The 114,396-nt window shown below is 64.4% G+C and carries 104 protein-coding genes (2 of these 104 running past the window's edge); 50 read left to right on the plus strand and 54 right to left on the minus strand.

The genetic code is table 11. From position 1 onward, the window contains the following. On the minus strand, positions 1–622 hold the 5' portion of the coding sequence (locus B2W22_RS05075; protein WP_175121587.1) for an EAL domain-containing protein. Its footprint begins 290 nt before the window's first position; the window shows 622 of its 912 coding nt (coding positions 1–622); it begins with the start codon at positions 620–622; its stop codon lies beyond the left edge, outside the window. Between the two features lie 300 nt (positions 623–922). Here B2W22_RS05075 and B2W22_RS05080 point away from each other — a divergent pair, with 300 nt between their 5' ends. Both B2W22_RS05080 and B2W22_RS05085 read left to right on the plus strand, forming a co-directional pair. Continuing rightward, positions 923–3,046: an FUSC family protein gene (locus B2W22_RS05080; RefSeq protein WP_254594868.1), complete on the plus strand. Its 2,124-nt coding sequence runs from the start codon at positions 923–925 to the stop codon at positions 3,044–3,046. 154 nt (positions 3,047–3,200) lie between these two features. Beyond that, positions 3,201–4,037: a universal stress protein gene (locus B2W22_RS05085; protein ID WP_175121589.1), complete on the plus strand. Its 837-nt coding sequence runs from the start codon at positions 3,201–3,203 to the stop codon at positions 4,035–4,037. 114 nt (positions 4,038–4,151) lie between these two features. Here B2W22_RS05085 and B2W22_RS05090 read toward each other — a convergent pair whose 3' ends face one another. The 3 genes from B2W22_RS05090 to B2W22_RS05100 form a co-directional block, all read right to left on the minus strand. Further along, positions 4,152–5,108, minus strand: coding sequence for a 2-hydroxyacid dehydrogenase (locus B2W22_RS05090; RefSeq protein ID WP_286936474.1), 957 nt, complete (start codon positions 5,106–5,108; stop codon positions 4,152–4,154). A gap of 180 nt (positions 5,109–5,288) precedes the next feature. Further along, positions 5,289–5,441: a DUF3309 family protein gene (locus B2W22_RS05095; RefSeq protein WP_076520934.1), complete on the minus strand. Its 153-nt coding sequence runs from the start codon at positions 5,439–5,441 to the stop codon at positions 5,289–5,291. 46 nt (positions 5,442–5,487) lie between these two features. Further along, the gene (locus B2W22_RS05100) at positions 5,488–5,652 is read right to left on the minus strand and encodes a hypothetical protein (protein ID WP_167427925.1); all 165 of its coding nucleotides are present in this window, start codon (positions 5,650–5,652) and stop codon (positions 5,488–5,490) included. Between the two features lie 183 nt (positions 5,653–5,835). Here B2W22_RS05100 and B2W22_RS05105 point away from each other — a divergent pair, with 183 nt between their 5' ends. Then, positions 5,836–6,888, plus strand: a complete 1,053-nt coding sequence (locus tag B2W22_RS05105) for a DNA topoisomerase IB (protein ID WP_175121591.1) — start codon at positions 5,836–5,838, stop codon at positions 6,886–6,888. On the opposite strand, the gene B2W22_RS05110 is transcribed toward B2W22_RS05105, so the two are convergent. After that, positions 6,889–7,140: a hypothetical protein gene (locus B2W22_RS05110; RefSeq protein WP_056561187.1), complete on the minus strand. Its 252-nt coding sequence runs from the start codon at positions 7,138–7,140 to the stop codon at positions 6,889–6,891. Between the two features lie 147 nt (positions 7,141–7,287). On the opposite strand from B2W22_RS05110, the gene B2W22_RS05115 reads away from it, so the two are divergent. The 3 genes from B2W22_RS05115 to B2W22_RS05125 all read left to right on the plus strand — a co-directional run bounded on the left by B2W22_RS05115 (position 7,288) and on the right by B2W22_RS05125 (position 9,007). Then, on the plus strand, positions 7,288–7,617 hold the full coding sequence (locus tag B2W22_RS05115) for a four-helix bundle copper-binding protein (protein ID WP_175121592.1): 330 nt from the start codon (positions 7,288–7,290) through the stop codon (positions 7,615–7,617). Positions 7,618–7,713: 96 nt separating this feature from the next. Beyond that, complete coding sequence (locus B2W22_RS05120) at positions 7,714–8,034, plus strand: DUF883 family protein (protein ID WP_224776797.1); 321 nt, start codon at positions 7,714–7,716, stop codon at positions 8,032–8,034. 82 nt (positions 8,035–8,116) lie between these two features. Beyond that, on the plus strand, positions 8,117–9,007 hold the full coding sequence (locus B2W22_RS05125; RefSeq protein ID WP_175121593.1) for an SDR family oxidoreductase: 891 nt from the start codon (positions 8,117–8,119) through the stop codon (positions 9,005–9,007). A gap of 76 nt (positions 9,008–9,083) precedes the next feature. On the opposite strand, the gene B2W22_RS05130 is transcribed toward B2W22_RS05125, so the two are convergent. Both B2W22_RS05130 and B2W22_RS05135 read right to left on the minus strand, forming a co-directional pair. After that, the gene (locus tag B2W22_RS05130) at positions 9,084–9,635 is read right to left on the minus strand and encodes a DUF4142 domain-containing protein (RefSeq protein ID WP_254594869.1); all 552 of its coding nucleotides are present in this window, start codon (positions 9,633–9,635) and stop codon (positions 9,084–9,086) included. A 100-nt stretch (positions 9,636–9,735) separates the two neighbouring features. Further along, positions 9,736–10,326 carry a hypothetical protein gene (locus tag B2W22_RS05135; protein WP_175121594.1) on the minus strand — a complete coding sequence of 197 codons (591 nt, stop codon included), beginning with the start codon at positions 10,324–10,326 and terminating at the stop codon, positions 9,736–9,738. Between the two features lie 168 nt (positions 10,327–10,494). Between B2W22_RS05135 and B2W22_RS05140 the strand changes: the two genes are divergently transcribed. Beyond that, entirely contained in the window at positions 10,495–10,761 is a 267-nt protein-coding gene (locus tag B2W22_RS05140; RefSeq protein ID WP_175121595.1) for a hypothetical protein, read from the plus strand. A 51-nt stretch (positions 10,762–10,812) separates the two neighbouring features. On the opposite strand, the gene B2W22_RS05145 is transcribed toward B2W22_RS05140, so the two are convergent. Continuing rightward, positions 10,813–11,028: a hypothetical protein gene (locus B2W22_RS05145; RefSeq protein ID WP_175121596.1), complete on the minus strand. Its 216-nt coding sequence runs from the start codon at positions 11,026–11,028 to the stop codon at positions 10,813–10,815. Positions 11,029–11,179: 151 nt separating this feature from the next. On the opposite strand from B2W22_RS05145, the gene B2W22_RS05150 reads away from it, so the two are divergent. Continuing rightward, positions 11,180–11,554: a hypothetical protein gene (locus B2W22_RS05150; protein ID WP_175121994.1), complete on the plus strand. Its 375-nt coding sequence runs from the start codon at positions 11,180–11,182 to the stop codon at positions 11,552–11,554. A 6-nt stretch (positions 11,555–11,560) separates the two neighbouring features. Here the strand turns inward: B2W22_RS05150 and B2W22_RS05155 are convergent, their stop codons facing one another. Further along, positions 11,561–12,946 (minus strand): sigma-54-dependent transcriptional regulator, encoded by a 1,386-nt coding sequence (locus tag B2W22_RS05155; protein WP_175121597.1) that lies wholly within the window; start codon positions 12,944–12,946, stop codon positions 11,561–11,563. A gap of 176 nt (positions 12,947–13,122) precedes the next feature. Between B2W22_RS05155 and B2W22_RS05160 the strand changes: the two genes are divergently transcribed. Both B2W22_RS05160 and B2W22_RS05165 read left to right on the plus strand, forming a co-directional pair. Further along, positions 13,123–14,127: a sigma-54 interaction domain-containing protein gene (locus B2W22_RS05160; RefSeq protein WP_255595686.1), complete on the plus strand. Its 1,005-nt coding sequence runs from the start codon at positions 13,123–13,125 to the stop codon at positions 14,125–14,127. Positions 14,128–14,284: 157 nt separating this feature from the next. Beyond that, entirely contained in the window at positions 14,285–15,730 is a 1,446-nt protein-coding gene (locus B2W22_RS05165; RefSeq protein WP_175121598.1) for an RNA polymerase factor sigma-54, read from the plus strand. Between the two features lie 122 nt (positions 15,731–15,852). Here B2W22_RS05165 and B2W22_RS05170 read toward each other — a convergent pair whose 3' ends face one another. From B2W22_RS05170 to B2W22_RS05180, 3 genes are all read right to left on the minus strand, one after another. Continuing rightward, entirely contained in the window at positions 15,853–16,215 is a 363-nt protein-coding gene (locus B2W22_RS05170) for a hypothetical protein (protein ID WP_175121599.1), read from the minus strand. Between the two features lie 144 nt (positions 16,216–16,359). Continuing rightward, entirely contained in the window at positions 16,360–19,356 is a 2,997-nt protein-coding gene (locus B2W22_RS05175) for a GAF domain-containing protein (protein ID WP_286936481.1), read from the minus strand. 99 nt (positions 19,357–19,455) lie between these two features. Beyond that, a complete protein-coding gene (locus B2W22_RS05180) occupies positions 19,456–20,736 on the minus strand; it encodes an MFS transporter (protein ID WP_286936483.1) in 1,281 nt (426 codons plus the stop codon). 104 nt (positions 20,737–20,840) lie between these two features. Here B2W22_RS05180 and B2W22_RS05185 point away from each other — a divergent pair, with 104 nt between their 5' ends. Continuing rightward, on the plus strand, positions 20,841–21,740 hold the full coding sequence (locus B2W22_RS05185; RefSeq protein WP_175185318.1) for a LysR family transcriptional regulator: 900 nt from the start codon (positions 20,841–20,843) through the stop codon (positions 21,738–21,740). A gap of 172 nt (positions 21,741–21,912) precedes the next feature. Continuing rightward, the gene (locus tag B2W22_RS05190; protein ID WP_286936757.1) at positions 21,913–23,538 is read left to right on the plus strand and encodes a mucoidy inhibitor MuiA family protein; all 1,626 of its coding nucleotides are present in this window, start codon (positions 21,913–21,915) and stop codon (positions 23,536–23,538) included. Between the two features lie 17 nt (positions 23,539–23,555). On the opposite strand, the gene B2W22_RS05195 is transcribed toward B2W22_RS05190, so the two are convergent. Further along, entirely contained in the window at positions 23,556–24,782 is a 1,227-nt protein-coding gene (locus tag B2W22_RS05195; protein WP_286936485.1) for an EAL domain-containing response regulator, read from the minus strand. 316 nt (positions 24,783–25,098) lie between these two features. Here B2W22_RS05195 and B2W22_RS05200 point away from each other — a divergent pair, with 316 nt between their 5' ends. The 4 genes from B2W22_RS05200 (at position 25,099) to B2W22_RS05215 (ending at position 28,773) form a co-directional block, all read left to right on the plus strand. Continuing rightward, positions 25,099–26,232 (plus strand): 3-deoxy-7-phosphoheptulonate synthase, encoded by a 1,134-nt coding sequence (locus B2W22_RS05200; RefSeq protein ID WP_239213366.1) that lies wholly within the window; start codon positions 25,099–25,101, stop codon positions 26,230–26,232. A 124-nt stretch (positions 26,233–26,356) separates the two neighbouring features. Continuing rightward, positions 26,357–26,851 carry a hypothetical protein gene (locus B2W22_RS05205; RefSeq protein ID WP_175121604.1) on the plus strand — a complete coding sequence of 165 codons (495 nt, stop codon included), beginning with the start codon at positions 26,357–26,359 and terminating at the stop codon, positions 26,849–26,851. 319 nt (positions 26,852–27,170) lie between these two features. After that, positions 27,171–27,893: a response regulator transcription factor gene (locus B2W22_RS05210; protein ID WP_175121605.1), complete on the plus strand. Its 723-nt coding sequence runs from the start codon at positions 27,171–27,173 to the stop codon at positions 27,891–27,893. A gap of 10 nt (positions 27,894–27,903) precedes the next feature. Beyond that, the gene (locus B2W22_RS05215) at positions 27,904–28,773 is read left to right on the plus strand and encodes an HpcH/HpaI aldolase/citrate lyase family protein (RefSeq protein ID WP_175136558.1); all 870 of its coding nucleotides are present in this window, start codon (positions 27,904–27,906) and stop codon (positions 28,771–28,773) included. A gap of 134 nt (positions 28,774–28,907) precedes the next feature. Here B2W22_RS05215 and B2W22_RS05220 read toward each other — a convergent pair whose 3' ends face one another. Beyond that, entirely contained in the window at positions 28,908–29,036 is a 129-nt protein-coding gene (locus tag B2W22_RS05220) for a hypothetical protein (RefSeq protein ID WP_279974003.1), read from the minus strand. On the opposite strand from B2W22_RS05220, the gene B2W22_RS05225 reads away from it, so the two are divergent. From B2W22_RS05225 to B2W22_RS05240, 4 genes are all read left to right on the plus strand, one after another. Then, positions 29,035–30,666 carry an ATP-binding cassette domain-containing protein gene (locus B2W22_RS05225; protein ID WP_286936489.1) on the plus strand — a complete coding sequence of 544 codons (1,632 nt, stop codon included), beginning with the start codon at positions 29,035–29,037 and terminating at the stop codon, positions 30,664–30,666. The two genes, B2W22_RS05220 and B2W22_RS05225, sit on opposite strands and share 2 nt — an antisense overlap. A 137-nt stretch (positions 30,667–30,803) precedes the next feature. Then, on the plus strand, positions 30,804–31,673 hold the full coding sequence (asd, locus tag B2W22_RS05230; protein ID WP_175121608.1) for an archaetidylserine decarboxylase: 870 nt from the start codon (positions 30,804–30,806) through the stop codon (positions 31,671–31,673). Positions 31,674–31,774: 101 nt separating this feature from the next. Further along, positions 31,775–33,007, plus strand: coding sequence for an alpha-hydroxy acid oxidase (locus B2W22_RS05235; protein WP_286936490.1), 1,233 nt, complete (start codon positions 31,775–31,777; stop codon positions 33,005–33,007). 137 nt (positions 33,008–33,144) lie between these two features. Further along, positions 33,145–34,314, plus strand: coding sequence for a metallophosphoesterase (locus B2W22_RS05240; protein ID WP_286936492.1), 1,170 nt, complete (start codon positions 33,145–33,147; stop codon positions 34,312–34,314). 67 nt (positions 34,315–34,381) lie between these two features. Here B2W22_RS05240 and B2W22_RS05245 read toward each other — a convergent pair whose 3' ends face one another. After that, the gene (locus tag B2W22_RS05245) at positions 34,382–34,837 is read right to left on the minus strand and encodes an Lrp/AsnC family transcriptional regulator (RefSeq protein WP_056561122.1); all 456 of its coding nucleotides are present in this window, start codon (positions 34,835–34,837) and stop codon (positions 34,382–34,384) included. A 97-nt stretch (positions 34,838–34,934) separates the two neighbouring features. Next, positions 34,935–35,726, minus strand: coding sequence for a MetQ/NlpA family ABC transporter substrate-binding protein (locus B2W22_RS05250; protein WP_254594281.1), 792 nt, complete (start codon positions 35,724–35,726; stop codon positions 34,935–34,937). A gap of 192 nt (positions 35,727–35,918) precedes the next feature. On the opposite strand from B2W22_RS05250, the gene rocD reads away from it, so the two are divergent. Then, positions 35,919–37,154: an ornithine--oxo-acid transaminase gene (rocD, locus tag B2W22_RS05255; RefSeq protein WP_286936494.1), complete on the plus strand. Its 1,236-nt coding sequence runs from the start codon at positions 35,919–35,921 to the stop codon at positions 37,152–37,154. A gap of 56 nt (positions 37,155–37,210) precedes the next feature. Next, positions 37,211–38,149: an arginase gene (gene rocF / locus B2W22_RS05260; protein ID WP_286936496.1), complete on the plus strand. Its 939-nt coding sequence runs from the start codon at positions 37,211–37,213 to the stop codon at positions 38,147–38,149. A gap of 72 nt (positions 38,150–38,221) precedes the next feature. On the opposite strand, the gene B2W22_RS05265 is transcribed toward rocF, so the two are convergent. Next, positions 38,222–38,962 carry an IclR family transcriptional regulator gene (locus B2W22_RS05265; RefSeq protein ID WP_175185322.1) on the minus strand — a complete coding sequence of 247 codons (741 nt, stop codon included), beginning with the start codon at positions 38,960–38,962 and terminating at the stop codon, positions 38,222–38,224. A 225-nt stretch (positions 38,963–39,187) separates the two neighbouring features. On the opposite strand from B2W22_RS05265, the gene B2W22_RS05270 reads away from it, so the two are divergent. Both B2W22_RS05270 and B2W22_RS05275 read left to right on the plus strand, forming a co-directional pair. Beyond that, positions 39,188–40,396: an ABC transporter substrate-binding protein gene (locus B2W22_RS05270; protein WP_286936499.1), complete on the plus strand. Its 1,209-nt coding sequence runs from the start codon at positions 39,188–39,190 to the stop codon at positions 40,394–40,396. A 67-nt stretch (positions 40,397–40,463) separates the two neighbouring features. Beyond that, positions 40,464–41,525: an alcohol dehydrogenase gene (locus B2W22_RS05275; RefSeq protein WP_286936501.1), complete on the plus strand. Its 1,062-nt coding sequence runs from the start codon at positions 40,464–40,466 to the stop codon at positions 41,523–41,525. An 86-nt stretch (positions 41,526–41,611) separates the two neighbouring features. On the opposite strand, the gene B2W22_RS05280 is transcribed toward B2W22_RS05275, so the two are convergent. Together B2W22_RS05280 and parS are read right to left on the minus strand one after the other, a co-directional pair. After that, positions 41,612–42,124, minus strand: a complete 513-nt coding sequence (locus tag B2W22_RS05280) for an RES family NAD+ phosphorylase (RefSeq protein WP_175136566.1) — start codon at positions 42,122–42,124, stop codon at positions 41,612–41,614. After that, positions 42,121–42,591 (minus strand): type II toxin-antitoxin system Xre/ParS family antitoxin, encoded by a 471-nt coding sequence (gene parS, locus B2W22_RS05285; RefSeq protein WP_175185325.1) that lies wholly within the window; start codon positions 42,589–42,591, stop codon positions 42,121–42,123. Before parS ends, B2W22_RS05280 begins: the two co-directional genes overlap by 4 nt. 242 nt (positions 42,592–42,833) lie before the next feature. Here parS and B2W22_RS05290 point away from each other — a divergent pair, with 242 nt between their 5' ends. Both B2W22_RS05290 and B2W22_RS05295 read left to right on the plus strand, forming a co-directional pair. Beyond that, a complete protein-coding gene (locus tag B2W22_RS05290) occupies positions 42,834–43,211 on the plus strand; it encodes a DUF423 domain-containing protein (protein ID WP_175121616.1) in 378 nt (125 codons plus the stop codon). A gap of 73 nt (positions 43,212–43,284) precedes the next feature. Then, positions 43,285–44,193 carry a DMT family transporter gene (locus tag B2W22_RS05295; protein ID WP_286936505.1) on the plus strand — a complete coding sequence of 303 codons (909 nt, stop codon included), beginning with the start codon at positions 43,285–43,287 and terminating at the stop codon, positions 44,191–44,193. Positions 44,194–44,204: 11 nt separating this feature from the next. On the opposite strand, the gene B2W22_RS05300 is transcribed toward B2W22_RS05295, so the two are convergent. Both B2W22_RS05300 and B2W22_RS05305 read right to left on the minus strand, forming a co-directional pair. Next, positions 44,205–44,843: a glutathione S-transferase family protein gene (locus B2W22_RS05300; RefSeq protein WP_286936507.1), complete on the minus strand. Its 639-nt coding sequence runs from the start codon at positions 44,841–44,843 to the stop codon at positions 44,205–44,207. 5 nt (positions 44,844–44,848) lie between these two features. After that, positions 44,849–46,012 (minus strand): PQQ-dependent sugar dehydrogenase, encoded by a 1,164-nt coding sequence (locus tag B2W22_RS05305; protein WP_286936509.1) that lies wholly within the window; start codon positions 46,010–46,012, stop codon positions 44,849–44,851. Positions 46,013–46,162: 150 nt separating this feature from the next. On the opposite strand from B2W22_RS05305, the gene B2W22_RS05310 reads away from it, so the two are divergent. After that, entirely contained in the window at positions 46,163–46,774 is a 612-nt protein-coding gene (locus B2W22_RS05310; RefSeq protein WP_239213381.1) for a glutathione binding-like protein, read from the plus strand. A gap of 33 nt (positions 46,775–46,807) precedes the next feature. Here B2W22_RS05310 and B2W22_RS05315 read toward each other — a convergent pair whose 3' ends face one another. Beyond that, complete coding sequence (locus tag B2W22_RS05315) at positions 46,808–47,764, minus strand: LysR family transcriptional regulator (RefSeq protein ID WP_191578701.1); 957 nt, start codon at positions 47,762–47,764, stop codon at positions 46,808–46,810. A gap of 118 nt (positions 47,765–47,882) precedes the next feature. Between B2W22_RS05315 and B2W22_RS05320 the strand changes: the two genes are divergently transcribed. From B2W22_RS05320 to B2W22_RS05330, 3 genes are read left to right on the plus strand one after another with little or no spacing between them, the layout of a single operon-like run. Then, positions 47,883–48,860 carry a Bug family tripartite tricarboxylate transporter substrate binding protein gene (locus B2W22_RS05320; RefSeq protein ID WP_175121622.1) on the plus strand — a complete coding sequence of 326 codons (978 nt, stop codon included), beginning with the start codon at positions 47,883–47,885 and terminating at the stop codon, positions 48,858–48,860. A gap of 9 nt (positions 48,861–48,869) precedes the next feature. Then, positions 48,870–50,321 (plus strand): N-acyl-D-amino-acid deacylase family protein, encoded by a 1,452-nt coding sequence (locus B2W22_RS05325; protein WP_286936512.1) that lies wholly within the window; start codon positions 48,870–48,872, stop codon positions 50,319–50,321. A 16-nt stretch (positions 50,322–50,337) separates the two neighbouring features. Then, positions 50,338–51,081 carry an aspartate/glutamate racemase family protein gene (locus B2W22_RS05330; protein ID WP_175121624.1) on the plus strand — a complete coding sequence of 248 codons (744 nt, stop codon included), beginning with the start codon at positions 50,338–50,340 and terminating at the stop codon, positions 51,079–51,081. Positions 51,082–51,130: 49 nt separating this feature from the next. Here B2W22_RS05330 and B2W22_RS05335 read toward each other — a convergent pair whose 3' ends face one another. From B2W22_RS05335 to B2W22_RS05355, 5 genes are all read right to left on the minus strand, one after another. Beyond that, entirely contained in the window at positions 51,131–51,832 is a 702-nt protein-coding gene (locus B2W22_RS05335; protein ID WP_175122001.1) for an ABC transporter ATP-binding protein, read from the minus strand. Further along, the gene (gene livG / locus B2W22_RS05340; RefSeq protein WP_286936514.1) at positions 51,832–52,599 is read right to left on the minus strand and encodes a high-affinity branched-chain amino acid ABC transporter ATP-binding protein LivG; all 768 of its coding nucleotides are present in this window, start codon (positions 52,597–52,599) and stop codon (positions 51,832–51,834) included. Before livG ends, B2W22_RS05335 begins: the two co-directional genes overlap by 1 nt. Beyond that, a complete protein-coding gene (locus B2W22_RS05345) occupies positions 52,596–53,831 on the minus strand; it encodes a high-affinity branched-chain amino acid ABC transporter permease LivM (protein WP_175121626.1) in 1,236 nt (411 codons plus the stop codon). Before B2W22_RS05345 ends, livG begins: the two co-directional genes overlap by 4 nt. Then, positions 53,831–54,757 (minus strand): high-affinity branched-chain amino acid ABC transporter permease LivH, encoded by a 927-nt coding sequence (livH, locus tag B2W22_RS05350; protein WP_175121627.1) that lies wholly within the window; start codon positions 54,755–54,757, stop codon positions 53,831–53,833. Before livH ends, B2W22_RS05345 begins: the two co-directional genes overlap by 1 nt. A 191-nt stretch (positions 54,758–54,948) precedes the next feature. Beyond that, the gene (locus B2W22_RS05355) at positions 54,949–56,064 is read right to left on the minus strand and encodes a high-affinity branched-chain amino acid ABC transporter substrate-binding protein (protein ID WP_105238831.1); all 1,116 of its coding nucleotides are present in this window, start codon (positions 56,062–56,064) and stop codon (positions 54,949–54,951) included. Between the two features lie 209 nt (positions 56,065–56,273). On the opposite strand from B2W22_RS05355, the gene B2W22_RS05360 reads away from it, so the two are divergent. Beyond that, positions 56,274–56,537: a hypothetical protein gene (locus B2W22_RS05360; RefSeq protein ID WP_286936517.1), complete on the plus strand. Its 264-nt coding sequence runs from the start codon at positions 56,274–56,276 to the stop codon at positions 56,535–56,537. Here B2W22_RS05360 and B2W22_RS05365 read toward each other — a convergent pair. Then, positions 56,534–57,088, minus strand: a complete 555-nt coding sequence (locus tag B2W22_RS05365) for a queuosine precursor transporter (RefSeq protein WP_286936518.1) — start codon at positions 57,086–57,088, stop codon at positions 56,534–56,536. The genes B2W22_RS05360 and B2W22_RS05365 overlap by 4 nt on opposite strands. Then, positions 57,085–57,417 (minus strand): hypothetical protein, encoded by a 333-nt coding sequence (locus tag B2W22_RS05370; RefSeq protein WP_286936520.1) that lies wholly within the window; start codon positions 57,415–57,417, stop codon positions 57,085–57,087. Before B2W22_RS05370 ends, B2W22_RS05365 begins: the two co-directional genes overlap by 4 nt. A gap of 192 nt (positions 57,418–57,609) precedes the next feature. Here B2W22_RS05370 and ugpB point away from each other — a divergent pair, with 192 nt between their 5' ends. From ugpB to B2W22_RS05390, 4 genes are all read left to right on the plus strand, one after another. Next, positions 57,610–58,923, plus strand: a complete 1,314-nt coding sequence (gene ugpB, locus B2W22_RS05375) for a sn-glycerol-3-phosphate ABC transporter substrate-binding protein UgpB (protein ID WP_175121629.1) — start codon at positions 57,610–57,612, stop codon at positions 58,921–58,923. Between the two features lie 225 nt (positions 58,924–59,148). Further along, positions 59,149–60,030 (plus strand): sn-glycerol-3-phosphate ABC transporter permease UgpA, encoded by an 882-nt coding sequence (ugpA, locus tag B2W22_RS05380; RefSeq protein WP_175121630.1) that lies wholly within the window; start codon positions 59,149–59,151, stop codon positions 60,028–60,030. A gap of 21 nt (positions 60,031–60,051) precedes the next feature. Beyond that, on the plus strand, positions 60,052–60,903 hold the full coding sequence (gene ugpE, locus B2W22_RS05385) for a sn-glycerol-3-phosphate ABC transporter permease UgpE (RefSeq protein WP_175121631.1): 852 nt from the start codon (positions 60,052–60,054) through the stop codon (positions 60,901–60,903). Between the two features lie 49 nt (positions 60,904–60,952). Further along, positions 60,953–62,041, plus strand: a complete 1,089-nt coding sequence (locus B2W22_RS05390; RefSeq protein WP_175121632.1) for a sn-glycerol-3-phosphate import ATP-binding protein UgpC — start codon at positions 60,953–60,955, stop codon at positions 62,039–62,041. Between the two features lie 174 nt (positions 62,042–62,215). On the opposite strand, the gene B2W22_RS05395 is transcribed toward B2W22_RS05390, so the two are convergent. After that, the gene (locus B2W22_RS05395) at positions 62,216–63,343 is read right to left on the minus strand and encodes a branched-chain amino acid ABC transporter substrate-binding protein (RefSeq protein WP_175136576.1); all 1,128 of its coding nucleotides are present in this window, start codon (positions 63,341–63,343) and stop codon (positions 62,216–62,218) included. Positions 63,344–63,610: 267 nt separating this feature from the next. On the opposite strand from B2W22_RS05395, the gene B2W22_RS05400 reads away from it, so the two are divergent. After that, entirely contained in the window at positions 63,611–64,204 is a 594-nt protein-coding gene (locus B2W22_RS05400; RefSeq protein WP_175185334.1) for an RBBP9/YdeN family alpha/beta hydrolase, read from the plus strand. A gap of 740 nt (positions 64,205–64,944) precedes the next feature. Continuing rightward, positions 64,945–72,561, plus strand: coding sequence for a type I polyketide synthase (locus tag B2W22_RS05405; RefSeq protein ID WP_286936524.1), 7,617 nt, complete (start codon positions 64,945–64,947; stop codon positions 72,559–72,561). Here the strand turns inward: B2W22_RS05405 and B2W22_RS05410 are convergent. Continuing rightward, a complete protein-coding gene (locus B2W22_RS05410; RefSeq protein WP_286936526.1) occupies positions 72,524–72,820 on the minus strand; it encodes a hypothetical protein in 297 nt (98 codons plus the stop codon). The two genes, B2W22_RS05405 and B2W22_RS05410, sit on opposite strands and share 38 nt — an antisense overlap. Between B2W22_RS05410 and B2W22_RS05415 the strand changes: the two genes are divergently transcribed. The 4 genes from B2W22_RS05415 to B2W22_RS05430 all read left to right on the plus strand — a co-directional run bounded on the left by B2W22_RS05415 (position 72,794) and on the right by B2W22_RS05430 (position 78,658). Next, entirely contained in the window at positions 72,794–73,909 is a 1,116-nt protein-coding gene (locus B2W22_RS05415) for an aminotransferase class I/II-fold pyridoxal phosphate-dependent enzyme (RefSeq protein ID WP_286936528.1), read from the plus strand. The genes B2W22_RS05410 and B2W22_RS05415 overlap by 27 nt on opposite strands. A 47-nt stretch (positions 73,910–73,956) precedes the next feature. Beyond that, positions 73,957–76,023, plus strand: a complete 2,067-nt coding sequence (locus tag B2W22_RS05420) for a capsular polysaccharide biosynthesis protein (RefSeq protein WP_286936530.1) — start codon at positions 73,957–73,959, stop codon at positions 76,021–76,023. Next, entirely contained in the window at positions 76,020–77,228 is a 1,209-nt protein-coding gene (locus B2W22_RS05425) for a capsule biosynthesis protein (protein ID WP_286936533.1), read from the plus strand. The genes B2W22_RS05420 and B2W22_RS05425 overlap by 4 nt, the downstream gene beginning before the upstream one ends. Positions 77,229–77,413: 185 nt before the next feature. Next, complete coding sequence (locus B2W22_RS05430) at positions 77,414–78,658, plus strand: glycosyltransferase family 2 protein (protein ID WP_286936534.1); 1,245 nt, start codon at positions 77,414–77,416, stop codon at positions 78,656–78,658. Between the two features lie 97 nt (positions 78,659–78,755). Here the strand turns inward: B2W22_RS05430 and B2W22_RS05435 are convergent, their stop codons facing one another. The 12 genes from B2W22_RS05435 to B2W22_RS05490 all read right to left on the minus strand — a co-directional run bounded on the left by B2W22_RS05435 (position 78,756) and on the right by B2W22_RS05490 (position 94,171). Further along, on the minus strand, positions 78,756–82,364 hold the full coding sequence (locus B2W22_RS05435; RefSeq protein WP_286936536.1) for an FkbM family methyltransferase: 3,609 nt from the start codon (positions 82,362–82,364) through the stop codon (positions 78,756–78,758). A 41-nt stretch (positions 82,365–82,405) separates the two neighbouring features. Further along, entirely contained in the window at positions 82,406–83,065 is a 660-nt protein-coding gene (locus B2W22_RS05440; protein WP_286936538.1) for an ABC transporter ATP-binding protein, read from the minus strand. Continuing rightward, positions 83,062–83,886 carry an ABC transporter permease gene (locus B2W22_RS05445; RefSeq protein ID WP_286936539.1) on the minus strand — a complete coding sequence of 275 codons (825 nt, stop codon included), beginning with the start codon at positions 83,884–83,886 and terminating at the stop codon, positions 83,062–83,064. The genes B2W22_RS05440 and B2W22_RS05445 overlap by 4 nt, the downstream gene beginning before the upstream one ends. After that, positions 83,873–84,970 carry a polysaccharide biosynthesis/export family protein gene (locus B2W22_RS05450; protein WP_286936541.1) on the minus strand — a complete coding sequence of 366 codons (1,098 nt, stop codon included), beginning with the start codon at positions 84,968–84,970 and terminating at the stop codon, positions 83,873–83,875. Before B2W22_RS05450 ends, B2W22_RS05445 begins: the two co-directional genes overlap by 14 nt. A gap of 22 nt (positions 84,971–84,992) precedes the next feature. After that, entirely contained in the window at positions 84,993–86,099 is a 1,107-nt protein-coding gene (locus B2W22_RS05455) for an ABC transporter permease (protein WP_286936543.1), read from the minus strand. 43 nt (positions 86,100–86,142) lie between these two features. Then, positions 86,143–87,885 (minus strand): LTA synthase family protein, encoded by a 1,743-nt coding sequence (locus tag B2W22_RS05460; RefSeq protein ID WP_286936544.1) that lies wholly within the window; start codon positions 87,883–87,885, stop codon positions 86,143–86,145. After that, positions 87,878–88,672 (minus strand): SDR family NAD(P)-dependent oxidoreductase, encoded by a 795-nt coding sequence (locus B2W22_RS05465; protein ID WP_286936760.1) that lies wholly within the window; start codon positions 88,670–88,672, stop codon positions 87,878–87,880. The genes B2W22_RS05460 and B2W22_RS05465 overlap by 8 nt, the downstream gene beginning before the upstream one ends. 252 nt (positions 88,673–88,924) lie before the next feature. Further along, on the minus strand, positions 88,925–89,425 hold the full coding sequence (locus tag B2W22_RS05470; protein WP_175121647.1) for a Dps family protein: 501 nt from the start codon (positions 89,423–89,425) through the stop codon (positions 88,925–88,927). 177 nt (positions 89,426–89,602) lie between these two features. Further along, positions 89,603–90,553 carry a LysR substrate-binding domain-containing protein gene (locus tag B2W22_RS05475; RefSeq protein ID WP_175121648.1) on the minus strand — a complete coding sequence of 317 codons (951 nt, stop codon included), beginning with the start codon at positions 90,551–90,553 and terminating at the stop codon, positions 89,603–89,605. Positions 90,554–90,631: 78 nt separating this feature from the next. After that, complete coding sequence (recG, locus tag B2W22_RS05480) at positions 90,632–92,722, minus strand: ATP-dependent DNA helicase RecG (RefSeq protein ID WP_286936547.1); 2,091 nt, start codon at positions 92,720–92,722, stop codon at positions 90,632–90,634. Between the two features lie 39 nt (positions 92,723–92,761). After that, the gene (locus B2W22_RS05485) at positions 92,762–93,148 is read right to left on the minus strand and encodes a Rid family detoxifying hydrolase (RefSeq protein WP_056561027.1); all 387 of its coding nucleotides are present in this window, start codon (positions 93,146–93,148) and stop codon (positions 92,762–92,764) included. Between the two features lie 96 nt (positions 93,149–93,244). After that, positions 93,245–94,171, minus strand: a complete 927-nt coding sequence (locus B2W22_RS05490) for a LysR family transcriptional regulator (protein ID WP_286936549.1) — start codon at positions 94,169–94,171, stop codon at positions 93,245–93,247. 96 nt (positions 94,172–94,267) lie between these two features. Here B2W22_RS05490 and B2W22_RS05495 point away from each other — a divergent pair, with 96 nt between their 5' ends. From B2W22_RS05495 to B2W22_RS05505, 3 genes are read left to right on the plus strand one after another with little or no spacing between them, the layout of a single operon-like run. Continuing rightward, entirely contained in the window at positions 94,268–95,626 is a 1,359-nt protein-coding gene (locus B2W22_RS05495; protein ID WP_175121651.1) for an acyclic terpene utilization AtuA family protein, read from the plus strand. Continuing rightward, positions 95,623–96,006 (plus strand): AtuA-related protein, encoded by a 384-nt coding sequence (locus tag B2W22_RS05500; RefSeq protein ID WP_218343728.1) that lies wholly within the window; start codon positions 95,623–95,625, stop codon positions 96,004–96,006. Before B2W22_RS05495 ends, B2W22_RS05500 begins: the two co-directional genes overlap by 4 nt. A gap of 38 nt (positions 96,007–96,044) precedes the next feature. Beyond that, positions 96,045–97,007 (plus strand): Bug family tripartite tricarboxylate transporter substrate binding protein, encoded by a 963-nt coding sequence (locus B2W22_RS05505; RefSeq protein WP_286936552.1) that lies wholly within the window; start codon positions 96,045–96,047, stop codon positions 97,005–97,007. An 82-nt stretch (positions 97,008–97,089) separates the two neighbouring features. Here the strand turns inward: B2W22_RS05505 and B2W22_RS05510 are convergent, their stop codons facing one another. Next, a complete protein-coding gene (locus tag B2W22_RS05510; RefSeq protein ID WP_175121654.1) occupies positions 97,090–97,866 on the minus strand; it encodes a ferredoxin--NADP reductase in 777 nt (258 codons plus the stop codon). A gap of 348 nt (positions 97,867–98,214) precedes the next feature. Here B2W22_RS05510 and B2W22_RS05515 point away from each other — a divergent pair, with 348 nt between their 5' ends. The 3 genes from B2W22_RS05515 to B2W22_RS05525 all read left to right on the plus strand — a co-directional run bounded on the left by B2W22_RS05515 (position 98,215) and on the right by B2W22_RS05525 (position 101,857). Beyond that, positions 98,215–99,258, plus strand: a complete 1,044-nt coding sequence (locus B2W22_RS05515) for a Fe(3+) ABC transporter substrate-binding protein (RefSeq protein WP_105238804.1) — start codon at positions 98,215–98,217, stop codon at positions 99,256–99,258. A gap of 146 nt (positions 99,259–99,404) precedes the next feature. After that, positions 99,405–101,075: an ABC transporter permease gene (locus B2W22_RS05520; protein ID WP_175121655.1), complete on the plus strand. Its 1,671-nt coding sequence runs from the start codon at positions 99,405–99,407 to the stop codon at positions 101,073–101,075. 5 nt (positions 101,076–101,080) lie between these two features. After that, the gene (locus tag B2W22_RS05525) at positions 101,081–101,857 is read left to right on the plus strand and encodes an ABC transporter ATP-binding protein (protein ID WP_175136600.1); all 777 of its coding nucleotides are present in this window, start codon (positions 101,081–101,083) and stop codon (positions 101,855–101,857) included. A 64-nt stretch (positions 101,858–101,921) separates the two neighbouring features. Here the strand turns inward: B2W22_RS05525 and B2W22_RS05530 are convergent, their stop codons facing one another. After that, complete coding sequence (locus B2W22_RS05530; protein WP_175121657.1) at positions 101,922–102,899, minus strand: Bug family tripartite tricarboxylate transporter substrate binding protein; 978 nt, start codon at positions 102,897–102,899, stop codon at positions 101,922–101,924. 207 nt (positions 102,900–103,106) lie between these two features. Here B2W22_RS05530 and B2W22_RS05535 point away from each other — a divergent pair, with 207 nt between their 5' ends. Next, on the plus strand, positions 103,107–103,853 hold the full coding sequence (locus tag B2W22_RS05535) for an SDR family NAD(P)-dependent oxidoreductase (protein ID WP_286936556.1): 747 nt from the start codon (positions 103,107–103,109) through the stop codon (positions 103,851–103,853). A 54-nt stretch (positions 103,854–103,907) separates the two neighbouring features. Continuing rightward, positions 103,908–104,372, plus strand: coding sequence for a RidA family protein (locus B2W22_RS05540; RefSeq protein WP_286936558.1), 465 nt, complete (start codon positions 103,908–103,910; stop codon positions 104,370–104,372). Between the two features lie 6 nt (positions 104,373–104,378). On the opposite strand, the gene B2W22_RS05545 is transcribed toward B2W22_RS05540, so the two are convergent. The 5 genes from B2W22_RS05545 to B2W22_RS05565 form a co-directional block, all read right to left on the minus strand. Continuing rightward, on the minus strand, positions 104,379–105,284 hold the full coding sequence (locus B2W22_RS05545) for a LysR family transcriptional regulator (RefSeq protein WP_175121660.1): 906 nt from the start codon (positions 105,282–105,284) through the stop codon (positions 104,379–104,381). Positions 105,285–105,338: 54 nt separating this feature from the next. Beyond that, positions 105,339–106,211, minus strand: a complete 873-nt coding sequence (locus tag B2W22_RS05550; RefSeq protein WP_286936560.1) for an alpha/beta fold hydrolase — start codon at positions 106,209–106,211, stop codon at positions 105,339–105,341. Positions 106,212–106,442: 231 nt separating this feature from the next. Continuing rightward, a complete protein-coding gene (locus tag B2W22_RS05555; RefSeq protein ID WP_286936563.1) occupies positions 106,443–107,033 on the minus strand; it encodes a CGNR zinc finger domain-containing protein in 591 nt (196 codons plus the stop codon). A gap of 102 nt (positions 107,034–107,135) precedes the next feature. Further along, positions 107,136–108,041: a pirin family protein gene (locus B2W22_RS05560; RefSeq protein ID WP_175136602.1), complete on the minus strand. Its 906-nt coding sequence runs from the start codon at positions 108,039–108,041 to the stop codon at positions 107,136–107,138. Positions 108,042–108,144: 103 nt separating this feature from the next. Beyond that, entirely contained in the window at positions 108,145–108,843 is a 699-nt protein-coding gene (locus B2W22_RS05565) for a pirin family protein (protein ID WP_175121664.1), read from the minus strand. Between the two features lie 181 nt (positions 108,844–109,024). Between B2W22_RS05565 and B2W22_RS05570 the strand changes: the two genes are divergently transcribed. Beyond that, a complete protein-coding gene (locus B2W22_RS05570) occupies positions 109,025–109,936 on the plus strand; it encodes a LysR family transcriptional regulator (RefSeq protein WP_286936566.1) in 912 nt (303 codons plus the stop codon). Between the two features lie 72 nt (positions 109,937–110,008). Here the strand turns inward: B2W22_RS05570 and ntrC are convergent, their stop codons facing one another. The 4 genes from ntrC to hemW form a co-directional block, all read right to left on the minus strand. Continuing rightward, on the minus strand, positions 110,009–111,514 hold the full coding sequence (gene ntrC, locus B2W22_RS05575; RefSeq protein WP_175121666.1) for a nitrogen regulation protein NR(I): 1,506 nt from the start codon (positions 111,512–111,514) through the stop codon (positions 110,009–110,011). Further along, entirely contained in the window at positions 111,514–112,578 is a 1,065-nt protein-coding gene (gene glnL, locus B2W22_RS05580; protein ID WP_056560977.1) for a nitrogen regulation protein NR(II), read from the minus strand. Before glnL ends, ntrC begins: the two co-directional genes overlap by 1 nt. 187 nt (positions 112,579–112,765) lie before the next feature. Next, positions 112,766–114,178, minus strand: coding sequence for a type I glutamate--ammonia ligase (gene glnA / locus B2W22_RS05585; RefSeq protein WP_175136605.1), 1,413 nt, complete (start codon positions 114,176–114,178; stop codon positions 112,766–112,768). 183 nt (positions 114,179–114,361) lie between these two features. Beyond that, positions 114,362–114,396, minus strand: partial view of a radical SAM family heme chaperone HemW gene (hemW, locus tag B2W22_RS05590; protein WP_175136606.1) — the 3' portion only. Its footprint extends 1,186 nt past the window's final position; the window shows 35 of its 1,221 coding nt (coding positions 1,187–1,221); the start codon falls outside the window, past its right edge; the stop codon is at positions 114,362–114,364.

Raw genomic sequence — 114,396 nt, forward strand, 5'->3', positions numbered from 1 at the left:
TGCGCAGAACCTCGAAGGCAACGGCGCTGCGCCGCATGCGCGTGACGAAATACTGGTCGATCTTCACTTCGGACAGGGGAAGCGCGGACAGCAGCTTCAGGGACGCATGGCCGGTGCCGAAGTCGTCCAGACTGACCTCGCAGCCCGCCTCTTCCAGCCGCAGCAGCGACGCGCGCAGCACATCCAGGTCGTGGATGGGCTGGTCTTCGGTCAGTTCGACGCGCACCAGCGACGGGGGCAATTCCGCGGCGCGTACGCGGTCAAGCAGGAAATCCACGCAGCGCAGTTCGGACAGCGTCGTGGCGGGCGCATTGATCGCCAGCGGCACGGCCACGCCGACGCGGCGCAGCGTCTGCAGCGCGTCGATGACCCGCACGCACACGCGTTCAAACAACATGCCGTCCAGCCCCAGCCGGTTCACCGCAGGGATGAAGTCGGCAGGCATGACGATGCCCAGTTGCGGATGCTGCCAGCGCACCAGCGCTTCGGCAGAAACGATGCGACCTGTCAGCAGGTCGACCTGCGGCTGCAACAGCACGCGCAGCCCATCACGTCCGGTGACCATGGCGGTAATTTCCGCATCGCTGACCACGGGTTGTCGGCAAGACTCGGTATTGATCATCGGCTTGCTCCAGATGCGTCCCGACAGGTTGCCTGCGCTGTCCGGGCGCAGATTGGAACACGATATTGACGCATTCTGCGCTCTCCACGCCATAAAGTCACACACATGTAACCAACGGTGTTAAGGTGCGCAAATTCATGTTTGGCGCGGGTTTCCGGGCGGCTCGAGTGCCGCTTCGTCCGGCTTTTGTGCCGCGGGTTTCCGCCGCGGGGTGCAATCTCCCGCCCTTGTCTTGTCGACATGGTAGGGTTGCCATCTTTCCGGCCTGCCCAGCCAATTTTTCCGCTGCATTTCATCCGCGTGACTAGTCTGCTTACCCGTTGGCGCGCCTCCCTGCGCAATGTGCTGTGGCTCGATGCCCTGCAAGCCGCCGCCATCAGCGCGGCCCCCGTCATCCTTGCCGTGCTGGTGCACGAACCGCGCCTGGGCTGGACCGCCATCGCCGCGTTCTGGGCCTGCTTCGGCGACCCCGGCGGTCCGCTGCGCAAGCGCGCCGGGTCAATGCTGGCGCTGGGCCTGATCGGCGCCCTGTACTGCCTGCTGGCCAGCGCCAGCGCCTCACATGTCTGGTTGCTGTTGCCGCTGACCTTTGTGTGCTGCACCTTCGGCGGACTGCTGCGGGTGCTGGGCCCCGCCGCCGCCATCGTGGGCACGCTGCTGTCGGCCGGCTTCGTCGTGGCCGCCGAGCTGCCGGCCCCGACGCTTACCGAAAGCCTCTGGTACACGTTGTTCTTCCTGGCGGGCGCGGTGTGGGCAATTTTGATGACGGCGCTTGTCTGGCGCCGCCGGCCCTGGAAGGACGCCACCCATGCGGTCGCCCACTGCTACCGGGGTCTCGCGGACTTTTCCGATGCGCTGGCCCGCATGTATTCCGGCCTTGCGCCGGCCGCGGGGCCGCAGGCCTGGAGCGCCGTCGTCCGACCGCAGCGCAGCGCCCAACGCGCCGCGCTGGAAGCCGCCCGCGTCCGGATCCGCGAAGTGCTGGACGCCCGCCCGTCGCGCCGGGCCCGCGCGCATCAATTGCTTTACCTGCTGGACAGCGCCGAGGACAGCTTCATTGCGCTGGTCGCCGCCGCCGACCTGCTGGAGTCCAATGCGCCGCGCTGGCTGGGCCGCAGCGCCGGGGCGCACCTGTCGCACGCGCTGCATCGCTACGCCAGCGTCTGCAACGCGATCGCCAGCACGTCCGACGTCAGCGACGCCAAGCAGGCCGAGTGCCTGCGCGAGCGCCTGGCCCACTACAACGCCGGACTACGCGACCTGCGCGGCGGGGCCATGGCTTATGCGCCGGACCTGGCCTCCGTGGTGCCGGTGCTCGACCGCCTGCTGCACAACGCCCAGGCGGTCACGCAGTCGCTGTTCGATCTGGGCGCGACCCCCGCCGCGCCCGCGCACCGCGCCAGCGATGGCACCGGCGCCCGGCAGGCCTGGCGCACGCTGCGCCAGAACCTGCGGTTCGAATCCGATGCCTTCCGCCATGCGCTGCGGGTCGGCGTGGGCGCCACCATTGCCGTGGCCCTGTCCAAGACCTTTGCCGTCAATCACGGCTATTGGATGTCGCTGACGCTGATCTTCATCCTGCAGCCCTACTTTGCGACCACCTGGCAGCGCACCGTCGAGCGGGTGATAGGCAGCGTGGCCGGCGCCATCAGCGCCTCGTTGCTGGGCCTGTTGCTCACGACGCCGCTGTCCGTGGCGCTGGCGGTCCTGCCTATCGCGCTGGGCACGTTTGCCGCGCGCACCGTCCACTACGCGCTGTACACCTTCTTCCTGACGTCGCAGTTCGTGCTGGTCAGCCACATCCAGCAGCCCGAGATCTACGAACCGACGCTGGCCGCACTGCGCGCTTTCAATAGCGTGCTGGGCGGCATTCTGGCGCTCTTGGTCGGCTTTCTGGTCTGGCCCGAGAAAGAGCCGCGGCAGCTGGCCGGCGCCCTGGCGCGCGCGTTGCAGCGGCATGCCGATTACGCCCTGGCGCTGGCCCAGGAAAAAAGCGGCGACGCCGCTTCCCGCGACATCGTCGGCCTGCGTCGGCTCGCCTGCCTGTCGGCCGACAACGCCGAGGCGTCGCTCCAGCGGCTGCAGCAGAATCCGGTGCATCGCGACCGTAACGTGGACACCGCCGTGAACCTGCTCAACGCCATGCGCCGCATCACGGCGGCGGGCACCGTGCTGGAGATCCAGCCAGCGCTGCCGCCAGAATCCCCGGCGGCTTCCGCACTGCGGGATTACGGCGCGGTGCTGGCGCACGTGCTGCATCCGGAAGGCTCCGGCCCTGTCCCCGAGGCCCGCGGGATGGCGGTGCCCGCTGCCATTGCCGAAGCCGAACCGGCGCTGGCCGCGCCGCTCGACCGCATCGCACAGCAGGCGCGTCAGATCCGCCAACTACGCGACCGCGTGCAGCGTGATCCGGCGCCGCAATAGCCGCATGCAATAGCCGCTTGCAATGGCGGCTTGCAATGGCGGCTTGCATTGAGCCGGCGGGGCGAAACTCCAACCGGCTTGATGCGCATCAATGGAGCGCCCTGGTTAAACGGCAACCATACGGACATGGCTTGTTCAACCAAGGAGGCCCACCATGTACCGCCGCATTTCCGTCCACCTGGACCACGGGTTTGACTGCAAGCGCCGCACCGCGCTGGCGCTGGAACTGGCCAAGCGCCACAAGGCCGAACTGGTGGGGGTCTACGCCAGCTCCGCGCCGCCGCAGTACTACTACGGCGAATCCGTCATGATGTCGCGCACGCTCAACATCATGAAGAACCTGCAGGCCCAGAACCGCGGCGAGGTGCAGAACGCCTTTCTGGAATCCGCCGCCATCGCAGACGTACCGGCCGTCGTCCGCGCCGGTGAATCCTCGCCCAGCGCCACCGTCGCCCTGCACGGCCGCGCCAGCGACCTCATCATCGTCAGCCAGCAAAACCGCGACGATGTCGAGGCCGCCCACGAAAACGAATTCGTCGAACAAACCCTGCTGACCGCCGGGCGCCCCGTCCTGGTGGTGCCGTCCAGCGGCGAATTCCCGGTCGTTGGCGACCGCGTCCTGCTCTGCTGGGACGGCAGCCGCGAAGCCGCCCGCGCACTGGCCGATGCCACCCCGCTGCTGCAAAGCGCCTCGCATGTCGTCGTGCTGACCATGGACGAAGGCGCGGCCACCCGCAACGTCGAATCCATCCCCTTCGAAGATCTGGTCACCTACTTCGTGGCACACGGCATCTCCGCGCCGGACCACGTGCGCCGAGACATCAAGGGCGTTGGCGTCGGCAGCACCATCCTGAACGCCGCCGCCGATTACAGCGCCGACCTGATCGTCATGGGCGCGTACGGCCACAGCAAATTCCGGGAATGGGCGATGGGCGGCGCCACCGCCTCCATCCTGAAGAGCATGACGGTGCCGATCATGTTCTCGCACTGAAGGCTTAGCCCGCACAAACGCCGACGCCGCGTCCACAAAGGGCGCGGCGTCGGCGTATTCAATATCGGCGCATCCGCCGGCGCCATACTCGCGCCGGCAATCGGCCGCGCGGCATCACGCAGCCACGAGGTTCGCGTCTCGCACCGGCGTCAGCACCGGCTTGCCGGCAAAATGCGCCGTGGCGTTTTCCAGGAACAACGCCACGGTCGCCGCCACCGCTTCCGGCGAACGTCCTGCGCTGTGCGGCGTCAACACCACGTTGTCCAACTGCTTGAGCGCATCGGGAATGGTCGGCTCGCCGTCCACCACGTCCAGTCCGGCGCCGGCAATGCGCTTCTCGGCCAGCGCGGCAATCAACGCGTCCGTGTCGACCACGCTGCCGCGCGCGATGTTGATCAGATAACCGTCCCGACCCAACGCCTCCAGCACGCCGGCGTCCACCAGATGATGCGTGCCGGCGCCGCCGGGCGTGGCCACCACCAGAAAATCGGACTCGGCCGCCAACGCGCGCGGATTGTCGAAATATGTGTAGCCGGACTCAGGACGGGCGCGGCGGTTGTAATACCCCACGCTCATGCCAAAGCCATTCGCGCCGCGCCGGGCGATTCCCAGGCCAATCGTGCCAAGGCCCAGAATGCCCAGCCGCTTGCCGCTGACCTGCGGGCCCATGAACCCGCTCCAGTGCCCCTGCCGGACCCAGGCGTCAGCCTGCGGCAGCCGGCGCGCGGCGCCCAGCAGCAACGCCATCGCGTGGTCGGCAACGGACACGGCGTTGGCGCCGGGACCATTCGTGACCTCGATGCCACGTGCGTGCGCCGCAGCAAGGTCAATATTTTCATAGCCGACGCCCAGCGAGCACACGATGCTCAATTGGGGCAGCGCCGCCATTTCATCGGCGCGCAGGCCGGTGGCGCCGCGCGTCAGGACGGCACGAATCCCGGCGCCGTGGTCCTGGATGGCCTGGGCGCGGGTCTGGTCGGTGGTGGCGAGGATCGGGCGAAAGCCCTGGGATTCGATGAGGGGAAGATAGTCCTGAACGCTGTCGATCAGGATCAATAAGGGGATGCTCATGTCGGGCTGCGGGTCTATGAGGGTTGCTGCTGAAACCCGCAGATCTTACGCCCGACGCGGCGAGCGCGCCAGGACTGGCGCCGGGATGGCCCACCGATGCGGCGTGTGCCGCCGCAGTCCCTCCTGATGCGGCCCGCCAGACGCGCGCACGCGCCCGGCGGCCGTCAGCGCGTCAAGGCGCTATATGCGTCCCATCAGCAGCAACACAATGAGCACGATCACGACAATGCCAAGCAGGCCGCTGGGGTAATAGCCCCAGCTACGGCTATGGGGCCACGCAGGCACGGCGCCGATAAGCAGCAGGATCAGGATGATCAGCAGGATGGTCGACATAATGACTCCTTGGTCTTATTGGTTCGAGTTATGTAAGAGCGACGCCTCAGGCGTCTTTCGGCGGCACGATTTCCTTGACCGGCGGGGACAGCGGCGGCAGATCCACGTCCGGCTCATCGGTATCCGGGTCCACGGGCAGGTCGCCCGGCGGCGAGCCGGGGGGAATGGGGTCCGGCTTCGGCGGCACATGTAGTTGCAGGACGGTTTGCATTGCACTCTCCTCTGAAGATTCTCTCGCGGGCGGCGCTGCCGGTCCGGCGGGCGGTTCCGGTAGCACGATTGCCGACAACGCCTTCAGCAAGCGCCGTGCCCAAACCCGCGCGCCGCCCGGCGCGGGGCGTCCGGGAACGCGGCATGCTGGGTCGGGGCGCTACCGCGCGCACCCGGAGATTGAATGAGTACCCGCACGCAAAACGACCCGGATCCCCTGCCCGTCGAAGAGGCGGCGCTGACCTATGTGGACGACACGGAACCCGGCTACACCCGCGTGCGGGTCAATGGCCATACGTTCCACTACCTGGACGAGAAAGGCGCCCGTATCACCAACGAATCGGAGATCCAGCGCATCAACGCGCTGGCGATTCCGCCGGCCTACGAAAATGTGTGGATCTGTCCAATGAAGGATGGGCACCTGCAAGCCACGGCGCGCGACGCGCGTGGCCGCAAGCAGTACCGCTACCACCCGGATTGGACGGCGGTGCGCGATGCCACCAAGTACAAGAACCTCCTGTCCTTCGGCCATGCCCTGCCGCGCATCCGGCGCCAGGTCGAGCGCGACATGAAGATACCGGGCCTGACGCAGGACAAGGTGATTGCCGTACTGGTGCGCCTGCTGGAGATCACGCTGATCCGCATTGGCGGACGCGAATACGCGCGGGCAAACAAATCCTACGGCCTCACGACGCTGACGCGCCGCCACACCACCGTGGCCGGTAGCCGCTTCCGGTTCCGGTTCCAGGGCAAGAGCGGCGTGGCGCACGATGTCACGGTCACGGACCGGCGAGTCGCCCGCATCATCAAGCAATGCCTCGACATCCCCGGCCAGCAGCTATTTCAATATCTGGATGCGGACGGCGACAAACGTCCGGTGGATTCGGGCGCGGTCAACGCCTACCTGCGCCACGCGGGCGGCGGGGAATACACCGCGAAACACTATCGCACGTGGGCGGGGTCGGTCATGGCCTATGCCGCGCTGCAGGCGCGTCCATTCGAGGACGAGCGCCAAGCCAAACAGGAGGCCGTGGACGTCATCAAACAGGTGTCCAAGCGTCTAGCCAATACGCCGGCCGTCTGCCGCGCGTGTTATGTGCATCCGGCGATCATGGAAGCCTACCTGACCGGCACGCTGCCGGCCCGCAAGGCCGCGCCGGCGGGTCCTCGCGGGCTCAGCGCCGACGAGCGGCGCCTGCTCGCTTTCCTTCATGAACAGCAGGCGGCCGATGCGTAATCAGAAGATCGACGAGCGCGCGTTTTTGGCACGGGGCTGCGGCGCGGAACCGTCGGCCCAGTTCGACTCGGTCTTGTTGTCGACCACTTCGCGCTTGTCGCGGGCGGCCTCGTCGGGCGTATCGGCATCGGGTTTGTCCGGTAGATTCGGCACGTCGACGGGACCGCTCGGCGGCAGTATCTTAGCGTTGTCCTGCGCGGATTTGTCGGCGCGCGCCGACGGGGTGGATTTGGGTGCGGACGAAGGTTTCATGGTGGTCTCCAGCCAGTGCGAACCTTCATCCTACGGCCCCTCGCCCGCTGGACAAACTGTCAAGACCTTCAAATTGCAAGCGGATGTGCCGCCGGGCGCCCTGCCCTTGTGTGGCTGCGCGGCGTCGGCCGTTCACAAGGAGATGCAATGCGAGACCCAAACTTCGAGCAATGTGTGCAAGCCTGCTATGAATGCGCGGTGGCGTGCGACCAGTGCGCCGCCAGCTGCCTGCGGCAGAATCCGGCGCAGCTCAGGGCCTGCATCGCCTTGTGCGTCGACTGCGCGGCAGTCTGCCGGCTATGCGCGGCCATGCTGGCGCGCGGCGGCGAATTTGCGCAAGCGCTGTGCACGTTGTGCGCGCTGGTATGCGATGCCTGCGCGCGCGAGTGCTCCACGCACGAATCCGAAAAATGTCAGATCTGCGCGGGCGCCTGCATCGCCTGCACGCTGGCATGCCGAGACATGGTCGAGGCGTAAGCCTCGTCCCGCCCCGCGGCCGTCCGGGCCGGCCGCGACGGCGCATTTTTCCGCCCGACAGTCAAGGAGCTTTCGATGGCCACGACGAATACCCCTATGCCTTCCGACTTCCCCGAGAACGGCCCCGACAATCGTGGCGCCTACAGGCGCTCGCGGCATCCGGAAAGCTGGATCGACGAGTTGGAAGCCACGCTCAGCGACAGCTCGGCAACCGACCTGGAGGCCTTGAAGGCGCGCCTGGGCGACCAGCTTCAAGCCACGCGTCAAAGCCTGCGAGACGCGTCCGACAACGCGCATGACCTCATGCGCGAAACCCTGGATTGCACCGAAGAATACATCCACGCGCGCCCCTGGCAGGCAGTTGGGCTGGCGGCGGGTGCGGCGTTTCTGCTCGGCATCATCGTCGGCCGGCAGTAGCCGGTCGGCACGGTCGCCGGGAACGGCGTTTGCTCGACTCTCGGGCGCAAGGCGCATCCCGCGCCGCCCAATGGGAGAAAACATGAGCACACCCAAGAACGCCCAGACCGGCGACCGCCCGCATCCCGTGCCGCCCATGCCGGGCCAGCACCTGGACGAACAGCCAGGCGTTGAAGCCGACATGGTGCTCAAACCGCAGTACCAGGCGCCCGGCTACAAAGGCAGCGGCAAGCTGCAGGACAAGGTCGCCATCATCACCGGCGGCGACTCGGGCATCGGCCGCGCGGTGGCCGTGCTGTTTGCGCGCGAAGGCGCCGACGTCGCGGTGCTATATCTGGACGAACACGAAGACGCCAAGGAAACCAGCCGCGCGGTCGAGGCCGAGGGCCGTCAATGTCTGCTGATCCCCGGCGACGTGCAGGATTCGGCCTTCTGCAACGAAGCAGTGGCGCAGGTCGTCAAGCATTTCGGCAAGCTCGACATCCTGGTCAACAACGCGGCCTTCCAATTGCACACCGACACGCTGCCGGAAATCAGCGACGAGAAATGGGACAAGACGCTGCGCACCAACATCACCGGCTATTTCTACATGGCGCGCGCGGCGCTTGAACACCTGAAGACGGGCGACGCCATCATCAACACCGGCTCCGTCACGGGCCTGAACGGCAGCGGCAAGCTGCTGGACTACTCGTCGACCAAGGGCGCGATCCATGCGTTTACCCGATCACTCGCATCCAATCTGGCCGAGCAAGGCATCCGCGTGAATGCGGTGGCGCCGGGCCCCGTGTGGACGCCCTTGAACCCGGCCGACCGAAGCGCCGAAGAGATCAAGTCGTTTGGCGAAAAGACGGATTTGAAACGCCCCGCCCAGCCCGAGGAAATCTCGCCGGCCTACGTCTTTCTGGCATCGCCCGAATGCTCGAGCTACATCACGGGCATCGTGCTGCCCATCACCGGCAGCGCCGGCGACTGAGCGGCTGGACATGACCGAGGGGCCGTACCTTTTAACGGCCGATCCCCCAGACACCTGCCGCGCCGTGCGCCGGACTTCACTTTTCCGGCACAACAGAAGCCGGCGCGGCGCGGGACGCCGGAGACACGGGCGGCGCTTCCCCCTTCGGCGCGGGGTGGATCTTCTCACCATTGACCGCCGGCTCACGCTGCAGCGCGCGGCTCATCGCATAGTGATCTTTCAGCATCGGCAAGGTGCGGACCGCAAAGTCACGCACCTGCGCGTCTTCTGACGCTTTCGCAGCAGTCTCAAACAGGCGGTTGGCGGTTGCGTGCGCGTCCACAGCCGCCTTCTGGATGTAAAGCTGGTCGAACGACGCGCCGGTCATGCCGCCCAGCTCGTGGAGCGTCGCGCGTTCAGGCTCGGCCGGCTGATCCGGCAGCGCCACGTTTTTCGCTGCGGCCAGCGCCTTCAGTTCTTTGTTCACCGCGGCGTGCTGTTCCAGCATCTTCGCCGCGAAAGCGCGCACCTGCGCATCCTGCGCGCGCTTGCCGGCGAGCTCGGCGGCCTGTACTTCAAACATGCCCGAGCCCGACGCCGCCTGCAGAAAGCGGGCGTCGGACGCGTCCAGTTCGGCGGCGTGGCTCACATGGCCAACGCCCGCCAGAACAAGCGCAGCGGCCACAGCCGCCAGCGAGGGAATGGTAAATGGCTTCATTGTTCTGTCTCCGTGAGCGGCCACGCGGCCTTCAGTTCGCGGTGGTCGGCGCTTCGACGCGGCGCGGCGGGTCCAGCGGATCGAAATCCTGCCATTTGCCGTCCTGCCAGCGGCCGTTCGCGCGCTCGATGTCCGTGCCGCCTGCCGCGCGCAGAATCTGACGCGCCTGCTGTTCGCGCCCAATATCCACATGCAGCGCCAGCATCACGCCCGCCTGCCGCACCGGCGGATGGGACTTCTCCGGTTCGCCCGGCGCCGTGCGCACGCGCTTCTTGCGGCCGATCACCCACATGGCGCCCGCCAGCGCGCCGATATAAGCGCCCACGCCCGCTGCCGCGATGGTGATGAAGATGGACGCGGCCAATTGCGCGGCGATCACCCCCGCCACCAAGGCGAACACCAGGCCCAGCAGCGACGCGCCGGCCACGGCGCCGAAGTGCCCGCCTTTGGCGTCCGGATCGGCGACGCGGTCGCCGCCCAACGGAAAGCGCCCGTGCTCGCCCGCAATGCTGACGTAGAACGTGTGGATGTCGTCCTCGGTATAGCCCTCGGCAAACAGCTTCTGGGCGGCCAGCGTGGCTTCGTCGAAGGTCTGGAACCGTGCAGCGACAATCAAGGACATGACAATCTCCCGGTAGAAAATTCTCCCAGCAGGAGCAACTTCCATACCCGCGCGGCGCCGCTCGGTCCTTGACTGGCAATCGCGGCATGGCGCTTGCTGCAATTCGATGGCAAATGGCGACGTCCACGGATGTGTCCTGGACGCGCTTTTCCCAACTTGGAGATTCCCATGCCCCGTATCCCCGACACCGACCTGAACCTTGACGACAGCGGCCGGCCCGACCTGGGCCCTAGCGACTCTTCCGATTCGGCCAGCGACCTGCCGCTGGACCGCCGGCACACCGACAGCGACTCCCAGGCCACCGGCGAACGCGAGAGCGTGGAACCGGACCTCGTGGACGACGACGGTGCAGACGTCGCCACCGATCGCATCACGGACGCAGACGAAGCCGGCATCTCGCGCGATGCGCCCGACCCGGTTCGCAATGGCGGCTAAGCCCGGCGCCTGCTTCGCGCCGCGCCAGCCGCGCAGCGCGAAGCGCAATGGTCACTTCCCTTCGGGCCGCTTCCCCGGATACTGACCGCCCTCCTCGTACTCGGGCCCTCCGTGGTTAGGCTTCTTGTCCGATTCCCGCTTGTAGGGTTCTTCCTTGTCGATCGCCTTATCCGCGCCAAACTGGCCGCTCTGGTTCGACGCTTCCGTTTCGTCCTTCGGGGTGTTGGCCTTGGACTTTCCCGGCTGTTGTTCGTGTTGGGTCGTCATGAATGCTCTCCTTGAAACGCGCCCGTCCGAAGATGGCGGACAGGCAGCGGCTCAATGCGCAAGCGCCGTGCCTGAAAAACCCGGGCACGGCACTTGCTCTGTCCCTGGTCGGGTCCGCCAACTACCGGACCAATTTCCCAAGGAGTCAGTCATGAAGCTGTCCAAAACGATTTGCCCCGCTTTCGCCCTGTGCTTTTCGGTCCTCGCCTTCCAGGCCTCCGCGCAGACTGGCGCTGCCGCCGTTCGCACGAACGATCAGATCGACAACCAATACAAGATGGACAAAAAGCAATGCGACGGCATGAAGGGCAACCAGAAGGATGTCTGCCAGCAACAGGCCGAAGCCACGCGCGACAAGGCCAAGGCAGACGCCAAAGCCGCCAAGGAAAAGGCCGAAGCCTCGCATGACGCCGCGAAAACGCGCAACGATGCCGACTATAAAGTCGGCAAGGAAAAGTGCGACGCCATGTCCGGTAATGCCAAGGACGCCTGCATGGCAGACCTGAAGACCCGCTACAACAAATAAGCGGGACTAGGCGGATTCCCGGGGCGGTCCACCCGCCCGGGAATTCTCGCCAGGCAGCGGATAGCCCGCTGCCGCGTATTCCTCAAGACGGTTGTAGAGCGTCTTGGGACTGATGCCCAGCACGGCAGCGGCTTGCTTTTTCACGCCGTTGCAGCGTTCGAGCGTCGCCAGGATAAGACGCCGATCGGCCTCTGCCAGCGTCTCTCCGACAGGCACGCTGACCTGACCGCCAGACGACTCGCCAGCCGGCGAGACCTGCGGCACCAGCATTTCCAGATCCAGCACATCGCCGTCAGCCATGATGAACGCGCGGCGAACAAAATTCTTCAGTTCGCGCACGTTGCCCGGCCATTCGTACTGCTCCAGTGCCGCAGCCGCTTCGGGCGAAAATGCCTTGTTCTTCCCGGATTCTTCGTTGAGCGTCTGCAGGAAGCGCTGCGCCAGAAACTGGATGTCGCTGCCGCGGTCGCGCAGCGCCGGCAGTTCGATGGGAAACACACTCAATCGGTAGTACAAGTCTTCGCGCAGCTTGCCTTCCTGCACGGCCTGTTCCGGATTGCGGTTCGTGGCGGCCACCACGCGGATGTCGCAGGCGATTTCGCGATTGGTCCCCACGCGCATGAACTGCCCCGTCTCCAGCACGCGCAACAGCTTGACCTGCAGGTCAAGCGGCATTTCGGTGACTTCATCCAGGAACAGCGTGCCGCCGTCCGCGCGTTCGAAGTAGCCCTTGTGCTGGCGGTCGGCGCCGGTAAAGCTGCCGCGCTCGTGGCCGAACATTTCGCTTTCGATCAGGTTGGGCGAAATCGCGCCGCAGTTGACCGCGATGAACGGCCGCTGGCGGCGCGGGCTGAGTTCGTGGATGGCATGGGCAGCCAGTTCCTTGCCGGTGCCGCTTTCGCCGATCAGCAAGGTGGTGACGGTGGTGGGCGCCACGCGCCCGATCTGGCGGTACAGCGTCTGCATCCGTTCGGACTTGCCGTACAGCTTGCCGAAACGGCCCGGTTCCTCGAAAGGCGTGCCGGGCAGCTCGCCGCCCGAATTGACCATGATGCGCTTGAGGATTTCTTCCAGGCGCTCCATGCAGATCGGCTTGACCAGATAGTCGGTCGCACCCAGGCGCAAGGCCTGGACGGCGTTGTCGACAGTACCGTGACCGGTCATCACCACCACTTCCGCGCTACTCGCATTAACGTTCTTGAAAATGTCCATGCCGCTGCCGCCCGGCAACCGGACGTCAGTCAGCACCAGGTCGGGCGCTTGCCGTTCGAGCTGGATCAGGGCGTCCTTGACGCTGGCTGCCAGGGCCACCGAAAACCCGCTATCGCGGCCGATTTCGGCCAGTGTTTCTCGTATCGCATCGTCGTCATCGACGATTAGCAGGTGAGGCATGCTATCTCCGTATCCCTTCTATAACGCTCAGAATAGTCACTATGGGGGCGGTCAGCGCAAATATTTTTCGGATTCCACCAACGTTTTCCAATGCTTGCAACTCGTCGCAATCAGAGAGTAGGCTGCACTCTACGATGCACTTATTGCAGGCCCGCTTCCGGGACTGAGGATCAAGCATGGCTAGTCGAAATACCGCTACGCGCACCACCGCGCCTTCGCCCACTTCCGTGTTCGCCGACACCAGCGGCATGTCGCCGCAGATGCGAAAACTGGGAAACCAGATCGCCCTTGCGGCGGCCACCGATGCAAGCGTGTTCATTATCGGTGAAAGTGGCGCTGGAAAGGAAATCGTAGCGCGGGCCATCCACGATGCGAGCGATCGCCGCGACCAGCCGTTCGTGGCGGTCAACTGCGGCGCGATCAGCGGATCGTTGGCGCATGCCGAACTTTTTGGTCACGAAAAAGGCAGCTTCACCGGCGCCGTGTCCCAGAATGCCGGCTATTTCGAGTTTGCAAGCGGCGGCACATTGTTTCTGGACGAAGTCACCGAAATGCCGCCGGACATGCAGGTGCACTTCCTGCGCGTGCTCGAAGTCGGCACGTATCAACGCGTGGGCGGCACCGACGTGTTGCGCGCCAATGTGCGCGTCATCTGCGCCAGCAACCGCGACCCCGCCGCCTCCGTCGCGGACGGCCGGTTGCGTCAGGATTTCCTGCACCGTCTGCTCGTGATTCCGCTGCGCGTGCCGCCGCTGCGCGAGCGCGGCGACGACGCCCTGCTTCTTGCCAAGCAATTCCTGGACACGTTGAATGCGCAGCATGGCACGCAGAAGACGTTTTCGCCGCACATGCTGGAAGCGATCAAGGCGCACGACTGGCCGGGCAACGTGCGTGAACTGCGCAACGTGATCCAGCGCGCCTACATCATGGCCGACACGGAGCTGGACGCCGAGCTGCTCACGCGCAAGCGCGGCCCGAACCAGGCGCAGATGCGCGAAGGCTCGCTGAACTTTCCCGTAGGTATGCCGCTTGGCCGGGCCCAGCGCGAGTTCATTCTGGCCACGCTCGCGCATCATGCCGGCGACAAGCGCCTGGCCGCCGAGACGCTCGGCGTCAGTCTGAAGACGCTGTACAACCGTCTGGATGTCTATGAAAAGGACGAGCCCGAAGCGGCAGCCTGAGCAGTTATTACCATCCCCTTTGTAATACTGTCCCAGCATGCCGCGTTCCCGCCGCGGCTACCACCCTCAAATGCGGTTGGCACGTTTTTTGCGTCTATGAAAGGAACGAGCCGCCTTCCGGCGGCTGCCCCTTCAGGAGACTCGATTGGGCCACCCGATGCAAGAACTTCGCCTGCGCCAGCAAATGACGCTGGCGCCGCGTCTGCAACAATCCGTCAAGCTGCTTCAGATGTCGGCGTTGGAGTTCACCACGGCCGTGCAACACGCGCTTGCGACGAACCCTTTTCTCGAAGATCCGGACGAATCGGAGCCCGAGGCGGCCCCGGCTGCGCCCGGCGTCCGCGGTGAGATGACGGAGCAGGCCGACGGACAATCCGCGCCAGAACCCGTCGCGGCATCCGACAGCCCGGACATGGATGAACCCCCGCCCGACGCGCCGGCCTATTCCGGCGACTATCCCACGCACGCCCCGTCCGGCGGCGACAGCGATCTGGGCCAATGGGCCTGTGCCAACGTGTCGATGCGTGAGCGCCTGTCCTTCGAATTGGGCAACTACCACGTGCAGCCGCGCGACCGCCTGCTGGCCGAATTCATCATCGACGCGCTGGACGACGACGGCTACCTGCGCACGCCGCTGGAAAATCTTTGTACGGCCGCCGACGAAGACATCAATCCGATTCCCGACGAAAGCGAATGGATGGCGGCCCTGCGTCTGGTGCAGCAGCTGGATGCGCCCGGAATCGCTGCGCGCGATCTGCGCGAATGCCTGACGCTGCAACTGGCGGCGCTGCCCGACGAAGACGACGCCACGCGGGCGCTGGCCCAGCGCATTGTGCAGGATCATCTGGAACGTCTGGGCAAGAACGATTACGCCGGCCTGCGCCGCGCGTTGGCATGTTCGGACGATGCCCTGCGCGACGCCTGCGCGCTGATCCGGCGCCTGGATCCCAAGCCCGGCGGCCGCTACAGCGGCGACGCGCCGGTGTACGTCGTGCCCGATGTGTTTGTCGACAAATGGCAGGGACGCTGGCGCGTGCTGCCCAATCGCAGCGCCATGCCCCGCGCGCGTCTGCATAGCGCCTATGCGGACCTCTTCCGGCGCGCCCGGCTGGACGACCGCAGCCCAATGGCGCAAGAGCTGCAGGAGGCGCGCTGGCTGGTGCGCAATGTCGAGCAGCGCTACACCACCATCCAGCGCGTGGCCGAAGCGATCGTGAAGCGCCAGCAGATGTTCTTTGAGTACGGCGAAGTCGCCCTGCGTCCGCTGATGCTGCGCGAAGTCGCCGATGATCTGAACATGCACGAGTCCACGGTGTCGCGCGCCACGGTCAGCAAGTACATGACCACGCCGCGCGGCGTCTTTGAATTCCGCCACTTCTTCTCGCGCGAACTCGCAACGGAATCGGGCGGCTCGTGTTCAGCCGCAGCCGTCCGCGCGCTGATCAAGGAAATGGTGGACGCCGAAGATCCGTCCATGCCGCTTTCCGACGTGGCGTTGACGCAGCAACTGGCGTCCAACGGCATCCTTCTCGCCCGCCGCACCGTATCCAAATACCGCGGCCAGTTGCGCGTGCCGCCGGCAGAATTGCGCCGCCAGCATTGAATCGCGGCACCGGCATGAACCGGTGCCGCGATTGCTTGCGCGGGGACGGCCTTTGACCCCGACTTGATTTCCGCCGCACGAAAAAAAGGCTTCCTTCCGGAAGCCTTTTTGTGTGGGGCTGCTTACTTGCTGCCGCCCGTGTTCGGATATCCCGGAGGAGGCGCGGCGCCGCCGGCCGGGGTATTCGGCACATTGTCATTGGCTTCGCGCTTGCGATTGGGCATTTCCGACCCATGTTTGTCGGACTTCATGTGACCGCTCTTATCCAGGTTCGGCGGCGTGGTGCCGGTCTGGGGCGCCGCGTTCGGGGCGGGCGGAATCTGGCCCGGAGGCACCTGGGTGTTGGGCGGCACGGCAGCCCCGTCATTCGGCGTCGTGGACGGCGAGGTCGGGGGCGAGCTGCGGCCCGTGGATTGGGCATAGGCACCGCCAGCGGCAAGGCCGGCAATCATGGCAAACGCGCAAGTCATGGCACGGTATTTCATAGCGTAGCTCCTTCCTTGGTTGAAATGCTTCAACCTAGTCGCAAGCCCCGTGCCTGACCCCCGCTTTATCTACTCCCCCTGCGGTAGTCCGCCATGGGGGGCATTTTTTACCTGCCGTTGAAACACTGACCGCCTATTTGACCTCTACCCCGCCCGCTGCGGCCCCGCGCTCTCCTCCAGCATCCGCTGCACCCGTTCGCCCAGCGCATCCAGCGAGAACGGCTTGACAATGAGTTCCATGCCGTCCTCCAGGAAACCACCCGCGCTGGCCGCGCTTTCGGCGTAGCCCGTCATGAGCAGCACACGCAGGCCGGGGTGAGCGACGCGCGCGGCGTCCGCCAACTGCCGGCCGTTCAGGTTGGGCAGGCCAACGTCCGTCACCAGCAGGCTCAGGTTACGCGTGGACGTCACCAATTCCAGACCTGCCTCCCCGTCGCCGGCCGTCAGCACATGCAGGCCCATGTCCACCAGCGACTCGCGCACCATTTCGCGCACGTTCGTGTCGTCTTCCACGACGATGACGAAGGCCTGGCCGGCCGATGCGGCTTGGGCGCCAGTCGCCCGCGGCGCATCGGCGGCCATTTCCGGCACGCCCTGATGGCGCGGCAGGTACAGCCGCACCGACGTCCCGACGCCTTCGGCGCTTTCCAGCACGGCACTGCCGCCGGCCTGCTTGGCAAAGCCGTAAGTCATGGACAGCCCGAGCCCCGTGCCTTCGCCCAGCGGCTTGGTGGTGAAGAACGGGTCGAAGGCGTGGGCCAGCACATCGGGCGACATCCCGCAGCCCACGTCTGACACCGTGACCTCGACAAACGGGCCCGGCGTGACGCCGGGGCTCTGGCGCAGCGACGCTTCGTCCAGCTGCGTGTTTGCCGCCGCAATGGTCAACACGCCGCCATTGGGCATGGAATCGCAGGCGTTGATCACCAGGTTGAGCATCGCGTTCTCAAACTGGTTCTTGTCGCAGTTGATCGGCCACAGGTCCGGGTCCAGATCGAAGACCAGATTCACACGCTCGCCGGTATACCGATGGAACAGGTCCATCATGGAATGCAGCGTGCCCTCCACGCTGAACGGCTTGGGGTCGATCGGCTGGCGCCGCGAGAAGGTGAGCAGGCGCTGCGTCAGGTGTGCGGCACGGTTCGCCGAATCCATGGCCACCGTGATGAACCGCTGCGCCTGTTCGGGCACGCCGGCAGACAGCTTGCGCTGAATGAGATACAGCGCACCGGTGATGCCCTGGAGCATGTTGTTGAAATCGTGCGCGATGCCGCCGGTCAGGCGTCCCACCGCCTCCATCTTCTGGGCCTGGCGTAATGCGTTCTCGGTGTCGGCCAGCGCCTCGGCCTGCGCTTTCAGATCGGAATCATCACGTCCCGCGACGTACAGGCTGTCTTGCGACCACGACATGCTCCAGGTGATCCAGCTGTAGCCGCCCTCGCGGCGCAGGACCCGGTTTTCCAGGTGCCGGGCGGGTTGCGTGCCGTCCGCCTGCGCGTGCGGCGACCAGGCGGTGCGCGTCGCGTCCAGGTCGTCCGGGTGGATCAGCTCGGCCAGCCCCATCGACAGAAACTGGTCGGGACTCCAGCCCAGAATGGGTTGCACGGCCGGATTCACGCTGGCAAAACGGCCCCTGCTGTCGATGACGGCCAGCAGCTCGGGAGACATTCGCCAGATGCGATCCCGCTCGGCAATGGCGTGTTCCACCCGCTGCTCCAGCATGCGCGCGTATTGCGAACGCTCGACCGCGTCGCACATCCGTTCGGCGACTTCCTCGATGAACGCCAGATCCGCCGGCTTGAGCCGGCTGCTCGACAAGGGGCGGACCAGCAGCGCACCGCCTTGCCGCGCCCAGCGGCGCATCGGCACGACGATGGCCGACGGGCGGATGTCGCCGCCCTCTTGCGCCACCAGCGGCTGCAGATAGGTCGTGCGCCCCTTGCGGACGGCGTCGAAAAAATCTTCGCCCAGTTGTTCTGTCGCCAAAGCGTCGTGGCTCGCCACATCATGCTCGGAACGCCAGCAGGTCGACACCACCGGCGCCGCGCCGTCGCCGGCCCAGTCCAGAACCGCCACCAGGCCCAGCGACAGGTGCTGACCCAATCCCGCGCAAGCGGTTTCCTCGATGGCCGGCTGCAGATGGAGTTCTCGCATGCGGTCGCCCAGCGCCAGCAGGAAATTCTTGCGATGCTGGCCTTCCCACAGCTCGGTCTCGGCGGCCTTGCGCGCGGTGACGTCAAGAAACAACGCCATGATGCGATCGGGACCTTCCTTGCGCGCCCGCGCCTCGTACCACGCATCCTTGGGCGCGGGCACGGCAAATTCAAACTGGGCGGGCTCGCCCGACTCCACCACCTGCGCGAACGTATCCAGGATCTGGCTGGGAACGCCGGGAATCATCTCGCGCAGCGTGTGGCCCAGCGTGTCGCCCTCGCGCATGCCGCTCTGGCGTTCAAAGGCGGGGTTCACCTCCAGAAAGCGGAAGTCGGCGATGCGGCCGTCCTCGCTGCGCAGCGCTTCGGCAAGAAAAAACGCTTCCTGCATGCCGTCGAACATCGCCCGCCAGCGCTCTCCGCTGCGTCGCAAGGCCACGTCCAGCAGATGCCTTTCGATCGCCAGCGCCGCGCTGCGCGTGACCAGCGCGATCGCGTCGATATCCTGCGCGGTTGGCAGCCGGCTTTCTTCGTAGTAATTGGAGAAGACGCCCAACAGCCGTCCGTCTGGCGCCTTGATCGGCGTGGACCAACACGCGCGCAAGCCATTCTCCAAGGCAAGGTCGCGCCACGGCGCCCAACGCGGATCGTTGGCAATATCGTCGGTGTAGACCGGCTTGCCCGAATGCGCTGCCGCGCCCCACGAAGCGGTCATCGGCCCGATGGCTACCCGGTCCACGGCGGCATTGAACGCGTCCGCCAGGCTGGGTGCGGCGCAATGCCGCAATTCGGTCCCCGCGTCGTCCACCACAGCGATGGACGCGCGCAGCGTCACACTCGACTGCGCCTCGACGGCGTTCAGCACATGTTCCAGTACCTGCCGGATCGGTACGCCGGCAGCTATGCGCTCCAGCATGATGCGTTCGTCTTCCAGACGAGCTAGCGTGTCGGTCCATGGCAGGGACACGCGGTCTTGCTTGGTCAGCATGGTTCCCCCTATCGCAATACAGAATGTATCGCGATAGAAGCGCGCGTGGCGCAACCCTGCGTAACGCGACGCTACCCTTCTCTGAAAAAAAGGGTGCGGTCAGGCGGGGCCAGCGGCGCCAGCCGCGGGATGCCGCCGTCCGGTGCGCCAGGCGAGACCCGCGCTGATCACGAGCGCGGCGGCCAGCAAGCCGCCCGCCATGGCGGCCACGCCATGCCAGCCGCCGGCGGTCCAGAATTGGCCGCCAAGTGCCCCAAGCACGCTCGATCCCACGTAATAGACCAGCAGGTAGAACGAGGCGGCCAGCGCCTTGTAGCCACGCGCCATCTGCCCGACCCAGCCGCTCGCGACGGCGTGGGCTGCAAAAAAGCCGAAGGTGAAGACAACGATGCCTGCGATCAGCACGGGCAACGTATTGGAGAGGGTCAACAGCAGGCCCGCCAGGGCAAGGCCGGACGCTGCGGCCAGCATCGCGCTGCGCCCGTGCCGGTCAGCCAGGCGGCCGAACCAGGTCGAGGCGAAGATGCCCACCAGGTAGACGACAAAGATGAACCCGATGAAGGTCTGGCTGAGCGAGAACGGCGGCAGCAGCAGGCGAAAGCCGACATAGTTATAGACCGCGACGAACGCGCCCATCAGCAGCCCGCCCATGGCGAACAGCGCGCACAGCGGACCATTCTTCAGGTGCGCGCCGGCGCCTTCCCGCACATCCGCCCACACGCCCGCCCATCCCTGGCCCCGGCGTGGCGTGAACCGGCGCGAGGCCGGCAGCAGCCACACGAACAGCAGTGCCGCGATGAGGCCCAGCAATCCCAGCGTGCCCATCGCCGCGCGCCAGCCGAAATGGTCGGACACCAGGCCGGTGATGACCCGTCCGGACAGCCCGCCGAATGCGCTGCCGCTGATGTACAAGCCCATCGCGAAGCCCAGTGTGCCGGGCTCCACCTCTTCGGCCAGGTAGGCCATGGCTACGGCGGGCACCCCGCCCATCGCCACGCCTTGCAGCGCGCGCAGCGCCAGGAGACTCTGCCAGTCCGGCGCGACGGCCGCGACGGTTCCGAGCACGGCGGATGCAAACAGGGACCACGCCATAACCCGCTTGCGCGGCAAGGCGGCGGAAAACAGGCCCACAAAGAAGATCGCGATGGCCAGCAACCCCGTGCACAGCGACAACACCAGGCTGCTCTGCGCCGGCGATACGTTGAACGCATGGGTGAACAGCGGCATCAGCGGCTGGACGCAATACAGGAGGGAAAAGGTGGAAAAACCGGCGGCAAAGAGTGCCCACTGGGCACGGCGCAGTCCCGGCGTACCGCGCGCCAGATATTCGGGCGCCGTGGCGCCACGTTCGGTTGCGGGACTTGCAGAAGGGGTAGACATCAGGATTCTCGAAAAACACCGGGCTTGAGCCCATGCAGACAAAGTAGACTTTTCCCCTGCATATGTCCAATATATGAAACCTGACCCGTTCATATTTTAAAAAGATGGAATTGCGCCACCTGCGTTACTTCACCGCCGTTGCCGAGGAACTGCACTTCACGCGCGCGGCGGCCCGCCTGGGCATCGGCCAACCTCCGCTCAGCCAGCAGATCCAGCAACTGGAACGCGAGATCGGAACGCCGCTGTTCCTGCGCCTGCCCCGGGGCATCGCGCTGACCGAGGCCGGCGCCCAGTTCCTGGACGATGCGCGCGCCATCCTGGCCAGCGCCGACCGCGCCATCGACATGGCCAGACGGCTGGGCCGCGGCGAACGCGGGGCCATCACGGTGGGCTTTACCGCATCAGCCGTATTCCACCCCTACCTGCCCCGTGCCATCCGCGCCTACCGCGACCGCTATCCCGACGTGCGCATCACCCTGACCGAAAGCAATACCATCTCGCTGCTGCGCGGGCTGCGCGCCGGCGAGGTGGATGTCGCCTTTGTGCGCCCCCCTTACGTGCTGGACGCCGAATTCGAATCCGAGCGCGTGCTGGACGAGCCGATGCTGATCGCCCTGCCGCCCGGCCATCCGCTCAGCCGCAAACGTGCCGTTCCCATCGCCGAACTGGCTGACGAGGATTTTGTGCTGTATCCGCGGCCCATCGGCGCGGGCCTGTACGACGCTATCCAGTCCGCCTGCCAGCGCGTCGGCTTTGCGCCGCGCGTCATCCAGGAGGCCCCGCAGATGGCGTCGATCGTGAGTCTGGTGGCGGCGGGCGTCGGCATTTCGATCGTGCCCGCCGCCATGCGGCACATGGGCGCGCAAGGCATCGAGTACCGGCCCATCAAGGGCGATGCCCCGCACGCCCTGCTGGACATGGCGTACCGGCGGCACGACCGATCAGTGGCTGCGGAAAACGCGGTCGGCATGTTGCGGCGGCTGGCGCATCCGGAACGCGATTGAGTTTTCACGAACCAGCCGTTTCCCCCTGTCGCGTTTGTCATTTCCTGTAAACCGTCCGGGCGAAGCCGGCGATAGACTCACGCGCTTGCCGGCGATGCGTCCCCGTGGGAGACCCGCTGTCAGCCGCGTTCAACTTTATAAAGGTGCTCCCGTGAGACGTACCCTTCTGGCCCTGGCTTTTGCGTCGATCCCCGGACTGGCTGCCGCCGCCGCGCTGCCCTCCTCCATCGGCGCCGTCACTGTCTACCAGGATCGCGCCGTCGTCACCCGCGCCGCCAGCAGCGAGCTAGCCGCGGGCGAACACGAGCTGGTGCTGGAAAACCTGCCCGCGTCGCTCCAGGAAAACTCGCTGCAGGTGTCCGCCAAGAGCACCGGTCAGGCCACGCTGCTTGACGTCAAGGTCAGCGACGTCTATCAGGCCGCCACCGCCAACGAGCGCGTACGCCAGATCGAGGCGCAGATCGACAAGCTGGTCAGCCGCCAGGCCGCGCTGGACGACGAAGCCGCGGTGCTGGACAACCAGCGCGAACTCATCCTGATGATGCAGCGCGGCGCCACGGAACCGGCCAAGGACGGCGCGCGGCTCACGCTGGACGAACTGAAGGCGATCCAGACCCTCAGCGCCGAGTCGCTGGCCACGACGCTGGCGGGCCTGCGGCGCGTGGCAGAACAAAAGACCGAGCTGGAGCGCGAGATGACGGCGCTGCAAACCCAGCTTGGCCTGGTGCGCGGCGAATCGGGCCGTCGCACGAAGACCGTCACCTTGCGGGTCAACATGGCGCGCGCGGGCAAGCTGGATCTGGCGCTGTCGTATGCGGTGGCGGGCGCACGCTGGACGCCGGCCTACGACGCGCGCCTGCGCCCCGCCGACCGCAATGTGGATCTGGGCTACTTCGGCGTCATCCGCCAGAACACCGGCGAAGACTGGAAGAACGTGAAGCTGACGCTGTCCACCGCCCGGCCGTCCCTGGGCGGCGGCGCGCCGACGCTGCGTCCGTGGATCATCGACGTGGCCGCGCCGCCCCCGCCGCCCCGGCCCGTTGCCGCGCCCGCCCCCGCCGCCGTGCAGGCCGAGATGCACGCCAAACGCGCGCCGCGCGCCAGTGCGATGGAAGACAGCGCCGTGCTGCCCGAGCCCGAAGCCGAAGTCATCGATGTCTCGACGGCCCAGGTCCAGAACGCCGCGACCAGCGCGTCGTTCCAGATCAAGAATCCGGCCACGCTGCTGTCGGACAACACCACGCAACGCGTTGCCATCGCAACGACCCAGCTGCCTGCGACCTTGCAATACCAATCCACGCCGGGGCTGCGCGAGACCGTCTACCTGACTGCGCAGGCCAGCAACAACACCGACTTCCCCTTCCTGGCCGGTCCGCTCAATACCTTCCTGGATGACGCGTTCGTGGCCTCAGGCGCCATGAAGGCCGTGATGCCCGGCGAAAAACTGGAGCTGGCGCTCGGCGCCGACGATGGCATTTCCATCAAGCGCCAACTGGTGAACCGCTATACCGAAAGCACCGGTTTCTCGGGCAGCGGCAAGCGCGTCACCTACGAGTACAAGATCACCGTCAAGAACAACAAGGCCACCAAGGAACAGGTGTCCTTCGCGGACCGCCTGCCCATCTCGCGCAACGAGAAGATCGTGGTCAAGCTGCTGTCGCCGTCCGAGCGCGACATCAAGCGCGAGGAAGACGGCAAGCTGGTGTGGGACTGGGAACTTGAGCCGGGCAAGTCGCGCGAGACCGTGCTGAAATTTTCGGTCGACTATCCGGGTGACGTTGCCGTGTTCGGTCTGTGACGAGCAACCTGTGACCCTCAATGCGTGCGGCAGAACTCGATGAACGCATCGGGGTCCAGGGGCACGGAGATCCCGTAGCCCTGCGCCACATCGCAACCCAGTTCGCGCAGGAGCTGCACGTCGCGCTCCTGCTCGACGCCTTCAGCGACCACGCGCCGGCCCAGCACCCGCCCCATTTCGATCGCGGCCGCCACGACGGCGCGCGAGGCGGGCTCGCGGTGCATATGCACGATGAAGTCGCGGTCGATCTTCAATTCGTTGAACGGCATGGCGGAAAAGAGGCGCATGGATGCGATGCCCGCGCCGAAATCGTCCATCGCAAGCTCAAAGCCGCGCACACGTAGAAGGTTCAACGTCGACGACAGCGCCAGCCAGTCGTTGACCGGCTCATCCTCGGTAAGCTCCACCTTGATCAGCCGAGCAGGCAATCCCGCCTGCCCGACCTTCTGCTCCAACAGGCCGGGCAAGTCGCGCGAGCACAGCGTGGATGCCGAGGCGTTGATCGCAATCGGCACGGCAATGTCCTCGTCCTGCATCTGGCGCAACACGCTCAGCACGCGGTCGGTGACGCGGCTGAACAGCATGCGGTCCATGCCCAGCCGGTGCGCCGCCGGCACAAAGTCCGCAGCGGAAATGGCGCCCAGCTTCGGATCGATCCAGCGCGACAGCGCCTCGGCCGCGACCACGCGGCCCGTCGACAGGCTGATCTGGGGTTGCAGCACCACGCTCATGCCGGTGCCGGAAAGCAGCGCCTGGCTCAACGCGGCTTCCATGACTTCGCGACGCACCGACTTGGGTTTGTCCGGCGACGCTGATTCGTCGTCGATGCTGTGCAGCGCATTCTTGATGGCCTGTTGCATCGCCACGCGCGACACGGGCTTGGACAGCGCCTGCGCCGACGGGCAACCGGCTTGCAGGGCCAGGCGGACATGCGACTGCAGCAGTTCGTCGCTCAGGCTGCTGATCCAGATGATCGGCGGCATGCTTTTCAGGCGCCCCGCGTCCACCAGCCTGCGCAGGTCGTTGGGCAGCCGCGTGCCGTCGCCTTCGCCCATCACGATGTCGCTGATCAGCACGTCATGATATTGACGCGTGATCGCCCCGACCGCCTCGATGCTGCTTGCCAAGCCCGCCACGCGGCGATAGCCCAATGCCAGCAGCATGTTCTGCAGGTAGGCGCGTTCGACTGGGTGATCTTCCACGAGAAGAATCCGTCGGGACGCTCCGGCATCGGGTTTTGGCATTGCTGACCGTCCTGGACCTGTATACACGGTAAGAAGCCGCACGCGGCCCCCGCCTGCGCCTGCCGCAAGCCGGTTGCACCCGGCCAACTGAGAGCGTGAATCAATGCTAAGGCATCCACGCGAAACATGTCTTTATCGATAACGGGTTAATTCAGTTCGTCACCGATAGGCGTAGCCAGCGGCGCCTCCGCCGTCCGGCTCCGTTCATTGGGGCCTGTCCCCGCCGCACAGACTTGCCGCAGCCACCCATCCGCCTCCACCGTCCGCGGGTGCGATAATGGCGGACTTTCCCGCATCTACCGGCACGGAGCTTCTCTTGACCCGCATTGACGACCCCCTGCACGACCGCGAGGTCGGCGCCGCCGACGCCACCCAGGACAACACGCGCACCGACGACACCCGCATCAGCGCCGTGCGCCCGCTGATCTCCCCCGCGCTGCTGCAGGATGAACTGCCGGTGTCGGCCGACATCCAGACGCTCGTCGAGCAAAGCCGCGCGCAGATCGCCGACGTGCTGCACGGCCGCGACGACCGGCTGGTCCTGGTGGTAGGCCCCTGCTCCATCCACGACCACGCGCAAGCCATGGAATACGCGCGCAAGCTGCGCGCCGCCGCCGACGAGCACAAGAAAGACCTGCTGATCGTCATGCGCGTGTACTTCGAGAAGCCCCGCACCACCGTCGGCTGGAAGGGCTACATCAATGACCCGCGCCTGGACGGCAGCTTCCGCATCAACGAAGGCCTGCGCCGCGCCCGCGAACTGCTGCTGGACATCAGCGGCCTGGGTCTGCCCATCGCCACGGAATTCCTGGACCTGCTCAGCCCGCAGTACATCGCCGACCTGATCGCGTGGGGCGCCATCGGCGCACGCACCACGGAAAGCCCCAGCCACCGTCAGCTGAGCTCGGGCCTGAGCTGCCCGCTGGGCTTCAAGAACGGCACCGACGGCGGCGTGCAGATCGCGGCCGACGCGATGGTCGCCGCGAGCGCCAAGCACGCGTTCATGGGCATGACCAAGATGGGCATGGCCGCCATCTTCGAAACCCGCGGCAACCAGGACACCCACGTGATCCTGCGCGGCGGCAAGCAAGGCCCGAACTACGACGCCGCCAGCGTGCAGGCCTGTTGCGACGCCCTGCGCAAGGCCGGCCAGCGCGAACAGGTCATGATCGACTGCTCGCACGCCAACTCCAACAAGTCGCACGTGCGCCAGATCGACGTGGCCAACGACATTGCCGCCCAACTTGCCCAAGGCGACTCCCGCATCACTGGCGTCATGATCGAAAGCCATCTTGAAGAAGGCCGCCAGGACCTCAAGCCCGGTGAGCCGCTGCGTCATGGCGTCTCCATCACCGACGCTTGCCTGGGCTGGACGCAGACCGAGCCCGTGCTGGCCGCCCTGGCCCTGGCCGTGCGCCAGCGCCGCGAAAAGCTCGCCGCGCGCGGTTAATCGCTCGCGGGTGTCCGGCGCGGGGTAGCCCCCGCGCCAGCTGTTACAGCACGCACCTGAAACAATTGGTATCATGCGCGTCTTCGGGGGCCTTGCGCCCCCTCCCGCTTCTTTTCGTTCAGGTATGGATCGTTCTCGCCTTGTAGGGGCCGCACCGGCCCAGTCCGCCCCCATGCGGCACAGCATTTTCATTTACACCGAAGAACAACGCGGCAACCAGATGGTCGAGTCCCGCGTGATCGGCATGATGTCCGACGTGTCCGGGTCGGAAAAACTCATCGTCGTGGAAGACCCGTTTCACGGGCTCAAGTACGTCTACCGCATCGACCACGAGAGCAACAACCTGGACGCGGCCGCCATCACCGAGATCGACGAATCGCGGTTCAACGGCAAGTCCTCGATCGAGATCAATGCCATGTCGTACCGGCTGGGCACCGCGGACAATGCCGTCAAGCTCTTGCGCGGCAAGACGCGCTGGATCCAGGACAAGGGCTCGGTGCTGTCGGTGCTGCTGCAAAATGCTGCTGCGCGCAAAACGCGCTTTGCGCCGGCCCGGATTGAACGCGATCGGATGCGCAAAGTGCCCGAGGGTGTGCCGGTCGAATTACTCCCTTCGTAGACGGGACGGTATCCACCCCGGTTCTTCTTATCCACAGAATTTGTGGATAAGAAAAACCCAAACGCCCGGCTGATGGCCTTTCGGGCGATGCGCACCGGGCTGCGCAATTTTTGACCAACTGATTTTTCCCTGACGCCTGGATTGCATCCTTGATCCATGCCGCGCCGCCGCATCGGCGGGAATGATATTCTGCGCGCACGCAGGCCAAAGACGTATACCGTCGTCCCCTGATTTTTCCGCGCGATCGCGGCCATTCAAGAATTCACAGCATGACCAGAACACACCTGTTCGCCCCCGGAGCGCCCAAGCGCGCCACACCGTGACGATCATCGTCGTCGACGACCACGGGGATTGGCGCGATTCCATCGCCGAGTACATCCAGGACCTGGGCCTGGACAAGACCATCCTCACCGCAGGCTCGCTGGCCGAGCTTGACGAGCTGTTGCTCACCGTAACGCCCGCGATCCTCGTGCTGGACGCCATGCTGCCGGACGGCGATGGGCTGGCGCGCGTGTCGCATCTGCGCACCTCCTATCCGTCAATGGGCATCATCATGCTCACCGGACGGCTCCTGAGCGAAGACAAGGTATCGGGCCTGAGTCTGGGCGCCGACCACTACCTGACCAAGCCCGTCAACCTGGCCGAACTCGGCGCCACGCTGGTGTCGCTGTCGCGGCGCCTGCGCGTCGTGCCGGCCGCCGACACAGAGGATGCGCAATCGGACGCCTGGCGCTTCGACCCCGCGCGCCGCACGCTGACCTCGCCCAGCCAGATCAGCGTCGACATCACCGATACCGAAAGCCGCCTGATCGGCGCGCTGATCCAGGCGGCGCCACTGCCGCTGACGCGCGCCCGCCTCGTTGAAGCCCTGGGCGCAAGCGCCGAGGCCTACGACACGCATCGGCTGGACGCCCACATGCATCGGCTGCGGCGCAAGCTGCGCGAGCTGGCCGGTGGCGACCTGGGCATCCGCACCGTCTATGGCGTGGGCTACGTCTGCACCACGCCCGTCACCATCGTCGGCAGCCTGCCCAAACTCTGAGACCGCCCGCATGAACGCCCCTATCCGCCCCCGCCGCTCCGTTCTCTACATGCCCGGCGCCAACGCGCGCGCATTGGACAAGGCACGCACGCTCGATGCGGACGCGCTGATCCTCGACCTGGAAGACGCGGTGGCGCCCGACGCCAAGGCGCAGGCCCGTGCCCAGGTCGCCGCGGCGCTGCGCGAAGGCGGCTACGGACGGCGCGAGTGCATCGTGCGCGTCAACGCGCTGGATACGCCGTGGGGGATGGACGACGTGCGCGCCGTTGCGCAAGCCGGCGCCGATGCCGTGCTGCTGCCCAAGGTCGAATCCCCCGCCCAGCTGGCCGCGCTGGCGCAGGCCCTGGACGCGGCGGGCGCTCCCGAGGATCTGCCGTTGTGGGCCATGGCCGAAACACCGCTGGGCTTTCTGCGGCTCGATGCCATCGCCGGCGGCCATGCACGGCTGGCGGCCATCGTCGTCGGTACGTCTGATCTGGTGAAGGATCTGCATGCGCGCCACACGCCGTCGCGCGACGAGACGCTGCTGGCGCGCTCGTTTGCCGTGATGGCGGCACGGGCGCACGGCCTTGCGGTTCTGGATGGCGTCCATCTGGATCTGAACGACGATGCTGGCTTGCAGGACGCCTGCCGGCAAGGACGCGACCAGGGCTTCGATGGCAAGACGCTGATCCATCCGCGCCAGATCGCCGCTGCGAATGCTGCCTTTGCGCCGACGGCAGAAGAGCTCGATACGGCGCGCAAACGGCTGGACGCGTGGCGAGCCGCGCAGGCAGAAGGTAAAGGCGTGGCGGTGGTTGACGGGGCCTTGGTCGAGAACCTGCATGCCAGCGAGGCCGAGCGCGTGCTGGCGCTGGCGGCGGCGATTCAGACGCCGTAGGGGGATGCGGCCGGAACTGTCCGGCCGGATCGCGCCAACCGAGGCTGCCCGCCCAGACCTTCCCGGCCGGACCTTCCCGGCCGGAGCTTCCCGCCCAGGTACAATCCCCCCCTTCGTTCGGATTGAGTCCGCTTTCATCCGAACACGTTCGCGCCGGCGCGCATGATGCGCGTGCCATCCCGCCGCGGTTCCTGCTTTCCTGCATACAGCCCCCAGAGGGCGTCTTGCCGCGCGCGCATCGCGCCATCCAGTCCTACATTCATGATCCGCTTCCAACAAGTTTCACTCATGCGCGGCGTCAAGCCGTTGCTCGACAAGGTCGACCTGCTTCTGAACCCCGGCGACAAGATCGGCCTCATCGGCGCCAATGGCGCGGGCAAGTCGAGTCTGTTCGGCCTCTTGCGCGGCACGCTGCACGCCGATCAGGGAGACCTGGACTACCCGGCGTCCTGGCGCGTGGCCCACGTCGCGCAGGAAACCCCTGCGCTGGACCGCCCCGCCATCGAGTACGCGATCGACGGCGACACCACGCTGCGCAAGCTGGAAGCGGAACTGGCCGCGCTGGAAGCCGAGCCTGAAAGCGCCGAAAACGGCCTGCGCATGGGCGAGATCTACGCCGCGCTGGCCGACGCCGATGCCTACACCGTCCACTCGCGCGCCGAGCAGTTGCTGACCGGCCTGGGCTTCACGCAGGCGCAGATGCACCTGCCGCTCACCAGCTTCTCGGGCGGCTGGCGCATGCGACTGAACCTGGCGCAGGCGCTGATGTGCCCGTCCGACCTGCTGCTGCTGGACGAGCCCACCAACCACCTGGATCTGGACGCGATCATCTGGCTGGAAGACTGGCTCAAGCGCTATCCGGGCACGCTCATCGTCATCTCGCACGATCGGGACTTCCTGGACGGCGTGGTGAACGTGATCGTCCACATCGACGAACGCAAGCTCAAGCGCTACTCGGGCCACTATTCGTCGTTTGAACGCCAGCGCGCCGCGCAGCTTGAACTGGCGCAGGGCATGATGGAAAAGCAGATGCGCCAGCGCGCGCACCTGCAATCGTTCATTGACCGCTTCAAGGCGCAAGCCAGCAAGGCACGCCAGGCGCAGAGCCGCATCAAGGCCCTGGCCCGCATGGAAGAAGTGGCGCCCCTGCGCGCCGCAGCCGAGTTCTCGTTCGAATTCCGCGAGCCGCTGCGCGCGCCCAATCCGCTGCTGACGATGGACAAGGTCAGCGCGGGCTATCGCATCGAGGACGAGGCCACCGAAGCCGTGTCCGACAAGATCATCGTGTCGGGCATCAACTTCTCGCTGCAGGCGGGCCAGCGCATCGGCCTGTTGGGCATCAACGGCGCAGGCAAGTCGACCTTCATCAAGACCATCGCGGGCGAGATCGAATCGCTGGCCGGCGACACGCAGTTCAACAAGGGATTGTCCATCGGCTACTTCGCGCAGCATCAGGTCGAGATGCTGCGGCACGACGAATCTCCGTTGTGGCACATGACCAAGATTGCGCCGACCGTACGCGAACAGGAACTGCGCAACTTCCTGGGCAGCTTCAATTTCAATGGCGCGATGGCCACCAGCTCGATCGCGCCTTTCTCTGGCGGCGAAAAGGCACGGCTGGCGCTGGCGCTAATCGTGTGGCAACGCCCCAACCTGCTGCTGCTGGACGAACCCACCAACCACCTTGATCTGGAAACGCGCGAGGCGCTGACGGATGCGCTGGCGCAGTTCGAAGGCACGCTGATGCTGGTGTCGCACGATCGCCATCTGCTGCGCGCCACGACCGACCAGTTCATCATCGTTGCGGACGGCAAGGTCAACCCGTTCGATGGCGACCTGGACGACTACAAGGACTGGCTCTACAAGACCAAGCTGGCGGCCAAGGCGGCCTGAGCGCGTTTTTGCGCACCGTGCGCGCGCAACCGCGTTACAATCGCGCCGAATTGCCGGACTCCAGCGTCAACCTGGCTCGCACGGCAACCATCAACCACGTCCCGCTGTATGCGGGACGCGTTTTTTTAGCGCCATAGATGCCTATCAAAGACCAACTTTTTCTTGCCAGCCAGTATCTCGCGCCGCACCACCTGGTGTCGCGCTTCTTCGGATACGCATCGGACTGCCGCGAACCCGCGGTGAAGAACTGGATGATCTCGCGTTTCGTCCGCAAGTACGGCGTGAACATGAGCGAGGCGCTGCAAGAAGACCCGTTGGCCTACGACTGCTTCAATGACTTCTTCACGCGTGCGCTGAAAGACGGCGCGCGCCCGCTGGACGAAGAACCTGGCTCGGTGGTGTGTCCGGCCGACGGCGCCATCAGCCAGATGGGCGCGATCGAACAAGGCCGCATCTTTCAGGCCAAGGGCCACAGCTACGGACTCGCGGACCTCCTGGGTGGCGACACCGAGCGCGCCGCGCCGTTCCAGGGCGGCCAGTTCGCCACCATCTACCTGTCGCCCAAGGACTACCATCGCGTCCACATGCCCGTCGCCGGCACGCTGCGCGAAATGATCCACGTGCCGGGGCGCCTGTTCTCCGTCAACCCGCTGACCGCTCGCAACGTGCCGCGCCTGTTCGCGCGCAATGAGCGCGTCGTCTGCATCTTCGACACCGAGCACGGTCCCATGGCCGTGGTGCTGGTGGGCGCGATGATCGTGGCGTCCATCGAAACCGTGTGGGCAGGCCTGGTCACGCCGTTCAAGCGCCGGGTCAAGTCCGTGCGCTACGACGCGGCTGCCCGCGCGCCCATCTTTCTTGAAAAGGGCGCCGAGATGGGCCGCTTCAAGCTGGGTTCCACGGCCATCGTCCTGTTCGGCCCCGACAAGATCCGCTGGGCCGACACGCCCTCGGTGACGGGCCCGGTGCGCATGGGCGAGCTGCTGGCGCTGCCCACGCAGGCATAAAGCACAAAACCTGTTCGTCAGAAGCGAACAGGTAACTTCAGTTTTATTCGCTTTCTGCGTTCGACGGCCGTTGCTAGATTACGGGCTTTTACCGGCCCGCCATGACTACCACCGCCCTGCCCGCCGCGACCCCTGACGCCGCCTCTGGCGCCCTCGCCCGCAAGCTGCCCCGCGCGCTCGGGCGCATGCTATCCCTGGACGATTTCGAAGCCGCGGCTCGCCGCCGGCTGCCGCGCCCGATCTTCGGCTACATCGCCGGCGCAGCCGAAGACAACCAATCGCTCAAAGGCAACCGCGAAGCCTTCGCGCAGTACGCGTTCACGCCGCGCGTCCTGGTTGATGTCTCCCGCCGCACGCAACAGACCGATCTGTTTGGCCGCACCTACGCGTCGCCCTTCGGCATCGCGCCCATGGGCATCAGCGCGCTGTCGGCTTACCGGGGCGATATCGTGCTGGCGCGCGCGGCGCGCGAGCAGAACGTGCCCGCGATCCTGAGCGGCACCTCGCTGATTCCTCTTGAAGCCGTCATCGCCGAAGCGCCCGGCACCTGGTTCCAGGCCTACCTGCCCGGCGACCCCGCCAAGATCGACGCGCTGATCGAACGCGCGCGGCGCGCCGGCTTCGAAACTCTGGTGCTGACCGTGGACATTCCCGTGTCCGCCAACCGCGAGAACAACGTGCGCACGGGTTTCTCGACGCCGCTCAAGCCCAGCTTGCGCCTGGCCCTGGACGGGCTGGCGCGCCCGCGCTGGCTGGCCGGCACGTTTGTGCGCACGCTGCTGGCGCATGGCATGCCGCACTTCGAGAATTCCTTCGCCACGCGCGGCGCGCCCATCGTCTCCGCCTCGGTGCTGCGCGACTTCACGGCACGCGACCATCTCAGTTGGGAACACGTGGCGCGCATCCGCCGGCAATGGCCGGGCACACTCGTCATCAAGGGCATCCTGCACCCGCGCGACGCGGCGCTGGCAAGGCAGCATGGTGCCGACGGCATCATCGTGTCCAATCACGGCGCGCGCCAGCTTGATGGCGCCATTTCGCCGCTGCGCGCCTTGCCCGGCGTGGTCGCCCAGGCCGGCGCGATGACCGTGATGATGGACAGCGGCGTGCGGCGCGGCGGCGATGTGCTCAAGGCGCTGGCCCTGGGCGCGCGCTGCGTGTTCGTGGGCCGCCCCTTCAACTACGCCGCAGCCGTAGGTGGCCAGCAAGGCGTGGCGCATGCCATCGGACTGCTGCGCGCCGAGGTCGACCGCAACATGGCCATGCTGGGCATCAATCGCCTTGACGAAATGGACGCCAGCCTGATCTGCCGGGAAGGCGAGCAGTCTGCCTGAGGCCGCCGCGCCAGGCGCCCAGGTGCCGTGCGCGGCACACGCGCAACGCCACCTTTATCAATCGCGGCGCCGCCGGAGCATAGAATGGCGGTTCCCTGATTCCCTGCGCGTCCGTTGCGGCGCGCCCGCCCGCCGCCGTGTCCCTGCGCCAATCTTCCTTCTTCCTCCGCTTCCTGACTCTGGGCGCCCTTGCCCATGTGTACGTCGGCGCGCGTCTGATCCCCGACCTGCTGCTTGCTGGCGAAGGCACTGCCGCCGCCATCCTTTTCCTGATGCTTTCGTGCGTGCTGATCCCGATGGGCATGCTGGCGCGCTCTTCCGTCAATCCGCCTTGGGGCGACCGCATCGCCTGGGTCGGCCTGCTGGCCATGGGACTGTTCTCGTCACTCTTCGTGCTGACCGTGCTGCGCGACGCGCTGATGCTGCTTCTGTGGCTGGGCAATCTGGCGGCTGGCGCCGATCTGCCGTGGCTCGACCTGCGGCGCGCCACCGCGTGGACGGTCATCGGGCTATCGCTGGCCGGCACGCTGGCGGGCTTTTACAACGCCCGGCGCCGCGCCCGCGTGGTCGACGTGGACGTGCCGATCGCCGGCCTGCCGCAAGACCTGGACGGCTTCACCATCGTGCAGATCAGCGACATCCACGTCGGCCCGACCATCAAGCGCCGCTATGTGCAGGCCATTGTCGACGCGGTCAACGAACAGTTGCCCGACATGATCGCCATCACCGGCGACGTGGTGGACGGCAGCGTCGAGCAGCTTGCGGCGCAAGCCCGTCCGCTGGGCGATCTGCGCGCACCGTTCGGCGTGTATCTGGTCACCGGCAACCACGAATACTATTCGGGCGCGGGCCCCTGGATCGCTGAATTCCGCCGCCTGGGCCTGCGCGTCCTCTTGAACGAACATGCCGTGATCCATCCGTCGGGCCTGCCTGTGGTGGTGGCGGGCGTCACGGACTTCAGCGCCGGGGCCTTCGATCCGCAGCAGCGCAGCAATCCGCGTGCGGCGCTGGCCAACGCGCCGGCCGACGCCTTTCCGCGCATCCTGCTGGCCCACCAGCCGCGCAGCGCGGCCGCGGCGGAACCGGCGGGCTACACGCTGCAGCTCTCCGGCCATACGCATGGCGGGCAATTCTTTCCGTGGGGTTTCTTCGTGCGGTTCCAGCAACCGTTTACGGCGGGGCTGCACCGGTTGGGACAGATGTGGGTCTACACAAGCCGCGGCACCGGCTATTGGGGACCGCCCAAGCGGTTGTGGGCGCCGTCGGAGATCACTCGCCTGCGCCTGCGCGCCGCCCCCGCCCGCTGAAGGGCGGGATGCTCTCGAGACGGCCAGCAATCAGGCCGCCTGGGGATGTTGTTCAAGCGGCCAGCAATCATGCCGCCTCAGGCAGCGGCCCGCGCTCCAGATAACTGGTCAGGGCGATATCGCTGGTCGTGTTGGAGATGCCTTCAATCTGGTGGATACGCGCCAGCAGCAATTCCAGCGCCTGGGTATCGCGCACACGCACCTTCAGCAGCATCGCGCTCTTGCCGGTGATGGTGTGGATCTCCTCGACCTCATTCAGCTCGGCCAAGCCCAGCACCTGCTGCGTGATGGTCCAGTTGATCGTGTCGACATGCACGAAGGCCAGCAACGGCCGGCCCATCTTTGCGCCGTCGAGCTTGGCGGCGATGCCCTTGATCAGCCCGTCGCGCTTGAGCCGCTTGACCCGCTCGTGCACCGCGGGCGCCGACAGGTTGAGCTGTTTGCCCAGCTCCGCATAGCTGGGCGTGGCGTCGTCGGCCAACAGCGTCAAGAGTTTCCGGTCGCGGTCATCGAGGTCAGACATTGGAATCAGGTTCGGCGCGCAGCGCGGCCGGCCTTTGATGAAAAGGGTTTGTCGGGGCAAACCCTGATTTTATTCCGATTGCCGTCTTGACACCGCCTTACCAGGGGAACGAAATCAGGTCGCCGTACAGCCGCTTGAGCGTCGCCTTCACTTCGGGCGAGTTCTGATAAATGGCAATGAACTTCAACAGGCGCGGGTCCTGCGCCTTTTCCGGCCTGGCCACCCAGCGGATGGCGTAGCGCCGGATGCTGTCCGGATCGGTATTGTCGAACGCCAGCCCGTCCTTTTCGTTCAGGCCCGCCTGTTTTGCGAACGTCGTGTAGGTGACCGACGCCGTCACGTCGTCGAACGTGCGGGCCGACTGCGACCCTTCGATCTGGACGAACTTGAGCTTTTTGGGATTGGCCACCACGTCCTGCAGGCTGGCCTGGTGTGCGACGCCCGGCTTGAGTGCGATGAGTCCCATCGACTGCAGCAGCAGCAAGGCGCGGCCGGTATTGACCGGGTCGTTCGGCACCGCGATGGTCGCGCCCTCGGGCACCGGATCCCCCTTCTTCAGCTTTTTGGAAAACAGGCCGATGGTGGTCGAATAGCCGTATGCGATGGGCTGCAGGTTGGCGCCGCGGCGCTGGTTGAAGAGTTCAAGAAACGGCGCGTGCTGGAAGAAATTGGCGTCCACCGACCCGTCGGCTACCGCAATGTTGGGCAGCACCCAGTCATTGAATTCCACCAGCTTGACGTCCAACCCTTGCTGCTTGGCCTGCGCGATGGCCAGTTCGGTGGCCTCGTTGGCCACGCTGGCAATCACGCCGATCCGCAGGGGCTGTTCCTGCGCCGCCGCCGGGGCAATCACCGCCAATCCCAGCGCCGCCACCGCGGCGCCGCGCATCAGTCTCTCAAGCAATTGGTGCACAAGCATGTCAGCCATCCACAGAATCGGAACGCCGGACGACGGTCCGGCACAGGCGCTATTGTGCAGCACCCGGCGCGCCGGTCACGGAAAGGCCTTTGTCATGCAATGGCAATGCCAAGCTGCGCCCACGGCGCTAAGATGGCCGCAGTACGCCTTTGGGAGACGTTCATGAGTGCCGTGAGGACCCCCCAACCCAACCCGCAGTCCGCCGCCAGCCGCCGCGACCACATCGAAGACCAGTTGGGCGCGCACAACTACCACCCGCTGGACGTCGTGCTGGCGCGCGGCAGCGGCGTCTGGGTCTACGACGTGGACGGTCGCAAGTACCTGGACTGCCTGGCCGCCTATTCCGCGGTCAACCAGGGCCATTGCCACCCGCGCATCCTGGCGGCCATGACCGAGCAGGCGCAAAAGCTTACCCTGACCTCGCGTGCGTTTCGCCATGACCAGATGGCGGGCTTCTATGAAGACCTGGCGCGCCTGACGGGCGCTCACAAGATCCTGCCCATGAACAGCGGCGCCGAAGCCGTCGAAACCGCCATCAAGGCCGTGCGTAAGTGGGGCTACGAGGTGCGCGGCGTGCCCGAGGGCAAGGCCGAGATCATCGTCTGCGCCAACAATTTCCATGGCCGTACGCTGGGCATCGTGGGGTTTTCGACCGACCCCGACGCCTATGGCCATTACGGCCCGTTCGCACCCGGCTTCAAGGTCGTGCCTTTTGGCGACTTCGAGGCCTTCGACGCCGCCATCAGCGACCGCACGGTCGCGTTCCTGGTCGAACCGATCCAGGGCGAAGCCGGCGTGGTGATGCCGCCGCCCGGGTACTTCAGCCGCGTGCGCCAACGGTGCACGGAACGCGGCATCACGCTGATCCTGGACGAGATCCAGACCGGCCTGGGACGCACGGGCAAGCTGCTGGCCGAGGAGCACGAAGGCATCGAAGCCGACGTCACGCTTATCGGCAAGGCGCTGTCCGGCGGTTTCTATCCCGTGTCCGCCGTGCTGTCCAACGCCGACGTGCTGGGCGTGTTCCAGCCCGGTCAACACGGCAGCACCTTTGGCGGCAATCCGCTGGCGTGCGCCATCGCGCGCGCCGCGCTGAGGGTGTTGACCGAGGAAGGCATGATCGAAAATGCGGCCGCCGTGGGAGCGCATTTCCTGGAGCGCCTGCACGGCTTGCCCGGCCCGGTGCGCGAGGTCCGCGGGCGCGGCCTGATGCTGGCCGTGGAACTGGAACCGGACGCCGGCGGCGCCCGCCTCTGGTGCGAACGGCTCCAGGCGCGAGGCTTGCTGGTCAAGGACACCCACGGTCATACCCTGCGCCTGTCGCCTCCCCTGATCGTCACGCGGGACGAAGTGGATTGGGCGTGCGATCAACTGGCGGCGGTCTTGTCCGCCGCGTGACCCCACGCGCCGCAACGTGAACACTGCAATACGGAGCATGCGAATTGACGAACGCATTGACGAAAACCCCCACCCTGCCCACCCAAGTCACCCTAATCGGCGCACCGACCGACATCGGCGCCGGCGCGCGCGGCGCGTCAATGGGCCCTGAAGCGCTGCGCGTCGCGGACCTGGGGCCGGTCATCGAAGCGCAGGGCTTTCAGGTCCGCGACCGCGGCAACCTGTACGGCCCCGCCAATCCCTGGCTGCCGCCCGTGGACGGCTACCGCCACCTTGAGGAAGTGACCGCGTGGAATCAGGCGGTGCACGATGCCGTGTACGAAGAACTGGCCGAAGGCCGCCTGCCCGTCCTGCTGGGCGGCGACCACAGTCTGGGCATCGGCTCGGTCAGCGCCGTCGCACGCCACTGCCGCGCCACCGGCAAGAAACTGCGCGTGCTATGGCTGGACGCGCACGCCGACTTCAACACCCATCTGCTCACGCCCACGGGCAACCTGCACGGCATGCCGGTGGCCTGCCTGTGCGGCAATGGCCCCGCGCCGCTGACCGGCATGTCGGGCGAGTTTCCGGATATCGATCCGTCCTGCGTGCGCCAGATCGGCATCCGCAGCGTGGATCCTGGCGAAAAACGCCTGCTACACGACGCCGGCCTCGAGGTCTTCGACATGCGGTATCTGGATGAGATGGGCATGCGCGCCACGATGCAGGCCGCCTTGGCCGGGCTGGACGCCGACACGCATCTGCACGTGAGTTTCGACGTGGACTTTCTGGATCCCGAGATCGCGCCAGGCGTGGGCACCACGGTGATGGGCGGCCCAACCTATCGCGAGGCGCAGCTCTGCATGGAGATGATTGCCGACACCGGACTCATGCGCTCGCTGGATGTGGTGGAGCTGAATCCGGCGCTCGACGTGCGCAACCGCACGGCGGAGCTGGCGGTGGATTTGATCGAAAGCCTGTTCGGAAAGTCCACGCTGGTGCGGCGGGGGCCTTGACGTGGGCGGTCGATGACGCGCGGCGCATCGACCGCATCACTTCCGGCGGCGTAGACCGATGGAAATATCCCCTTATCCCTCGCGATCACGCCGGATCGCCTCAGCTGCGTCGCGCAAATGAATCAGGTTTTCCTCGCGCTGCGCCCACACGCGCGGCGTGGGACCGGCCACGCATAGCGCGTACCATTCGCCGCCCAGATCCAGTGCGACGGCCAGCCCCGTGAGGTCCGCGACGCTTTCCCCCACGTTCGAGGCCCAGCCCCGCTCGGCAACCTTGCCCACGTCGGCCAGCAGGGCTTCGCGGGTTGTCAGCGTGCTATCCGTGTAGCGCGTGTATTGCGCCGCCGCCAGGACCTGATCGCGGTCAGCGGCCGGCAGGCGCGCCAGGATGGCTTTGGCAACCGAACTCGTGTGCAGCGGACGTCGTTCGCCGGCGCGCGCCGCATAGTGGACGGGCTGGGTCGACTCGGCCACGTCCAGAAACACGACGGCGCCATCCTGGATCTTGCCCAGCATCACGGTCTCGTTGACGGCATCGCGTAGCGCCAATAACCGCGGCCGCACCAGATCCAGCCACGGGTCGCCCGCGAGAATCTGCGCCGCCAGCCCGTGCAGCTTGCCGGTGGGGTAATACCCGGCGCGGCGCCTGACCTCGTACAGATACCCCCGAGCCACCAAGGTGCGCACCAGTGCCAGACAGCTCGACATCGGCGCGCCCAGCCCCTGGGCCAGCTCGGTCAGCGGCATGGGCCGCTTCGTCTGCGCAAACAGCTCCAGCAACTCCAGCGTGCGAGCGACAAGCTTGACTTCCACGGCGTCAGCCCTCCTTCGTGGCAATGCGTATTTGGCACCCGGACTAGGGTGTTCCACCGTGTTGACTTTTCATGTGCAGGTACCTAAATTCTTGCACAGGAATTTGCATTCACCAATGTGAAATACATTTCAGCCGGCTGGAGCACCGGCGCCCGCCTACCCGAGTTGCCGCGTCATCCATAACGTTCAATAAAACGGTCCGCTTCAGGGCTGGGAGACAGAAAGATGCGTATCAAACCCGTGTTGGCGGCTCTGGCCGCCACCTTGGCCGCCTGCGCGGCCCAAGCCCAGTCCGACGTCGTGCGGCTGGGCGTGTCCAACGACCGTTCCGGCATTTACTCCGACCTTGGCGGCCTCGGGTCCGAGACCGCCGTGCGCATGGCCGTGGAGGATTTCGGCGGCAAGGTGGCCGGCAAGACCGTCGAAGTCGTCGGTGCGGACAACCAGAACAAGGCCGACGTGGCGTCCGCGCTGGTGCGCCGCTGGTTCGACACGCAGAATCTGGTCGCGGTGGTGGACGGCGGCGCCAGCTCGGCCGGCCTGGCCGCCCAGGGCGTGGCGCGCGAAAAAGGCGGCACCGCGCTGATCAGCGGCGGTTTTGCCGGGGACTTCAGCGGCAAGCAATGCAGCAACCTCAGCACGCAATGGGCGCCGGATACCTATGCGCTGGCCAACGCCGTGGTCAAGAGCGTCGTCGAGAGCGGCGGCAAGAGCTGGTACTTCATCACCACCGATTACGTCTTCGGCAAATCGCTGGAGAGCAACGCGTCACGCTTCGTCGAGGCCGCGGGCGGCAAGGTCGTGGGCAGCACGCGCCATCCGCTGGGCGCGATGGACTTTGCGTCGTTCCTCATCCAGGCGCAGTCATCCAAGTCCGACGTCGTGGGTCTGGCCAGCGCCGGCGGCGATCTGGTCAACCTCATCAAGCAGGCGCAGGAGTTCGGCCTTGCGGGCGGCAAGCAGCGGATGCTGACGTTCCTGACCTTCATCAACGACGTCCATGCAATGGGGCTGCCCGTTGCGCAGGGGCTGACCTTCCCCACCGGCTTCTATTGGGATGCCGACGAGGATACCCGCGCCTGGACCCAGCGCTGGCAAAAGAAGATGGGCGTCACGCGCGCCCCCTCCATCGTCCAGGCCCTGAGCTACGTGGCCACCACGCATTACCTGCAGGCCGCGCAGGCCGCCGGCACCTTCGACGCCGCGGTGGTCAACCAGAAGATGCGCGAATTGCCCATCACCACCAAACTGATCAAGAATGCCCGGGTGCGCCCCGAAGATGGCCGCGTCATCATGGACCTGTACCTGGTCGAGGTGAAAAAGCCCGCCGAGTCCAAGCATCCGAACGATTACTACCGCATCCTGTCCACGGTGCCCGGCGAAAAGGTCTTCGTGTCGCTCGCCGACAGCGAATGCCCCCTGGTCAAGAGATAGGTCACGCCGGACGCGCCGGATTCCGGTCCGGCCGCAGGGTGCAGGCAATTACATAAAGGAGACAACCATGAAGTGCTATTGCGTCGTCAATTTCCGCGAACCGCTGCAGGAAATGGACCAGCCCACCCCCACGCCGCAAGGGTCGCAGGTCCTGCTCAAGGTTCGCGCGGCCGGCGTGTGCCACAGCGATATTCACTTGTGGGAAGGCGGCTACGACCTGGGCCAGGGCCGGACCCTGTCGCTCAAGGACCGGGGCGTGTCGCTGCCGCTGACCATGGGCCATGAAACGGTGGGCGCCGTCGTGGCGGCCGGCCCCGAGGCGCAGGGCCTGGCCACCGACCGCAATTACCTCGTCTATCCGTGGATCGGCTGCGGCAAGTGCCCGTCGTGCATGGCCGGCATGGAAAACCACTGCACCGCGCCGGCCTGCCTGGGCGTCCACCGCGCCGGCGGCTACGCGGACCACATCGTCGTGCCGCATCCGCGCTACCTCATCGACATCGGCGACCTGGACCCCGCGCAGATCGCGCCTTACGCGTGCTCAGGGCTCACCACGTACTCCGCCTTGCAGAAGATCGGCGCAGACATCTACCGCGAGCATCCCGTCGTGATCTTCGGCGCGGGAGGCCTGGGCCTGATGAGTCTGACGCTGATCAAGGCGCTGGGTGGCGCGGGCGCCATCGTGGTCGACATCGACCCCGCCAAGCGCCAGGCGGCGCTGGATGCGGGCGCGCTGGCGGCCATCGACGGCGCCGCCCCCGACGCCGCGCAGCAGATCATGCAGGCGGCGGGGGGCAAGCCGGTGCGGGCCGCGATCGATCTCGTCGGCGCACCGGCCACCACCTCGCTGGCGTTCGACTTCCTGACCAAGGGCGGCAAGCTCATCATCGTTGGCCTGTTCGGCGGCGGCTCCACCTGGCCCATCGCCTTGATTCCGATGAAGGCGCTGTCCATCATCGGCAGCTACGTGGGCAACCTGGCCGAACTGAAGGAACTGATGGAACTGGTGCGGGCGGGCAAGGTGCCGCCGATGCCGGTCCACCGCCACGCATTGGCCGAGGCGGACAGCGTGCTGGCCTCGCTGCGCGAAGGCAAGGTCGTGGGCCGGGCGGTGTTGACGGTTGATTGAGGCTTTTGCGGCGATTGCGACTGAACGCGCCCGGCAATGGGCGCGTTCTTTTTGACGCCTGATTTTTCACGCCTGCCTTTGGACGCCTACGCCGGCCGCAACCGCGGATCGTAGATGAAGCGTTCGCGCCGCACCACCACGATATCCTCGGCGTCCGGATGCGCCGGATTGATCAGGAAATTGCAGTCCGGCACGCCGCGATATGGCACGATCGCGCTGGGCAGTTCCAGCAGCGCCGACACCCCCGACGCCACCCAGTTGTCGCCCACGGCCTGCGACGCTTCGGCAAAGGGCACCGCGTCCCAGAACGGATAATCGTCCTGCAGTTGCGCCAGCGACAGCGACTGGCGCGCTTCGAAGATGCTAGTGGGCACGGCCAGTTCAATCAGGTAGCGGTTGGCGTGCTCGGACGCGCGCGCGGCAAAATGCACCACCGTTTCCAGCACGGCCAGCGCCACACTGGCCGAGGCATACACCACCGGCGTGCCCGGGCTGTTGTAGCGTCCGCCCACCGCGGCCGCGCCGGCGCCGGAGAGGTCGTCCGCCCGGTACTTGCCCGCCGTGGTGCCAATGCGCCAGAGCGAAACGTAATCGGTCATGCGTAGACGCCCGCGGCGGCGCGGGCCAGCGTGTCTTCGACGATGCGGCTGCTGGCATCCGACGTCAGGAGCGACAGCGGCTTGACGTTGCCCAGCGCCGGCACGGGGGTGTTCAGCCACAGCACCGCCTCCGCGTCGCTGCCCAGCACCTGACGGGCGACGCGCACCACGCGGGCGACGCGGGCAAGCCGGTCGGATTCACCGAGCGGCAGCGCCTGCCCTTCGCGCGTCCACCGCGACAGCGACGCCGCCTTGACCTCCGTGATCGCCATGATTTCCGACTTGGGCACCTGCAGGTAATCGGCGGCATCGTCGACCATCTGCGCGGGCAGTCCGCGGTGCACATCCCGCGCAATATCGGTCAGCGGACTGTCGATCAGGCCGCGAAAAAGCTGCCTGGGGCGCGGCGGGCGCTTGGTGGAGGCGCCGCGCTTGGCGGGCGATTTGTCAGTCAGCGCGATGGTCATGATCTGCTCCGGGCGCCGCGTGGACGAAGCGAAAGCCGGAGAAACCGGCCAGACTTGCTCAGCGGCTGAATTACCAAATTGAATTTATAATATCCCATTTGGAAATCGACTTGCAAGACGACGGATGCCGAGCCGGCCGCGGGCCGCGTTTTGCCCTCGTCCGCGGCCCCGTCATGCACCATATTTGGGCCTATCATAGGCGGCGGCAAATTCGCCCCTCGAATTTCTCTCAAGGACACGCAATGACGGACCGGCAGCTCACCATACTCGCGGCGATCAACCTCATGGTGGCGGTGGGCGCCGGGGCATTCGGCGCGCATGGCCTCAAGCGCATCCTGACGCCAGAACTCCTGGCCGTCTGGCAGACCGGCGTCATGTACCACCTGGTCCACGCCCTGGGCATCTTCATCATCGCGCTCTTGGGCGCCCGCTTCGGGTCGCCGCTGCTGTCGGCCGCCGGCGTTGTCATGTTCGTCGGCATCGTGCTGTTTTCGGGCAGCCTGTACCTGCTGACGCTGACCGGCACCCGTTGGCTCGGCGCGGTGACGCCGTTTGGCGGAACGGCCTTCCTGGCCGCCTGGGCGATGGTCGCCATTGCCGCCTACCGCGCGCAGAGCTGAAAGCCCTTCCCGATCTTCACCTATCCGTTCTTCACCCTCCGGCGGCAGGAACCGCCGCCCTTGCAGGTTTCAGATGTCCCCAAGCACCGCATTACCCGCCGTCCGTGAACATTCCGCCGCCGCAGGCATCGCCTGCGTGGCGGGCGGCATCTTCTTTCTGACGCTCAGCGACGCCAATGCCAAATGGCTGGGCGCCAGCTACAACCCGCTGCAGATCCTCTTTCTGCGCGCGCTGATCGCGCTGCCCTTCGTGACCGCGCTGGCCCTGTGGCTGGGCGGACGCCGCGTGCTGCGTACGACGCATCCCGGCCTGCACCTGACGCGCGGCGCCATCAACGTGGTCTCGGCCTGTTGCTTCTATCTGGGATTGCAGGCGCTGCCGCTGGCCGAGGCCACCGCCATCGCGTTCGCTGCGCCGCTGTTCGTCACGGCGCTGTCGGTGCTGATCTTGAAGGAGCGCGTGGACGGCAAGCGCTGGCTGGCGGTGCTGGCGGGCTTTGCCGGCGTGCTGATCGTGGTTCGCCCTGGCACGCAGGCCTTCCAGGCCGCCACCCTGCTGCCGCTGACCACCGCCCTGCTCTACGCGGTCATGATGATCACCGCGCGCGGCATCAACCGCGCAGAAGGCATGCTGACCACCACTTTCTACATCGTGTTGGGACAACTGGTGTGCAGCGCGATCGGATTGCCGTGGGTGTGGCGCGCGCCGGCCATGGACGACCTGCCCTATTTTGGCGGCGTGGCGCTGTTCAGCACGTTGGGCCTGGCGCTCATCACGCAGGGATTCCGCATCGGGCCCGCGTCTGTCGTGGCGCCTTTCGACTACACGGGCCTGGTCTGGGCCACGATCCTGGGATGGATCTTCTGGCGCGAGGCGCCCGACGCGTATGCGTACCTGGGCGCCGTTTTCATTGCCGGCAGCGGCGTGTACATCGCCGTGCGCGAGGCGCGCGGCAAATCGCGCCGGCGTGCCGCCACCTGAAGCTGCCCGCGTTATTCGGTGGGCGGCGGAAAGTGCCGCCGCAACACCCGGGCCACGTTCGGTTCCAACGCTGCTTCGCGGGCGACAGCGGTCAATGCCGGACACATCGCGCTGAACCACGACGGGCCGGGACGCCAATGCGTCATGACCGTCACATACAGGTCCAGCGCTGAAAAACGCCGCCCCAGCATGTGCGGCGCGCCGGCCTGGCGTTCCAGCTCCTGCCACAGCTCGGCGCGGCGCGTGTGGACCCGTTCGCGCAGCAGGTCCACCGCATCGCCCGGCGTCGTCCACTGCGCGGGATCGTCGCCGTACGTGAACGTCGGGTAGACCGCCGCCACGACCCGCACCAGCAGGTTCAGAAAGCGCGCCCGTTCCGGCTTGTCCGGCGCGGGGGCAAGACCGGCCTGCGGCGCCAGGTCGTTCAGATGCAGGATCATCGCCGCGCTCTCGGTCATGACCTCGCCGTCGGGCAGGATCAGCGTGGGCACCTGCCCCAGCGGATTCAGATGCAGCAGCCGGTCCCGCTCGGGACCGGGCTTCCGGTACGGCACGTCCGTCAGGACGTGCGGCACATTGGCCAGCACCAGCGCCATCTCGACGATGGCGGAGCCGCACCCCGCGGACCCGATGAGCTCATAGGTCTTCATGACGGTCACCCTCCTGTTTCGGCCGGCGCCACCCGCAGCAGTTCGCCCGGGGAAGCGTCCGTCAGCACGTACACATAACCGTCCGGCCCCTGCCGCACGTCGCGGATCCGGCGCTTGCGGTCGACCAGCAGCCTTTCCTTCTCGACCACGTTTTTGCCGTCGACGGTCAGGCGGATCAGGTTCTGGTTGCCCAGCGCGCCGATGAAGAGCGAATTGCGCCAGGCCGGAAAGCGGTCGGCGTCATAGAACGCCATGCCGCTGATGGCGGGCGATTTCGGCCACCAGTAGACCGGCGGCTCCATGCCCGGCAGCGTCTCGCCCTTGGCTTCCGGAATCTTCAGGCCCGAATAGTTGATACCGTAGGTCGCCAGCGGCCAGCCATAGTTCTTGCCCGGCTGCACCACGTTGACCTCGTCGCCGCCGCGCGGCCCGTGTTCGTTTTCCCAGAGCTCGCCGGTCCAGGGATTGAGCGCCATGCCTTGCGGATTGCGATGGCCGTACGACCAGATCTCGGGCCGCGCGCCCTGCTTGCCCACGAAGGGGTTGTCGTCAGGCAGCGCGCCGTCGGCCTTGAGCCGCACGACCTTGCCCTGCAGCTTGTCCAGGTCCTGCGCCGTGGGCCGCTGGTTGTTCTCGCCCAGCGCAATGTAGAGGTAGCCCTTGCCGTCAAACACCAGGCGCGAGCCGAAATGCAGCCCGGACGACAGCTTGGGTTCCTGGCGGAAGATGACCTTGAAGTCTTCAAGTCCGCTGGCATCGTCGGCCAGCCGGCCGCGTCCGACGGCCGTGCCGCTCTTGTCGCCGTCCGACTCCGCATACGACAGATACACGTAGCGGTCGGTCGCAAAGTTTGGCGACAGCGCCACGTCGAGCAGACCGCCCTGGCCGCGCGCGGCCACCTTGGGCACGCCGGTCAGCGGCTTGGACAACCCGCCGGGCGTACGCAACAGCCGCAGATTCCCGGGACGCTCGGTGATCAGGATGCCGCCGTCGGGCAGGAACGCCATGGACCAGGGATGATCCAGGCCGCCGACAACCGGCATCACGCGCGCAGGCGCCGAGGGCGGTTCCTGCGAGGCTTGCGCGATGGCGGGCGCAGCGGCGCAGGCCAGGGTCAAGGACAAGAGAAAGGGGATCGCGCGCGTGCTCGCGGCGGTGCGTGACTGCATGGACATCTCCGGCGGCGACAGATTGAAAAGCGGGCGCGGAAGGCATGACAGAGAGACGCGGGACCACTCGCGAATGGCATACCCGGTTGGCGTACCATAGCGCCCACGGACGGGAGCTCTCCCGTTCTTCCTTCCAGGAGTCTCCGACAGATGAAACTGTACTACATGCCCGGCGCGTGCTCGCTCGCTTCCCACATCGTGCTCGAATGGATCGGCAAGCCGTATGAAACGCACAAGCTCAGCCGCGAGGCGCTCAAGGAGCCTGAGTTTCTGCGGATCAATCCGATGGGCGCCGTGCCGGCGCTGACCGATGGCGACTGGACCCTGACGCAGAACGTATCCATTCTGGAGTATCTGGCCGAACAGGCGCCCGAAAGCACGCTGCTGGGCGACGGCTCCGCACGTTCGCGCGCCGAAGTGCGCCGCTGGGTCGGCTTCATCAATTCCGACGTCCACAAGACGTTCTCGCTGCTGTTCGGCGCGCAGCGTTATTTGAAGGACGAAGGCGCGCAGAAGGAACTGGCCGCATCGGCCTCGGCGCTGCTGACCAAGCTGTTCGCGCAACTGGACACGCAACTGGCCGGCAAGCAGTACCTGGCGGGCGCCGCGCCTTCGGTTGCCGATGCCTACCTGTACGTCGTGCTGCGCTGGGCGCACGCCAAGGAAGTGGACCTGACCGGCCTTTCCAACCTGTCCGCGTTCTTCGAGCGCATGCAGGCCAACGCCGGCGTCAAGGCCGCGCTGCAGGCCGAAGGGCTGTAAGGGTCTGCGCTGCCCCGCTGACGCCCGGGCGTCCTATTCCGGCGTCACCCCGGGCAGCGCCTCGCTCTCAAGGATCTTCTTGACGGCGGCCAGAAAGCGCCGCGCCAGCAGGGGCGGCGCACTCAGGTTGGAATGCGTCGCCCAGATCTCAACGCTCGCCTCGGGCGTGATCGGGCGCAGCGCCATGTGCGCGGCCTGGTCCGGCGTGACGCACCAGGCATCCACCAGCGCCGGGCCCAAGCCCTGCTGCACGAAGGAACAGGCGGTCACGGGCGAATGCACCTCGATCGCCGCCGCGCAGTGCGGGCCTTCACCGAAGAACGGCTGCAGCGCGCGTCCCAGCGGCGTATCGCGCGGGTAGCCGATCCACGCTGCCGACGAAAAGTCCTCCGGCCGCACCGCGTCGTGGCTGGCAAGCGGATGCCCGGGCGGCAGCACGCACACCACCGGCACCCGCGCCAGCCGGACCGACGTCAGGTTCGGATGATCCGGCGGCTGCATGGAAATGCCGATGTCTGCCTGCCCCGACAGAAAATACGCCGCCAGTTCGTCGAACGTCACGCTGCGGTAATCGACGCGCGCGCCCGCATTGCGACCGCGAAACCGCTCCAGCGCCATGGGGATCAGGCGCTGCCCGAAACTGGCGCTTGCCACGATCTTCAGCATGCCCGCGCCGGACTGCCCCAGGCTGGCGGCCAGGTCGTTCACGCGCTGGATGCCGCCGTACACCTGCTCGACCTCGGCATACAGACGCCGCGCCTCCGCCGTGGGGGACAGCCGGCTCTTGACGCGCTCGAACAGCCGATAGCCCAGACGGCTTTCCGTGAGGGCAAGCACCCGGCTCACAGCCGGTTGCGACACGTGCAGCATGCGCCCCGCTCCGCTGATCGAGCCGGCCATCATGATGGCGCGGAACACCTCGATCTGGCGCAGGTTCAGCGGCCGCCCGGCGCTCGGCCCGGCCTCGTCGGCATACGCATCGGCTTCCATTTCTTCCCCTTTTCCAATAACGAGGGATTATAGGTTTGAGACATTTTTCGATGACGCAGTGCCGCATGGCCGGGTGTAATCTGCCCGCTCCACAAAACAAAACCAGGGGAAATCCACCATGCGCAGCACGCTCCTTCGCAGTCTTTCCATGGCGGCGCTCAGCGTCGTCTTCGCCGGCGCCGCCTCAGCCGCCAGCTATCCCGACAAGCCCATCACTTTCGTGGTCCCGTCTGCCGCCGGCGGCTCGCCTGACGTGCTGTCGCGCCTGATCACCACGCAGATTGCCCGCGACACCGGCGCCACGATGGTCATCGAGAACCGCCCGGGCGCCGCCGGCAACATCGGCATCGCGCTCATCAAGCGCGCAGCGCCGGATGGCTACACGGTCGGCTACGGCAACATCAACACGCTGGCGGTGAACCGCTCGCTGTTCAAGCGCCTGCCTTACGACGTGGACAAGGACCTGACGCCCGTCGCGCACATGTTCGACCTGTACAACGCCCTGATCGTCCCGGCCGACTCGCCCGTCACCAGCGTGCAGGACCTGATCGACCGAGCCCGCAAGGAGCCGGGCCGCTTGTCGTACGGCGCGTCGGGCGTCGGCACTACCGGCCACATGGGCGGCGAACTCTTCAAGAGCATGGCCAAGCTGGACGTGATGTTCATCCCCTACAACGGCGGCCCCGCCGCCATCCAGGATCTGCTGGGCGGCCGCCTGGACTACCTGTTCGTCAATACCTCCGAGGCCGCGCCGCTGGTCAAGAGCGGCAAGGTCCGCGCCATCGGCGTCAGCAGCCTGAAGCGCCTGGCGCTGATGCCCGACGTGCCCACGCTGGACGAGTCCGGCCTGAAGGGTTACGAGACAGTCGCCTGGGGCGGCGTGGTGGCGCCCAAGGGCACGCCCGACGACGTGGTGGCCACGCTGAACGCCGCCATCCAGAAGGCGCTGCAAGCGCCGGAAGTGCGCCAGGGCCTGGCAACGCTGGGCGCCGAGCCGGCGACCGGCTCCCCCGCCGACTTCAAGCAGTTGATCGATCGCGAGACCGCCAAGTGGCAGCAGATCATCGACAACGCCGGCATCGAAAAACTCGACTGAGCACGCTTCATGACGGCAGACACCTTGCAGGCTGACTTCATCGTCGCGGGCGCCTCGCTCATCGACGGCTCGGGCGGGCCCGCCACCCAGGGCGACCTGGCCGTGCGCGGCGGACGCATCGCGGCGGTGGGCAGCTTTGCCCATCCCGCCGGCGTGCCGGTCATCGACGGCCGGGGCCAGGTCCTGGCCCCCGGCTTCATCGACTCGCACACCCACGACGACGGCTACCTGCTGGCGCATCCCGACATGCTGCCCAAGGTGTCGCAAGGCATCACCACGGTCGTCACCGGCAACTGCGGGATCAGCCTGGCGCCCCTGGCGCGCACGCAGATCCCGCAGCCGCTCGACCTGCTGGGTCCGCCGGCGCTGTTCCGCTTTGGCACCTTCCGCGCCTGGATGGACGCTCTGCGCGACACGCCGGCCGCGGTCAACGTGATTCCGCTGGTGGGCCACACCACCTTGCGCGTCGCCGTCATGGACGACACCTCGCGCGCGGCCAACGACGCGGAACGGGCCGCCATGCGCGACCTGATGCAGGAAGCGCTGGATGCCGGCGCGTTCGGCGTGTCGACCGGCACCTTCTATCCGCCGGCCAGCGCCGCGCCCACGGACGAGATCATCGACGTGTGCCAGCCGCTGCGCGGCCGCGCCGGCATCTATGCCACGCACCTGCGCGACGAGGCCGACCACATCGTGCCCGCCATGGAAGAGGCCCTGCTCATCGGACGCGAAACCGATTCCCGCGTGGTGTTCTCCCATCACAAGCTGGCGGGCGAACGCAATCACGGCCGCACCCGCGAAACGCTGGACCTCATCAGCCGCGCCGCGGCGGCGCAGCCGGTCTGCCTGGACTGCCATCCCTATCCGGCCACCTCGACCATGCTGCGGCTGGACCGCGCGCGGCTGGCCAGCCGCACGACGATCACGTGGTCCACGGGCTACCCCGAGGCCACGGGCCGTGACTTCAGTGACGTCATGGCCGAACTGGGCCTGGACGACGAAGCCGCGGTCGCCCGGCTGGCTCCGGCCGGCGCCATCTATTTCCTGATGGACCCGGCGGACGTCAAACGCATCTTTGCCCATCCGCTGACCATGGTCGGCTCGGACGGCCTGCCCTTCGACCCGCATCCGCACCCCCGCCAATGGGGCACGTTCACCAACGTGTTGCGCACCATGGTGCGTGAACAGAACCTGCTGTCGCTCGAAGCCGCCATCCACAAGATGACCGGGTTGGCCGCCGCCCAGTACGGCGTCGCCCGGCGCGGCCTGCTCCGGGAGGGGTATCATGCTGACCTGGTGCTGTTCGATCCCGCCACCGTCACCGACGTGGCCACTTTTTCAGCGCCCATTCAGGCAAGCCGGGGCATCCACGCCGTGTGGGTCAACGGCAGGCAGGTCTGGGACGGGGAACGGACGGGCACCGAACGCCCGGGCCAGGTCCTGACGCCCGGTGATGCATGAGCACGGAGTACATAAAGTGAAGACGTTTTCCCAGGGCTGCTACCTGGGTGTATTGGGCGGAATGGGCCCCATGGCCGGCGCGGCCTTTGCCCTCCGCCTGGCGGCGCTGACGCCCGCCACGGTTGACCAGCAACACATCCCCACCCTGCTGCGCAACGATCCCCGTATTCCCGACCGCTCCAGCGCCTACATGGCCGGCGGCGAGAATCCCCTGCCCCACATGGTCGATGGCGTGCGCTTCCTGGAACAGGCCGGCGCCCAGCTCATCGCCATCCCGTGCAACACCGCCCACCTGTGGTTCGACGACATCGCCGCGTCCACGCGTCTGCCCGTGCTGCACATCATCGAAGCGGTCATCGAAGACCTGCGCCGCCTTGGCCTGCCCAGCGGCCGCATCGGCCTGATGGGCACCGCCGCCACGCTCAAGCTCGGCCTCTACCAGCGTCACCTCGAAGCCCAAGGCTACGAGTGCATCGTGCCTGACGACGACGAAGTCGAACGCTTCTGCATGGGCTCGATCCGCGCGGTCAAGGGCAACCAGCTCGAAGACGCCTTTGCGCCCGCCGCCGAATGCATCGCGCGCCTGAAGGCCCGCGGCGCCGACGCCGTCGTGCTCGGCTGCACGGAACTGCCCCTGGCCGTGCCGCACGCCCTGCGCCCCAGCCTCGGCGTGACCCTCACTGACTCCATCGACGCCCTCGCCCGCGCCGCCATCGCGCACTACCAGGCCGACCAGCCGGCCGAACGGATCGCCGCGTAAAAAAAAGGGCGCATCTTTCGATGCGCCCACTTCCTTCGCGGGGAAGAGGTCAACCGCCCAGGTACGCCTTGCGGACCTTGTCGTTGACCAGCAGGTTGGCGCCGGTGTCCTGCAGGACCACGCGGCCGTTTTCCAGCACGTAACCGCGGTCCGCCACGCCCAGCGCCTTGTTGGCATTCTGCTCGACCAGGAACACGGTCACGCCCTGCTCCCGGATCTCGCGGATGATGTCGAAGATCTGGGCGATCACCAGCGGGGCCAGGCCCAGCGTCGGTTCGTCCAGCAGCAAGAGGCGCGGCCGGGTCATCAGCGCGCGGCCGATGGCCAGCATCTGCTGTTCGCCGCCCGACATCAGGCCCGCACGCTGGCTGGCGCGTTCCTTCAGACGCGGGAACAGACCGTAGACGTGGTCAATCCCCGCCTCGATCTCGTCGCGCTTGGAAAAGAAGCCGCCCATCATCAGGTTCTCGGCGACCGTCAGGTCCTTGAACACGCGCCGCCCTTCAGGCGAAATGGCGATGCCACTGCGCATGATGTGGTGCGTGTCCTTGTTCGTGATGTCCTCGCCTTCGAACGTGATCTTGCCTTCGCGCGCCCGGGGATTGCCGCAAACGGTCATCAGCAGCGTCGTCTTGCCCGCGCCGTTGGCGCCGATCAGCGTGACGATCTCGCCCTGGTTGACGTCCACCGACACGCCGTTCAACGCCTGGATCGCGCCATAGTACGTGTGTATGTTTTCCAGCTTCAGCATCATTCCTCCCCCAGGTACGCCTTGATGACGCGCTCGTCGTTGCGCACCTGCTCGGGGGTGCCGGTCGTGATGGGCTTGCCGTGTTCCATGACCAGAATGCGGTCCGAAATGCCCATGATCAGGCTCATGTCGTGCTCGATCAGCAGCACGGCCACGCCGAATTCGCGGCGAAGCTGGTCGATGAGCGATTGCAGATCGCGCTTTTCCTGAGGATTCAGGCCGGCCGCGGGCTCGTCCAGCATCAGCAGACGCGGCTTGGTGATCATGCAGCGCGCGATCTCCAGGCGCCGCTGGTGGCCGTAAGCCAGATTGCCGGCTTCACGGTTGACGAACTCGCGCAGGCCCATGAAATCCAGCCACTGCGCCGCGCGCGACAGCGCCTCGGATTCAGATTGGCGGTAGCCGCGGGTCTTGAGCAGGCCGGGCAGCAGGCGCGATTCCACCTGCGTATGCTGCGCGACCAGCAGGTTTTCCAGCACCGTCAGCTGCTTGAACAGGCGCACGTTCTGGAACGTGCGCACCAGCCCGTGGCGCGCCACCTTGTGGCTGGCAAGACCCGTGATGGGCTTGCCGTCCATGATGATTTCACCGGCGGTCGGCGCGTAAAAGCCGCCCACGCAGTTGAACACGGTGGTCTTGCCCGCCCCGTTCGGGCCGATGATGGCAAAGACCTCGTCGGACATGACCTCGAAACCCACGCTGTCGACGGCCAGTAGGCCGCCGAACCGCATGGTCAGGCCGGAAACTTTCAGCAATGCCTCGCTCATTTAGCCAGCTCCACGTGGGGACGCTTCATGGGCAACAACCCCTGCGGACGCCACATCATCATCAATACCATCACCAGACCGAACATCAGCATCCGGTACTCGGCGAACTCGCGCGCCAGTTCGGGCAGCACGGTCAGCAGGATGGCAGCGAGGATCACACCGACTTGCGAACCCATGCCGCCCAGCACCACGATGGCCAGGATCAGCGCGGACTCGATAAACGTGAAGGACTCCGGATTCACCATGCCCTGGCGCGCCGCGAAGAACGCGCCGCCAAAGCCGGCGAACATGGCGCCGAGCGTGAACGCGGACAGCTTGATGCGGGTGGGATTCAGGCCCAGCGAACGGCAGGCGATCTCGTCTTCGCGCAGCGCCTCCCAGGCGCGGCCGACCGGCATGCGGATCAGGCGCGTGGACACGAACAGCGTCACCAGCGCAAGCAGCAGCGCCATCATGTACAGGTAGATCACCATGTCCTGGTTCTGGAACGTCAGCCCGAAGAACTCATGGAACGTGGTGCCGCCCTCGGTACTGGGACGGCGCGTCATTTCCAGGCCGAAGAACGTAGGCTTCGGAATTCCGGAAATGCCGTCCGGACCGCCGGTGACCTGGTTCAGGTTGATCAGCAGCAGGCGGATGATTTCACCGAAGCCCAGCGTCACGATGGCCAGGTAGTCGCCGCGCAGCCGCAGCACCGGAAAGCCCAGCACGAATCCGAACAGCGCCGACATCGCGCCGGCAAACGGCAGCGCTTCCCAGAAGCTCCAGCCGCCCCAGTGATAGAGCAACGCGTAGGTATAGGCGCCGACGGCGTAAAAGCCCACGAAGCCCAGATCCAGCAGCCCGGCAAAGCCCACCACGATGTTCAGGCCCAGGCCCAGCATCACGTAGATCAGCACCAGCGTGGCGATGTCCACCGAACTGCGGCCCGCGAAGAACGGCCAGATCACCGCAATGGCAAGCAGCAGCACCATCAGCGGCTTGTGGTTGCGGGCCGGCGCCGATGACAGCGTGGGCAGGCCGGTCTTGAGCTTCTTGAACGGAATGGCAAGCCACGGACGCAGCAGCTGGAACACGAACACCACCGCCGCGGCCAGCGCCACCAGCGACCAGTTCGACTCCATCGACGTGCGCGCACCCTGACGGATGAGCTGCAGACCGAAGACCGGGGTGACGATGACCGCCGTCAGCACGGCCGCCATCGTGGCGTTTTTGAGATTGTTGGTCGACATCAGACTTTTTCCACCTCAGGTTTGCCCAGCAGCCCGGTGGGACGGAACAGCAGAATCAGGACCAGCAGCGAGAACGCCACGATGTCCTTGTACTGCGACGATATGTAGGCCGCCGCAAAGGTTTCCGCCAGGCCCAGCAGCACGCCGCCCAGCATGGCGCCGGGGATGCTGCCGATGCCGCCGAGCACCGCCGCCGTGAAGGCCTTGATGCCGGCCAGGAAGCCGATGAAGGGATTGAGTTTGCCGATGGTGATGGCGATCAGCACACCGCCGACCGCCGCCAGGATCGCACCCATCACGAACGTGAACGAGATCACGCGGTTGGTGTCGATGCCCAGCAGGTTGGCCATGTGCATGTCCTGCGAGCAGGCGCGCGATGCGCGGCCCATGCGGGAATACTTGATGAACAGCGTCAGCGCGATCATCAGCACCACCGTCACCACGATGATCATCAGGCGCGAGTACGGCACCGTCACATCGAAGTCCGAGCCCATGTGGAACTGCATGGCGCCGGACACCAGCGAGGGCACGGCCATGTCGCGCGCGCCTTGGCCGAGGGCCACCCAGTTCTGCAGGAAGATCGACATACCGATGGCGGAGATCAGCGCCACCAGACGGGGGCTGCCGCGCACCGGCCGATACGCCACGCGTTCGACCGAGAAGCCGTAGATGCCGGTAACCGTGATGGCCACGAGCAGCATGGCCGCGATGATGAACGGGGTCGGCAATCCGCTGTTGGTGCCGATCGCCGTCAAGGTGACCAGGCCCACATAGGCGCCGATCATATAGATTTCGCCGTGGGCGAAATTGATCATCCCGATGATGCCGTAGACCATTGTGTAGCCGATGGCAATCAGCGCGTAGATCGCTCCCAGGGACAATCCGTTGAAGAATTGCTGGGTAAGTTGGGGTATGAGGTCGGACATGATTCCAATGCTCCAAATAGTTCCGGCTCCGGTAGTGAGACCCGGAGCCGGAAACCTGGGCGTATTTTATAAGGGCCTGCCGGCGCCGCCTTGCCGGCCGCACAGCGCTTTTGGCGCATCGCTACGCGGATTTCGGCAAGACGGAGACAGCAGGCCCTACACGCCGGCAACACGCCGGCGGGATCGCGAGTTTACAGCTGGGTCTTCTTTCCGTCCTTGTCCCACTTATAGACGGCGAACTCAAAGTCCTTCAGATCGCCCTTGGCATCGTATTCGACCTTGCCGATGCCCGTATTGAAAGTGGTCTTGTGCATGTAGTCGGCAACCTTGGCCGGATCTTCGCCGACAGCGTTGATGCTGTCCGCCAGGATCTGGACCGCGGCGTAGGCCGGCATCTGGAAGGCGCCGTCCGGATCGCGCTTGGCGTCCTTGAAGGCCTTGACGATGCTTTCGTTGCCCGGCAGCTTGGTGAAGTCGGCCGGCAGCGTGACCAGCAGGCCGTCGATGGCCGGACCGGCAATGGCCACCAGATCCTGGTTGGCCGTACCTTCCGGACCCATGAACTGGACCTTCAGGCCCTGTTCACGCGCCTGGCGCAGCAGCAGGCCCAGCTCGGGGTGGTAGCCGCCGAAGTAGACCAGGTCCACGCCCGAGGACTTCAGTTTGGTGATGATGGCCGAGTAGTCGCTGTCGCCGACGTTGATGCCTTCAAACAGCGCGACGTTGACCTTTTCCTTGGCCAGCGCGTCCTTGACCTGCGTGGCCACGCCCGAGCCGTAGGTCTGCTTGTCGTGCAGCACGGCAACCTTCTGCGGCTTCAAGGTCTTGGCGATGTAGCCGGCGGCGTACGGACCCTGCTGGTCGTCGCGGCCGATCGTGCGGAAGAAGAAGTGCGGCTTGATCGTGTCGGTGACCAGCGGCGACGTGGCGCCCGGGGTGATGCCGACGATGCCCTCTTCCTCGTAGACCTTCACAGCGGCGACCGTGACGCCCGAGCACGCATGGGCCACGGCGAACTTGGCGCCGGAGTTGACCACGCGGTTGGCGGCGGGCACGGCCTGCTTGGGTTCGCAGCCGTCGTCGATCAGGATCGGCTCGAGCTTTTTACCCTTGACGCCGCCCTTGGCGTTGATGGTCTCGATGGCGGTCAGCGCGCCGGCCTGGATCTGGTCGCCGTATTGGGTGTTGGGGCCGGTCATGGGCTGGGGAATGCCGATCTTGATCGTGTCGGCGGCGTGCGCGGCGCCAGCCAAGGCAAGTGCCCCAAGCGCCATGGCTACCGGGGTAAGGCGATTCAGAAACTTCATGCGGAGTTCTCCAGCGAGGTTTTGAGCGGCTCTGTCCAACACGGTTTATCGGGAGAGTACCCCTACGTCCGCATTGCCCGTCGCCGGCTTCTTGGGCAAAAACACGGTGTGGGCGGTATTCTGAAAGCAAGCCGTCATACTGTCACTGCGTGTAATCCCCAATATTTCACGCGGGGCTTTTATTCGTGACGGATAGGCCGCGTAGTGCCGTGAATTCGTTGGAGAAATCGCAATTCCGGCTGCGTTGTCTGCTGGCGCTTTTGCGGGATTTATGGTTGGCGATTAATACCGAGTGGATTAATACGGTGTTTAAACTCGCATTTAAATACAGTGCTTACGCGGGACTTACTACGTACCCCAGAAAGGCCTCAAAAATAATGTCCGGCGCATTAATGAAAAACGCGCGTCCTGCTGAGATCAGCATCGGACGCGCGCATTCATTACGCCGCGAAGGCGGGTTCAAGTTCGGCTAGGCGTTTGCAGGCTTTGCCAGATTCCACATCAGCGCACGGAACGGCGCCAGCATGCTGATATTGACGACCAGCTTGATCGCCAGGTCGCCCAGCATCCATGTGACCCACGGCGCCCCGGTGGCGGCGAATGCCACGCTGAAGAACACCGCCGTATCCAATATGGCGCCCAGCACGCCCGACGCCAGCGGCGCGCGCCACCAGCGCTGGTCGCGCAGGCGGTCGAACACCTGGATGTCGACGAGCTGCGCGCAGATATAAGCCAAACCCGAAGCCAGCGCGATCCGCGGCGACGCCACCCATACCGACACGGCCAAGGCGGCGGCAAAGCCAAACCACACCACACGCCGGGCGGCGGCCGGGCCGAAACGGCGGTTGAGCACGTCGGTGACCAGAAACGCCACCGGATAGGACAGCCCGCCCCATGTCAGCCAGTCATTGAGCGGCACCTGGACCAAGATGTTGGAGCCGACCACGACGGCCAGCATGCACAGCACCGATATGCCGAATTGCAGGCGGGTCATCGCAGGAAAGCGTGTGGCGGACGGCTTCATTTGACGCCCGCCCCGGCCCAACCGCGCGCCCAGGCATCGGACGCGCTGCGCGTCAACCGCGCGATGCCGCAGCGCCACTGACGTGTCCAAGCCACAACACCTTGCATGTTCCGTGTCTCGGCCGCGAACAGGCGGCCGACCAGCGTCCGGACCTCGCCCGAGTCCCCCTCGGCACCCGTCTCGCCGGCCCGCGCGGCGCGGGCATCTTCCTCGTTTATGTCAATGACATGAACGCCACTGACGGCGCATACTTTGGCACCCGCGCGCGAGGCGCGCGCAGCCATGGCGCGGGTACCGCCGATGAACGCAATCGAAAGTTCGTTTTCCATAGGCCGCGATTGTAATCGCTGCACTCCCTGCGCTAAACGGGGGACAAATGTTCGTTCGCGCCTGAAACGCGCAATTTGACAGGCGTTTGTAGTGATGTGAAAGTCACGGTTTTGTCACAAACAATTCATAAGGTGTCGTGTTTCATGCGGCCGGACAACCCGTTCGCAACACGCCCAACTGGAGAACCCTTTATGCGATCCCATCGTATTGCACTGACCTTTGCCGCCATCATGACGGCTTTCGCCGGCGCTTCCGCGCAAGCAGCCACCGAGATCCAGTTCTGGCATTCGATGGAAGGCGCCCTGGGCGACCGCGTCAACGGCCTGGTCGAGGAATTCAACAAGCAGAACCCCGACTACCAGGTCAAGGCCATCTACAAGGGCAACTACGGTGAATCCATGAACGCCGGCATCGCCGCGTTCCGCGCCGGCAACGCGCCGGACATCCTCCAGGTCTTCGAAGTCGGCACCGCGACCATGATGTACGCCAAGGGCGCCATCAAGCCGGTGCAACAGATGTCCGAAGAAGCCGGCAACCCGATCGATCCCAAGGAATTCATCGGCGCCGTGGCCGGCTACTACTCGTCGGCCGACGGCAAGCTGGTGTCGATGCCGTTCAACAGCTCGACCGTCGTCTTCTACTACAACAAGGACGCCTTCAAGAAGGCTGGCCTGGACGCCGACAATCCCCCCAAGACCTGGGAAGAACTGGCCGCCGCCGGCCAGAAGCTGAAGGCCGCTGGCCAGGAATGCGGCTACACCACGTCGTGGCCGTCGTGGACCCAGCTCGAGACCTTCTCGGCCTGGCACAACGTGCCGTACGCCACCAAGGACAACGGTTTCGGCGGCCTGGATGCGCGCATCGCCATCAACACCCCGCTGCACGTGCGTCACCTGGAAAACCTGGCCAAGCTCGGCAAGGAAGGCATCTTCATGTACGGCGGCCGCGGCGACGAGCCGAATTCGCTGTTCATCAGCGGCAAGTGCGCCATGATCACCGGTTCGTCCGGCCTGCGCGCCAACATCGCCAAGAACGCCAAGTTCGAATTCGGCACCTCGACCCTGCCCTACTACGCCGACGTGCAAGGCGCGCCGCAGAACACCATCATCGGCGGCGCTTCGCTGTGGGTCTTTGCCAACAAGAAGCCCGAAACCTACAAGGGCGTGACCGCGTTCTTCAAGTTCCTGGCCAGCCCCGAAATCGCCGCCCGCTGGCACCAGCAGACCGGCTACGTGCCCGTCACCAAGGCCGCCTACGAGCTGACCAAGAAGGAAGGCTTCTACGACAAGAACCCGGGCACCGAAGTCGGCGTCAAGCAATTGAACGTCGAAACCACCGCCCAATCGCGCGGCCTGCGTCTTGGCTTCCTGCCCCAGATCCGCGAAATCGAGGATGCTGAAATCGAACGCATCGTCTCGGGCAAGGTTGCTCCCAAGGACGGCGCCGAGAACATCGTCAAGCGCGGCAACGAGCTGCTGGAAAAGTTCGAGAAGAGTGTAAAGTAACGCCCTTTCGCGCGACTTGACCGCCGCCTTGTCAATCAGCATTTTCCATGTTGCGACAAGGACATACGAGGCTTAAAGCCCTGGTTTTTCAGGGGCTTTAAGCCTATCGTGCTTTTTATGAGTGCCGGTGCTTTCGGGCTCCGGGCGCCACGCGCGACATGCGCGCTGGCGGTTTCAGGCGGCGGTTATTTCAACCGCCGCTTTTCTGTACCTTGGGTTCCCCCTATGGAAAAACGCGTTGTATTCGGGCACAAGACCTTGCCCTATCTGCTGCTCCTGCCGCAGCTGATCATTACCGTGGTGTTCTTCTTCCTGCCCGCCGGACAAGCCATGTGGCAGTCCATGCGCCTTGAAGATCCCTTCGGTCTGTCCTCGCAGTTCGTCGGCCTGGACAACTTCATGGAACTGTTCTCGCAACAGAGCTACCTGGATTCCTTCCGCGTCACCGCCGTTTTCTCGGTGCTGGTGGCCGGCGTTGGCCTTGGCGTGTCGCTGGTGCTGGCCGTGATGGCCGACCGCGTGATCCGCGGCGCCGGGCTCTACAAGACCCTGCTCATCTGGCCGTATGCCGTGGCGCCCGCCGTCGTCGGCGTGCTGTGGCTGTTCCTGTTCTCGCCGTCGGTCGGCATCCTGGCCGTGGCCCTGCGCAAATCGGGCGTGGACTGGAATCCCCGCCTGGACGGCAACCAGGCGATGACCCTGGTGATCATCGCGGCCGTCTGGAAGCAGGTCTCGTACAACTTCCTGTTCTTCCTGGCCGGCCTGCAATCGATCCCGCGCTCGCTCATCGAAGCCGCCGCGATCGACGGCGCCAGCCCCGCGCGCCGCTTCTGGACCATCGTCTTCCCGCTGCTGTCGCCCACTACGTTCTTCCTGCTGGTGGTCAACATCATCTACGCGTTCTTCGACACCTTCGCCGTGATCGACACGACGACGCAAGGCGGTCCGGGCACGGCGACCTCGATCCTGGTCTACAAGGTGTACAGCGACGGCTTCCGCGGTCTGGACCTCGGTTCGTCCGCCGCCCAGTCCGTCGTCCTGATGTTCATTGTGGTTGCCTTGACGGTCGTACAGTTCCGGTACGTCGACCGCAAAGTGCAGTACTGATTTTGTCCGAGGCTGATAACAATGGTTGAACGCCGTCCCTGGCTGGATATTCTGGCCCACGTCATTCTGCTTTGCGGCGTGGCGATGGTGGCATTTCCGCTTTACGTCACTTTCGTCGCGTCCACCCAGACCGCGCAGGAAGTTGCTCAGGCGCCGATGTCCCTGATTCCCGGTCCGCATTTCGTGGACAACTACATGCAGGCGCTTTTTGGCGGTTCGTCAGGCGGCTCGTCGGGCGCGCCCGTCGGCCGCATGATGTACGTGAGCCTGATCATGGCGCTGGCGATTTCGATCGGCAAGATCGCGATCTCGCTGCTGTCGGCTTTTGCGGTCGTGTACTTCCGCTTTCCGGGCCGCATGTTCTTTTTCTGGATGATCTTCGTCACGCTCATGCTGCCGGTCGAAGTCCGCATCGCGCCCACCTACAAGGTCGTGGCCGATCTGGGCCTGCTCAACAGCTATGCGGGCCTGACCCTGCCGCTGATCGCGTCCGCCACGGCCACGTTCCTGTTCCGCCAGTTCTTCCTGACGGTGCCGGACGAGCTGATCGAGGCTGCGCGTATCGACGGCGCCGGTCCCGTGCGCTTCTTCTTTGACGTGCTGCTGCCCTTGTCCAAGACCAGCATCGCCGCGCTGTTCGTGATTCAGTTCATCTACGGCTGGAACCAATACCTGTGGCCCCTGCTGGTCACCACGCAGGAAGACATGTACCCCGTCGTCATCGGCATCAAGCGGATGATCAGCGGCGGCGACAGCGTGACCGAATGGAACATCACCATGGCCACCGCCATGCTCGCGATGATCCCGCCGGCGCTGGTCGTCATCCTGATGCAGAAATGGTTCGTCAAGGGTCTGGTCGACACTGAGAAGTGATCGCGCCCATCCCTCGCCTACCGAAAACGACTTCGAACACGAATATCTCATGGCTACTCTCAGCTTCCGCAACGTCAAGAAAACCTATGCCGGCAACGTGCCGGTCATCCATGGCATCGACATGGACGTCAAGGACGGTGAATTCATCGTCATCGTCGGCCCGTCAGGCTGCGGCAAATCCACGCTGATGCGCATGGTCGCCGGCCTGGAAACCGTGACCAGCGGCGACATCGTCATCGACGACAAGGTCGTCAACAACCTGGAACCCGCCGAGCGAGACATCGCCATGGTGTTCCAGAACTACGCGCTCTACCCGCATATGACCGTGTTCGAGAACATGGCCTATGGCTTGAAGATCCGCAAATTCTCCAAGGACGAGATCAAGAAGCGCGTCGACATCGCCGCGCAGATCCTGGAACTGGGTCACCTGCTGGACCGCCGTCCGCGCGCGCTTTCGGGCGGCCAGCGCCAGCGCGTCGCGATGGGCCGCGCCATCGTGCGTGAACCCAAGGTGTTCCTGTTCGACGAGCCGCTGTCCAACCTGGACGCCAAGCTGCGCGTGGCGATGCGTCTGGAAATCATGAAGCTGCATCGCCGCCTGGGCACGACCAGCCTGTACGTGACGCACGATCAGGTCGAGGCCATGACGCTGGCGCACCGCATGATCGTCATGTATCAGGGCGTTCCCGAGCAGATCGGCACCCCGATGGAAGTGTTTGAAAAGCCCGCCTCGACATTCGTCGCCGGCTTCATCGGCTCGCCCCCGATGAACCTGATGGAAGTCCAGGTCGCTGGCGACGGCACGGTGCAGACCGCCGACGGCAACCAGCTCGAGATCTCGCCGCTGCAGGTTCCCTCGCAGGTCCGCGGCCGCAAGATCATCATGGGCATGCGCCCCGAGCACATGCTGCTGAACACCCAGGGCATTCCCGCCGAAGTCGAAATGGTCGAGACGTTGGGTTCCGAGCAACTCGTGCACGCCCGCTGCGGCAAGAGCACGCTGGTCGTGCGCTGCACGACGCGCCAGCTTTCCGAGTCGTCCGCCAAGGTCGGCATGCAGGTCAACGTGGGCCCGGACGGCCGCCATCCCCTGCACTGGTTCGAGGCCGACACCGGCCGCCGCGTCCAGGGTCTGTAGACAGGCGGGGCATCAGCCCCCTGCTTTCCAAGGCGCCAAGACAAATCGGGCCGCAAGCTGATCGCTTGCGGCCCGATTCTTTTTTGCTGCGCCTGGTGCGTGTGGCCGGATGCGCTGCACCCGATCCGCGCCATTCGCGCGCGGCGAGCCTGGAGCGGCCCGCCGCACTGCGATCTACTTGTAGACGGTCTTGGAGCCGTCCTTGTGCCAGGTGAACACGTCGAACTGGAAGTTCGTCAGGTCACCCTGCTTGTTCCACGACACCTTGCCGATCGGCGTGTCGAAGGAATTGGCGTGCAGGTACTTGGCCACCTTGGTGGGATCGTCCGAGCCCGCGCCCTTGATGCCGTCCGCGATGACTTGCGTGGCCGCGTAGGCGGTCATCTGGAACGCGCCGCTGGGATTGCGCTTCTTGGCTTCGAATGCCTTGACGATGTCGGCGTTGGCGGCGTTCTGCGTGAAGTCGGCCGGCAGCGTCAGCAGCATGCCTTCGACGGCGTCGCCCGCGATGGCGTTGATGTCCGGGTTGCCCGTGCCTTCCGGACCCATCCACTTGGCCTTCACGCCCTGCTCGGCCGCCTGGCGCAGCAGCAGGCCCATCTCCGGGTGGTAGCCGCCGTAGTAGACGAAGTCCACGCCCTGGCTCTTGAGCTTGGTGATGACGGCCGAGTAGTCGCTGTCACCCGCGTTGATGCCTTCGAACACGGCAACGGCCACGCCGCCCTTTTCCAGGTCGTTCTTGACCGCGGTGGCGATGCCCTGGCCGTACGACTGCTTGTCGTGCAGCACGGCGACCTTCTTGGGCTTGATCTTGTCGAGGATGAACTTGGCGGCGGCGGGACCTTGCTGGTCATCACGGCCGATAGTGCGGAAGATGAACTCGTAGTTCTTGCCGTCGGTCAGTGCCGGCGACGTGGCCGACGGGGTCACCATGACCACGCCTTCGTTGTTGTAGATGTCGGCGGCGGCAATGGTGGCGCCCGAGCACACGTGGCCGACGACGAAACCGATCTTGCTGTTGACGACGCGGTTGGCGGCGTTGGGACCCTGCTTGGGTTCGCAGCCGTCGTCGATGACCACGGTTTCCAGCTTCTTGCCATTGATGCCACCGGCGGCGTTGATGCGCTCGACCGCGGTATCGACCCCTTCACGGACCATATCGCCATACTGCGTGACCGCGCCGGTGGTGGGGCCGACGACGCCGATCTTGATGGTCTGCGCGTGCGCGGCCGCGCCAAACGTCAAACCAGCGGCGACGCCCAGTGCTGCGATGACCGGGGTCAGACGGAAAACTGGCTTCATGAGTGGACTCCTCGAATGACTTTTAATCGTTGATCCATCAACGGGCTGACGGCCGGAAACGTAGATGTCATGCCCGTTGGCGGTGCATTTGCCCGGCAAGCATACACTGAAATTTCGCGGCTTTTGGGCCGGTTGGCGCAGGGTTTTCCGGGGTTTTTTTATTGCACCGCGGCATGATTCGCACCGCCGCCCTTATTCCGAACGCCGTATATGCAAAAGACCATTAATTCGTTTGAGTTACTAAACGGCGGCGGCATCATGTGCCGCATGAGACTCCAACCGATAATCGTCCCGGGCTGGAAAAACTCCGGCCCCGACCACTGGCAGTCCCGGTGGCAGGCCCTGTTGCCCAACGCCCGGCGCATCGAGCAGCACGACTGGGAAAATCCCCGCGCGGCCGATTGGATATCCCGTCTGACCGCCGAGGTCGACGAAGCCCGCAGCCCGGTCCTGCTCGTCGCGCACAGCCTCGGCTGCCTGATCAGCGCCGCCCTGCCCGTGCCCTTGCGCGCCAAGGTCGCCGGCGCACTGCTGGTCGCACCCGCCGACGTCGAACGCGCCGACATGCCCGATTGTCTGCGCGGCTTCGCGCCCATTTCGCGCCAGCCGCTGCCGTTCCAGAGCGTGGTGGTTGCCAGCGACAACGATCCCTATTGCACGCTGGAACGCGCGCGCGTCTTCGCGGCGGACTGGGGAAGCCGTGTCGTCGTCCTGCCCGGCGCCGGTCATATCAATGCGGAAAGCGGCCTGGATGACTGGCCGCAGGGGCTGAAACTGCTGGGCGCGCTGCGCCGCAGAGCGTCGTGGCGAATTCCGCCGCCGGCCAAACGCATTCCGCCGATTCCGGTGTATGACTTGTAGATTGATTGCGACGGACGGCGCGCCACCTTCGCGCGCCTCCTGGACGTTGCGGGACTGTGTTCGCCGGCCCCAATTTCGGCGCGCACAGCGCTCAGGTAATAGGTCGTCACATAATGCGACTTGGCGCTTCACACATTAACGAACCAATACGCGCCCGCACTGCTTGCTCAATCGCCGCTCCCGCCCCACTGTGAATCGTTTTGATCGATTTAGAGCAAATTTCGTTACAGCCCCATTGGTAAGCTGTCGCGCCTTGATAACTCGTACGCAAGAAGCGCCGTTTCGAGTTAATGCTGTGCAGGGTAATTCGCACGTACCGACACTGGTTCGGACAAATCCGACACATATAGTAAAATGGCCGCCTTATCTAAATGTTACGGCGGCTGCGACGCCCCCAACCCGCTTACATTTTGATTGAAGCGCGGAAGGCAGGGTCGCGATACCGGCAAGGCCGCCACAAAAAAACGAAAATGCAGAGCAATCTCATTACGCTTGGACGCCATCTGCGCCGAGCGCGCGCAAGCATCGTCACCCTGCCTCCCCACGCAGGCCGGAGTTGTCCGCTTATCCTGGGATCCACTGCCCGCGCCTGAACGCTGGCCCGGGCCATCCCATTCCCCCTGATCGTGTACGGCGGACACGCCGGTCATAAGTCTGATTCAGCGTGCTGAATCAGACTTCACACTCATCGCATTCAGCTCAACACCCGCCGCCTTCCGGTCGGCCCAGAAGGACTCCGCATGCGTAAGCGCGTTGCCATTATCGGACTGTCGTTCCGATTCCCCAGCACCACCAATGACAGTTATTGGCCTGCTCTGCTGGAAGGCCGCGACCTGGTTACCCGAGTCGACGAGGATCGTTGGTCTGCGGACGCCTACCTGCATCCCGCAAAGGATCATCCCGGCACCGCCTACACTTTCGCCGCCGGCTCCATCGGAGACGTCTCGGGATTCGATGCCGGATTCTTCGGCATTTCTCCGCGCGAGGCAGCGCTCATGGATCCGCAGCAGCGCCTGCTGCTGGAAATGAGCTGGGAAGCGGTGGAGCACGCCGGCGTTCCCGCATCGACACTGCGCGGTTCCGACTGTGGCGTCTACATCGGGATTGCCAGCTCGGATTACGCCTATCGCATTGCCGAAGATCTGGGCGCCGTCGACGCGTCGATGGCCACCGGCAACACCGCCAGCATCGCCGCCAATCGCCTGTCGTACTTCCTGGACTTGCGAGGCCCCAGCATTGCGATGGACACCGCATGTTCGTCGTCGCTGGTCGCCTTTCATCAGGCGTGCCGTGCCATTCAATCGGGCGAATGCAGCCAGGCGCTGGCCGGTGGCGTCAGCCTGCACCTGCATCCCTACGGATTCATTACGTTCTCCAAGGCGTCCATGCTGTCCCCGCGCGGCCGCTGCAACGTCTTCGACGCCTCGGGCGACGGCTACGTCCGTTCGGAAGGCGGCGGCATGTTTCTGCTCAAGGACTACGACCAGGCCATCGCCGACGGCGACAACATTCTGGCGGTAGTCGCGGGAACGGCCGTCAATACCGATGGCCGCAAATCTGGCCTGACCGTTCCCAGCGCCGACGCGCAAGCGGCCCTGATGCGCCAGGCCTATGAGCAGGCTGGCATCTCGCCCGCCGAAATCGACTACCTGGAAGCGCACGGCACCGGCACGGCAGTCGGTGACCCGATCGAAACCCGCGCCATCGGGTTGGCCCTGGCCCAGCAACGGAGCAAGGACGCACCGCTGCCGATCGGCTCCGTGAAAAGCAATCTCGGCCACCTGGAGGCCGCCTCCGGCGTCGCCGGGCTGGTCAAGGCGCTGTACGTGCTGCGCCACCGCGAGGTGCCCGCCACCATCGGTATCAAGACGCTCAATCCCAGGATCGAGTTCCAGGATTGGAATTTGGACGTCGTCACCCAGAACCGCAAGCTGCGGCCTGCCGGCAAACTGATCGTCGGCGTGAACTCGTTCGGCTTCGGCGGCGCCAATGCCCACGTGATCCTGGAAAGCGCCCCGCCGCGCGGCGCGGCCACCGAAGGGAAGATGGCCAAGACGGCCCCGATCCCGGTCGTGGTGTCGGGCAAATCCGTCCCCGCGTTGCGCGCCGCGGCCGCCGACATGGCAGAGGCCCTGCGCGGCCAGCCAGCCAAGTTCCTCTACAACGCGGCTTACCACGCCGCTATGCGCCGCGATTGGCACAACGAGCGCGCCGTGGTGTTCGGCACGCAGTGCAACGCCGTGGCTGACGTGCTCCAGCAGTTCGCAGAAAGCGGAGAGGCCAACGCCCACGTCGTTGCTGGCAGCGTTGTACCGGAGGCCAGCGGCCCGGTGCTGGTGTATTCGGGCAACGGTTCGCAATGGACCAACATGGGGCGTCGGCTGCTGGCCGATCCCGTATTCGCCACCGCCGTCGATGAAGTGGACGCGCTCTTCTCCGCATACGCCGATTTCTCGCTGCGCAAGGAACTGGCCGGCGAGAACGGATCCAACCGCTACGAACGCACCGAAGTCGCCCAACCCGCCTTGTTCGCGCTTCAGGTGGGCATCACCCGCATGCTGGCGCAGCGCGGCGTCGTGCCGTGCGCCGTCATCGGCCATAGCGTCGGCGAAGTCGCTGCCGCGTGGGCGTGTGGCGCGCTGATCCTGGCCGACGCCGTCCACGTCATCTTCCAGCGCAGCCGCCTGCAAGGTCAGACCCGGGGACTCGGCCGCATGACGGCTGTGGGCATCAGCGGCGAGGAAGCCCTGGCGCTGATCGCCCAGCACAACCTGGGCGCAAGCGTCTGCGTCGCCGGCTTCAACAGCAGCCGTGGCGCCACCTTGGCCGGTTCGCCGGATGCGCTTGGCGTACTGGAAGCCGCGCTGGCCGCGCAATCCCTGTTCCATCGTCGCCTGGATCTGGACTACGCCTTTCACAGCCCGGCCATGGACAGCATCGAAGCCGGCATCCGCGAATCGCTGGCAGACATTCAACCGCGCGCGGGCGAAGTGCCCTTCTATTCCACCGTTACCGGCACGCTGCTGGACGGCGCGGAACTCAACGCTGGCTACTGGTGGCGCAACGTGCGCGAGGCCGTGCGCTTCGAACAAGCCGCGAATGTCCTGGCCGCCGAAGGCCGCAACGTCTACGTCGAAGTCGGCCCGCACCCGGTCCTGCGGTCCTACTTGAACGACACGCTCAAGACTGCCGACATGCAGGGCCGTGTCCTCAGCACCGCCACGCGCGGCGGCGACGATCCGGAAAAGATCTGGAACGCTGCCGGCCAAGTCATTGTCAGCGGCGGCCAACTGGACCTGCAGTCGCTCTTTCCGTGGGTTGGCCCGTTCGTCGACCTGCCGACCTATCACTGGCAACGCGAGCGCCATTGGCACCCGGTCACCTCGGAATCCCTGGGCCAGCTCGCGCGACGCCTGGCGCACCCGCTGCTGGGTTACGCCATGCCGCAGCATGAGCACAGCTGGGAAAACCAGCTCGACACGCAATCTCATCCCGCGCTGGCTGACCACGTCGTCGGCGACGCGGTCGTTTTCCCTGGCACCGGTTTTGCGGAGATCGCCCTTGCCGCCGCGCTGCGGTGGCAAGCCGGCAGCGCAGACTGCGCCGAACTCGAAGATCTGGAAATCCACGCCCCGCTGCTGCTCAACGCCGCGCCCAGCAAATTGCTGCGGCTGCATCTCGACGACAGCGACGGCCGTTTCCGCATCAACGCGAAGGACACCGGCAGCACGGAACCGTGGGTCAGGCACGCCAGTGGCCGCCTGCTGCGCGAACCGCGCCTGACGCGCCTGACGCAGGCTGAACTGACGCTACCCGATCGCGCGCCCGACTTTACGGGCGACAGCCATACTGCGCTGACTTGCGCCGTGGGGCTGGATTACGGCCCGGCTTTCCGCGCCGTCAGCCACGGCTGGATCGAATCCGGGACCAGTGCGCTCGCCGTGCTTGAACCCGACGCCTCCCTCGCCGCGGAACTGGACACCACGCACCTGCACCCGGCGCTGCTCGACTGCACCTTCCAGCTCATCATCCAGCTGCTGCGGAACGACCCCGCGATGGGCCTGGGCATCGCCTACGTGCCGTCCAAGATCGGCCGTCTGAGCCTGCGCGCCAACGCCGGCCAGCCCGCCGCTGCACGCGTGCGGCTGGAACGCCGCGCCCCGCATTCGCTCACCGCGAGTTTCGAGATCTACAACGCGGAAGGCGTGCAGATCGCCGCCGTCGAACAGGCGCGCTTTCGCAGCATCCGCCTGCGCAAGGCGGCAGCCGACCACCTCAGCTTCCTTGACACGGTCGCCATCCCGCGCCCACACGCGCCGTTCGGCGCCAATCCGGTCAGCCACGAAGGCCTTCGCGCCGCGCTCGCAGGCGCCGTTGCCGAATGCAAGGCTGGCGGGGCGCATGCGCGCTACGCGGACGAAGTCGACCCGCTGCTGGAAAGCCTGTGCGACAGCTTCGCGGTGGACGCGCTGCGCGTCATCGCTCCCGATGGCAAGCATGTGCCGCAGGCGCTGATCACCGAACTAGGCCGTCACGCGCCGGAATCCGCGCCGCTGCTGCAGAACGTCATCGGCCGGCTGACGTCGGCTGGTCACATCGACGTGCGGGCCTCGGGCATCGACCTGCCTGCCGATGACGGCGAAGGCGCCGCTTCAGACATCTGGAACACGCTGCTGCGCGAATATCCTGACTACGCGCAAATCGTCCACGCGGTCGGACGCGTCGGCTTGCACCTGCCTGCCCTGCTGCGTGGCGAAGCGGCCGTCGATCAGATCTGCCCGCGCGCCACCACCCCTGCCACCATCCTGCGCAGCCTCCTGGGAGCCGCCAGCGGTCAACGCCTGGGACTCGCGCTGCGCGCCGTGCTCGAACAGGCGCTGGCGGCACGCCTGCCTGGCCAGCGCCTTGCCGTCATGGAGGTCGGCCAGTCCGCGCCGCTGTTCAACTTCAGTTGCTGCGACGCGCTCGACTTCAATGTGGCCGATTACTGCTTTGCTTCGACCGATGCCGACATGCTGGACCACGTCGGCCACCAGCAATCCGAGCGCTATCCCAACGCCCGCATCGAGCGCATCGCCAAGGATGGCGATGCCGCCGTTGCGCGTTGCGACCTGGTTATCTTCCACTGCGACTTCGACACGCTTGACGCCGCCCGCGCTGCACTCAAGCACGCCCGCGCCAGCCTGCGGGCGGGCGGTGAGCTGGTGTTCTGCGGCGCCCATCCTGCCACGTGGGCGGACTTCGTTTTCGGCGGCCACCCCCAGTGGTGGCAGGCCAGCGAACAAGGCGAACAGCTTTCCACGCAGCAACCCGCCCGCTTCTGGCAAGAAGAGCTGCTGGCGCTCGGCCTGCAATGCGATGCGCCGCTGGGGTTCACGGATTCGCTCGCGACCGGCGCCTACCTGCTGACCGCCCGCCTCGACGCCGCCCTGGCCGCCGCCCCGCCGCAACCTTCGGCCACCACGCCTGCGCGCTGGCTGATTCTGGCCGACCGGAACCCCGAGCATGGCGCTTTCCTGGCGCAGTCCCTGGAAGCCAGCCTCAGAGCAGCCGGCCATCAGGTCCGCCTTGTGACCGACGCTGCGCCTGATGCCCTCGACGCCCTGCTTCCCGGCGACGCGTCCGTGCCGGTGGCACACATCGTGCACCTGGCCGGCCTCGCCTGGGCGGACGCGCACGAAACGCCCGACGAACTGCTTGCCAAGCAGACGCGCCGCTGCGCGATGGCGGCCGCCACCATCCAGGCGTGCGAGCGCACGCAGGTGCCTGCCACCGTCTGGCTCATCACGGCGGATGCCGCGCAGTACCTGCGCCAGGCGCCGCAAGCCGCTGGCATGCACGCGCTGAACGACGCCTCGCTGTGGGGCTACGGTCGCACGCTGGCCAATGAGGCGTCGAACTACCGCATCCGCATGGTCGACGTGCCGCTGGCCCAGGCCGGCCAGATGGCCGACGCCCTGGCGCGGGAATTGACGTCCGTGGATGATGAGGACGAAATCCTCCTCGCGCCGGATGGCGAACGCTACGTGCCGCGCCTGCGACTCGCCGCGCGTCCGGCTCCGCAAACGGCACAAGACGCCGACGCGCAAGCCGTGCGCCTGGGTTTCGAATTTCCGGGTCAGCTGCGCAACCTGCGCTGGGAATCGTGCCCCGCGCCGGCCCCGACCGGCGACGAGCTCGAAGTACGCATCGAAGCCACCGGCCTGAACTTCCGCGACGTCATGTACGCGCTGGGTCTGCTGTCCGACGAAGCGATCGAGAACGGCTTTGCCGGCCCTACCCTGGGCCTCGAATTCTCCGGTACGGTCACCCGCGTCGGACCCGATGCCTCGGGCTACAGCGTCGGCGACGCTGTGGTGGGCTTCGGACCCGCCAGCTTTGGCGACCGCGTGCTGACCCGTCCCAGCGCCATCTCGCACATTCCCGACGGCTTCTCGTTCGAGGCCGCCGCCACCATTCCCAGCACCTTCTTCACGGTTTACTACGCGCTGCAGCACCTGGCGCGCCTCGAAGAAGGCGAGAAGATCCTGATTCACGGCGCCGCGGGCGGGGTCGGCATCGCGGCCATCCAGTTCGCCCAATGCCTGGGCGCCGAGATCTACGCCACCGCCGGCTCCGACGAGAAACGCGACCTCCTGCGCCTGCTGGGCGTGCGTCACATCTACGACTCGCGCTCCCTGTCCTACGCCGACGAGATCCTGGCCGACACCGGCGGACGCGGCGTGGATGTCGTTTTGAACTCCCTGGCCGGCGAAGCCATCAACCGCAACCTGCGCGTGCTCAAGCCGTTTGGCCGCTTCCTTGAACTGGGCAAACGCGATTTCTACGAGAACACGCGCATCGGGCTGCGTCCGTTCCGCAACAACATCAGCTACTTCGGCATCGACGCCGACCAACTGATGAACGAGCGGCCCGACCTCACGCAGCGGCTGTTCGGCGAGATGATGGCTCTGTTCCGCCAGGGCGCACTGCACCCGCTGCCCTACACCGTCTTCGACGCCAACGACATCGTCGACGCGTTCCGCTACATGCAGCAGGCGCGACAGATCGGCAAGATCGTCGTCACCTACCGCAACGGCATCAGCGGGGTGCATCATCCTGTTGCGCCGCCCACCGACGGCTTGGCACTGCCGGCCGACGCCACGTATCTCGTCACGGGCGGACTGGGCGGATTCGGCTTGCGAACCGCGCAGTGGCTGGCCGAGCGCGGCGCACGCAACCTCGTCCTGATCAGCCGCAGCGGCCCCGCCAGCGAAACCGCCCAGGCGGGCATCGCGGCATTCGAAGCCCAGGGCGTACGCGTCCACGCCGCCGCCTGCGACGTCACCGACCGGGCCGCGCTGGCCAGCCTGCTGCAGGAAACCGCAGCCACGCTTCCGCCGCTCAAGGGCGTGGTCCACGCCGCAGTGGTTATCGACGATGGCCTCGCCCGCAGCGCCACGCCCGAACAGATCCAACGCACCCTAGCCGCCAAAGTGCTGGGCGCCCAGCACCTGCACGACCTCACGCGTGCTCTGCCCCTGGACCTGTTCATCTTCTACTCGTCGGCCACCACCCTGTTCGGCAACCCGGGGCAGAGCAACTACGTTGCCGCCAACGCCTGGCTCGAACGCCTGGCCGCGCAGCGCCGCGCCGAAGGCCTGCCCGCCACCTGCGTGCGCTGGGGCGCCATCGACGATGTCGGCTTCCTGGCCCGCAACGAGAAAATCAAGGACGCCCTCCAGAGCCGGATGGGCGGCGGCGCCCTCGCGTCCCACGTCGCGCTGGACGCGCTGGAGGCCATGCTGGTGTCCGACGCATCCGGACTGGGCGTGCTGGAACTGGACTGGCGCGCATTGAGCCGCTTCCTTCCTTCGGCCGGACTGCCCAAGTTCTCGGACATCGCCCGCCGCAGCGCCGATGCGGGCGAGGACGACGGCAGCGCGGACGACATCGCGCAATTGCTTGCGACGCTCGACGACGAGGCCCTGCACGAACGCTTCACCGAGATGCTCAAGGCAGAGATCGGGGAAATCCTGCGCGTCGCGCCCGACAAGATCGAAGCCACCCGGTCGGTCTATGACCTGGGCCTCGATTCGCTGATGGGCGTGGAACTGGTGGTCGCGCTGGAGAACCGCTTCGGCATCCGCCTGCCGGTCATGGCGCTGAGCGAAAGCCCCACCCCGGCCAAACTCGCCGAGAAGCTCGTGCTCCTCTTGCGCGACGAACACGACGCCGACGCTGCAGACGCCGTCACCGTCAGCGTGCAACAGGTGGTCGCGAGCCACGCCGCGGAGGTTACTTCCAGCTCGGTCACGGAGTTCGTCGATGAGATCAAACTCAGCGGAAGCCTTTCCAAGCAACGCATGATCCAGTAGGACTGAAGTGAGCACCGTAAAGAAGCTGCCCGGCCTTGCCGCCGGCATCAAGGACAGACTCATCCAGCAGGCGCTGGAGCGCAAGCTTCGCCAGGCGGCCGAGCCCGGCGCGCACGCGCTTGCGCGTCCCGCCGAAAAGAAAGCCGAGATCCCTGAGGAACACTATCGGTTCCACCTGCATCCCGGCTATCAGCAACTGCGCATCATCAACGATGGCGCCAGTCGCCTGGGCGTGAAGAACCCCTTCTTCAAACTGCACGAAGGCACCGCCGGCGCGCGCACGCAGATCGATGGCAACGGCTACATCAACTATGCCAGCTACAACTACCTGAACATGTCCGGCGACCCGGCCGTGATCGCCGCAGCCAAGGCCGCCCTCGATCGCTACGGCACGTCGGTATCCGCCAGCCGCCTGGTCTCGGGCGAACGCCCCGTGCACCGCGAACTGGAAGCCGAGCTGGCGGCGCTTTACGGCGTGGACGACGCGATCACCTTCGTCAGCGGCCACGCCACCAACGTTTCCACGATCGGCTACCTCTTCGGCCCGCGTGACCTAGTCCTGCATGACGAACTGATCCACAACAGCGTCCTGCAAGGCATCCAGCTGTCAGGCGCCCGCCGCCTGCCCTTCCGCCACAACGACTGGGAAGCGCTCGACGCCATCCTGCGCGATCAACGGCACCAGTTCGAACGCGTGCTGATCGTGCTGGAAGGCATCTACAGCATGGACGGGGATTACCCCGACCTGCCTCGTTTCGTTGAAGTCAAACAACGCCATCGCGCCTTCCTGATGGTGGACGAAGCGCATTCGCTCGGCGTAATGGGCGCGCGTGGCTACGGCATCCGTGAGCATTTCGGAATGGACGGCAAGGACGTCGACATCTGGATGGGGACGCTGAGCAAGACGCTGGCTGGCTGCGGCGGGTATATCGCCGGTGAAACGGCGCTGGTTGAGCATTTGAAGTTCTTGGCGCCGGGGTTTTTGTATAGCGTGGGGATGCCGCCGACGGTGGCTGCGGCGTCACTGGCGGCGTTGCGGCGGATGAAGGAACTGCCGGATCGCGTTGCAACGCTGCAGGCGCGGGGGAAGTTTTTTCTGGAGCAGGCGAAGGCGGCGGGGATTGATACCGGAACGAGTACCGGGTTGGCGGTGGTGCCGGCGATTACGGGGAGTTCGTTGAAGGCGACGCGAGTGTCGGCTGCGTTGTTCAAGCTGGGAATTAACGTCCAGCCGATCCTATATCCCGCCGTACCTGAGAAGGCGGCGAGGTTGAGGTTCTTTATCTCCTGCACCCATTCTGAATCCGAAATTCAAAGAACAGTGCAAGCGCTCGCGCAATCGCATTGATCCCCGACTCGTCATCTCACTCAACTGCGTTTTCTGCCAATAAGCTCGTGACCATCGGAACCTATTCGCGCCGCTTGTCCCAACTCCCGGGCATTGAAGCCCTCCTTGGGCAACCGCTCGTTCATTTACGACCGGGTCAACTTCCGGCCTCCAGGAACATCAGCGCATTGGCAGGGTGGGGATTCCGCCCGTCCACGACACGGCCGCGAGCGCTCGCGGCCAAACACGGATTGCCTTTTATCGGATTGGAGGATGGATTCCTCCGTTCTTATGGCACTGGACAGCAGTACCCGACGCTCTCGCTCGTGGTGGATGATTGTGGCATCTATTATGCGGCCGACCGCGAATCACAACTCGAGGGCCTGCTTGCCTCCAACGGCGATGTTCTAAGCGGTGCAGGCGCCGCATACTCCGACGCGCGAGACCAGATCATCGCCAGAGGCCTGAGCAAATACAACCTCGCGCCCGATAGTCACACCCTGCCCGGCCCAGCCCACGGTCCCAAAATCCTTGTCGTCGACCAGACAGTCGGCGATACGAGCATTGGTTTCGGGCTGGCACGTACCGAAACCTTCGCTGAGATGCTTCAGTGCGCGCGTGATGAGAATCCGGGCGCAACGATCTATGTGAAGACGCATCCCGAGGTCAGCCACGGATCAAAAAAGGGTTACCTATCGGAAACCGCCGAAGACAACAAGACGATCTTGCTGCGCGATCCCATCGCGCCTGGCAGTCTTCTTCGCCAAGTCGACCGAGTCTATGTCGTAACCTCACAACTGGGATTCGAAGCGCTGCTGCATGGGCTTCCGGTGAGCTGCTTCGGCATGCCCTGGTATGCCGGATGGGGTGCAACGACGGATCGACTGAAATGCGAGCGGCGCCATCGACGCCGCAATACAGACGAACTGTTTGCGGCAGCCTATCTGCATTACACACGCTATCTCGACCCCGAGACGCTTCAGCCGGGGTCCATTTTTGGAGTCATTGAATGGCTCGATCTGCAGCGGCGCATGCAGCGTGCAATGACCGGCAGAAGTATCGCGGTTGGTTATCGCCGCTGGAAGGCCACAAACGTTCGTCCGTTTCTGGGCCCTGATCCTGAGCAGATCCACTTTGTACCGCACGCAAAGGCGGCCAGTGAATTGGTCCCCAACTCAGATGACCGGTTGATTGTATGGGGGGCCTCGCCCTCGCCCGCGACCGTCGATCTGGCGCAGCGTACGGGTGCCACATTGCTGCGAATGGAAGACGGATTCATTCGCTCCGTGGGACTGGGATCCGACTTCGTGCCGCCGCATGCGCTCGTGCTTGATGCAGCGGGTCTCTATTTCGACGCGCGCCAGTCCCATGACCTCGAAACGTTGCTCAATACCCGCACGTTTACCGCGCAGGACACGGAACGCGCCAGCAGCGTGCGCCGGCTGATCGTCGACAACGATCTCACCAAGTACAACATCGAGCCCGCCCAGCTTCCTGCATGGCGCACGCACGACCGCCATGTGGTGCTCGTACCTGGACAGGTCGAGGACGACGCCTCCATCCGGTACGGATGCGGTCTCGTGCATGACAATCTGTCGCTGCTCAAATCTGCCAGACAAGCGCGTCCTGACTCCTACATTGTGTACAAGCCCCACCCCGACGTGGCCGTGCAGAATCGGAAGGGTAAGGTGCATGCTTCAGACGCACTGCGCTATGCCGATCACATTGAAACCAAGGTATCGATAACCAGTTGCCTGGACGTGTGCCATGAAGTGCATACGATGACTTCGCTAAGCGGGTTCGATGCGCTGCTGCGCGGAAAATCGGTCGTCGTATATGGGATGCCTTTCTATTCCGGCTGGGGGCTAACCGAAGACCGGATGAGCGTTCCTCGACGCAGCCGAACCCTCACGCTTAATGAGCTGATAGCTGGTGTGATGCTTCACTATCCAATCTATTGGGATTGGACGCTGAACGGATATACCACCTGCGAAGCGTCATTACGACGCATCATCGCTCAGCGCACCCACATCCTTGCGACAGGCGGAATCCAGTCCGTGCGCAAGAACTATTTCCAACGCCAGTTGCATAAAGTTCGCCTCTGGGCAAAAGCCGGATTTGTACTGAAGCGATGAACGCCAAACAAAGGTTTCTATTTCTGCAAGGTGTTTGCTCGCCGTTCTTTCCGGCCCTCGCCAAAGCGTTGCGCCAGCAAGGCATGCGAGTTCGCAAGGTCAATTTTTCCGTTGGCGACCGGATCTATTGGCGACAAGGCGACGCCACCTCTTACCGCGGATCAATGCACGACCTGCCGGGCTTCTACCATGCAGAGTTCGAGACGCACGGAATAACGGACGTCGTTCTCTTTGGCGACTGTCGCCCCGTACACCGCTCGGCCATCGAACTTGCAAAGCAGTCCGGCATACGCGTCCACGTGTTCGAAGAAGGATACTTCCGACCGTATTGGGTAACGCTGGAACGCGGAGGCGTGAACGGCAATTCCGCGCTCCCGCGAGACCCCGACTATTATCGAAAGCGCGCAAAGGAAGTTCCCAACTATGACAATGGCACCTCGTTCGTTTCCCCGTTCTGGAAGCGAGCAGCCTACGACGTCGGCTATAACTTTTGGGCAGGCCTAAATCCACTTCTCCATCGCGGCGTAAAAAGTCACGTGCCATATACTCCGGCAATGGAGTACGCGGGCTATGTGAAAAAAAGCATGAGTACGCACGTGAACCGTCGGCGCGCCAAAGCCATTCAAACGTTGGTTACGCTCGATACGCAGCCCGTACAGTACTTCTTATTCCCACTGCAACTCACCACCGACTCGCAGATCAGCCATCATTCGGATTTTGACAGTATGAGTCAGGCTCTGGAAAAGGTGATGCGGTCCTTCGCGCGCCATGCTCCGGAACACGCCGTACTGCTTGTCAAGGCACATCCACTCGATCCGGGTCTAGTCAATTACTCAAGAATCATCCGGCGGTTGAGCAAGGAGCTCATACTTGGGAAGCGGGTGATCTACATGGACGGAGGCCATCTTCCATCGTTGATCAACCGCAGCACTGGCGTCATAACGGTGAACAGCACCGTGGGCGCATCTGCGCTTCTGCATGGCAAACCGACCAAGACCCTTGGCCGAGCCATCTATGACATGCCGGGCCTTACCGATCAAAAGACGCTCGCTGAATTCTGGAGTCATCAAGACAAGCCAGACTTGCAGCTGTTCCGAAAATTCCGGAACGTGGTCATCCACGATACTCAGATCAATGGCGGCTTTTACTGCTCGTCTGGAATCGGTCTGTCGGTAAAAAATTCGCTGAGTAAACTTTTATTGTGACGTCTAAGCCTCCGGGCAGACCAAAATCTTAGACAGTCCCGCACGAAGTACACGCGCTTGACGCGCTCAATACGCGCCAGAGTAGGCAATTGGAGATGGGATTGAATAGACTGTGTTTCGTCTATAAGAACTGGGTGCGAGCCGGCCGCCGTTGGCACTCGCCTTACCATCAAATTGCATTTGAGATGGCTATCGGCGTAAGGCAGGAGACCATTCACCGCATGCTGGACTGTGGCCTGCTTGCAAGAGCTGAAGCGATCTATCAGGAAAAGCCCGAGCTCTTCACCGCAGCTGCTCTAGGTAAGCTGGAGTATCTTCGGGGCAACCACAATATTGCATCAAAGCACCTCGAGGCGTCTTTAACATCCGAAGTCGCGCAAGAACGGCAACGGGCTACAAAATTGCTCACTCGCCTTAGTCCTTCGGCCGTCCTCGCCTGGTCAAAAAAAACTGCCAGAACCCGTCTACACGAGTGCGTACGTCTGTCGATACAAGATGGGGGTAGCTTGTCCTCAGTCTCGCAACCGTTTGGGGACGAGCACTTGCTTAATGCCAACTGCGCCGTCGCTGTTGCGCAAAAGCTGCAATGCCTGAACGCGTACTGGCACGAGATGGGCCTGTCGCCCATACTACAAGATCCGGCGAACACTATGTTCGACATCCAGGCGCTCATCCCACTTGAACGCGAGAGCCACGGGTCCATGTCCGGCTCGCCTACCGTCTCCGTGATCATGACGGTTTTCAACGGCGCACAATATTTGAAACCGTCAATGCTTTCGATGCTGAATCAGGTCGGCGTGTGCACCCAAATCATCGTTATTGACGATGCCAGCACTGACGAAACGTGGAACGTGATTTGCGATCTCGTGCGGGAATTTCCGCACAAAATTGTTTCCAAACGTCTGCATCAGAATGTCGGCACTTACAGGGCCAAAAATATTGCTCTCGACATGTGCGACACAGAATACGTCGCGTTTCAGGACGCAGATGATTGGTCTCACCCAGAACGGCTTAAAAGGGCAATCACGTGGCTAAATTCAAATGATCAGCATATTGCCGCCACTTCAAGGTATGTCAGGCTCGACCACAACGGCCGCTTCTTCTCGCCAAACGTCTGGCCTTTGAGGCAATGGTCCCCAAATACGCTCGTTTTACGGCGCGCACCGGTTTTGGATTCTATTGGTAGATTCGACCAAGTCAGATTCGGTGCTGACACTGACTTTTTCGAGCGCATCAGAGCGTATTTTGGAGACCGACGGCTAATGTTCCACAAGGAAGTGATGCTGATTGCGATGGGGCTGCCCACCTCCCTCATGCACAACCCGGCGACGGGTCTTGATGAACGTGGTCATTCGGCAAAGCGCGTAGGCTACAGAAATAAGCGTGCGGAAAGACTCTTAAGAATCGCGCGATCCGGATTGAGGCGGTAACTGGCCGAGCCGGCCGAACCGGACGTCACGCGACAAGTGGCCGGATCACAACACAATGATTGTGATCCGCCCCCTCCCGCTGCGGGCAGTCCTTTCCCTAAACGCGTCCCAAAGCAAGCTGGACGTGCAGCGAGCCTGCCATACGGCTGATGTGTGCACTCCTCGCTCTTGCGCTGGCAGCGCGGCTGTACATGTTCCACAACGTATAGTCGTGATAAATAGCGGAACAAGCTGCCGCAAACTCGGCCGGCGTGCGCACCTGAATGCCTGCCGTCGAGAGATCTTCCGAATGCGATTGAGGCATCGGGCGGTACACGGTCGGAACCCCCAGGCCACCAGCTTCGACGGGAATCATTTCATAAGTGGCATGGGGCGTAAGGCAGCACACGATTCGTTTTGCTGCGAGCCATTCCTCCCATGCTTCGCCCTGCGTATAGGGCAAGACGGTCAGCCCAAGTTCGCGGTCTATTTTTCCCCCATATTGTCGGACTGCATACAAGGGTATGCCCGGCAAAGCTTGTCGCAATGCGTTGATCCAATCTTCGATATCTCCGCCAACCAGGCCCCGATTCAACAGCTTTTGAAGATCTCCGAGGAATATTCCCTCAGAAGCCTCGAAATTTGCCCGGACATCCTCACTGAAATCAATCGATTTCGGAATGCAAATCAAATTCCCCTGCAAGTCATCGAACAGCGGTTCGTTCAATGCCGCGTAGGTGAACAGGCACGCCTTTACCCGACTGCCGTAGAGCCGCTTCCATGCCTTCAGTTTTTCACTTATCCAGCGCGTGCGAGACGGAATAAGGTTGTAGGAAAGATTGACATACACTTGTTTTCCTTCGGTCGCGGCCAGATTGATAAGCTCTTCCACGGGTGCAAAATCCGGCCGTTCCGGGTCACCGGGGTAAATCCAGACAATCTCCGCAGGTCGAATCTGCTCGGTGATGGATTGGAACTCTTGCGAAATCTCTACGTCTATGACGCGATGGCCCAACGCTCGCAAGGCCTCCGTGATCAAGCCGCCAGATTTAAGAATTCCACCCTTCTTCCAACGAGCTGCGTCAACACGCCCAACATAAGCAATCGTGAAAGAGGACCGAGAATAAACAGGCGTCGGCGCATCCGCGCGCCACTCCTTCCACTCGCTGACGCACCGATTCTGGATTTCGCGGGTGTCTGCTCTTGAGCCCGTCTTTTGCATGGACTCGCGATGGATGGGCTTGTCATCCGGAATATCAAGCGGCAACGCCTCCGAAGCGTCGTGCTTGATGACGACGAATGGAATCCGCTGTTGCTGGCCAAGCAAGGCAAAATACACATCGGCCATATTCGGGGTGTGGAAGTCAGCGTATCTCACATCGATCGTATCGGTGTGGAACGACGAGCATCCTGTTCCGAGAATGTGAACCGGCAGGTCTTGAGGCCGTCCGGACCGGAAAGAGAACACACGCCGCGACTCCGGACTGTAGTAATCAACAAAGGGCTTCTTCAGCAAAGAGCCGTGCCAGCCCACTACGGCTTTACGTCCATACCGTTCAATGGCGTCAATGCAGTGCTGAACGTAGTATGGAGGATAATCAATGTCATCGTCGCACGTGAAGAAGTACCCGGAGTAGTTGTCTATGTCGTAAAACTTCCCCCGATCTCCGACATCGCCCTGCTTATGGACCACCGTAATCTTTTCACGATCTAGGAACTGGGGGATCTCGGTGTAATCGTTCAGATAGACAATGATTTCGTCCGCTTGCTCGTACAAGCAATCAATAACCCGAGACAGCGCGGTGCGTCGAATCTCGATCGAAGCGATCCCGATTCGAACACGGTCTCGGCGCAAGGACGTCTCAAATGGCTGGCGGGGCTTCCTGATAGCGGGCTCGAACAATGCCACCGGGCCGCTTCGCTGGGCAGGCTCCAATTCACGAGCAGCGCGTTTCAACGAGTTGGCATGCAACTTCTTAAAGTCCTGCACCTCCCGGACAACCCGGGCTTCCATCCGCTTTTCAAACGCAGCCCAGCTTTCATAAGGCTTCAACGCGCTGAACGTGACGGGAGAGAGGAGCTTTCTCAGCTTTCCAACCGTGGCCCGTACGCCTGTGGTGTACAACACTTTAAGACGACGTCCCGCAAATCTTGCACGAGCACGTTCAGTTTGTACGGCCACAATGAGGCGATTGACCTCATCTTGCAGCCGATCGGCTTCCGCTAGCGCGAAGTCCAATTCCTTGTCCTTGCGCGACATTGCCTGCTGGCTTTCCAACCGCAACGCCTCCAGCTCCTTCGACTTCACCTGAGGCGACGAAGCGGCAGCCAGACGCCCAAGCCCCTCCTGAACCGACCTAATCTCCGATCCAAGGGAGTGGCCAAGTTGCTGGACCGAGTTTTCCTGGAGTTTGAGTAACGCTTCTGCGGTGGACACATCAGCGTTCGCCGCGGCGGCGACTTCCGTTCGGAGCGACTCTCCAACGGTTAACAGACGGTCGGACAACTCCGATATCCCGTTGCATACCGATTCGGCAATTTCCCTCAACGCCCTTTCGTTATGCTCGAACAATTTCCGCTGGCTGGTGATTGCCTCAACAGTTTGAGACCGCTCTTCGCTCAACAGATCGTCGGTAGCCGCGCGAACCGCAGACAGCAGCTTACCGAGAAGCTCCTCGGAAGACTGCGCGTGCGCTTCTCGATCAAGTTCCAACTCCCGCATAAGCACGCGGAACTTGTGTTCAACGACCTCGGAAAGCAACTGGATACGCTGTCCTTGGTCACCAGACGACGTTGCCACTGCAGATTTGACGTCTACGACAACCGATTCGATGCATTCCGATAGGTAAGTCTTATAGTCGGGCAGCGAGCCCCGGATAGTCTCTTCCCTCGATCCAAGGGCCGCGGCGTGCTTCTCGAAGTCCGCCTTGGTTAGCGCCCCGCGTAAATTCGACTCTATCCGGGCGAGATACCCTTGAAGTATCCGCCTGTTGTGATCAACGTCGCGTCTTGCGAAGAATAGCGAGCGCTCCTGAACAGCGTCCAATTTCGAGCGATGCACGAAGAAATAGGTGGGAGTTACCCCCCGCATTGACACAGGGACATAGCCCTGCTCGGTCAGAAAGCCGGAAATCGCTGCAAAAGCGACATTCGTCTGCCCTTCGACGATGAGAACAGGATTATCGCGATTTAGTATCTCCGTCGCGCCCTTAAGCACAGCGATTTCAAAGCCTTCAACATCAATCTTGATGAGTGCGACCTTACGAGCGCGTCGGAGCAACACGGCGTCAAGCGTACTAAGCTGAACCGATCCCGCATCATCGCGGGAAAAGCTGGAGGCTCCCAGATTCCCGGGGACTAAGTTCATCAGTCCTCGGCCTTCCTCTTCCCCAAGAGCCATCCGGTGGCAGGACACCAGGCTCTCAACCCGATTTAAGCGGACATTTTGTACCAATTGAGTGTACGCGTCGTCTGCCGGCTCGAAGGCTTCGACCTGTCGATCAAGGATGATCGAGAAAAACAGCGAGTGGTTTCCTATATTTGCGCCAACATCGACGAATACGCCATCTCCCACCCCAAGACTGGAAATCTCCTCCAGGACGTCAAGCTCGTAAAAAGTCTTGGCATCACTGATCTTCTTCGCTATATAGTCGCTGGGATCCTGAAACTGGAAGGTGACAGACCTGCCGGCATATGCAATGCCAAGGATGTTGCCGCTGTTGTTCATTTCTCGTCGCGTTAATTATTTATAAAATTCTTTTCAGGAAGCTAGAGGCTTTGGTAGACAGCGATGCCTTTCTCCACATCGTCATACTGCTCCACCACTCCTCCGCTCCGCAGCAGCACCACGTAATCGCACATTTTGCGGACCTGACCCATGCCATGCGTCACGAGGATCAAGTTGGACGTCCCCGTTCGCTCCGAAAAAAGATGCTGCGCCTTCTCACGAAAATGAGCATCCCCGACTGATATTGCTTCGTCCACTAGATAATAATCAAAATTAAAAGCCAGGCTAAGCCCGAAAGCAACGCGTCCCCGCATTCCTGAGGAGTATGTGTTTACCGGCAAGTCAAAGTATTCGCCAATCTCTGCGAATTCCTCGACAAATTTGACTACTCTGCGCAGACTATCCGCCTGCGCGCCTTGAACTCGAGCAACGAACTTGACGTTCTGCCTGCCAGTCATCGAGCCCTGAAATCCGCCCGACAGTCCCACCGGCCAAGATATGGAGTTGGAAGTGACAATTTTTCCACTATCAGGAACATCTTGTCCGCCCAGAAGCCTCATGAGCGTTGATTTTCCAGCGCCATTTCTACCAATCAGGGCTATGTTCTTATTAGAAGGTAGCGATAGGCTGAGGTTCCGAAATACGAACTTTCTTCCCTTATTGGTCAGATACGATTTCGTGACGTTGTCGATGTGAATCATACCGCCACCAAATTCAACCGCCGCACACGATATAGAGCCATTGCGACAAACAGGGTTGCCAGCGCTACAAAAGACGCATACCACATGCTGATACCCACAACCTTTGGATAATGCTCAAAGACGTTCGACCTCAATGAGTCAATCAGATGAAGATACGGATTCCATAGCATGAACTTCTGGAATTTTTCTGGGATCAGCCACAGCGGCATAATAATTCCAGAAAGAAAATACAGCGGCATGTATGAAAGACGAATAAATGTCTTCGCCTCCGGTAGGGCTTCTGCCACAACGCAAAAAATCAATCCGAGGCCGAATGAAAATACGGTGCCGACGAACATGACCAAACCCCAGCGCAATGGCTGGTGAATTGAGACATCACTCCCCGCCCAGAGCCCGAGACCAAACAGAATAAGTCCGTACACGCACGCCATTAATGCGCACTCAACAATGCCTCGCGCGACTATGGTGTCAATGGGCTTGATCTGCCTATACGCAAACAGTCCTTTGTTGGCGTTTACGGCCTCCATACCCTTGAGCGAAATATTCTTGAACAAAATGAATGGAATAATTCCAGTGACAAGAAAAACGGACAAATCTAGACCGCTATTGGCGTGACCGCGCAGGATTGCATAAATCCCCATCAACGCGACGATATGCGCCATCGGCTCAAAAAGCAGCCAAAAAGCACCGTAGCGATGGCTTCCGAACCGTCCTCGCACCTCTCTAAGGACCAGCGCGAATATCACCGCACGAAATATTCCGAAGGACGACCGCTTCGTGATATCCGCAGCCGCCCCGGATTGGTCGTCAGAGGTTTTCAATGGTCCTTCCCAGCACCAATACCTGAACGATCGGCGAAATAATCTTCTGCCATTCGTGGACGGCCGCATTGGTGACGAAAATAGCGTCTTCAGGTTGGACCAAGAACTGTCGCGCGATGAACACAGACTCCGGTTCCTTCAGGTTCAACCGGAAGACTTTGGCTACTGGCTCCGTTGCACCGCCATCATTCTTGTGCGATTCGTCCAATCGAAAGACAAAGACGCCAGCCGCATCGGCCTTCATTTCACTGAGCCCTTTTACGCTACCAAGCACTTCCAGCAAACTCGGATTATTGGAAGGCAAATCGTGCAAACCTGGATCGCCCACGGCCCCCATGGCGACAAACCGCTTCCGCGCACGTTCGAGCACGACCTCTGCCCCTGGAGGCAGAACTTGGTTTTTTCCAGCCAGCAGGTCCTGGTAGTTGAACTGATACGACTTCTGCCCCGTTCGGACAACGACCATGATGAGGTGCGGCTCGAGTAGAGGCCCCCCGGCTCTGTTGATTGCGTCCAGCAGCGTCAGGGGACCTTGTAGCGCCGAGAATCGCCCCGGATTTTTAACAGCCCCAGCAACAAGTACGGATCCAGATAGATCACCCGTAAGGGTCACCTGTACCTGTACGTCACTCGTAATTCCTTTGAGTTTTCGACGTACTAAGGTCTCAACCTCTTCCAAGGTCTTGCCTGCCACCCGTTCCCGCCCAACGTAAGGCAGAGATACGGTCCCTTTGCTGTCAACTCGAATATTCTCGAATACGGTTCCGCCGCTGGCCAAAGGCGCGAAGATCGCGCCATCAATGGCCGAATCGGCGATCATGATCCGCAACACGTCACCTGGAACCAGATTAATATCAGGGACGGTGGGAAGCGCAACAGTATTGGCAACTTCCGACTCCGGCGGACGCATATACGGGCCGAGCGTGTCGGCGGACAAGTCCACCAGCACATAGTTCTGCGCCTCTTCGCTGTTCATGATTGCGAACCGCGACGGCCCCGCCGAAGACAGTAAACTGCCGCATCCGCCTAATAACAAAGGCAAAACCAATGCAACCGAGCGAACGGATGAAAATCGATGTTTCATTTTACTCTTCAGATTCGGAGGTCTAGTCGCGATGATCTTCAATCGTAGCGATGACAAAGCGCGCGATGCCATAGAACAAAAGTAGCCCCATAAACAGCGTGACCAGATTGAAGATGCGGTCAGGATGAATTGCCCGGTCCGGTGCATTGGGAGACACCACTGTGACGAGGCTGCGAAGTTTTTTGCTCGCTTCGATCCGGGCGGATTCCACCGAACTTACCGCAAACTTGTACGCCTCTTCAGCAATAGCGGCATCAATGGTCAGATTTCGGTAGCGAGACGCGACCACGTTCAATTTGTCGCCTCCCTTCTGCGAAACAAGGCGTTGAATTTCCGAGGCCAGTTGTTGCTCAAGCGCGTGGATGCGGTTGCGCTGCTGACGAACCTGAGGCGTATCTGCGTTAAGCGTTGCCGCCAGGCTTTTCAGAGTCGTCCGCTCCTTTGTAAGGTTGGCCTCTAATTCGGCGATGATCTCGGCGCGAGCCTTTGCGGTTGCCTCCGCATCCAGCAGATTATTGGAGCTCTGGAACGTCAACATGTCTTCCCTCCGCTCCTCGTATGCGGCACGAGCCTTGGCGAGTTCGCTCTGCGCGAAGGTCATCTGCTCTCGCGCCATGCGGTGGGACAGTTCATTTACAAAGCGCTCGCTTTCGCTGAGCATCACTTTCAGGACTCTTTCGGCGAACTTTGGTTCGAACGCCTCCACACTCACGCTCAACAGACCAGTCTGTTCATCGAAATGTGCCGTGACCAGTCGACGGTAATAATCAAGTAGATCCTCGCGTTGCGAGTCTTTCGACAGGAAATACAGGGGGTCATGCCAACGATCCGCATAATGCGCAGACCAATCTAGCTTTGCCTGCAAGACATTCAACATGTCTTGCGACGTCAGAAATTCTCTAAGATATAAGGTCTCTTCCCTAGACGTCGGGTTCAACCCGCTAAGCATCACCGCAAGGCCCGGAACCTGAGGCGCCTCGTTATTGCCAACCTGACGCACAGCGACCTGCGCGGTGCTTACGTAGCGGTCCAACGCGAAGAAGCTGTAATAAATGACTGCCACAAGCATGGGAATGCCAACCAACCACCAAAACAGGCGCCTTGATTTTAGTTTTTCAAAGTTGATCATCTATTCAGCTACGGAATCTTATTGAGCGCTGTCACGCTGGTTTTCATCGCCTGAGGCCGGTATCTCGTCCGGGCGCGGGGATTGTACGACATTTCAAAATATTGCGATGGGGACGGCTACCTCTCCGCAGCGGCGATGGGCCGCGCCTGGGTTGAACCGCGGCCTTCCCCTCCTCCTCGCCCTGGAAGCTTGCCGCTAATGATGTCAGGCCTAGACTTTGCAACCACTTACGGCTCAGTGCGGTGACGGATGCCACCCGCGCTTGCGTCGAATGGGGCGCATCGGATTGCCAGATCACATAATCGGTCGTCCCTTCAACTTCCCCGCAAGCGCGATAAACCTGGGGCATGATTGGCACGTGATCACCAAAGATGCAGATTGATCCGGGACGCCCACGCTGTCTGATCGCATCCCTCAACATACCGAACATAGAATCGGCGTTTCGCAAGTGGCGCGCATATGCCACCAGGTCCTCGCATCCCTCTGGCACAAGCCCATTTAAAACTTCAGCCGCGTCAGACTCGTTCACGGCTTCCCAATGCAACGGGCCGTGATTTTCCATGGTGATTACATGCAGGTACAGCGGCTGGCTGGAATCCTCGAGAACCCCGAGAACATAATCGGCCAATGCAATATCCCCGACGTATGAGCCGTCCTTACGCGCGGTCAGAAAGGCTTCGACACCAACGAACTCGTCAAATCCAAGGGCCGGCAACACCTTGTCCCGGCTATAAAATCCTCGGTGATACGGATGTACACAGACCGTGCGGTATCCGAGTGATTTCAAATATGAGGCAATCGTTTGGAATCCTTGTTTTGCCAACCTGCGATATGGGTTGTATTGGTGGATTTCCAATGCGTCTGGTCCCATTCCCGCCAGAAATCCGAATTCCGAGCGGACCGTATTTGCCCCCCAAGCTGTAACCTGCAACTGGCCGTGCGCGACGGCTTCAGATTTGAGCAAATCAAAATTGGCCAGTAGGTCCGAGCGGATCATGTCCGGATAGGCACGCCGGATGTCGAAAAATGATTCACTTTGAACGGCAATCAGGTCGGGCAAACATTCCGGCAGGACCTTTGGCGCGGCAATCCTGGCAAACGGAGCGCGGCGGCGGAAACCGTCCAGCGACTGGCGTTCCCTTCGGCCGTATGCCCAAAGCGCAGCGACCAAGCCCAGGCGGGCCAGGTCTACGCCAGCCTTGAATTCGACATCGATGCGCCTTCCTGCGCAAAGGGCCAACGCCAAGCCTGCGGCCGCAAGGCCGAATGCAGACACGAAAAAGGGGCCGGTTGCCGCAGCCGGGTCAAAGATCTGTTCTTCAGGCAGTTCGGCGAAAGACGCAACCCAGATTCCGGCGCCGGCTGTGACTGAGTTTTCAAGCGCCAAACCGGCCCATAGCGCGGCGCCGTACGCGCCCCCAGCCGCGACCGCCCGAGTCAAGCCAAAGAACGGCAGATAGAGACGGGGGTGCTTGATCGCGTCTGTGAAGTACTCAAAGTCAGGAAACACAAAGGGCTCGCGAAGCGCGAGGAACTTCGCATTGCTTACCAAAACGATGAGTAGTTCGATGGCCAGTACATTTGCGACCGCAAAGTACGGTCGGCGGAAAAGTGCGAGCTCGAGCGCGAACGCGGCAGTCCAGACACCCAGATGTACGCAAACCGCAGCGGGCTGCCGGCGCCAGGGCAGCACAGGTCTCGGGGTCAGCAGCGCCTCGACCAAAAATGTCAGAATCAGACCCACCAGATACGGCGGCAGCAACGGTATCCAAAAAGCCTCAATCACCGTAGCCCAGCCTCTTCAAAATCCATCCGGACACGGCGGGGTGAATCACCGACAGCAGAAAGCACCCCAAATTCAAAGGAAACGGAAAGCTGATACGAGCGCGATTGGCTTGCAGTCCACGGCGGATCACCCGGGCTGCCTTGTCCGCCTTCCACAAGAACGGCTTGGGGCCGGGCATGTCGAAACACATCTGTGATTCGACGTAGCCGGGCATGATGACGTTGAAGCGGATACCTACGTCCGCAAGCGCATCGCGCATGGCCTCTCCGTAAACCTTGACGGCGGCCTTGCTGGCGCTGTAGCTGGGCGTTTCGGGAAGGCCGCGCCACGCGGCCAGTGAGCTGACGAGGGCTATCTGACCGAAACCGCGGTTGCGCATGGCCGGCAGCACGCCGTGCACCGTGGCAAAGACCGCCTTGACGTTAACGTCGAGCAGCCGGTGCACATCCTGCCAATCCTCGCCTTGCTGCTCGGGTCCGGTGTTGATGTTGACGCCTGCATTGGCGATGACAAGTTCCGGCATCTCGGCCTCGGAGATGGCGGCCAGCCAGGACATCAAGGCGTCGTGATCGCGCACGTCGCATTCATGCGTGACGACTCGCGCGCCATGCTGCTCGCAAGCTTGCCGCAACTCGGCAAGGCGTGCACTGTTGCGCCCTTGCAGAATGAGAGTCTTGGCGCCAGACGCCGCATACTCCAGCGCCAGCGCGCCGCCAATGCCGCCGGTGGCTCCGGTGATCAGCACGCATCTTGGGGATCCGGGTTCGCGAACTACGGTGCGACTCATGACCTGCCTGTCCAGACGGGTCCCGAGCGCAGGTTTTCGGATGCTCGCTGATGGCAAACCGGCGCGCGGAGCCGACGCGGCGTAACCGCGGCAAAAGCGAGGATGACAGAGGGTGGCGTCTGGGGCGTTATCTGTGGCACGTCGTATAGACATGGCCGCCTTGCGGCGGCCATTGTCGGTGTTCACAAAGATCCGGCCGTCCCCCCTTGCGGGTGAGACGGCCGGCCATTGTATGCGAAGTTAAGAAATTTATTACTGCAGCAGGCTGCGCAGCATCCACGCATTCTTTTCATGCACGTCCAGACGCTGCGTCAGCAGGTCGGCCGTGGGCTGGTCGTTGGCCGCGTCGGCCTTTTCGAAGGCTGCGCGGGCGGTCTTGGCGACCGATTCGTTGCCGTCCACCAGCAGGCGCACCATTTCCAGCGCGTCCGGCACGGTTTCCGGTTCAGAGATCGACGACAGCTTGGCGTATTCGCGATACGTGCCCGGCGCGTAGTGGCCCAGCGCGCGGATGCGCTCGGCGATGCTGTCCAGCGCGTTCCATTCTTCGGTGTACTGCGTCATGAACATCTGATGCAGCGTGTTGAACATGGGCCCCGTGACGTTCCAGTGGAAGTTGTGCGTCATCAGGTACAGCGTGTATGAATCGGCCAGCAATTTGGACAGTTCGCCGGTAACCGCGGCGCGGTCCTTGTCCGAAATACCGATGTTGATGCGCGGAACGCTCGAGGTCTTCTTGGTGGACTTGGCCATTGCTAGCTCCTATGGAAAAAGGCGGAAATAAGAATACCACTGCAAACATGACAGAACAGGCGTTGTGAAGGCGCCGGTCTCACGATGGGCTGCGACCAATTGACGCGGTGCAAGGGGCGCGTCTTTCGCAATGACGCCCACGCAAAACCGCGCCGGCCATTGGCCGTCGTTTAGCGTTCAATCTTGCACGGCCGCCGCTTCGCCGGCCAGCATCTTCACGCCCGGCAGCTCGCACTCATAGACGGCCTGCGCCAGCGCTTCGATTGCCGCCAGGCGCGGGAAGCTGCGCCGCCATGCAAGGACGACGCGGCGCTCGGGCACATGGCCTTCGAACGGCAGATAGCGCAACAGGCTGTTGGAGGGCGGGTTTTCGGGGACGGCGGTGACCGGAAGCACGGTGACGCCGATGCCGGCCGCGACCATGTGGCGGATGGTTTCGAGCGAGGAGCCTTCGAAGGTGCGCTGGATGCCATCGCTAGCGGCCGAGAAGCGCGACAGTTCGGGACAGACTTCAAGCACCTGATCGCGGAAGCAATGGCCACTGCCCAGCAGCAGCATGGTCTGCTGTTTCAGGTCCTGGGCGTCGATGGACTTGCGCTGGGCGAGTTCATGGTCGTTGGGCACGGCCACCACGAAGGGCTCGTCGTAGAGCGGCTGCATGACCAGGCCGGCTTCGGGCAGCGGCAAGGCCATGATGGCGCAGTCGATCTCGCCCTGGCGCAGCAGCTCGACGAGACGGACGGTGAAGTTTTCCTGCAGCAGCAGCGGCATCTGCGGCGTGCGGCCGATCTGCACGGGCACCAGCTTGGGCAGCAGGTAGGGTCCGATGGTGTGGATCACGCCAACGCGTAGCGGGCCGGCCAGCGGATCGTGGCCCTGCCGGGCGATCTCCTTGATGCTGGCGCTTTCCTCGAGCACCTTCTGCGCCTGCGCGACGATGCGCTGGCCGATGGGCGTCACGCCGACTTCGGAGCCGCCGCGTTCGAACAGAGTCACGCCCAGTTCGTCCTCGAGCTTGCGGATGGCCACGGACAGCGTCGGCTGGCTGACGAAACAGGCCTCGGCCGCGCGGCCAAAGTGCCGCTCGCGGGCGACGGCGACGATGTACTTGAGTTCGGTGAGAGTCATGGTGGACTACGCCCCCGGGGTTACGCGCCGGCCCGATGGCCGGCGCTTGAGGATTCAAGAGAGTGGATGGGCCGCATGTCAGGTGCGCAGGAAGTCTTCGCGGCCACGCATCCAGCGGGCCAGATGGGCCTCGACGACGGAGGGATGTTCGGCGCGCAACCACACGGCAGCGTCGCGCGCGTCTTCGGCGATCGCGGCGTCGGTCTCCAGGTCGGCAAAGCGCAGGAGCGCCATGCCCGACTGACGTGTGCCCAGGAATTCACCCGGGCCGCGCTGTTCCAGGTCGCGCCGGGCGATCTCGAAGCCGTCGGACGTTTCGAACATGGCACGCAGCCGTTCGCGCGCAACCTGCGAAAGCGGCGTCTGGTAGAGCAGCACGCAAACGGACTCGGCCGTGCCCCGCCCCACGCGCCCCCGCAACTGGTGAAGTTGGGCAAGGCCGAAGCGCTCGGCGTGTTCAATCACCATCAGCGACGCGTTCGGCACGTCCACGCCAACTTCAATGACGGTCGTGGCGACGAGCAGGTCGATGTCGCCGTCGCGGAATGCCTGCATCACGGCGGCCTTCTCGGCCTGCGGCAGGCGGCCGTGCACCAATCCAATCCGCAGATCCGGCAGATCGGTCCGCATGCCTTCGTAGGTGTCGACGGCGGTTTGCAATTCGAGGGCTTCGCTTTCCTCGACCAGCGGACAGACCCAATAAGCCTGCTGGCCCCCGCGCGCGGCCTGCGCGATATGGGCGATAACCTCTTCTCGCCGCGCGTCCGAGACCAGCTTGGTCACGACGGGGCTGCGGCCGGGTGGCAACTCGTCGATCACGGACACGTCCAGATCGGCGAAAAAAGTCATGGCGAGCGTGCGCGGAATGGGCGTGGCGCTCATGTTGAGCTGATGCGGCACGATGCGGCCGCGCACGGTTTCGCCCTTGCGCGTCAGTGCAAGACGCTGGCCGACGCCAAAGCGATGCTGTTCGTCGACGATGGACAGGCCCAGCCGGTGGAACTCGACGTGATCCTGGATCAGCGCCTGCGTGCCGACCACAAGCTGCACGCTGCCGTCGGCAGCGGCTGCCGCGGCTTCGCGCCGGGCCTTCGCGGTCAGGCTGCCGCTCAACCACGCGACGTTCACGCCCAGGGGGGAAAGCCAGGACACCAGCTTACGAAAGTGCTGCTCGGCCAGGATTTCCGTGGGCGCCATCAGCGCCACCTGCGCCCCGCCCGCAATGGCCTGCGCCGCCGCGATGGCCGCCACGACGGTCTTGCCGCTGCCCACGTCGCCCTGCAACAGCCGGTGCATGGGATACGGCTTGGCCAGATCCGCCGAGATTTCCTTCACGACGCGCTGCTGCGCACCAGTCAGCTTGAACGGCAGCGTTTCGTACAGCCGTGCGACCAGCCCGCCTGCGCCGTTCTGTACCGGCAGCGATTCGGCTTCCTTGATGCGGCGTGCGGCACGCGCCGCGGCTAGCGAGAGCTGCTGCGCAAGCAGCTCGTCGAACTTGATGCGGCGCCATGCGGGATGCACGCGATCCATCAAGGCCTGTTCGGATTCGCCCTGCGCGGGCGTGTGCAGCGCGCGGATGGCGGGCTCGAACGGCGGCAGGTCGTAGCGCGCGCGAGCCTCCTCGGGCAGCGTGTCGGATAGGTCAGCAGTGTTCAGCGCCTGTGCAATGGCGCGCCGCAAGGCCGGCTGAGGCAGCCCTTCGGTAGTGGGATAAACGGGGGTGAGAGCAGTCGGCAGCGGCGAATCCGCATTGGTCAGCCGCGGATGCACCATCTCGCGGCCGAACAGCCCGCCACGCACTTCGCCGCGGGCGCGCAGGCGCTTGCCCACGGTCACTTGTTTTTGCTGGCTGGGATAGAAATTCAGCCAGCGCAATTGCAGTTCGCCGCTGTCGTCCGCCAACGTGGCGGTGAGCTGGCGGCGCGGCCGGTACAGGACTTCGGATTTGGTGATCTCGCCTTCGACCTGGCCGGCAAAGCCGGGGCGCAGCGAGCTGATCGGGATGACGCGTGTTTCGTCTTCGTAGCGCAGCGGCAGGTGCAGCACGAAGTCCTCGGGCAGCACCAAACCCAGGTTACGAAGCTTGCGCTCCGTATCCGTCATCGGTTTGCCGGCGCCGTTCTTGTCGGCGCCGGTACGCTTGGAGGCCACGGCTGCGGCCGGCATGTAGGAACGAACCCCTGAAATGAAACGTCCGGGCGCGCCTTACAGGACCATGATGGCTTCGACTTCAAACTGTGCGCCCTTGGGCAGGCTGGCCACGCCGATCGTGGAGCGCGCCGGGAACGGCTGGGGGATGATCTCGGCCATGATGGCGTTGGCCGCCGTGAACTTGCCCAGGTCGGTCAGGAAAAGCGTGAGCTTGACCACGTTTTCCAGCGTGCCGCCCGCAGCCTTGATGACTTCCTGCATGTTGGCAAACGCCTGACGCACCTGCGCGTCGAAGTTTTCAGAGACCAGGTCGCCGGTGCCAGGCTCCAGGCCAATCTGGCCCGAGAGATAGACAGTCTTGGTGCCGCTGACGGCAACCGCTTGCGAGTAAGGGCCGACGGCGGCGGGCGCGGTGTCGGTATGAATGATTTGCTTGCTCATGGGCGGAATCCTTCTGGTGACGGATAGAAGCTACAACTATCGAAGTTTATCCAGCAATAGACTTTTGCGAAAGTAGCGGTTCGCCGTAAAGAGGGTTTAGGACTGATCCTGCGCAGCCGGCGGATGCCCTGCCCCGCCGATATCGCCACGATGCGCAATCAGCAGTTCGGCTAGCGCCTGCGCGGCCACTGACAGGCTGCGTCCTTTACGGCGCACCAGATACAGCGGCCGCGTCAAGGCGCGGCCCGCCAAAGGTACGACACGCAGGTCGGCGCTGCGGAAATGAAAAAGCGTCATCGCGGGTACGACCGACACACCCAGCCCCGCACGCACAAGACCCGTGACGGTCGCCAGATGCTCGACCTCGAAAACCGGCAGCGGCGCCTCGGTGCCCAGCGCTTCGTCCAGATGTTTGCGCACACTGCTGCCGCGCGCAAGCTGGATGATCGGATGCCGCAGCACGTCGCGCAGCCGCACGCGAGGCTGGTCCGCCAAAGGATGGTCCACACGGCACACCAGAAAGTAGCGATCGGCATGCAGGAATTCGCTATCCAGATCGGTCATGTCAGGCCGCCTCGAGGCCACGGCAAAATCGGCCACCCCGCTCTGCACCATGTCCAGGCAAGGATCGAGCAAGGCGTCCCGCAGGTCCAGCACGATCCCAGGATGATCTTGCCGGAAGCGCGCCAGCAGATCCGGCAGCCAGCCCGCCGCAAGCGACGGCAGCGCGGCCAGCGTCACCCTGCCCCGCCGGCGGTCCGCCATATCCCGCAAATCGCCCATTGCAAGGTCCATGTCCGCCAGCAGGCGCCGCGCGGTCGCGTCCAGCACGCGGCCTTCGGCAGTCAGCTCGACGTGCCGCGTGCTGCGATCAAAGAGCCGGACGCCGGCACTGTCTTCCAGCGAACGGATCAACGCGCTGAAGGCCGGCTGCGTCAGGTGGCAGCGCTGCGCGGCACGCGTGAAGTGCCGTTCATCGGCAAGCGCCACGAAGGCACGCAATTGGCGGGACGATAGATTCATGGCTTTCTTGTATTAATCAATCCGATTTTTCTATTTTACGGATGATCGTGCCTTGCCTATAGTCGTCCCAACCCCTTGAACGCGCCTGGACTGCTCATGCCTCAATCTCCCTTGCTTATCGGCTGCGCCTCCGGATTTTCCGGCGATCGCACCGATGGCGCCGCGGCCGTGGTCCGCACCTTGGCCGCCCAAGGCGGCGGCACGCTGATCTTCGAGACGCTGGCTGAGCGGACGCTGGCGCTGGCGCAGCTTGCGCGCAACGACGATCCGAACCGCGGCTATGAACCCCTGCTGGACGAACTGGTGGGTCCGGTCCTGGGCGACTGCCTGCGCCACGGGATCAACATCGTCAGCAATTTCGGCGCGGCCAATCCGCCCGCCGCCGCACGCCGTATTGCTGAACTGGCGCGTGAACAAGGCTTGCCGGTTCCGCGCATCGCTGTCGTGTATGGCGACGCGCTGAACGGCGCCGAGCATCGCGACCTGCTGGCGCATCGACTGGGCGCCGCACTGGACGGCCTGGACATCGTGAGCGCCACTGCCTATCTGGGCGCCACCGAAATCGCCGAGGCGCTGGCCGCCGGCGCGCAGATCGTCGTGGCCGGCCGCGTGGCCGACCCGTCGCTGACGCTGGGGCCGGCGCTGGCGCACTTCGGCTGGGATCCCGCCGACTGGCCGCGTCTGGGACGTGCCACCATGGCCGGCCACATGCTCGAATGCGGGCTGCAGGTGACCGGCGGCTATTTCTGCGTGCCGGGGCTGAAAGAAGTGCCGGACGTCCATGCGGCCGGTTTCCCCATCGCCGAGATCCAGTCCGACGGCGAATTCGTGATCGGCAAGGCAGACGGCACCGGCGGCGCCGTAGATGCGCGCACCGTGAAAGAACAATTGCTGTACGAAGTCCACGATCCGGCGCGGTATCTGACTCCCGACGTGGTGGCGGACCTAAGCCAGGCGCGTGTCGTCGAACTGGGCGGCAACCGGGTTGCGGTCCATGGCATTACGGGTCACACCCGGCCCGACGAACTGAAGGTGAACGTCTGCTATCGCGGCGGCTGGCTGGCTGAAGCGGAGATTTCGTATGCGGGCGTGCAGGCCGAAGCCCGAGCACGGCTCGCGGCAGATATCGTCCAGAAGCGCCTGGGCTCCGACTACAAGCTGCGCGCGGACCTGATCGGCGCGATCAGCATCCTGGGCGACGACGCGGGCGAGATGCGCCGCGCGCTGCCCGACAGGCACGCCCGCGACGTGCGGCTGCGTCTGGCCACCGAAAACGCCGATCGCGCACAGGCCGAACGCGTGTTGCGCGAAGTGACCGCGCTCTATACCTGCGGCCCGGCCGGCGGCGGCGGCGTGCGCACTGCACTGCGCCCGCGCTTGAACATGATGTCCTGCACCATTCCCCGCGAAGCCGTAAAGAGCGGCTGGAACTTCCTGGAGGAGATCGCGCCATGAACCAGACTTTGCTCGCCGTGCCGCTGTACCGCCTGGCCCACAGCCGATCCGGGGACAAGGGAGATATCTCCAACCTGAGCCTCATCGCCTGGGATCCCGAATGCTATGACGTGCTGGCCGCGCAAGTGACCGAAGCGCGCGTCGCACAGTGGTTCGCGTACCGCCATCCGAAGCGTGTGACACGCTATGCGCTGCCGATGCTCAACGCAATGAATTTCGTGCTGGAGGGCGTGCTGGACGGCGGCGTCAATGACGCGCTGAACCTCGACACGCACGGCAAGAGCCTGTCTTTCAGATTGCTGGACATGACGGTGGAGGTCAGCGCAGCGCTGGCGAGCCGTCTGCCAGACATACCCGGCGACCGTCCCGCGGCCGCCTGATTTGCAGTTCCGATAAAAAAACACCACAGGAGACACACATGCGCATCGCTACCAAGGGCCGGCTGGCCCTGCTGTTGGCCGCCGCCCTGCCCCTTTCGGCCATGGCGCAATTCCCGACCAAGCCCATCACCTTCATCGTCCCGTTCGCTGCCGGCAGCGCCACCGATCAGATCGGCCGCGCCATCGGCCAGGGCGTCACCGAACAAACGGGCCAAGCCGTCGTCATCGAGAACAAGCCCGGCGCCAGCGCAATGATCGGCGCGGCAGCCGGCGCGCGCGCAACGCCCGACGGCTACACGGTCCTGATCACCACCAACACCACACATGCAGCCAACGAGCACCTGTACAAGTCGTTGACCTACGATCCCGTCAAGGATTTCGCGCCCCTCACGCTGCTGGGCAAGGGCGGACAGATCATGGTCGTCAATCCCAGTTCGCCCGCCAAGACGGTGGGCGACTTCCTGGCTCAGGCCAAGCAGTCGCCGGGCAAGCTGAGCTTTGGCAGCGGCAGCTCCAGCAGCCGCATCGCTGGTGAACTGCTGCAGCAGATGGCCAATGTGCAACTGCTGCACGTGCCCTACAAGAGCAATCCGCTCGCCGTCACCGACCTGCTGGGCGGCCAGATCGACATGATGATCACCGACACCGCCACGGGCTTGCCGCAGGTCAAGTCCGGCAAGCTGCGCGCGCTGGGCGTCACGGGCCAGGCGCGCTCGCCGCTGGCCCCCGACGTGCCGACCATTTCGGAGGCTGGCGTGCCCGGCTACGAGATGGGCTACTGGTTTGCCGCCTATGCGCCGGCCGGCACACCGCCCGACGTGGTCAAGCGCCTGAACGAATTGCTGGTGAACGCCACCAAGGCCAAGCCCGCTCAACAGTTCTACGCGCAGACCGGCACGGACGCGGCGTCGTCGTCACCCCACGAGCTGGCAAAGTTCCAGCAAGCGGAATCGAAGAAGTGGGGCGACATCATCAAGAAGGCCGGCATTCAGCCGGAGTGATTCACACCAGGCGTGCCAAAGCAAAAAACCCATCGCGCTTGCGATGGGTTTTTTTAGAACCTGAAGGCCGGAACCGCTTGGCTTATTTGTCCACGAAGGCGCGCTCGACGACGTAGTCGCCCGGCTGGCCCACGCCCGGCGACACGGCGAAGCCACGGCTATCCAGCATGGCGCTGATGTCAGCCAGCATGTGCGGGCTGCCGCAGATCATGGCGCGGTCGGTTTCGGGGTTGATTTGCGGAATGCCGATGTCGGCGCACAGCTTGCCGTTTTCGAGCAGTTCGGTGATGCGGCCTTGATTGCGGAAAGGCTCGCGCGTCACGGTGGGGTAATACACCAGCTTGTCGCGCACGATGTCTCCGAAGAATTCGTTGTTCGGCAGTTCGTTTTCGATGTAGTTGGCGTAAGCCAGTTCGCTGACCCACCGCACGCCGTGCACCAGGATGACCTTGTCGAAGCGTTCGTAGACGTCCGGGTCCTTGATGATGCTCATGAAGGGCGCGAGGCCGGTGCCGGTGCCGAAGAGGAACAGATGCTTACCGGGCTTGAGGTCGTCGACGACCAGGGTGCCGACCGGCTTGCGGCTAACGAGGATGGTGTCGCCTTCTTTCAAGTGCTGCAGGCGCGACGTGAGCGGGCCGTTCTGCACCTTGATGCTGAGGAATTCGAGGTTTTCTTCGTAGTTGGCACTGGCGATGCTGTAAGCCCGCAGCAGCGGCTTGCCTTCAACTTCGAGGCCGATCATCACGAAGTGGCCGTTGTGGAACCGCAAGGCCGAATCACGCGTCGTGGTGAAGGAAAACAGGGTGTCGTTCCAGTGGTGCACGCTAAGTACGCGCTCAGTGTTGAAAGCAGCCATGTCGTATTCAGTAAGGGCGGATCGTGGCCGGGCGAAGCCCGGCTGTGCCGCGAGGTCATTCCGAACCGCAAAAAAAAGGCCGCGGTCGGCATTAGGGTTGTCCCTATTCTACAGGGTCTTGATGATAACTGCTCTCATTATTCCGTAATACCCTTATTCCAGTTTGACGGGGATCAACGTCTTGAACCCAACGCTTACTGCTAGTTGAACGGCGCAATGCTTCCTGTTATTGTCGCGTTCTCACTTGATAATCATTTTCGTTAGCAGACCGCTTTTCGCATTGGCGCGCCTCGAATTAAGGCGGGGCCGTGCTGCAACACTCGTTTCGGCCCTAGCTGGAGTTCCTTCATGATCAAGCGTCCCCAATTGAATTCCCTGCTGCGCGCGCTGGCGCTCGCCGGCGCCGCTGCCTTCACCGTGTCGGCTAACGCCGCCGAGGAAGTCAGCCTGTACACCACCCGGGAACCCAAGCTGATCCAGCCGCTGCTGGATGCTTTCACCAAGGAAAGCGGCATCAAGGTCAACACCGTCTTCGTCAAAGACGGTCTGCTGGAACGCGTCAAGGCCGAAGGCGCCAAGTCGCCCGCCGATGTGCTGATGACGGTGGATATCGGCAACCTGCTGGATCTGGTGGACGGCGGCGTGACGCAGTCGGTCAAGTCCGACACGCTGAATTCGGTCATTCCCGCCAACCTGCGCGGCGCCGATGGCAAATGGTACGCCCTGTCGCTGCGCGACCGCGTGCTGTATGTCGAAAAGGACCTGAAGCTGGAATCCTTCCGCTACGAAGATCTGGCCGATCCCAAGTGGAAGGGCAAGGTCTGCATCCGTTCCGGCCAGCACCCCTACAACACCGCGCTGGTCGCTTCCATGATCGCGCACGACGGCGCCGAGGCCACCGAAAAATGGCTGCGCGGCGTCAAGGCCAACCTGGCCCGCAAGGCCGCCGGCGGCGACCGCGACGTGGCGCGCGACATCCTGGGCGGCATCTGCGACATCGGTCTGGCCAACGCCTACTATGTCGGCCACATGAAGAACGCCGAGCCCGGCACCGACGCGCGCAAGTGGGGCGATGCCATCAAGGTCATCCGCCCGACCTTCGCCAATGCCAAGAGCGGCGGCACGCACGTGAACGTCAGCGGCGCGGCCGTCGCGGCGCACGCTCCCAACAAGGCCAACGCGGTCAAGCTGCTGGACTTCCTGGTGTCGGAACCGGCCCAAGCCCTGTACGCGCAGGCCAACTACGAATACCCCGTCCGCAAGGGCGTGAAGCTGGACCCGGTGATCGCAAGCTTCGGCGAACTGAAGGTCGATCCCCTGCCCTTGACCGAGATCGCCAAGCATCGCAAGCAAGCCAGCGAACTGGTCGACAAGGTCGGCTTCGACAACTGATAAGCTGCCGGACCGCCGTGCCTTCGGGCATGGCGTGACCTTGATGCAGTGACACGCGAGCGCCCGGCACCGGGCGCAACGCGTAGGGCCTGTTCCCGCTTTTCCGGGGGAACAGGCCTTGCCATTGATGCAACCGACTTTGAAGCATGCACACACAATCCTTGCCCACGCCGCTGCGGCTGCGCTGGTCTGAACGCGGAACCGGCTGGCTGGTTGGCGCGGCCCTGATCGCGCTGGCGGTGCTGGCGCCGGTACTGACGCTCGGCTGGTGGGCGATGGGCGGCAGCCTGGAACACTGGCAGCATCTGGCCAGCTATGTGCTGCCGCAGGCCTTCGCGAACACCGTCATGCTGCTGGCCGGAGTGGGCGTCGTTGTGACCTTGCTTGGCACCGGCGCCGCATGGCTCGTGACCGCGTACGAGTTTCCCACGCGCCGGGTCCTGACCTGGGCGCTCCTGCTGCCGCTGGCGGTGCCCACCTACATCATCGCGTTTGCCTACCTGGACCTGCTGCACCCCATCGGGCCCATCCAGTCGGCGATCCGCGCCATGCTCGGCTTCGACAGCCCGCGCCAATTCCGCCTGCCCGATCTGCGCTCCATCTACGGCGCGATCTTTGTCCTGGGCTTCGTGCTGTACCCCTATGTCTACCTGAGCACCCGCGTCATGTTCATGACGCAGGCCGCCAGCCTGCTCGAAGCTGCCCGCACGTTGGGCGCGGGCCGCGTGGCGGTGTTCTGCCGCGTCGCCCTGCCCCTGGCCCGTCCCGCGATCGTGGTGGGCGTGAGCCTGGCGCTGCTGGAAACCCTGAACGACATCGGGGCCTCCGAATTCCTCGGCGTGCAAACGCTGACCGTCTCCGTCTACACCACCTGGGTCACCCGTTCAGACCTGGCTGGCGCCGCGCAGATTGCGCTGACCATGCTCGCGATCGTCATCGGGCTGATTCTGCTGGAACGCCACGGCCGCAAGCGGCAGCGCTACGCCAACACGCAGCGCATGCGCCCGATGCAGCCGCGTCGGCTGCGTGGCGCGGCGGCTGCCGTCGCGGCCGTGCTGGGCTGGATTCCCGTCCTGATCGGGTTTGTCGCGCCGGCGCTGTATCTGGTCGTTGAAACCTACAAGCGGCTTCACCTGGTGGGCGGTGTGTCGGACCAGTTGATCGGCGGCCTGAGCAACACTCTGATCGTCGCGTCCAGCGCCACGGTGGTCACCCTGCTCTGCGGACTGATCGTTGCGTGGGCGGGCCGCACCCTGCGCGAAAGCGCCGGCTTCAATCCGGGCCGCGCCTGCGCACGCATCGCCAGCCTGGGCTATGCGGTGCCTGGCACGGTGCTGGCCATCGGCCTGCTGACCCCCTTCGTGTGGATCGACACCGCGGTCGCACGGGTGTTCGGCGGCACGGGCCTGTTCCTGATGGGCTCGATGGGCGCATTGGTGTGCGCCTATGCGATCCGCTTCCTGGCGATTTCCACCGGGGCGCTCGAAGCCGGCCTGGCGCGCATCCCGCCGTCCTTGGAACAAGCGTCGCGCCTGCTTGGCGAAACCTCCGGCGGCACGTTGCGCCGCGTCCACCTGCCGTTGCTGCGGCCCGCGCTGGCCGCGAGCGCGCTGCTGGTGTTCGTGGACGCCATGAAGGAACTGCCCGCCACCCTGCTGCTGCGCCCCATGAATTTCGACACCCTGGCCACGTGGCTTTATGCGGAAGCCGCGCGCGGCACGTACGAAGAAGGCGCCGTGGCCGCGCTGGCCATCGTGCTGGCCGGCCTGCTGCCGGTCATTCTGCTGGCGCGCACCAATCTGAAAATGGGACATTGATCATCGTGCCCGATCTGCTAGAAATCGACCACCTCTCCCTGGCCTACGACACGCCCACTGGCTTGAAACCCATCGTGCAGGACCTGTCGCTGGGCCTTCCCGCCGGCCACATTGGCTGCCTGCTGGGCGAGTCCGGCTGCGGCAAGACCACCGTGCTGCGCGCCATTGCCGGGTTCGAGCCGGTGCGCGCTGGCCGCATCCTGCTGGACGGCACGGTGATCTCGTCGCCCACCGAACAGGTCGCGCCCGAGCTGCGCCGCGTGGGCATGATGTTCCAGGACTACGCGCTATTTCCGCACCTGACGGTGGCGCTGAACGTGGCGTTCGGATTGCGCAAGCTGCCGCGTCCGGACCGCGCCCGCCGTGTCGAAGAAATGTTGGAACTCGTCGGCCTGGCACACGCCGCCAACAGCTATCCGCATGAGATCTCCGGCGGCCAGCAGCAACGCGTGGCCCTCGCTCGCGCGCTTGCGCCCTCGCCCGACCTCCTGCTGCTGGACGAACCGTTTTCAAACCTGGATGTGGACACGCGCGAGCGGTTGGCCTTCGAGGTGCGCGAGATCCTGAAGACCACAGGCCACACCGCGATCCTGGTCACGCACAACCAGGCCGAAGCGTTCGCGATCGCCGACCGCATCGGGGTGATGGCCAAGGGCCGCATCGCGCAATGGGATACGCCCTACAACCTGCACCACAACCCAGCCGACACCTTCGTGCGCGACTTCATCCGCCGCGAAGCCCTGGAAGAACAGCGCGAACAGGCGCTGGCGCGCGGCCGGTAGCGGGACCTGCGAGGCCCGCGCGGACCTCGGCGCCCCCCGCGTCCCGCATGCCCCGCACTGCAGATCAATCCGCCGACAGCTTCACCTTCTGCGACAAGGCCTTGAAGGCCTCGTGCTGGCTTTGGGTCAGCCGCTCAACTTCCTGCGGCGACGAGCCATAAGGCATGAAGCCTGCCTTCTCAAGCTTGTCCTTGACGTCCGGCATCGCAAGCGCCGCCTGGAAGGCGTCGCTCAGCACGCGCGTCACGTCGGGCGACATGCCGGCCGGCCCATAGACCGCGAACCACGGATCCACGACCGCGCCCGAATACCCCAGTTCGGCCAGCGTCGGCACGTCGGGCAACGCCGGCGCGCGCTTGCTGCCGGTGACCGCCAGCGCGCGGACCTTGCCCGCATTGATGTGCGGCAGCGACGCGGGCAGGTTGTCGAACATGACCGGCAAGTGTCCGCCCAGCAGATCGTTCAACGCCTGGGCGCTGCCCTTGTAGGGCACGTGCTGCATGCCGGCCCCGGTCAACTGGTCGAACATCACCCCCGCCAGGTGCATGGACGTGCCCGTGCCGGGCGTGCCGTACGACGTATTGGGATTCGCCTTGGCGTACGCGACCAGGTCCTTGACACTGTCCACCTTCACCGACGGGCCCACCTCCAGCACCACGGAAGACGCCCCCAGCATGCTGATGCCCGTGAAATCCTTGGTCGGATCGAACGGCATTTTCGGGTACACGAACGGATTGAGCGCGTTCGTGGATATCGCGCCGAAGCCGATGACGTAGCCGTCCGGCGCGGCCTTGGCGACGGCGTCCATGCCGATGTTGCCGCCCGCGCCGGGACGGTTCTCGACGATGACCGGCTGCCCGAGCTTTTCGGCCACTTTCTGGCCCGCCGTGCGCGCGACCAGATCGGTCGTGCCGCCCGCGGTGTACGGCACGATGAAGGTGATGGGCTTGGCCGGATAGCCGGCGGCGTGCGCGGGCACGGCGCCCTGGATCAACGCCAGCGCGGCCAGGCCGCGCAGCGCATTGTGGGTGTAGCGATGCATGATGTCTCCCTCCCGTTTGTCGTTATGCACGGGTAGCGCATCTTATCGCCGGACAGCGGCGTCGCACAGCGCGATACGCCTCGCTTATTCCGCCAGGTATCAATTCATGTTCCGCCGCGGGCGTTTATCGCCTGCGCGCCCGCTCCTATAGTTCGTCTCACTGTCTGAGCGCGCAGGCACCCTCAAATGCCAAACCGGAGTATTGAAATGTCGAACAAGACTGTAGTGATCACGGGCGCGTCCAGCGGAATCGGATTTGCCCTGGCGCAGGAATACCTGCGCCGCGGCGACAACGTGGTGGGCAACGCCCGCAGCCAGGAAGGCCTGAACGCGGCCGCCGAGCGGCTGGCTAAGGAAGGCCTGGGCTTGCCCGACCGCTTCCTTGCCGTGGCCGGCGACATCGCCCTGGCCAGCACTGCCCGCGATATCGTGCGCCAGGCCACCGAGCGGTTCGGTCGCATCGACGTGCTGGTCAACAACGCGGGGATCTTCATTCCCAAGCCCCTGGGCGACTACACCGACGAAGACCTGGACCGCATCATCGATACGAACCTGAAGGGCTTCTTCTACATCACCCAGCAGGCCGCCGCGCACATGTCGGAATACCGCGACGGCCACATCGTCAACATCACGGCCAGCATCGCCATGCAGCCCAGCAGCCGCGTCCCGGCGCTGCTGCCCGTGCTGATCAAGGGCGGCCTGAATCACGCCACGCGGGCGTTGGCGATCGAACTGTCTGACCGGAACATCCGCGTCAACGCGGTGGCGCCCGGCATCATCGAGACGCCGATGCACGATCCGGCCACGTTCGGCTTCCTGAATTCGTTGCAGCCTGCCGGCCGCATGGGCAAGGTGGACGACATTGTCGGTGCGGTTACCTATCTGACCGATTCGGCCTACACCACCGGCGCGATCCTTCCGGTCGATGGCGGCGCCGCTGCGGGTCATTGGTAGCATCACCACGACCGCCCGCCGCGCGGCGGGCGTCCTCACCTTGAGAGACCCACCATGTCCATTGAAGCCAGACTGGCCGAACTTGGCCTGATCCTTCCGCCCGCCCCCCAGCCGCTGGGCCAGTACACCGCCGTCAGCCAGGCGGGCGACCTGCTGTTCATCTCGGGCCAATTGCCGTTGCGCGACGGGCGCGTGGTGTGGCAGGGCCGCGTCGGCGTGGAGCTGACCGTTGACCAGGGCCGGCAGGCCGCGGAACTGGCCGCGCTGAACGTGCTGGCGCAGATCCGCCAGCACACCGGCAGCTTCGACCGGCTGGACCACCTTGTCCGCGTCGAGGGTTATGTCGCCAGCGCGCTGGGCTTTCTGGATCAGCCCGCCGTGCTGGATGGCGCGTCCGGCCTGTTTGCACGGGTGCTGGGCGAGAAGGCCGGCCACGCGCGCACCGCCAATTCGGTTGCGCAGCAGCCAGGCAACGCGGCAGTGATCCTGGTGGTGATCGCGCAGTTGAAAGGCGTCTGACGCCGCTCAGTCCGCTAGCTTGTCGACCAGGAAATCGACGAACGCCCGCACGCGGCGCGATATGTGCCGGGCATGCGGGTACAACAACACGAACGGCCGGGTGCTGCCGCCATGTTGCTGCAGCACCTCGGTCAGCCTGCCCGCGCGCAGATCGTCTTCGACCACGAAGCGATACGTCTGAAAGAGGCCGGCGCCCGCACGGGCCAGCGTCACGCCGCCCAGTACATCCTCGGCCGTGCCATAGGCGCCGTCGGTCACGATGTCGACCGCTTCGCCCTCCACCTGAAATGTCCACGGAATGCGCCGCCCGCTGCTAGGCCGGTCGAACTGGATGCAGTCGTGCGCAGCCAGATCCTCCAGCGTTTGCGGCGTGCCGCGCCGGCGCAGGTATTCCGGCGCGCCGACCACCACCAGTTCCGCGTCCTCCAGCTTGCGCGCGATCAGCGCCGAGTCGTCGGGCGCGCGCCCGCGCACCGACAGGTCATAACCGTCATCGGCGAAATCGACATTGCGGTTGCTGATGTGCACGTGCACGTCCACGTTGGGATACTTGTCGCGAAATGCGGGCAGCAGCGGCAGAACGCGGTAATGCGCATAGGGCGTCGGCAGGCTGATGCGCAGCCGCCCGGCCGCGCCCTGCCCGCCCACCTGGCGTTCGGCGTCGACCAATTGCGCAATGGCGGGGCGCACCTGCTCGAAGTAGGCACGCCCTTCGTCGCTCAACCGGATATGCCGCGTGCTGCGCACGAACAGCCGAATGCCCAGCCGCGCCTCCAGCCGCGAGACGCTGCGGCTGACGGCTGCCGGCGTGACGCCCGCAGCATTGGCGGCGGCCGTGAAACTGCTGAGTTCCGCAGCCAGGCAGAACATCTCGATGCTGCCCAGCTGCAGGTCGTCAAAGTGGCGCGTCATGCGGGCTCCTGCGGTGAAATCCGGCCGGGGCAACCATCAGGCCGCCCCCGCCGGTCAGCACCCCAACACATCGATGATGCGCTGGGCGATGTACTGGCCGTGAGTTTCCAGCGCGAAGTGGCCGGTGTCCAGCAGTTCAACCACGGCATCCGGGTTGTCGCGGCGATAGGCCTCGGCGCCCGGCGGAATGAAGAATGGATCGTTGCGGCCCCAGATCGCCAGCGTGGGCACCTGGGCCTGACGAAAGAACGCCTGGAAGGCGGGGTATTGCGTCAGGTTGTTCGCATAGTCCAGGAACAGGTCAAGCTGAATATCCTTGTTGCCCGGCCGTTCAAGCAGGGCCGCGTCCAGCGTATAGCCTTCGGGCGCGACGCTGTCCGGGTCAGCCACACCGTGCACATACTGCCACTTGGTGCCTTCGAAGTTCAGGATGGCATCGTGAATGGTCTGGCGGTTTGCGGGCGACGGGTCGTTCCAATAGGCGCGGATGGGGGCCCACGCGTCGCCCAGGCCGTCGAGGTACGCGTTGCCGTTCTGCGAAACCAGACCGGTCACCCGCTCGGGGTGCGCCACCGCCAGCCGCAAGCCGGTCGGCGCGCCGTAGTCGAAGAAATACATCGCGTAGCGGGTCAGCCCCAGTTCGTCGACAAACGCTTCCAGCGACTTGGCCAGGTTGTCGAAGGTGTAGCGGTAGCCGCGCTCGGCCGGAACCTCGGTAAAGCCGAATCCGGGCAGATCGGGCGCGATGACGCGAAAGTGTTGGGCAAGTTGCGGGATGACGTTGCGGAACTGATGCGAAGACGTGGGAAAGCCGTGCAGCAGCAAAAGCACGGGCGCCTGCGGGTCGCCGGCTTCGCGATAGAAGAAGCGCAGGCCGTCGGCTTGCGCATGGCGGTAATGGACGGTGTTGTCGGGCTGGGCGGTCATGAGGATCTCCGGTATTCGGGCAGGGAATGACGATGGGATTTCGAAGCTTCACGGCACAGTCTACGCATTTTACGTAACCTGTCAACAGCCCGTTTGCTGGTTACTCAACATCGAATCGGCGTGTGATGCGGTGCTGGAATGTGGCGGTGCGGGCCGCCCGGCTCCCACATCAACCCGACGCCAACAATGAAAAAGCCCGGCATAAGCCGGGCTGAGAACCATCGATCGTTGTCATTTCGCCTTGGCACTGGCGTCCGCCGCCTCGCGCTGCCGGAACGCCGCCACCTTGTGCCGGTTGCCGCACAGCGCCATGCTGCACCACCGCCGCTTGTGCGACCGCGTCCTGTCGTAGAACCACAGCGAGCACGCATCGCTTTCGCACTTGCGCACCAATCCAAAATCGCCATGCGCGAGCAGGTCGGCCGCCGCCTCGGCCACCGGCAACAACCACTGTGCTGCGGTTTGCGAGGGATAACGGCGCGACACCACCAGGCTGCCTTCGTCTGCCGGCGCAAGCTCGAGGTGGCTGCCACCCGCCGCCAGAGCGCGATTCAGCGCGGAAAGCGCCAGCGGCGCGTGCGCCTTGCGCTGGGCGACCAATTCCCGGAGGGTTTCGCGCAGGCCGCGCGCGCTTTCCAGCAGACCGGCCGGCGCGGGGCCCTGCGCGGCGGCGAATCCCGCCAGCGCCAGCCAGCCCGCCACGTCCGCGTCCGATTGCCATCGGTCGACCGGGCCGGCGCTACTCTGCTCGACGGTGTTGATCAGATCCAGGGCGACGTGGTCGCCCAGTTGACGGAATTCGGGTGCGTGGCTGGTGTTCATGGTGATCTCCGGCGCCAGTGTAACCCTCAAAAATAAACAATAAAAGTTACACGATCATGAGGGGCATTACGCCCCCCATCACGCATGGTCATCCCGTCCCGCTCAGGCACGGGCTTCCGGCAGCGGGATGTACTCGGTCTCATCGCCAGGCACGATCTGATCGAACCGCGTGCGCTGCCAATCCTGCTTGGCCTGCTCGATGCGGTCCTTGCTGCTGGACACGAAGTTCCACCACACGAAGCGCGGGCCGTCGAGCGGCTCGCCGCCCAGCACCGCGAACCGCGCGGCCGTCCTGGCGCGGATCTGCACCGGCTTGCCCGGGGCGAACACGACCAGGCGCCCGCTTTCGTACGTCTGGCCGTCGATTTCGACCTCGCCCTGCGCCAGATAGGCGGCGCGCTCTTCGTGTTCGGCCGGCAGCACCGTGGTCGCGCCTGCCTGCAGTTGCAGGTCGCCATAGAACAGGGGCGACAGCGTCTTGACCGAGGAGGTCTTGCCGAACAGCGAACCGGCCACGACCTGGGCGCGCACGCCCTCGCCTTCGATCACCGGCTGCGCGTCCAGCCCGTAGTGCGTGAACCCCGGATCGGTCTCTTCGTGCGCCTTGGGCAGCCCGACCCAGATCTGCAGGCCACAGAGGCGCTGCGGCGCAAGCCGGCTTTCCGGCGACGAACGTTCGGAATGGACGATGCCCCGACCGGCGGTCATCCAGTTCACTTCGCCCGGCAGAATGGTCTGCGTGTGACCCGCGCCGTCGCGGTGGACCATGGAACCTTCGTACAGGTACGTCACGGTGGACAGGCCGATGTGCGGATGGGGACGCACGTCGATGCCGGCGCCGACGTCGAAGTCCGCCGGTCCCATCTGGTCCAGGAAGACGAACGGACCGACGCTGCGGCGCTGCATGGAAGGAATGGCGCGGCGGACGGAAAACCCGCCCAAGTCGCTGGTGCGCGGCACCACAACGGTTTCGATCTGGCTTTCGCCGGCTTGGGACAGGGTCGACATGGTGCAATGCTCCGCAATGGGTAGGCCTGGGGCCATCTTAATGGCCTCGCGGCCGGTATTGTGTGAAACCGGGCGGATTGCAGGATCCGCCCGGCTGTTGGCGTCAGGCCAGGTCGAAGACCAGCACTTCGGCGTCCTTGCCGCCCGACACCTCGACGCTGGCGGCGTCGGTGATCGCCACGGCGTCGCCGGCATTCAGCGCGGCGCCGTTGACCGTCACGCTGCCGCGGGCCACGTGAACCCAGGCGCGGCGGCCGGCAGCCAGCGGCAGCGAGGCCGACTCGTCGCCGTCGAACAGACCGGCGTACAGACGGGCGTCCTGATGGATCGTCATCGATCCGTCTGCGCCGTCGCCCGTCACCAGGGCTTGCAGACGGCCGCGCTTTTGCTCATCGCTGAAGGCGCGCTCTTCGTATTCCGGCGCGATGCCGGTCACGTTCGGCTCGATCCAGATCTGCAGCATGTGCGTTTCGGCATCGGGGCGGGGGTTGAACTCGGAGTGCATCACGCCGCGGCCGGCGCTCATGCGCTGGACGTTGCCCGGCTGGATTTCCGAACCGCTGCCCATGCTGTCCTTGTGGGCGATGGCGCCGTCCAGCACGTAGGTGATGATCTCCATGTCCCGGTGGCCGTGCGTGCCGAAGCCGCGGCCGGCCGCGATGCGGTCGTCGTTGATGACACGCAGCGCGCCGAAGCCCATGTGAGCCGGGTCGTAGTAGTTGGCAAAGGAGAAGGTGTGGAACGAATCAAGCCATCCGTGGTTGGCATGACCCCGTTCTGCAGCGCGGCGAATCGTAAGCATCTTGAACTCCTGTTTCAATAATATGAATGATCAGGGGGTGCATCCTGGCTGGCTTTGCGCCTTGCCGTTTGTCTGCATCCCCGGCATGAGTGGTATTCTGCGCGCCTTGCCCCTCGGTTTTGGCGCTATATTTTGATGACTTCGTTCAAATTATTTGAATACCCACATTTCGCGCTCTGACATGCAGCCCATCACCCCGGAACTTCTTGTCCTTGTCGACGCGATCGCACGCCACGGCAGCTTTGCCAAGGCGGCGCGCGAACTGGGCAAGGTGCCCTCCGCCGTCACCTACTCCATCCGCAAGCTCGAAGACGGCTTGGACGTGCTGCTGTTCGACCGCTCGGGGCACCGCGCGCTGCTGACCCCGGCGGGCGAAGCGCTGCTCAAGGATGGGCGGCATCTGTTGCAATCGCTGGACGAGCTGGCCAGCCGGGTCAAGCGCATCGCCACGGGCTGGGAAGTGCAGTTGCGCATCGCCGTCAGCGCGGTGATTCCATGGCGGCCCATCTACGACCTGATCGACGAATTCCATGCGGTGAGCAGCGCCACGACGCTGCGCTTTAGCACGGAAGTGCTGAGCGGCAACTGGGATGCCTTGACCTCCGGCCGCGCCGACCTGGTGATCGGCGCGGGCGCGGCGGGCGAACCCACGGGCCCGTATCGTTCACAAGCGATCGGCGTGATGCAATTCGGATTCTGTGTGGCGGCGAATCACCCGCTGGCCTCATTGCCGCAGCCGCTCAGCCGCGCGGACATCACGCGTTACTGCGCCTTGGTGATTGCCGATACCTCGCGCAACCTGCCCGTGCAGTCGCGCGGCATCCTGTCGGAGCAGCCGACGCTGGTGATGCCGTCGATGCAGGCCAAGATCGACGCGCAGGTGCGCGGCCTGGGTTGCGGCTATCTGCCGCTGACGCTGGCCGCGCCTTACCTTGCGCAAGGGTTGCTGGTGGTGTGCGAAACGGATGAAGGCATGTCCCTGACGGAACACGTGGCGTACGCGTGGCGGGCGGAGCCGCCCGGCGAGGCCATGAAGTGGTGGCTGCAGAAACTGAAGTCGCCGCGCCTGTGCGAAAGCCTGCTCGGCTTGTAGGCCGGCCCGAGCCCACATGCGCTCGGGTCCGGCATCCGGAACCGGCCCACTGCCGGGCCGGCGCCGGATCGGTTACTCGTCTTCGATACCCAGCTCGCGCAGCTTGCGCGTGATGGTGTTGCGGCCGATCCCCAGGCGCGAGGCTGCTTCCACGCGACGGCCCCGGCTGGCATCCAGCGCGCTTTGCAGCAGGATCTTCTCGAACTGGCGCGTCAGTGTCGCCATGACTGCGGGTTCGCCGCGCTCAAGCCGGTACTGCGCATCGCGCAGCAGCGCATCCTGCCAATTGCGCGGCGCGCCGTCCTCAGCCGGTTCCGCGGCGTAGGCGCCCGACTGCACCACCGTACCCACGCCCGCCGTCGGCGTCGCGGGCCGCATGGGCGCGGATCCGGGCTGCGGCTGATGTTCCATGGCCCGGATTTCAGGCGGCAGGTCGATACGATCCACCGTCTGGCCCGGCGCCATCACCGTCAGCCAGTGGCAGAAGTTTTCCAGCTGGCGCACGTTGCCCGGGAAGTCGAACTTGGTCAGCACGGCCAGCGCCTCGGGCGTCAGCCGCTTGACCGGCACGCCCAGCGTGCGCGCACTGGCGGTCAGGAAGTGCTGGGCCAGCGCGGGAATATCCTCGACCCGCTCGCGCAGCGGCGGCAGCCGCAGGCGGATCACGTTCAGGCGGTGAAACAGGTCTTCGCGGAAGAGGCCCTGCTCGACCCGCTGCTCCAGCGGCTGGTGCGTGGCGGCCACGATGCGCACGTCCACGCGCACGGGCTGCGCGCCGCCGACACGGTAGAAGCTGCCCTCGGCCAGCACGCGCAACAGACGCGTCTGCAACTCGATCGGCATGTCGCCGATTTCGTCCAGGAACAGCGTGCCGCCATGCGCCTCTTCGAAGCGGCCGCGGCGCAGGTTATTGGCGCCCGTGAATGCGCCGCGCTCGTGGCCGAACAGTTCGGCCTCCAGCAGGTCGCGCGGAATGGCCGCGGCGTTCAGCGCCACGAACGGGCCGCTGGCGCGCACGCCGTGGCCGTGCAGCGCGCGGGCCACCAGTTCCTTGCCGGTGCCGGACTCGCCGGTGATCAGGACGGTGACCTTGGACTGCGCCAGCCGGCCGATCGCGCGAAAGACTTCCTGCATGGCGGTGGACGACGATTGCGTCATCATCCAGCGCTCGTTGTTCTGCGCCGCTTCGCCCTGCCCGTCCGGGCTTTCGGGTTGCGCCGATTCCTGCATGGCGCGCTGGATCAGCGCGACGGCCTCGTTCACGTCGAACGGCTTGGCCAGGTAATCGAACGCACCGCCCTGGAAGGCGGACACGGTGCTGTCCAGATCGGCAAACGCGGTCATCACGATGACCGGCAGGCCAGGATGCCGCTCCTTCAGTTGGCGCAACAGCTCAAGGCCGTTGCCGCCGGGCATGCGGATATCCGACACCAGCGCCACGGGCGTCTCACGCGAAAGCGCCTCGAGCACGTCGGCCGATTGGGAAAAACTGCGGGTGGTGACGCCAGCGCGGGCCAGGGCCTTTTCGAGGACCCAGCGGATGGCCTGGTCGTCGTCGACGATCCATACGGGTTTCATCAGTTTGCGGGCTCCATCGGGAGGACCAGGCGAAACTCGGTGCGCCCCGGTCGGGATTCAAATTCGATGATGCCGCCGTGCTGTTGCACGAAGTCCTGCGCCAGGCTCAAGCCCAGGCCGGTACCGCCAGCCCTGGCCGTGACCAGCGGGTGGAAGATGCGGTCACGGATGTGGTCCGGCACGCCCGGACCGTTGTCGATGATGGACAGCACGAGCGCCAGGCGGTGCTGCCGGTGCGCCAGCATGACCTGCCGCGCTACGCGGGTGCGCAGGGTCACCACGCCGGGTTCGGTCTGCGGGCCTTGCGGGCGCGCCACCAGTTCCTGCGCGGCGTTGCGCGCCACGTTGAGCACGGCCTGCATCAGGCGGGCGGCGTCGCCCTTCAGGTCCGGCACCGAGGCGTCGTAGTCGCGCTGGATCGTGACGTCGTTGCGGAACTCGGCCTGGATCAGCGCGCAGACGCGCTCGCAGATTTCATGGATGTTCACCGGCCGCGCATTGAGCGGCACACGTTGCGGGCCGCTCAGGCGGTCCACCAGCGCCTGCAGGCGGTCGGCTTCGGAAATGATGACCTGGGTGTATTCGGCCAGGGCTGCGCTGGGCAGCTCGGCTTCCAGCAGTTGCGCGGCGCCGCGCAGCCCGCCCAGGGGATTCTTGACTTCATGCGCCAGGTTGCGCAGCAGTTCGCGGTGGGCTTCGATCTCGTCCACCAGCCGGTGGTTGCGGTCGGCCAGCACGCGCTGCTCGATTTCGCGGGTCTCGATCAGCACCGGCCAACGCTGGCCGGTCAGTCCCACGGTGGTTACGGCGACTTCCACGGATTCGGCGGCGCGGCGCAACGAGGCCAGTTGCCTCACGTCGGCGTACCTGCCGCCCGCGGCGCGGTCGATGGATGACTGGATATTCTCGGGGTTGTCGAACAGGGTGGCGGCGGAATGCCCGCCCAGTTGCTTGCGCGAGCGGCCGAACAGGTCCTCGGCGGCGGCGTTGGCGTATTCGATGTGGCCGCGCTCGTTGACCAGGAAGACTGACGTGGCTAGCAGATCGAGAGCTTCAACATTCATTTTCAACGTACCCGAATGGACAGGGGAAAGCGGAACGCGTCCGCGACGGGCGCGCCAACCCGGCGCCCTGCCCGCCGGCGCGGGCCGGGCGGGCAATTCGTCGGGCGGCTACCTGGTGGTGCGCGTGGTGTGTAAGCCGTGCTTCTGCCTACCTCATCGCGCTCCCCCCAGCCACGGCCTCAAACCATCAGAGGCTGTAGTACATGTCGAATTCGACCGGGTGCGTCGTCATGCGCAGACGCGTCACATCGGCCATCTTCAGGTCGATGTAGGCGTTGATCATGTCGTTGCTGAACACGCCGCCACGGGTCAGGAACTCGCGATCCTTGTCCAGGGATTCCAGCGCTTCTTCCAGCGAGGCGCAGACGGTCGGGATCTTCGCGTCTTCTTCCGGCGGCAGGTCGTACAGGTTCTTGTCGGCCGGATCGCCCGGGTGGATCTTGTTCTGGACGCCGTCCAGGCCGGCCATCATCAGGGCCGAGAAAGCCAGGTACGGGTTGGCCAGCGGGTCCGGGAAGCGCGCTTCGACGCGGCGGCCCTTCGGGTTGCCGACGTACGGAATGCGGATCGAAGCCGAACGGTTGCGGGCCGAGTAGGCCAGCTTCACGGGCGCTTCGAAGTGCGGGACCAGACGCTTGTACGAGTTCGTGCCCGGGTTGGTGATGGCGTTCAGGGCCTTGGCGTGCTTGATGATGCCGCCGATGTAGTACAGGGCGAATTCGGACAGGCCGGCGTAGCCGTTGCCCGCGAACAGGTTCTGGCCGTCCTTCCAGATGGACTGGTGGACGTGCATGCCGGAGCCGTTGTCGCCAACGATGGGCTTGGGCATGAACGTGGCGGTCTTGCCGTAGGCATGGGCCACGTTGTGCACGACGTACTTGACGATCTGGGTCCAGTCAGCGCGCTGCACGAGCGTGCTGAACTTGGTGCCGATTTCGAGCTGGCCGGGAGCAGCCACTTCGTGGTGGTGCACTTCAACCGGCACGCCCATCTGTTCCATCAGCAGGCACATTTCCGAACGCATGTCCTGGAACGAATCGACCGGCGGAACGGGAAAGTAGCCGCCCTTCACGCCCGGACGGTGGCCGGTGTTGCCGCCTTCGAATTCCAGGCCAGTCGACCACGGGGCTTCTTCGGACTTGATCTTGACGAACGTGCCCGACATGTCGGTGTTCCAGGTCACGCCGTCGAACACGAAGAATTCGGGTTCCGGACCGAAGTAGGCGGTGTCGCCCAGGCCGGAGGACTTCAGGTAGGCTTCAGCGCGCTTGGCCAGCGAGCGCGGGTCGCGGTCATAGCCCTTCAGGTCCGACGGTTCGACCACGTCGCACGACAGGATCAGGGTCGGCTCTTCGCGGAACGGATCCAGGTTGGCAGTGGCGCAGTCGGGGATGAGGAGCATGTCGGAGGCTTCGATGCCCTTCCAGCCCGGGATCGACGAACCGTCGAAAGCCTGCCCGCTTTCCAGCTTGTCTTCATCGATAGCGGTGGTGGGCACGGAAACGTGGTGCTCACGGCCAACCGTATCGGTAAAGCGGAAATCCACGAATTTCACTTCGTTATCGGCGATCTGTTTCAGGACGTCTTTCGGGCTTGCCATGTCATCTCCATTAGATAAAAGGGTCGAGGGCTTTGCCCGTCGACTGGCATAAAAGAGGGAAGCAATAAGCGTGCCAGGTTTAGCCCCGGTATTCCCGGGGGGAGGCACGTCAGTCTTGGGGCAATGTAGCACCATCGTGGTGCAAAAGATGGGGCATGATCGCCCCATCTTGGTGCTTGCACCTTACAGGAACATTTCCTGAAGGTCATTGAGGAAGC

The sequence above is a fragment of the Achromobacter sp. UBA4530 genome (assembly GCF_002388205.1).
GTDB lineage: Bacteria > Pseudomonadota > Gammaproteobacteria > Burkholderiales > Burkholderiaceae_B > Achromobacter > Achromobacter animicus.

Excerpts from the sequence above, each read along its gene's own strand:
- B2W22_RS05320 (WP_175121622.1), top strand. The coding sequence starts at position 47,883 with ATGCGCAGCACGCTCCTTCGCAGTCTTTCCATGGCGGCGCTCAGCGTC.
- B2W22_RS05155 (WP_175121597.1), bottom strand. The coding sequence starts at position 12,946 with ATGCCTCACCTGCTAATCGTCGATGACGACGATGCGATACGAGAAACA.
- B2W22_RS05335 (WP_175122001.1), bottom strand. The coding sequence starts at position 51,832 with ATGCTGAAGCTGGAAAACATACACACGTACTATGGCGCGATCCAGGCG.
- B2W22_RS05550 (WP_286936560.1), bottom strand. The coding sequence starts at position 106,211 with ATGACCGCCCAGCCCGACAACACCGTCCATTACCGCCATGCGCAAGCC.
- B2W22_RS05485 (WP_056561027.1), bottom strand. The coding sequence starts at position 93,148 with ATGAGCAAGCAAATCATTCATACCGACACCGCGCCCGCCGCCGTCGGC.
- B2W22_RS05435 (WP_286936536.1), bottom strand. The coding sequence starts at position 82,364 with ATGAACAACAGCGGCAACATCCTTGGCATTGCATATGCCGGCAGGTCT.
- B2W22_RS05440 (WP_286936538.1), bottom strand. The coding sequence starts at position 83,065 with ATGATTCACATCGACAACGTCACGAAATCGTATCTGACCAATAAGGGA.
- ugpB (WP_175121629.1), top strand. The coding sequence starts at position 57,610 with ATGCGATCCCATCGTATTGCACTGACCTTTGCCGCCATCATGACGGCT.
- B2W22_RS05315 (WP_191578701.1), bottom strand. The coding sequence starts at position 47,764 with ATGGAAGCCGATGCGTATGCCGACGAGGCCGGGCCGAGCGCCGGGCGG.
- B2W22_RS05465 (WP_286936760.1), bottom strand. The coding sequence starts at position 88,672 with ATGAGTCGCACCGTAGTTCGCGAACCCGGATCCCCAAGATGCGTGCTG.
- B2W22_RS05400 (WP_175185334.1), top strand. The coding sequence starts at position 63,611 with ATGAGACTCCAACCGATAATCGTCCCGGGCTGGAAAAACTCCGGCCCC.
- B2W22_RS05450 (WP_286936541.1), bottom strand. The coding sequence starts at position 84,970 with ATGAAACATCGATTTTCATCCGTTCGCTCGGTTGCATTGGTTTTGCCT.
- glnL (WP_056560977.1), bottom strand. The coding sequence starts at position 112,578 with ATGAATGTTGAAGCTCTCGATCTGCTAGCCACGTCAGTCTTCCTGGTC.
- ntrC (WP_175121666.1), bottom strand. The coding sequence starts at position 111,514 with ATGAAACCCGTATGGATCGTCGACGACGACCAGGCCATCCGCTGGGTC.
- B2W22_RS05535 (WP_286936556.1), top strand. The coding sequence starts at position 103,107 with ATGTCGAACAAGACTGTAGTGATCACGGGCGCGTCCAGCGGAATCGGA.
- B2W22_RS05425 (WP_286936533.1), top strand. The coding sequence starts at position 76,020 with ATGAACGCCAAACAAAGGTTTCTATTTCTGCAAGGTGTTTGCTCGCCG.
- B2W22_RS05515 (WP_105238804.1), top strand. The coding sequence starts at position 98,215 with ATGATCAAGCGTCCCCAATTGAATTCCCTGCTGCGCGCGCTGGCGCTC.
- B2W22_RS05365 (WP_286936518.1), bottom strand. The coding sequence starts at position 57,088 with ATGAAGCCGTCCGCCACACGCTTTCCTGCGATGACCCGCCTGCAATTC.
- B2W22_RS05470 (WP_175121647.1), bottom strand. The coding sequence starts at position 89,425 with ATGGCCAAGTCCACCAAGAAGACCTCGAGCGTTCCGCGCATCAACATC.
- B2W22_RS05395 (WP_175136576.1), bottom strand. The coding sequence starts at position 63,343 with ATGAAGCCAGTTTTCCGTCTGACCCCGGTCATCGCAGCACTGGGCGTC.
- B2W22_RS05115 (WP_175121592.1), top strand. The coding sequence starts at position 7,288 with ATGCGAGACCCAAACTTCGAGCAATGTGTGCAAGCCTGCTATGAATGC.
- B2W22_RS05280 (WP_175136566.1), bottom strand. The coding sequence starts at position 42,124 with ATGACCGATTACGTTTCGCTCTGGCGCATTGGCACCACGGCGGGCAAG.
- livH (WP_175121627.1), bottom strand. The coding sequence starts at position 54,757 with ATGTCCGACCTCATACCCCAACTTACCCAGCAATTCTTCAACGGATTG.
- recG (WP_286936547.1), bottom strand. The coding sequence starts at position 92,722 with ATGCCGGCCGCAGCCGTGGCCTCCAAGCGTACCGGCGCCGACAAGAAC.
- B2W22_RS05170 (WP_175121599.1), bottom strand. The coding sequence starts at position 16,215 with ATGAAATACCGTGCCATGACTTGCGCGTTTGCCATGATTGCCGGCCTT.
- B2W22_RS05570 (WP_286936566.1), top strand. The coding sequence starts at position 109,025 with ATGCAGCCCATCACCCCGGAACTTCTTGTCCTTGTCGACGCGATCGCA.
- B2W22_RS05215 (WP_175136558.1), top strand. The coding sequence starts at position 27,904 with ATGAACGCCCCTATCCGCCCCCGCCGCTCCGTTCTCTACATGCCCGGC.
- B2W22_RS05205 (WP_175121604.1), top strand. The coding sequence starts at position 26,357 with ATGGATCGTTCTCGCCTTGTAGGGGCCGCACCGGCCCAGTCCGCCCCC.
- B2W22_RS05160 (WP_255595686.1), top strand. The coding sequence starts at position 13,123 with ATGGCTAGTCGAAATACCGCTACGCGCACCACCGCGCCTTCGCCCACT.
- B2W22_RS05165 (WP_175121598.1), top strand. The coding sequence starts at position 14,285 with ATGCAAGAACTTCGCCTGCGCCAGCAAATGACGCTGGCGCCGCGTCTG.
- B2W22_RS05175 (WP_286936481.1), bottom strand. The coding sequence starts at position 19,356 with ATGCTGACCAAGCAAGACCGCGTGTCCCTGCCATGGACCGACACGCTA.
- B2W22_RS05490 (WP_286936549.1), bottom strand. The coding sequence starts at position 94,171 with ATGAATCTATCGTCCCGCCAATTGCGTGCCTTCGTGGCGCTTGCCGAT.
- B2W22_RS05270 (WP_286936499.1), top strand. The coding sequence starts at position 39,188 with ATGCGTATCAAACCCGTGTTGGCGGCTCTGGCCGCCACCTTGGCCGCC.
- B2W22_RS05505 (WP_286936552.1), top strand. The coding sequence starts at position 96,045 with ATGCGCATCGCTACCAAGGGCCGGCTGGCCCTGCTGTTGGCCGCCGCC.
- B2W22_RS05310 (WP_239213381.1), top strand. The coding sequence starts at position 46,163 with ATGAAACTGTACTACATGCCCGGCGCGTGCTCGCTCGCTTCCCACATC.
- B2W22_RS05135 (WP_175121594.1), bottom strand. The coding sequence starts at position 10,326 with ATGTCCTTGATTGTCGCTGCACGGTTCCAGACCTTCGACGAAGCCACG.
- B2W22_RS05475 (WP_175121648.1), bottom strand. The coding sequence starts at position 90,553 with ATGACTCTCACCGAACTCAAGTACATCGTCGCCGTCGCCCGCGAGCGG.
- B2W22_RS05455 (WP_286936543.1), bottom strand. The coding sequence starts at position 86,099 with ATGATCAACTTTGAAAAACTAAAATCAAGGCGCCTGTTTTGGTGGTTG.
- livG (WP_286936514.1), bottom strand. The coding sequence starts at position 52,599 with ATGAGCGAGGCATTGCTGAAAGTTTCCGGCCTGACCATGCGGTTCGGC.
- B2W22_RS05250 (WP_254594281.1), bottom strand. The coding sequence starts at position 35,726 with ATGCGCGGCGCCGCGGTGGCGGCGCTGGGATTGGCGGTGATTGCCCCG.
- B2W22_RS05520 (WP_175121655.1), top strand. The coding sequence starts at position 99,405 with ATGCACACACAATCCTTGCCCACGCCGCTGCGGCTGCGCTGGTCTGAA.
- B2W22_RS05185 (WP_175185318.1), top strand. The coding sequence starts at position 20,841 with ATGGAATTGCGCCACCTGCGTTACTTCACCGCCGTTGCCGAGGAACTG.
- rocD (WP_286936494.1), top strand. The coding sequence starts at position 35,919 with ATGAGTGCCGTGAGGACCCCCCAACCCAACCCGCAGTCCGCCGCCAGC.
- B2W22_RS05305 (WP_286936509.1), bottom strand. The coding sequence starts at position 46,012 with ATGCAGTCACGCACCGCCGCGAGCACGCGCGCGATCCCCTTTCTCTTG.
- B2W22_RS05085 (WP_175121589.1), top strand. The coding sequence starts at position 3,201 with ATGTACCGCCGCATTTCCGTCCACCTGGACCACGGGTTTGACTGCAAG.
- B2W22_RS05150 (WP_175121994.1), top strand. The coding sequence starts at position 11,180 with ATGAAGCTGTCCAAAACGATTTGCCCCGCTTTCGCCCTGTGCTTTTCG.
- B2W22_RS05275 (WP_286936501.1), top strand. The coding sequence starts at position 40,464 with ATGAAGTGCTATTGCGTCGTCAATTTCCGCGAACCGCTGCAGGAAATG.
- B2W22_RS05325 (WP_286936512.1), top strand. The coding sequence starts at position 48,870 with ATGACGGCAGACACCTTGCAGGCTGACTTCATCGTCGCGGGCGCCTCG.
- B2W22_RS05565 (WP_175121664.1), bottom strand. The coding sequence starts at position 108,843 with ATGCTTACGATTCGCCGCGCTGCAGAACGGGGTCATGCCAACCACGGA.
- B2W22_RS05390 (WP_175121632.1), top strand. The coding sequence starts at position 60,953 with ATGGCTACTCTCAGCTTCCGCAACGTCAAGAAAACCTATGCCGGCAAC.
- B2W22_RS05430 (WP_286936534.1), top strand. The coding sequence starts at position 77,414 with ATGGCTATCGGCGTAAGGCAGGAGACCATTCACCGCATGCTGGACTGT.
- B2W22_RS05495 (WP_175121651.1), top strand. The coding sequence starts at position 94,268 with ATGCCTCAATCTCCCTTGCTTATCGGCTGCGCCTCCGGATTTTCCGGC.
- B2W22_RS05560 (WP_175136602.1), bottom strand. The coding sequence starts at position 108,041 with ATGTCGACCCTGTCCCAAGCCGGCGAAAGCCAGATCGAAACCGTTGTG.
- B2W22_RS05540 (WP_286936558.1), top strand. The coding sequence starts at position 103,908 with ATGTCCATTGAAGCCAGACTGGCCGAACTTGGCCTGATCCTTCCGCCC.
- B2W22_RS05095 (WP_076520934.1), bottom strand. The coding sequence starts at position 5,441 with ATGTCGACCATCCTGCTGATCATCCTGATCCTGCTGCTTATCGGCGCC.
- B2W22_RS05220 (WP_279974003.1), bottom strand. The coding sequence starts at position 29,036 with ATGAATGTAGGACTGGATGGCGCGATGCGCGCGCGGCAAGACGCCCTC.
- B2W22_RS05345 (WP_175121626.1), bottom strand. The coding sequence starts at position 53,831 with ATGTCGACCAACAATCTCAAAAACGCCACGATGGCGGCCGTGCTGACG.
- ugpA (WP_175121630.1), top strand. The coding sequence starts at position 59,149 with ATGGAAAAACGCGTTGTATTCGGGCACAAGACCTTGCCCTATCTGCTG.
- B2W22_RS05300 (WP_286936507.1), bottom strand. The coding sequence starts at position 44,843 with ATGAAGACCTATGAGCTCATCGGGTCCGCGGGGTGCGGCTCCGCCATC.
- B2W22_RS05140 (WP_175121595.1), top strand. The coding sequence starts at position 10,495 with ATGCCCCGTATCCCCGACACCGACCTGAACCTTGACGACAGCGGCCGG.
- B2W22_RS05545 (WP_175121660.1), bottom strand. The coding sequence starts at position 105,284 with ATGACGCGCCACTTTGACGACCTGCAGCTGGGCAGCATCGAGATGTTC.
- B2W22_RS05110 (WP_056561187.1), bottom strand. The coding sequence starts at position 7,140 with ATGAAACCTTCGTCCGCACCCAAATCCACCCCGTCGGCGCGCGCCGAC.
- B2W22_RS05180 (WP_286936483.1), bottom strand. The coding sequence starts at position 20,736 with ATGTCTACCCCTTCTGCAAGTCCCGCAACCGAACGTGGCGCCACGGCG.
- B2W22_RS05235 (WP_286936490.1), top strand. The coding sequence starts at position 31,775 with ATGACTACCACCGCCCTGCCCGCCGCGACCCCTGACGCCGCCTCTGGC.
- B2W22_RS05195 (WP_286936485.1), bottom strand. The coding sequence starts at position 24,782 with ATGCCAAAACCCGATGCCGGAGCGTCCCGACGGATTCTTCTCGTGGAA.
- B2W22_RS05145 (WP_175121596.1), bottom strand. The coding sequence starts at position 11,028 with ATGACGACCCAACACGAACAACAGCCGGGAAAGTCCAAGGCCAACACC.
- B2W22_RS05510 (WP_175121654.1), bottom strand. The coding sequence starts at position 97,866 with ATGGCTGCTTTCAACACTGAGCGCGTACTTAGCGTGCACCACTGGAAC.
- asd (WP_175121608.1), top strand. The coding sequence starts at position 30,804 with ATGCCTATCAAAGACCAACTTTTTCTTGCCAGCCAGTATCTCGCGCCG.
- B2W22_RS05225 (WP_286936489.1), top strand. The coding sequence starts at position 29,035 with ATGATCCGCTTCCAACAAGTTTCACTCATGCGCGGCGTCAAGCCGTTG.
- B2W22_RS05355 (WP_105238831.1), bottom strand. The coding sequence starts at position 56,064 with ATGAAGTTTCTGAATCGCCTTACCCCGGTAGCCATGGCGCTTGGGGCA.
- B2W22_RS05125 (WP_175121593.1), top strand. The coding sequence starts at position 8,117 with ATGAGCACACCCAAGAACGCCCAGACCGGCGACCGCCCGCATCCCGTG.
- B2W22_RS05295 (WP_286936505.1), top strand. The coding sequence starts at position 43,285 with ATGTCCCCAAGCACCGCATTACCCGCCGTCCGTGAACATTCCGCCGCC.
- B2W22_RS05120 (WP_224776797.1), top strand. The coding sequence starts at position 7,714 with ATGCCTTCCGACTTCCCCGAGAACGGCCCCGACAATCGTGGCGCCTAC.
- glnA (WP_175136605.1), bottom strand. The coding sequence starts at position 114,178 with ATGGCAAGCCCGAAAGACGTCCTGAAACAGATCGCCGATAACGAAGTG.
- B2W22_RS05105 (WP_175121591.1), top strand. The coding sequence starts at position 5,836 with ATGAGTACCCGCACGCAAAACGACCCGGATCCCCTGCCCGTCGAAGAG.
- B2W22_RS05555 (WP_286936563.1), bottom strand. The coding sequence starts at position 107,033 with ATGAACACCAGCCACGCACCCGAATTCCGTCAACTGGGCGACCACGTC.
- B2W22_RS05370 (WP_286936520.1), bottom strand. The coding sequence starts at position 57,417 with ATGGAAAACGAACTTTCGATTGCGTTCATCGGCGGTACCCGCGCCATG.
- B2W22_RS05290 (WP_175121616.1), top strand. The coding sequence starts at position 42,834 with ATGACGGACCGGCAGCTCACCATACTCGCGGCGATCAACCTCATGGTG.
- B2W22_RS05100 (WP_167427925.1), bottom strand. The coding sequence starts at position 5,652 with ATGCAAACCGTCCTGCAACTACATGTGCCGCCGAAGCCGGACCCCATT.
- B2W22_RS05500 (WP_218343728.1), top strand. The coding sequence starts at position 95,623 with ATGAACCAGACTTTGCTCGCCGTGCCGCTGTACCGCCTGGCCCACAGC.
- parS (WP_175185325.1), bottom strand. The coding sequence starts at position 42,591 with ATGACCATCGCGCTGACTGACAAATCGCCCGCCAAGCGCGGCGCCTCC.
- B2W22_RS05090 (WP_286936474.1), bottom strand. The coding sequence starts at position 5,108 with ATGAGCATCCCCTTATTGATCCTGATCGACAGCGTTCAGGACTATCTT.
- ugpE (WP_175121631.1), top strand. The coding sequence starts at position 60,052 with ATGGTTGAACGCCGTCCCTGGCTGGATATTCTGGCCCACGTCATTCTG.
- B2W22_RS05405 (WP_286936524.1), top strand. The coding sequence starts at position 64,945 with ATGCGTAAGCGCGTTGCCATTATCGGACTGTCGTTCCGATTCCCCAGC.
- B2W22_RS05245 (WP_056561122.1), bottom strand. The coding sequence starts at position 34,837 with ATGTCTGACCTCGATGACCGCGACCGGAAACTCTTGACGCTGTTGGCC.
- B2W22_RS05530 (WP_175121657.1), bottom strand. The coding sequence starts at position 102,899 with ATGCATCGCTACACCCACAATGCGCTGCGCGGCCTGGCCGCGCTGGCG.